Annotated in this window: 82 protein-coding genes (2 of these 82 cut by a window edge); 37 read left to right on the top strand and 45 right to left on the bottom strand. The window is 60.3% G+C overall.

Going from position 1 to position 115,343, the window contains the following annotated elements:
- The 3 genes from IFT76_RS01270 to IFT76_RS01280 all read right to left on the bottom strand — a co-directional run.
- On the bottom strand, positions 1-2,237 hold the 5' portion of the coding sequence (locus IFT76_RS01270; protein WP_244647851.1) for a translocation/assembly module TamB domain-containing protein. The gene continues 1,465 nt to the left of window position 1, outside the view; 2,237 of the gene's 3,702 nt are visible here — the first part of the coding sequence; the start codon lies at positions 2,235-2,237; its stop codon lies beyond the left edge, outside the window.
- Entirely contained in the window at positions 2,234-3,961 is a 1,728-nt protein-coding gene (locus IFT76_RS01275) for an autotransporter assembly complex protein TamA (RefSeq protein WP_192057170.1), read from the bottom strand. Before IFT76_RS01275 ends, IFT76_RS01270 begins: the two co-directional genes overlap by 4 nt.
- Before the next feature lie 65 nt (positions 3,962-4,026).
- Positions 4,027-4,695, bottom strand: coding sequence for a GNAT family N-acetyltransferase (locus IFT76_RS01280; RefSeq protein WP_192057171.1), 669 nt, complete (start codon positions 4,693-4,695; stop codon positions 4,027-4,029).
- A 161-nt stretch (positions 4,696-4,856) separates the two neighbouring features.
- On the opposite strand from IFT76_RS01280, the gene xthA reads away from it, so the two are divergent.
- Complete coding sequence (gene xthA / locus IFT76_RS01285; protein ID WP_192057172.1) at positions 4,857-5,675, top strand: exodeoxyribonuclease III; 819 nt, start codon at positions 4,857-4,859, stop codon at positions 5,673-5,675.
- Between the two features lie 279 nt (positions 5,676-5,954).
- On the opposite strand, the gene IFT76_RS01290 is transcribed toward xthA, so the two are convergent.
- The 3 genes from IFT76_RS01290 to IFT76_RS01300 form a co-directional block, all read right to left on the bottom strand.
- On the bottom strand, positions 5,955-6,659 hold the full coding sequence (locus tag IFT76_RS01290; RefSeq protein WP_192057173.1) for a DUF533 domain-containing protein: 705 nt from the start codon (positions 6,657-6,659) through the stop codon (positions 5,955-5,957).
- 91 nt (positions 6,660-6,750) lie between these two features.
- Positions 6,751-7,410, bottom strand: a complete 660-nt coding sequence (locus IFT76_RS01295) for a TIGR04211 family SH3 domain-containing protein (protein ID WP_122476930.1) — start codon at positions 7,408-7,410, stop codon at positions 6,751-6,753.
- 274 nt (positions 7,411-7,684) lie between these two features.
- The gene (locus IFT76_RS01300) at positions 7,685-8,956 is read right to left on the bottom strand and encodes a sensor histidine kinase (RefSeq protein WP_185793451.1); all 1,272 of its coding nucleotides are present in this window, start codon (positions 8,954-8,956) and stop codon (positions 7,685-7,687) included.
- Positions 8,957-9,489: 533 nt separating this feature from the next.
- Here IFT76_RS01300 and IFT76_RS01305 point away from each other — a divergent pair.
- A complete protein-coding gene (locus IFT76_RS01305; protein ID WP_122476924.1) occupies positions 9,490-9,819 on the top strand; it encodes a hypothetical protein in 330 nt (109 codons plus the stop codon).
- A 287-nt stretch (positions 9,820-10,106) separates the two neighbouring features.
- Positions 10,107-11,261, top strand: coding sequence for a murein transglycosylase A (mltA, locus tag IFT76_RS01310; RefSeq protein WP_425311966.1), 1,155 nt, complete (start codon positions 10,107-10,109; stop codon positions 11,259-11,261).
- Positions 11,262-11,340: 79 nt separating this feature from the next.
- Here mltA and IFT76_RS01315 read toward each other — a convergent pair whose 3' ends face one another.
- The 5 genes from IFT76_RS01315 to IFT76_RS01335 form a co-directional block, all read right to left on the bottom strand.
- On the bottom strand, positions 11,341-11,718 hold the full coding sequence (locus tag IFT76_RS01315) for a response regulator (protein WP_122476920.1): 378 nt from the start codon (positions 11,716-11,718) through the stop codon (positions 11,341-11,343).
- An 81-nt stretch (positions 11,719-11,799) separates the two neighbouring features.
- The gene (locus IFT76_RS01320) at positions 11,800-12,981 is read right to left on the bottom strand and encodes a hybrid sensor histidine kinase/response regulator (RefSeq protein WP_122476919.1); all 1,182 of its coding nucleotides are present in this window, start codon (positions 12,979-12,981) and stop codon (positions 11,800-11,802) included.
- Positions 12,975-13,550: a chemotaxis protein CheB gene (locus IFT76_RS01325; protein ID WP_192056247.1), complete on the bottom strand. Its 576-nt coding sequence runs from the start codon at positions 13,548-13,550 to the stop codon at positions 12,975-12,977. Before IFT76_RS01325 ends, IFT76_RS01320 begins: the two co-directional genes overlap by 7 nt.
- On the bottom strand, positions 13,547-14,401 hold the full coding sequence (locus tag IFT76_RS01330; RefSeq protein WP_240998718.1) for a CheR family methyltransferase: 855 nt from the start codon (positions 14,399-14,401) through the stop codon (positions 13,547-13,549). Before IFT76_RS01330 ends, IFT76_RS01325 begins: the two co-directional genes overlap by 4 nt.
- Positions 14,401-17,886 carry a response regulator gene (locus IFT76_RS01335; protein ID WP_192057174.1) on the bottom strand — a complete coding sequence of 1,162 codons (3,486 nt, stop codon included), beginning with the start codon at positions 17,884-17,886 and terminating at the stop codon, positions 14,401-14,403. The genes IFT76_RS01330 and IFT76_RS01335 overlap by 1 nt, the downstream gene beginning before the upstream one ends.
- Before the next feature lie 270 nt (positions 17,887-18,156).
- Here IFT76_RS01335 and IFT76_RS01340 point away from each other — a divergent pair, with 270 nt between their 5' ends.
- The 10 genes from IFT76_RS01340 to xylB all read left to right on the top strand — a co-directional run bounded on the left by IFT76_RS01340 (position 18,157) and on the right by xylB (position 29,485).
- Positions 18,157-18,519, top strand: coding sequence for a response regulator (locus IFT76_RS01340; protein ID WP_122476914.1), 363 nt, complete (start codon positions 18,157-18,159; stop codon positions 18,517-18,519).
- Between the two features lie 76 nt (positions 18,520-18,595).
- Complete coding sequence (locus IFT76_RS01345; protein WP_122476913.1) at positions 18,596-19,879, top strand: glycosyltransferase; 1,284 nt, start codon at positions 18,596-18,598, stop codon at positions 19,877-19,879.
- 81 nt (positions 19,880-19,960) lie between these two features.
- Entirely contained in the window at positions 19,961-20,899 is a 939-nt protein-coding gene (locus IFT76_RS01350) for a MurR/RpiR family transcriptional regulator (protein WP_192057175.1), read from the top strand.
- Positions 20,900-21,023: 124 nt separating this feature from the next.
- Positions 21,024-21,917: an AraC family transcriptional regulator gene (locus IFT76_RS01355; protein WP_122476909.1), complete on the top strand. Its 894-nt coding sequence runs from the start codon at positions 21,024-21,026 to the stop codon at positions 21,915-21,917.
- A gap of 211 nt (positions 21,918-22,128) precedes the next feature.
- Positions 22,129-23,448 (top strand): ABC transporter substrate-binding protein, encoded by a 1,320-nt coding sequence (locus tag IFT76_RS01360; protein WP_192057176.1) that lies wholly within the window; start codon positions 22,129-22,131, stop codon positions 23,446-23,448.
- A gap of 60 nt (positions 23,449-23,508) precedes the next feature.
- Entirely contained in the window at positions 23,509-24,435 is a 927-nt protein-coding gene (locus tag IFT76_RS01365) for a carbohydrate ABC transporter permease (protein ID WP_122476905.1), read from the top strand.
- Between the two features lie 11 nt (positions 24,436-24,446).
- Positions 24,447-25,277: a carbohydrate ABC transporter permease gene (locus tag IFT76_RS01370; RefSeq protein ID WP_122715221.1), complete on the top strand. Its 831-nt coding sequence runs from the start codon at positions 24,447-24,449 to the stop codon at positions 25,275-25,277.
- 133 nt (positions 25,278-25,410) lie between these two features.
- Entirely contained in the window at positions 25,411-26,514 is a 1,104-nt protein-coding gene (locus IFT76_RS01375) for an ABC transporter ATP-binding protein (protein ID WP_122476901.1), read from the top strand.
- A 13-nt stretch (positions 26,515-26,527) separates the two neighbouring features.
- On the top strand, positions 26,528-28,009 hold the full coding sequence (locus tag IFT76_RS01380; RefSeq protein WP_192057177.1) for a mannitol dehydrogenase family protein: 1,482 nt from the start codon (positions 26,528-26,530) through the stop codon (positions 28,007-28,009).
- Positions 28,010-28,015: 6 nt separating this feature from the next.
- Positions 28,016-29,485 (top strand): xylulokinase, encoded by a 1,470-nt coding sequence (gene xylB / locus IFT76_RS01385; protein ID WP_192057178.1) that lies wholly within the window; start codon positions 28,016-28,018, stop codon positions 29,483-29,485.
- A 74-nt stretch (positions 29,486-29,559) separates the two neighbouring features.
- On the opposite strand, the gene gloA is transcribed toward xylB, so the two are convergent.
- The 4 genes from gloA to ahpC all read right to left on the bottom strand — a co-directional run bounded on the left by gloA (position 29,560) and on the right by ahpC (position 33,556).
- Positions 29,560-30,078, bottom strand: a complete 519-nt coding sequence (gene gloA / locus IFT76_RS01390) for a lactoylglutathione lyase (RefSeq protein WP_122476895.1) — start codon at positions 30,076-30,078, stop codon at positions 29,560-29,562.
- 266 nt (positions 30,079-30,344) lie between these two features.
- Entirely contained in the window at positions 30,345-30,710 is a 366-nt protein-coding gene (locus IFT76_RS01395) for a histone-like nucleoid-structuring protein, MvaT/MvaU family (protein WP_122476894.1), read from the bottom strand.
- A gap of 480 nt (positions 30,711-31,190) precedes the next feature.
- Positions 31,191-32,753: an alkyl hydroperoxide reductase subunit F gene (ahpF, locus tag IFT76_RS01400; protein ID WP_122476892.1), complete on the bottom strand. Its 1,563-nt coding sequence runs from the start codon at positions 32,751-32,753 to the stop codon at positions 31,191-31,193.
- Positions 32,754-32,992: 239 nt separating this feature from the next.
- Complete coding sequence (gene ahpC / locus IFT76_RS01405; protein ID WP_122476891.1) at positions 32,993-33,556, bottom strand: alkyl hydroperoxide reductase subunit C; 564 nt, start codon at positions 33,554-33,556, stop codon at positions 32,993-32,995.
- Between the two features lie 271 nt (positions 33,557-33,827).
- Between ahpC and IFT76_RS01410 the strand changes: the two genes are divergently transcribed.
- On the top strand, positions 33,828-34,472 hold the full coding sequence (locus IFT76_RS01410; RefSeq protein ID WP_163007478.1) for a response regulator: 645 nt from the start codon (positions 33,828-33,830) through the stop codon (positions 34,470-34,472).
- A 16-nt stretch (positions 34,473-34,488) separates the two neighbouring features.
- On the opposite strand, the gene gorA is transcribed toward IFT76_RS01410, so the two are convergent.
- Complete coding sequence (gene gorA, locus IFT76_RS01415; RefSeq protein WP_192057179.1) at positions 34,489-35,847, bottom strand: glutathione-disulfide reductase; 1,359 nt, start codon at positions 35,845-35,847, stop codon at positions 34,489-34,491.
- 104 nt (positions 35,848-35,951) lie between these two features.
- Positions 35,952-36,794 carry a UTP--glucose-1-phosphate uridylyltransferase GalU gene (galU, locus tag IFT76_RS01420; protein ID WP_122476885.1) on the bottom strand — a complete coding sequence of 281 codons (843 nt, stop codon included), beginning with the start codon at positions 36,792-36,794 and terminating at the stop codon, positions 35,952-35,954.
- Positions 36,795-37,054: 260 nt separating this feature from the next.
- Here galU and IFT76_RS01425 point away from each other — a divergent pair, with 260 nt between their 5' ends.
- Positions 37,055-37,345 carry a hypothetical protein gene (locus IFT76_RS01425; protein WP_244647852.1) on the top strand — a complete coding sequence of 97 codons (291 nt, stop codon included), beginning with the start codon at positions 37,055-37,057 and terminating at the stop codon, positions 37,343-37,345.
- Positions 37,346-37,352: 7 nt separating this feature from the next.
- On the opposite strand, the gene IFT76_RS01430 is transcribed toward IFT76_RS01425, so the two are convergent.
- Complete coding sequence (locus tag IFT76_RS01430; RefSeq protein ID WP_192057180.1) at positions 37,353-37,703, bottom strand: hypothetical protein; 351 nt, start codon at positions 37,701-37,703, stop codon at positions 37,353-37,355.
- A gap of 149 nt (positions 37,704-37,852) precedes the next feature.
- Between IFT76_RS01430 and IFT76_RS01435 the strand changes: the two genes are divergently transcribed.
- The 4 genes from IFT76_RS01435 to IFT76_RS01450 all read left to right on the top strand — a co-directional run bounded on the left by IFT76_RS01435 (position 37,853) and on the right by IFT76_RS01450 (position 40,752).
- Positions 37,853-38,155 carry a DUF1883 domain-containing protein gene (locus tag IFT76_RS01435; RefSeq protein WP_122476881.1) on the top strand — a complete coding sequence of 101 codons (303 nt, stop codon included), beginning with the start codon at positions 37,853-37,855 and terminating at the stop codon, positions 38,153-38,155.
- Between the two features lie 13 nt (positions 38,156-38,168).
- The gene (locus tag IFT76_RS01440) at positions 38,169-38,330 is read left to right on the top strand and encodes a hypothetical protein (RefSeq protein ID WP_163007477.1); all 162 of its coding nucleotides are present in this window, start codon (positions 38,169-38,171) and stop codon (positions 38,328-38,330) included.
- 285 nt (positions 38,331-38,615) lie between these two features.
- Positions 38,616-40,274, top strand: coding sequence for a nitrite/sulfite reductase (locus IFT76_RS01445; RefSeq protein ID WP_122476878.1), 1,659 nt, complete (start codon positions 38,616-38,618; stop codon positions 40,272-40,274).
- Positions 40,258-40,752, top strand: a complete 495-nt coding sequence (locus IFT76_RS01450; RefSeq protein ID WP_122476876.1) for a DUF934 domain-containing protein — start codon at positions 40,258-40,260, stop codon at positions 40,750-40,752. Before IFT76_RS01445 ends, IFT76_RS01450 begins: the two co-directional genes overlap by 17 nt.
- 78 nt (positions 40,753-40,830) lie before the next feature.
- Here IFT76_RS01450 and IFT76_RS01455 read toward each other — a convergent pair whose 3' ends face one another.
- From IFT76_RS01455 to sohB, 3 genes are all read right to left on the bottom strand, one after another.
- Positions 40,831-45,837, bottom strand: coding sequence for a dermonecrotic toxin domain-containing protein (locus tag IFT76_RS01455; protein ID WP_192057181.1), 5,007 nt, complete (start codon positions 45,835-45,837; stop codon positions 40,831-40,833).
- Positions 45,838-45,928: 91 nt separating this feature from the next.
- Entirely contained in the window at positions 45,929-50,311 is a 4,383-nt protein-coding gene (locus IFT76_RS01460) for an NEL-type E3 ubiquitin ligase domain-containing protein (RefSeq protein WP_192057182.1), read from the bottom strand.
- Between the two features lie 96 nt (positions 50,312-50,407).
- Positions 50,408-51,433: a protease SohB gene (sohB, locus tag IFT76_RS01465; RefSeq protein ID WP_122476871.1), complete on the bottom strand. Its 1,026-nt coding sequence runs from the start codon at positions 51,431-51,433 to the stop codon at positions 50,408-50,410.
- 249 nt (positions 51,434-51,682) lie between these two features.
- Between sohB and IFT76_RS01470 the strand changes: the two genes are divergently transcribed.
- The 7 genes from IFT76_RS01470 to IFT76_RS01500 all read left to right on the top strand — a co-directional run bounded on the left by IFT76_RS01470 (position 51,683) and on the right by IFT76_RS01500 (position 62,863).
- Positions 51,683-52,000 (top strand): SCP2 sterol-binding domain-containing protein, encoded by a 318-nt coding sequence (locus tag IFT76_RS01470; protein WP_185793470.1) that lies wholly within the window; start codon positions 51,683-51,685, stop codon positions 51,998-52,000.
- Positions 52,001-52,194: 194 nt separating this feature from the next.
- Entirely contained in the window at positions 52,195-57,288 is a 5,094-nt protein-coding gene (locus IFT76_RS01475) for a dermonecrotic toxin domain-containing protein (protein ID WP_192057183.1), read from the top strand.
- Positions 57,289-57,393: 105 nt separating this feature from the next.
- Positions 57,394-58,236 (top strand): iron uptake transporter permease EfeU, encoded by an 843-nt coding sequence (gene efeU, locus IFT76_RS01480; RefSeq protein ID WP_122476866.1) that lies wholly within the window; start codon positions 57,394-57,396, stop codon positions 58,234-58,236.
- A 7-nt stretch (positions 58,237-58,243) separates the two neighbouring features.
- Positions 58,244-59,437, top strand: a complete 1,194-nt coding sequence (efeO, locus tag IFT76_RS01485; RefSeq protein WP_192057184.1) for an iron uptake system protein EfeO — start codon at positions 58,244-58,246, stop codon at positions 59,435-59,437.
- A 315-nt stretch (positions 59,438-59,752) separates the two neighbouring features.
- Positions 59,753-61,066: an iron uptake transporter deferrochelatase/peroxidase subunit gene (gene efeB / locus IFT76_RS01490; protein ID WP_192057185.1), complete on the top strand. Its 1,314-nt coding sequence runs from the start codon at positions 59,753-59,755 to the stop codon at positions 61,064-61,066.
- Positions 61,067-61,093: 27 nt separating this feature from the next.
- A complete protein-coding gene (gene efeO / locus IFT76_RS01495; protein WP_122476861.1) occupies positions 61,094-61,921 on the top strand; it encodes an iron uptake system protein EfeO in 828 nt (275 codons plus the stop codon).
- Positions 61,922-62,371: 450 nt separating this feature from the next.
- Positions 62,372-62,863 carry an REP-associated tyrosine transposase gene (locus IFT76_RS01500; protein ID WP_122476859.1) on the top strand — a complete coding sequence of 164 codons (492 nt, stop codon included), beginning with the start codon at positions 62,372-62,374 and terminating at the stop codon, positions 62,861-62,863.
- 770 nt (positions 62,864-63,633) lie between these two features.
- Here IFT76_RS01500 and IFT76_RS01505 read toward each other — a convergent pair.
- The 7 genes from IFT76_RS01505 to IFT76_RS01535 all read right to left on the bottom strand — a co-directional run bounded on the left by IFT76_RS01505 (position 63,634) and on the right by IFT76_RS01535 (position 71,114).
- Positions 63,634-64,425 (bottom strand): IclR family transcriptional regulator, encoded by a 792-nt coding sequence (locus IFT76_RS01505; RefSeq protein WP_192057186.1) that lies wholly within the window; start codon positions 64,423-64,425, stop codon positions 63,634-63,636.
- A gap of 58 nt (positions 64,426-64,483) precedes the next feature.
- A complete protein-coding gene (locus IFT76_RS01510; RefSeq protein ID WP_122478321.1) occupies positions 64,484-65,794 on the bottom strand; it encodes an MFS transporter in 1,311 nt (436 codons plus the stop codon).
- Between the two features lie 145 nt (positions 65,795-65,939).
- Complete coding sequence (dgoD, locus tag IFT76_RS01515; RefSeq protein ID WP_122478323.1) at positions 65,940-67,088, bottom strand: galactonate dehydratase; 1,149 nt, start codon at positions 67,086-67,088, stop codon at positions 65,940-65,942.
- 173 nt (positions 67,089-67,261) lie between these two features.
- Positions 67,262-67,885 (bottom strand): 2-dehydro-3-deoxy-6-phosphogalactonate aldolase, encoded by a 624-nt coding sequence (locus tag IFT76_RS01520; RefSeq protein WP_122800155.1) that lies wholly within the window; start codon positions 67,883-67,885, stop codon positions 67,262-67,264.
- Position 67,886: 1 nt separating this feature from the next.
- A complete protein-coding gene (locus tag IFT76_RS01525) occupies positions 67,887-68,885 on the bottom strand; it encodes a 2-dehydro-3-deoxygalactonokinase (RefSeq protein WP_192057187.1) in 999 nt (332 codons plus the stop codon).
- Between the two features lie 283 nt (positions 68,886-69,168).
- Positions 69,169-70,464, bottom strand: a complete 1,296-nt coding sequence (locus IFT76_RS01530; protein ID WP_122478330.1) for an MFS transporter — start codon at positions 70,462-70,464, stop codon at positions 69,169-69,171.
- A gap of 188 nt (positions 70,465-70,652) precedes the next feature.
- A complete protein-coding gene (locus IFT76_RS01535; protein ID WP_192056215.1) occupies positions 70,653-71,114 on the bottom strand; it encodes a histidine kinase in 462 nt (153 codons plus the stop codon).
- Positions 71,115-71,563: 449 nt separating this feature from the next.
- Between IFT76_RS01535 and IFT76_RS01540 the strand changes: the two genes are divergently transcribed.
- A complete protein-coding gene (locus IFT76_RS01540; protein ID WP_192057188.1) occupies positions 71,564-72,844 on the top strand; it encodes a glycosyltransferase in 1,281 nt (426 codons plus the stop codon).
- A gap of 15 nt (positions 72,845-72,859) precedes the next feature.
- Here the strand turns inward: IFT76_RS01540 and IFT76_RS01545 are convergent, their stop codons facing one another.
- A complete protein-coding gene (locus IFT76_RS01545) occupies positions 72,860-73,183 on the bottom strand; it encodes a ComEA family DNA-binding protein (RefSeq protein WP_192057189.1) in 324 nt (107 codons plus the stop codon).
- A gap of 299 nt (positions 73,184-73,482) precedes the next feature.
- Between IFT76_RS01545 and IFT76_RS01550 the strand changes: the two genes are divergently transcribed.
- Positions 73,483-74,688, top strand: coding sequence for an O-antigen ligase family protein (locus IFT76_RS01550; protein ID WP_192047217.1), 1,206 nt, complete (start codon positions 73,483-73,485; stop codon positions 74,686-74,688).
- A 327-nt stretch (positions 74,689-75,015) separates the two neighbouring features.
- Here IFT76_RS01550 and IFT76_RS01555 read toward each other — a convergent pair whose 3' ends face one another.
- The 13 genes from IFT76_RS01555 to IFT76_RS01615 form a co-directional block, all read right to left on the bottom strand.
- On the bottom strand, positions 75,016-75,906 hold the full coding sequence (locus IFT76_RS01555; RefSeq protein WP_192057190.1) for a glycosyltransferase: 891 nt from the start codon (positions 75,904-75,906) through the stop codon (positions 75,016-75,018).
- A gap of 169 nt (positions 75,907-76,075) precedes the next feature.
- The gene (locus IFT76_RS01560) at positions 76,076-76,711 is read right to left on the bottom strand and encodes a CatB-related O-acetyltransferase (protein WP_192056210.1); all 636 of its coding nucleotides are present in this window, start codon (positions 76,709-76,711) and stop codon (positions 76,076-76,078) included.
- A gap of 16 nt (positions 76,712-76,727) precedes the next feature.
- A complete protein-coding gene (locus tag IFT76_RS01565; protein ID WP_192057191.1) occupies positions 76,728-77,624 on the bottom strand; it encodes a glycosyltransferase family 2 protein in 897 nt (298 codons plus the stop codon).
- Positions 77,625-78,042: 418 nt separating this feature from the next.
- A complete protein-coding gene (locus tag IFT76_RS01570; RefSeq protein WP_192057192.1) occupies positions 78,043-80,043 on the bottom strand; it encodes a polysaccharide biosynthesis protein in 2,001 nt (666 codons plus the stop codon).
- Positions 80,044-80,143: 100 nt separating this feature from the next.
- A complete protein-coding gene (locus tag IFT76_RS01575; protein WP_192057193.1) occupies positions 80,144-81,154 on the bottom strand; it encodes an MraY family glycosyltransferase in 1,011 nt (336 codons plus the stop codon).
- Entirely contained in the window at positions 81,151-82,122 is a 972-nt protein-coding gene (locus tag IFT76_RS01580; RefSeq protein WP_192057194.1) for a UDP-glucose 4-epimerase family protein, read from the bottom strand. Before IFT76_RS01580 ends, IFT76_RS01575 begins: the two co-directional genes overlap by 4 nt.
- Positions 82,123-82,146: 24 nt before the next feature.
- Positions 82,147-83,262 carry a glycosyltransferase family 4 protein gene (locus IFT76_RS01585; protein ID WP_192057195.1) on the bottom strand — a complete coding sequence of 372 codons (1,116 nt, stop codon included), beginning with the start codon at positions 83,260-83,262 and terminating at the stop codon, positions 82,147-82,149.
- The gene (locus IFT76_RS01590; protein ID WP_192057196.1) at positions 83,259-84,404 is read right to left on the bottom strand and encodes a glycosyltransferase family 4 protein; all 1,146 of its coding nucleotides are present in this window, start codon (positions 84,402-84,404) and stop codon (positions 83,259-83,261) included. Before IFT76_RS01590 ends, IFT76_RS01585 begins: the two co-directional genes overlap by 4 nt.
- Positions 84,405-85,301: a GDP-mannose 4,6-dehydratase gene (locus tag IFT76_RS01595; RefSeq protein ID WP_192057197.1), complete on the bottom strand. Its 897-nt coding sequence runs from the start codon at positions 85,299-85,301 to the stop codon at positions 84,405-84,407.
- Positions 85,301-86,332: a GDP-mannose 4,6-dehydratase gene (gene gmd / locus IFT76_RS01600; RefSeq protein ID WP_122714154.1), complete on the bottom strand. Its 1,032-nt coding sequence runs from the start codon at positions 86,330-86,332 to the stop codon at positions 85,301-85,303. The genes IFT76_RS01595 and gmd overlap by 1 nt, the downstream gene beginning before the upstream one ends.
- Positions 86,333-86,628: 296 nt before the next feature.
- Positions 86,629-88,047 carry a TolC family outer membrane protein gene (locus IFT76_RS01605; protein WP_192057198.1) on the bottom strand — a complete coding sequence of 473 codons (1,419 nt, stop codon included), beginning with the start codon at positions 88,045-88,047 and terminating at the stop codon, positions 86,629-86,631.
- Positions 88,044-89,324 (bottom strand): HlyD family type I secretion periplasmic adaptor subunit, encoded by a 1,281-nt coding sequence (locus tag IFT76_RS01610; protein ID WP_197976859.1) that lies wholly within the window; start codon positions 89,322-89,324, stop codon positions 88,044-88,046. Before IFT76_RS01610 ends, IFT76_RS01605 begins: the two co-directional genes overlap by 4 nt.
- Before the next feature lie 58 nt (positions 89,325-89,382).
- Positions 89,383-91,200 (bottom strand): type I secretion system permease/ATPase, encoded by a 1,818-nt coding sequence (locus IFT76_RS01615; protein WP_192057200.1) that lies wholly within the window; start codon positions 91,198-91,200, stop codon positions 89,383-89,385.
- A 729-nt stretch (positions 91,201-91,929) separates the two neighbouring features.
- Between IFT76_RS01615 and IFT76_RS01620 the strand changes: the two genes are divergently transcribed.
- The 9 genes from IFT76_RS01620 to IFT76_RS01660 all read left to right on the top strand — a co-directional run bounded on the left by IFT76_RS01620 (position 91,930) and on the right by IFT76_RS01660 (position 110,652).
- Positions 91,930-92,748 (top strand): hypothetical protein, encoded by an 819-nt coding sequence (locus IFT76_RS01620; RefSeq protein ID WP_163007613.1) that lies wholly within the window; start codon positions 91,930-91,932, stop codon positions 92,746-92,748.
- A gap of 17 nt (positions 92,749-92,765) precedes the next feature.
- Positions 92,766-94,271 (top strand): DUF4214 domain-containing protein, encoded by a 1,506-nt coding sequence (locus IFT76_RS01625; protein ID WP_192057201.1) that lies wholly within the window; start codon positions 92,766-92,768, stop codon positions 94,269-94,271.
- Positions 94,272-94,421: 150 nt separating this feature from the next.
- The gene (locus IFT76_RS01630; RefSeq protein WP_192057753.1) at positions 94,422-96,779 is read left to right on the top strand and encodes a glycosyltransferase family 2 protein; all 2,358 of its coding nucleotides are present in this window, start codon (positions 94,422-94,424) and stop codon (positions 96,777-96,779) included.
- Positions 96,776-99,133 (top strand): glycosyltransferase family 2 protein, encoded by a 2,358-nt coding sequence (locus tag IFT76_RS01635; RefSeq protein WP_192057202.1) that lies wholly within the window; start codon positions 96,776-96,778, stop codon positions 99,131-99,133. Before IFT76_RS01630 ends, IFT76_RS01635 begins: the two co-directional genes overlap by 4 nt.
- Before the next feature lie 68 nt (positions 99,134-99,201).
- Positions 99,202-101,076, top strand: coding sequence for a glycosyltransferase (locus tag IFT76_RS01640; RefSeq protein ID WP_192057203.1), 1,875 nt, complete (start codon positions 99,202-99,204; stop codon positions 101,074-101,076).
- Positions 101,077-101,089: 13 nt separating this feature from the next.
- Positions 101,090-103,270, top strand: a complete 2,181-nt coding sequence (locus tag IFT76_RS01645) for a glycosyltransferase family 4 protein (RefSeq protein WP_192057204.1) — start codon at positions 101,090-101,092, stop codon at positions 103,268-103,270.
- A 76-nt stretch (positions 103,271-103,346) separates the two neighbouring features.
- Positions 103,347-104,675 (top strand): hypothetical protein, encoded by a 1,329-nt coding sequence (locus tag IFT76_RS01650; RefSeq protein WP_192057205.1) that lies wholly within the window; start codon positions 103,347-103,349, stop codon positions 104,673-104,675.
- A gap of 88 nt (positions 104,676-104,763) precedes the next feature.
- Positions 104,764-106,917 carry a GSCFA domain-containing protein gene (locus IFT76_RS01655; protein ID WP_192057206.1) on the top strand — a complete coding sequence of 718 codons (2,154 nt, stop codon included), beginning with the start codon at positions 104,764-104,766 and terminating at the stop codon, positions 106,915-106,917.
- Positions 106,918-108,297: 1,380 nt separating this feature from the next.
- Entirely contained in the window at positions 108,298-110,652 is a 2,355-nt protein-coding gene (locus IFT76_RS01660) for a DUF4214 domain-containing protein (protein ID WP_192057207.1), read from the top strand.
- Between the two features lie 162 nt (positions 110,653-110,814).
- Here IFT76_RS01660 and IFT76_RS01665 read toward each other — a convergent pair whose 3' ends face one another.
- The 3 genes from IFT76_RS01665 to IFT76_RS01675 all read right to left on the bottom strand — a co-directional run.
- Positions 110,815-112,776, bottom strand: a complete 1,962-nt coding sequence (locus IFT76_RS01665) for a hypothetical protein (RefSeq protein ID WP_192057208.1) — start codon at positions 112,774-112,776, stop codon at positions 110,815-110,817.
- Between the two features lie 131 nt (positions 112,777-112,907).
- Entirely contained in the window at positions 112,908-114,791 is a 1,884-nt protein-coding gene (locus IFT76_RS01670; RefSeq protein WP_192057209.1) for a hypothetical protein, read from the bottom strand.
- Between the two features lie 155 nt (positions 114,792-114,946).
- Positions 114,947-115,343: the final stretch of an NAD(P)/FAD-dependent oxidoreductase gene (locus IFT76_RS01675; RefSeq protein ID WP_185793498.1), read on the bottom strand. It continues 905 nt past the right edge of the window; only the last 397 of its 1,302 coding nucleotides appear in the window; its start codon lies beyond the right edge, outside the window; the stop codon is at positions 114,947-114,949.

Here is a 115,343-nt window from a genome sequence, read left to right on the forward strand (position 1 = left end):
ACCGCCACGTCGGCATTGAGCAGGCCCTGCCAGGCGAAATCCTTCGGCAACCACTGGGCCAGGCTGTCCAGCGGGAACTGCTTGAGGTGGTAGCGCAGGCGCGGCTCGGGCGCCAGGCGCTGGTCTTCGCCACACAGGCTGGCCTGTCCTGAGCGCCAACAATGGGCACCGAAGTTGATCTGCCCGCCAGCCAGGTATTCCAGTCGCGCTGGCGCCTGCAGACGCCAGTCCTGGCCACCGGCCTGCACCGAACCGCTGGCCAGTCGCCCGCGCCAGCTGCTTTGTGCGGTGAAGCCTTTGTCCAGCGTACCGTCCAGACTGGTCGCCAGGGCAAGCTGAGGTCCCTTGAGAGCCAGTTGCACTTGCTGTCGCTTGATATCGCCCGAGGCCTTGGCGCTCAAGGTGCCCAGGTCGGTTGCACCTGCACGAATGCCCGCAGCGGTCAAATCCAGCGTGCCGCGCTGGGCCCCATCGAGGCCGGCGTCCAGGGTCAGGTTCTGCAGACGGTTGCTGTCCATTGCCAACTGTTGGCCCACCAGCTTGAGCTTGCCTTGGGGTGCCTGCAGGGTACCTGCGGCATCCATCTGACCTTTCAACCGACCCTGCAGCCCGGGCCACAACTGCCCCAGGCGGGCCAGGTCGATGTCCAGCCGACCCTCGACTCGCTGCTGCAGGCTGCCTTGACCCTTGATGCGGTTATCACCCAGGCGAACGTCGAGGTTGCCCAGCGTCCAGCGTTCGCCCGCGCCTTGGGCCTTGGCCTGGAGCACAGCCGGTTGCCCGCGCAAGCGGCCCTTGAGGTCCAGGTCGGCATAGAGGCTGAGTCGTTCGTTCTTGAATTCACCCGTACTGCGCAGAGGGCCGGCGAGGCTGCCGGGCATCTGCGCGACCCAGTACGCCGGATCGATGGCGCTCAAGGCGAGTGCCGTGTCCCAGGCGATGCCGTCGGCAAACTTCACGTTCAAGTGCCCTGCCGCCTTGCCCTGCCCGGCCACCAGTTCCAGCTGGGGCAGGAAGACCTGCTGCAGGTCGCCGCTGAACGGTGTTACCAAGGTGAATGCACCAGCCGGGCCATCGAAGGCACCTTTCAGGTTGCCCAGGTACTTGCCGTCGCTGTAATCGATCTCGCCGTTGAAACGCCGCACCTTCACGGCTGGCTCGGCAATGACCGGGTACAGGCGGTGCCAGGGGAAGTCCAGCCAGTCGATCCTGGCCTTCGCCGCCAGGGCCTGTTGCCAATCCAGAGAGCCAGACAGCCGCAGGTGCTGTTGCGCGCTGGACGAGATGTCCAACGCCTGCACCACGGCACCCTTGGCATCCACCCGCGCGCCAAGCAACAGGGTCATCGGCGACTGCTCGGCCGGCAGACTGGCCCGGCCATCGATGGCATAGCCAGCCTGCAGGTCACCCTTGGCGAGGAGTTCCAGCTGATTGAAAGCCAGAGTGTCGGGCAGCCCGGCGCTGGGTTTGAACGCCTCGCTCTGAATGCGCAACTGCGCAGGCAAATGCTCGGCCAGCGGCTGCACCGTGCCGGTGATCAGCGCGGGCAGGTAGCCGCTACTCTCCCCGTCCAGGGTCAGTGTGTCCAGCAGATCGCCCGTGGCGTTGAGGGTGACCTGCCAGGGCTTGTCGTCCACTGCCGGCAGTTGCACCTGGGCGTCGAGATCGAGCGGCCATTGGCCGCCAGGGCGCAGAGTGCCGTGCACATCCAGCACCAGTTCATCGCGCTGCAGGTGGGCTCGGTCGATCTTGAGGCCGTCGGCGGTCCAGTGCGCTGCCAGCTCCAGACCGCTCAGCTGTTGCACCCCATCCAGCTCCAGGCTATCGATACGCACATCGCCAAGCTCTATCGCGACGGGCAATTGCAGATCGGGCAATACGATCGGACCGCTGCCGGCAGGCTCTTCGCTGGCAGGCAACTGCGCAAGAATGGCGCCGGTGTGCAAGGTGTCGATGCACAGGGTCATGCGCCACAGGCAAGCGGGTGACCAGGCCAGCTCAAGCGCCTGCACCTCGACTCGGGTCGCCTGCTGCTGCCATACCAGCCTGTCGGCCTGCCAATGCCCGCCCAGCCTGCCACTGAAGTTTTCCAGGGTCAGTCCGGGCACGCGAGCCAGCGCCCAGTGGCTGCCGGCTTGCGTGCCCAATACCAGCGACACGGCCACGATCACGGTCAGCAGCAGGGCTGCGACCGCCCCTAGGGAGATCAGCAGACCTCGTTTCAGTGCGGGCTTCATAGTTCCGGCCCCATGGAAAAGTGCAGGCGCACGCCACCGTCGTCATCCATGGCGTGGGCCAGATCGAGACGAATCGGGCCTACCGGGGAGACCCAGCGTACGCCCACGCCGATGCCCGTCTTGAGGTCGGCGAACTTGAGGTCGTTGAACGAATTGCCCTTGTCGATAAAGGTCGCCAGGCGCCATTTATCGGCGATCGAGTACTGGTATTCCACGCTGCCGGCCACCATGTAGCGTCCGCCGATGCGGTCGCCATCGGAGTTTTCCGGAGACAGGGTCTGGTAATCGTAGCCACGCACGCTCTGATCGCCACCGGCAAAGAAGCGCAGCGAAGGCGGAACGGATTTGTATCCGTTGGTGGCGTTGCCGCCCAACTGCACCCGGCCAAGCAAGCGGTGATTCTGCGCCACGGTGGTCAAGCCCTTGAGCATTACGTTGCCATGCAACAGGTTGGTGTCCGACATCAGCCCTTCCTTGGCCACTTGCGCATCGAACTGCACACGGTAGCCATTGTGCGGGTCGACCTTGTTGTCGCTCTTGAGGTAGGTGTAGCTGATGCCTGGCATCAACAGGGTACTCAGGCCGGTGTCGTCGCCCAACCGGTATTCTTCGCGTTGCCACTTCAGCGAGATGACTCGCTGCCAGCCGCTGGGTAGCTTGCTGTGCCATTCCGGGCCGAATGTCAGCAGTTTGCTCAGGCTGTCGGTGTCGGCCAGCTCTTCGTATTGGTAGCCACCAGCCCAGCGCAGTTTGTCGGTGAGGGGTGGATCCAGGGGGATGTCATACCAGAGCCCGACGTTCTGCCGAGGCGCGGAAAGCTCCATTTCCGCACCATAGCTGTGGCCCTGGGGATTGACCCAGTGGCGGGTCCAGTTGGCTTTGCCGCGCGGCCCCACATCGGTCGAATAACCCAGGCCCAACCCCATGGTCCGGGGCTTGCGCGTGGTCAATTGCACGTCCACGGGAATGACCCGCTCGGTGGCTGCCGTTGGCGCCGCGTCGACCCGCACGCCTTCGAAATAGCCACTCGATTGCAGCGCCTGGTTCAGCTCGGCAATCAGTTCGGAATCGTAGGCGGTGTCTTCCTTGAAGGGCACCATGCGCTGCAGCAGTTCATCGTCGAAAGGCGTGTCGCCCTGGAAACTGACCTTGCCCAGCTTGAACCGCGGACCGCTGTTGTACACCAGTTCGATGTCGGCCAGGCCTGCCCGTGGGTCGACGGCCAGGCGCTGCTTGCTGAAAGTGCCACTGAAGAATCCATAGCGCGAGGCCTGGTTCTGGATAAGCTGTTTGGCATTCTCGTACTGACCGTGGTTGAGCACCGCGCCAGGAGCCAGCTCGCGACTGTGGGGCACGCGGAAGGCCTTCAATTGCGCTGCCGGACCTTCGACACGTACGGTGACGTTGCGCAGATGTATAGGCTCTCCCGGCTCAATGTGCAGCAGCAGGCGGGGATTTTCTCCCGGCTGTACTTCGCTGCTCACTCGCGTCTGATAATAGCCCAACGCCTGCGCCGCTTTCTGCGCCTGCTCCTCGGCCCCGCGACTGAAGCGCAACAGTGCCTCGCTGTCACGATCGCCCAGGCTGCCGATATAGCCTTCGACATTGCTCTTGAGCGCCGCATTGGCAGGGTTGATGCGCACATCGAGTACGCTTTGGGCCTGAGCCGCCATACATGCAACCAGCAGCGCCAGGCTGCCGGCCAATCGTCCTGAATAGTTCATAGGCGAATGCTATCACGACCTGTACGTCGATTTGGACCCTGCCAGGCGTCGTGGATGACTGGAGTTCAGCCTTGTGCGTAACCGACTGTTTCAGAACTGCGGACCGTTTCAGGGCTGGGATGAAAGAACACGTGCTCGACCACCGGGCCCAGTGCCACTTCGCCGATCTGGGTATAGCCTTGCCGTTCGAAGAACGCCAGATAGCGCAGATTGCCGGTGTCCAGCACCACGCCTTCGGACGTCGGGTCCTGGGCGCACCAGTTGTGTACCGCCGTCAGCAGTTGCTCGGCCAGTTCAGGGCCCTGGTAATCGGGATGCAGCCCCATCAGCGGCAGCACATGCACCGCATCCGAAGGCAGGCAATGCTGCACGGCGTGATGGTATTCAAGATAACGGCGAGTACCTTCCACGCCGGTGCCCAGCATCATCCGCCATTGCCAGGCCCAGCTCTCGGTGATGCCCAGGCGACGCTGGGGTGGCGCTACCAGCGCAACGCCGGCCAGACGGTCATTGAAGAACAGGCCCAGCGCCGGTAGGTCCTGGAGGAAGTGCTGATTGACCAGTTGCCGCACCGTGGAACGCACGCGGCGTTCGAACCCAGGACGATCGGCTTCGAACAGGTAGGCAAAGGTCGGGTCCAGCAGGTAGGTCTGATAGAGCAGCGCACGGGTTTCCCGAGCGTAACCACCATCGAGCTGACGTACTTCTGCAGCGGTGGTCGAGGTCTGGAGCATGGAGGTCTGTCCTTGGCGAGTGCAACGAGTAGTCAATGGACGATGCGCGGCGGCAGGGGTTCCGTGCCTGGCGCAGGCAAATCACGCTGGATTGCACGCCGCCGCGCTGGTCGCTTGCGCCACACTCCGTTAGCATCGCGCATTTGCCAGGATCCGCGACCATGAAAATCGTCTCGTTCAACATCAACGGCTTGCGCGCCCGCCCGCATCAGCTGGCGGCCTTGATCGACAAGCACCAGCCCGATGTGATCGGCCTGCAGGAAACCAAGGTGTCGGACGAGCAGTTTCCGCAGGCCGAGGTCGAGGCGCTGGGCTATCACGTGCACTTTCATGGGCAGAAAGGGCACTACGGGGTTGCGCTGCTTTCTCGCGCCGCCCCGCTGAGTATCGACAAAGGCTTCGCCGGTGACGAAGACGACGCTCAACGCCGCTTCATCCGTGGCACATTCGCCGATGCCCAAGGCCAGGTCGTCACGGTGATGAACGGCTACTTCCCGCAAGGTGAAAGCCGCGATCACCCGACCAAGTTTCCCGCCAAACGACGCTTCTACAGCGACCTGCAGAGCTTGCTGGAAAGCGGCTTCAGCAACGATCAGCCATTGATCGTGATGGGCGATGTGAACATTTCGCCCCAGGATTGCGACATTGGTATCGGGGCGGACAACGCCAAGCGTTGGCTGAAGACGGGCAAGTGCAGCTTCTTGCCCGAAGAACGCGAATGGATGCAACGGTTGCAGGACTGGGGCTTGGTCGATAGCTTCCGCCATCTGCACCCGGAAGTGGCCGACCGGTTCAGCTGGTTCGATTATCGCAGCCGCGGGTTCGAAGACCAGCCCAAGCGCGGCCTGCGCATCGATATGATTTTGGCATCCCGCGGCCTGCTGCCGCAAGTTCGGGCCGCCGGTATCGACTACGACCTGCGCGCCATGGAAAAACCTTCAGACCATGCCCCGATCTGGTTGGAATTGGGGCCCTTGTAACGACCGTACGGGAATTGGCGCCGCGCCCGGACGCGGCTTGCGCCGCTGCTACAGGGGTTGCGTGCGTCTGCTGGGTTGCGGGGCTGGCGGACGCGGCTTGCGCCGCTGCTACAGGGTTGCGTGCGTTTGCTGGGTTGCGGGGCTGGTGGACGCGGCTTGCGCCGCTGCTACAGGGGTTGCGGGGCGCTGGGGGTGTTGTTTTTGTAGCAGCGGCGCGAGCCGCGTCGGCGGTGCATGGGATTGGCCTGCAGCATCGCCGTACGGCTTTTGAGGTGGGGGTTATTGCGTCTTGGCCTGCTGATCGAGCTGGGCGCGAAGTTCCGGGGCCAGGTTCAGGGCGGCTGCCAGTTGGTCGAGCCAGGCCCGCTCGCCGGCATCCTGCTGCCCCATGAGCATCACGCTGGCGAGGTACATCTCTGCTGCCATCGCCGGGCCATCGGCGGCACTGGCCAGCTCTTGCGCGTCCAGCGGCCGCGCCAATTCTGCGTCCAGCCACTGCTGCAACTGCGCATCCTCGGCATGCTCGGTCAATTCGGCGCGAATCGCGGCTTCCTCTTGTGCATCCACCCGGCCATCGGCCTTGGCCGCGGCAATCAACGCCCGCAAAATCGCATGGCTGTGGCCTTCAACTTCGGACTCGGACAGCTGATCGATTGTGCGCAACGCTTGCTGGGGTGCGGCTGCCTGCTGTTGCTGCCAGGTCTGATAGGCCTTGTAAGCCATCATTGCCAACGACGCCATGGCAGTGTACTTGCTCGAACCGGAACGACTGCCCCCGCTTCCGCCCAGCATGCCACCCAGGCCACCCAGCAAACCGCCGAGCCCACCCAGCCCGGCGCCGCCCGATGCGCCGCGGCCGCCACCGAGCAATCCGCCCAGCAAACCGCCCAGTCCGCCCTGCCCTTTGGCAGCGCCAGGCTGGCCGGCCGAGGATTGTCCGCTGCGACCGCGCAGCAGTTGTTCAAGTAGATCACTGGTATTCATGGCAAGGCTCTCTCTGTGTGGCGATAAGGAGTGCAACACCATAGATCATCGAGCGGCCGGGCGGGTTCAGCGCAACCTGTAGGCGCCGCCCTCAGAACCAGCGATCGTTACGCTTGCGACCACGCGTCATCATCGGCAGGATCAGCCCGGCCAGCAAACCAGCACCGGCAATGCTGCCGCCATAGACCATGTAGCTCATCATGACGTGCTTGTTTTCATCACCCAACTTCGCCTGGGTGCTGCGCAATTCGGACTGGGCATCGCTGAGCTCGGCGTTCAGCGCCTTGCTGCGCGCTTCCAGCTCGTCGATCAGCTTCTTGCGCGCATCCAGGGTTTCCTGCATGCCCTGGACTCGGTTCTTCCAGCTGTCATCGATGGACTGCAGCTTGCCGCTCAGATCGGCCACCTGCTGCGTCAGCAGCGGAACGTGTTCGGCAGGGCCGGGGGTGGGTTGCAGGTCGCTGCTGGGGATCCAGACACTGGAACCACCCTCGCCGCGCACCTGGCTGTAGTCACCCTGAGTGGAAAGCAATTCGACTTTCTGACCGGACTTCAAGCTGCCGACGATGCGATAGCCATCGGTCGGGCCGCTGCGCACGAAGGTACTGAGGTTGTCGCTGACCCAGCGGCTGGTGTCGGGTGCTTCTTCGCCATGCGCAGGGCCGACAGTGAACAACAGCCCGGTGAACAGGCCGGTGGCAACCAGGCGGGTGCGGCTGAATACGGTAGAAAGACGTTGAGATGAGGGCATGGCGATCTTCACATGAATAAGAAAAAAGGCCCCGATGAACGGACCATTCGAAAGCGGGACAACAATGTCCCGCGGGCTGGGCCTGCACCGGTCGTGCCTGTCGCTACTACCGCTACGGGTGGCTACTACTTGCGAAGAGAGGCGATGAAAAGCCCCTCCTGGGCCTATTGCCCGGCATGCCGTCGGTTCAAGCCGCCAGCTGAAAGACCACAAAAAGGTGGCAAGGTTCACAAAAAGACTGTGACTGGGCGCACGGCTCGAGCGTGTTCCGGCGCTAGGCGTCGCCCAGTTGCACGGCAAAAAAACACCCATGGGGCTCGCGACTGCTCAGGCTCACGTGCCAGCCCTGGTTGACACAGATGCGCTGCACCAGGGACAAGCCCAGGCCCAGGCCCTCGCCGCGCTGCTCGTCCCCGCGCACGAATGGCTGAAACATGGCGTTGCGCTTTTCCTCTGGAATGCCGATACCGCTGTCCTCCACGTGGAACCCGGTTTCGGTCAGGGTCAGGCGCACGAACCCGGTGTCGGTGTAGTGCCATGCGTTGCGCAGCAGGTTGCCCATTACCGAATGCAGGAATGCATGGTTGTAGACCTCGCTCGAATGGTTGTCGGCCACATAGATGAATTCAAGGCCCTTGGCCTCTATCTGGCGCCCCCAGATCTCGACCAGTTCGTCGGCGGTCCGGCGCAAGGTGGCAGAAGGATTGCCATGGCTGGCCGCATCGCGGTCGCGTGCCAGCAACAGGAACGTTTCAACCAGTTGGCTCATGCCGTCGGTGGCCCGTGCAATCCGCGCCACTTGACGGTGCGAGCGCTCATCCAGCTCGGTGGCCAGCAGCAGGTCGCAGGAACTGGCGAGAATCATCAACGGCGTGCGCAATTCGTGGCTCACGTCGCTGGTGAACATCTGCTCGCGATTGAGCGCCGCCCGCAGCTTGCTCAGCGTTTCATCGAAGGAGCGCGCCAGTTCGCCAACTTCATCGTCGGTGTAATCGGGCGACAGCGGCGGAGCCAGGCCGAGCATCTTGTCGCGATGGCGCACCTGCCGGGCCAGCCGCACGACCGGCGCCATCACCCGGCGGGCCAGGAGTCCGCCCAGCATGATCGCCAGGGCGATGCTCAGCAGAAAGCCAGCGCCTACCACGATGAACAGCACATTGGCACGCTGTTCCATACCCTCCTGGTCACGCAGCAATACGTACTGACGATTGTCGACGCGGGCGACCATGGCGTAGTAGGTGCGCGGCCCGAGCGTGAGCTTCTGGAAACCGATCGGCAGGGTCTTGAGCTCGTTGGGCATGCTCAGGTCGCCGTTGCCACCCTCGATGTAGAACAGCTCGTCTTTCTCGGGTCGGTGGCGCCAATCGTCCGCATTGTCGACCAACAGCAGGCGATGCATGTTGCCGCTCAAACTCATGGTCGTCAGCTTGCGCTCCACCAGATGCACGGTGGCCACGATGCCCACAGCGAATACGCCGGCGACGAAAGCGCTCATCAACGCAAACACGATGACGATCCGTCGACTCAGACTCTGCTTGAACTCCATACGGCTCCACTGGGTACTTGCACAGGACGCACCTTCTGCGCTCGGGCCGAGCATGATTATGGGAGACGCTCGAACAATCAAGCCTTGCCGGGGCTTTCATGGGCCTGAGCGAGGGCAAGGCGCTGAGCTGCGTATTTCAAACACCGTGTACCGGGATCCACGGACGCCGGAGCAGGCCGGAATGCGTGACTTGCAGGTCATAAATAAAATATGTAGTGCTTATAAGAAAGCACTACATATTCATTGACGCGACTCGTTGCGACTTGCATGATGAGGCCGTCTCCCTGATCGGGAACAGAGCAGAGGCGAAACCAGTCCTGCTCGATGAGCCATCGAGTCACTCCGATGTGATCCGCGTACCCCGCGGGTAGGTGCAACCTGAACGCCATGGCTTTCATGTAGTGATGGTTTCAAGCACTACACATCGAGCTCGAGCCAGTACTGACCTAGACGGACAACACGTGAAGCGTACCTGCCGACCCGTGTTGGGGACCACAACCTGACAGATCACACAGAGCTCAAGGAGCATACACATGAACCTGAACCAGCAGCCCACCGTTGACCAGCTCGCCCGCATTCTGGCAGCCGGCCGTGACAGCCTCGACGACCATATTCTTTGGGTCTGCCAGCGGGGCGATGTACATATCGACGCCCTGGCCAATGACGCCGACGGCGAGGATTTCGAGCGCAGCCACCCCGAACTGCGCGCGCGCATGCCGATCTACCGCCGCGGCAAGGGCTATGTCGGCAAGAAAGCGGCGGCCGATCGGCAGTTCGTCAACGATGTGTTCCAGACCCTCAATCGCGAGTGGACCCTGGGCCAGGGACAGGGCCAGGTACGTCGGATTGCCAGCTATTGCTGATGCAGGTGGACAAGCGCATCAAGCCGGACGCGGCTCGCGCCGCTGCTACAGGGGATGGGGTTCTGTAGCAGCGGCGCAAGCCGCGTCGGCGGCAACACAGTATGCCTGTACAACCGCATCAAGCCGGACGCGGCTTGCACCGCTGCTACAGGGGATGGTGTCGTTCTGTAGCAGCGGCGCAAGCCGCGTCGGCGGCCACCGCTGCACACCTGTTCGCCGCATGGATTTGACGTTGGGGGTGGGTTTATCCAAAGTAGCCGCCTCTTATCGCTATCAGGATGCGTTGCGTGACCCATTTCCGTTTCCCCTGGCGACGCCTGCTCATCGGCGTCGTGCCGGCGCTGGCGCTGTTGTCCGCCTGCGACAACGACAACAAGCCCGTGCCACCCACACAACCCGTCGCCACCTACGCACCGGCCACCTGGGATGATTTGCCCAAGGTCAGCGACAGCGACCTGCAGGCCGGCTTCACTGCCTGGCGCTCGGCTTGCCAGCGGCTGGCCAAGGATGCGATCTGGGGCGCCACCTGCGCCTCGGCGCAAGCGGTGGACACTGCTCCCACCGCGATCCGCACCTTCCTTCAGGCACAACTGCAGGTCTACGGCCTGCGCTCTGCGGAAAAAGGCGAGCACGGCCTGATCACTGGCTACTACGAGCCTGTCTATCCCGGCAGCCTCAAGGCCGACGCAGGGCATCCGGTACCTGTCTACGGCGTACCGGCAGACATGATCAGCGTGCAGTTGGACAGCCTTTACCCCGAACTCAAAGGCAAGCGCCTGCGCGGGCGGCTCGACGGCCAGGTGCTGCGTCCCTATGACGACGCGGCAACCATCCAGCGTCAGGGCATCGACAACGCGCCCGTGGTGGCGTGGATGCGCGACCCCATGGACCTGCAGTTCCTGCAGATTCAAGGTTCGGGGCGCCTGCAGCTGGACAACGGTCGGCAACTGCGCGTCGGCTACGCTGACCAGAACGGCCACCCCTACCGCCCGGTCGGCCGCTGGCTGGTGGACCAGGGCCTGCTGAAGAAAGAAGAAGTGAGCATGGGCCGCATCCGAGACTGGGCCGTGGCCAACCCCCAGCGCGTACCGGAACTGCTCGCCAGCAATCCGAGCTACGTGTTCTTCAGCCTTCGGCCGGACAGCAACGAAGGGCCGCGTGGCTCGCTCAACGTGCCCCTTACCGCAGGCTACAGCGTGGCGATCGATCGCAAGGTGATCCCGTTGGGTAGCCTGTTATGGCTCTCGACCACGCGCCCCGACGGCACGCCGGTCGTTCGCCCAGTGGCCGCGCAAGACACCGGTGGCGCCATTGCCGGCGAAGTGCGTGCCGATCTGTTCTGGGGGACGGGAGCAGAAGCCGGCGAGCTGGCCGGCAACATGAAGCAGGAAGGTCAGGTGTGGTTGCTCTGGCCCAAAGGGGCCGCATTGCCAACCCCCTGAAGCAGACGGCGAATGCCTGCAAACAAAATGCCTGCAAACAAACAGGGCACCTGACCGTCAGGCCAGGTGCCCTGCTCGTTCAGGCCAGCAGTTCCTGGATCTGCTCGTGCAGCGTATCCAGGTCGAACGGCTTGGCCAGGATCGGTGCCTTGCGCGCGATCGGGCTGTTGGTTTCGAGGATTTCCGCCGGATAGCCACTGATGAATATCACCTTCAGGTCCGGCCGCAGCAACACGGCGGGCTCGGCGATCTTCACCCCGGAAATGCCACCGGGCAGACGATAGTCGGTGACCATCAGGTCCAGGTGCGGCTTGGTCGACAGAATTTCCAGTGCCTGCTCGCCATTCTCGGCTTTCAGGACGCGATAGCCCAGGCCGGACAAGTAGTCTGCCAGGACCATCAATATCAACGGTTCGTCCTCTACGATGAGAACGACATCTTGTGCATCTTCACTCATGGGGAAGCCTATGTACTTATATGTTTTGCTGCCATTACGACCATGACCTGCGACAGAGGTTGCGTGTGAGTGCGCTTATTCCTAAAGCGGCAGGCTGACCCGGAACGTCGCGCCGTCGCCCAGGGCGCTGTCCACTTCGATGCGCCCGCCGTGGGCCGCCACGATCTGCTCGGAAATGAACAGGCCCAGGCCCAGGCCCGCTACCACGTTGCTGCCCGACACCCGCTCGAATTGCTGAAAGATGCGCAGCTGGTTTTCCTTGCTGATACCGATGCCATGGTCCCGCACTTCCACGCGCGCCCAGCCGTTGTGCCCGTACACCGTGACCTCCACCGGCCCCTTGCCACCATAGCGCAAGGCATTGGAGATCAGGTTGCTGACCACTTGCTCGATGCGGAACTCGTCCCAGATGCCCAGCACCGGCTCATCCGCACGCAGGCTGATGGTGCAGTCGGCGGCAGCCACCTGAGGCGCAAAACTGTCGACCAGATTGCGCACCAGTTGCGCCAGGTCGAACTGGGCAGGACGAATGGACAGCTTGCCGGTGCGGATGCGCGATACATCCAGCATGTCCTCGATCAAGCGGATCAGGCTCTTGATCTGCCGCTCGTCGCGTTCGACCATGGCGCGCATCTTGTCGAGGGTGAAGGCATCGGCGTTATCGCGCGCCAGGTGCAGTTTGCGCAATTGCGTTTCCAGGATCAGCCCATTGAGCGGGGTGCGCACTTCGTGGGAAACGATCGACATGAAGTCGTCACGCATGCGCACGGCATGCTCCAGTTCGCTCTGGGTCACTTGCAGGCGCTTGAGCAGCACCTCTTGTTCCTGACGCGAGCGCTCCAGCGCATCGAGCTGTTCCTTGAGGGTCTTGCGCTGGCGGTACAGGTCGACGAACACGCTGACCTTGCTCTTCACCGCCTGCATGTCCAGCGGCTTGTGGAGGAAATCCACGGCGCCGCTTTCGTAGCCCTTGAAGGCATAGTTGAGTTCGCGCCCGGCGGCGCTGACGAACACGATCGGAATGTTCTTGGTCTTCTCGGTGCTGCGCATGAGCTCGGCCAGCTCGAAGCCGTTCATGCCCGGCATCTGCACATCGAGAATGGCCATGGCGAATTCGTGCTGCAACAGCAGCGACAAAGCTTCGTCGGCCGAGAGTGCCTTGTGCACCTCACGGCCGGGGCTGGCGATCAACGCCTCCAGGGCCAGCAGGTTCTCCGGCAAGTCATCGACGATCAACAGTTTTGCTTGGACGTTGCTTAGCATGTGCTTCGTTCCAGCTCGGCAAGCAGACAGCCAATGCCGTGGAGTGAAAGAATGTGATCAGGCGCCTGCAGGCGGATGGCCGCCTGCGGCATGACCGCGACCCGCGCCTCGGCGGGGTCCTGGACGATGGTCAAGCCACCTTTGTGTTTGATGCTGGCCAGACCTCGCGCGCCGTCTTCGTTGGCCCCCGTCAACAATACCCCGATCAACCCGCTGCCATAGGCATCGGCGGCCGAATCGAAGAGAAAGTCTATGGCTGGACGCGAATAGTGCACCCGCTCCTCCTGGCTCAACGACAGGCTGAAATCGCGCTCGACCGACAGGTGATAACTGGGGCCGGCAAAGTAGAACATACCGGGTTCGATAGGCTCCTTGTCACGCGCCTGGCGCACCGGCCGGTTCAAACGCCTTTCGAACACTTCCGCCAACTGGCTGTGACGCTCGTCCGGCAGGTGCAGCACGGTCAGCACCGGCAGCTTGAAATCCATCGGCAACTGCCCGTACACCCCCAGCAGTGCCTCGACGCCACCGGCCGATGCGCCCACCACCACCGCTTGGAAACGACTCATGACTTGCGATAGATCCGTTCAGGGCGCGTCAGGGTTTCGAAGCGCGAACTGTAGGCCGAGAAATCCAGGGTTTCCTTGCTGCCGAGCATGAGAAAGCCGCGATGGCTCAGGGATTCGTGGAACAGCCCGAAGGCGCGGTCCTGCAGGCCTTTGTTGAAATAGATGAGCACATTGCGGCAGGACACCAACTGGGTCTCGGAGAACACGCTGTCGGTGGCCAGGCTGTGGTCGGCGAAGGTCACGTTCTCGCGCAGGCTGCTGTCGAAGATGGCGTTACCGTAGGCCGCGGTGTAGTAGTCGGCGAACGAGCGGGTGCCACCGGCGCGCTGGTAGCTCTGGGTATAGGCGCGCACGCTCTCCATGGAGTAGATGCCTTGCTTGGCCTTTTCCAGGGAGGTCGGGTTGATATCGGTGGCATAGATGATGGTGCGGTCGAGCAGACCTTCCTCGCGCAGCAGAATGGCCATGGAGTAGACCTCTTCGCCGGTGCTGCACCCGGCGATCCAGACCTTGAGCGATGGGTAGGTCTTGAGCAGCGGCACCACCTCACGGCGCAGCGCCAGGAAGTGCTCGGGGTCACGGAACATCTCGCTTACCGGAATCGTCAGGTACTGCAGCAGCTCCATGAACGCCGTAGGCTCGTGCAGCACCCGAGCCTGCAGCGACGAGACGCTGCTGCACTCCATCTGGCGTAGCGCGTGCAGGATGCGACGCTTCACCGACGCGCCCGAGTAATCGCGGAAATCGTAGCTGTAGGTGAGGTAGATCGCCTCGATCAGCAAACGGATCTCGATATCGATATTGCGCTCGGCAGCCGGCTGGGAGGGCTTGCCGGCCAGGGAATCACTCACTACATGCGCTCCAGTTGCGGCAACCACACGCGGATCAGCGAGAACAGACGATCCAGGTCGATGGGCTTGGCCAGGTAGTCGTTGGAACCGGCCTGCAGGCAGCGTTCCTGATCGTCTTTCATGGCCTTGGCGGTGACCGCGATGATCGGCAGCTTGCGCCAGCGCGGGTCCTTGCGGATCTCGCGGGTGGCCTCGTAGCCATCCATCTCGGGCATCATCACATCCATCAACACCAGATCGATGTCCTCGACCTGATTCAACTTGTCGATTGCCTCTCGGCCGTTACGGCCTACTTCAACGATGGCGCCCTTGTGTTCCAGGGCACTGGTCAGGGCAAAGATATTGCGCACGTCGTCGTCCACCACGAGGATCTTGCGGCCCTCGAAGACCTTGTCGCGACTGCGGGCGGTTTTCAACATCTTTTGCCGCTCATGGGACAACTGCGATTCGACTTTGTGCAGGAACAGCGTCACTTCGTCGAGCAGCCGCTCGGGCGAGCGCGCGCCCTTGATGATGATCGAACGGGAGTACTTGAGCAGCTCGGCTTCTTCGTCGCGGGTGAGGTTGCGCCCGGTGTAGACGATGACCGGCGGGAACGCACGGATCTCCTCGTTGGACATGCGCTTGAGCAGGTCGCCGCCGAGCATGTCGGGCAGCTTGAGGTCGATGATCATGCAGTCGTAGACGTTGTCGCGCAGCAGGTCGAGTGCCTCCTGGGCAAAGCCCACGGCAGTGATCTCGATGTCGTCGTCGCCGATCAGCAGGGAAATGCTCTCGCGCTGCAGGTCATCGTCTTCCACCAGCAGAATGCGCTTGAGCTTTTGCGTCAGCTTGGCTTCCAGGCGGCCGAAGACTTCCTTGAGTTCGTCGCGGGTGGTCGGCTTGACCGCATAGCCGATCGCGCCCATGTGCATGGCCGCCTCGACCCGGTCCTCGACCGAAATCACGTGCACGGGAATGTGCCGCGTGGTGGCCAGTTCCTTGAGGCGCTGCAGCACGGTCAGGCCCGAATGATCGGGCAGGCGCATGTCGAGCAGGATCGCATCGGGCACGAAGGTCGCCGCCAGGTCGAAGCCCTCATCGGCGGCGTGGGCCACCAGACAGTGGTAGTCCAGCTCATGCGCCAGGTCGTAGAGGATACGCGCGAAGTTCGGCTCATCCTCGACCACCAGTATGCAGCGCTTGGTGAACGGGCCTTTATCGCGGTCGTCGGCAAAGCGCGCCACGGTCAGCGGCGCTTCGAGCACGGCCGGGGTGTTGGATACCGGCTGCGCAGCGATCACCATGGGCTGCGGCGCATGCCGCGGTGCCTCGATGATTTCTTCGTAGCGTTGCGGCAATACCAAAGTAAAGGTGCTGCCCTTGCCCAGTTCGCTGCTGACGGTGATGTAGCCGCCGAGCATGTTGGCTAGGTCGCGGGAAATCGACAGGCCCAGGCCGGTGCCGCCGTAGCGGCGGTTGGTGGTGCCGTCCGCCTGGCGGAAGGCCTCGAAGATGGCCTGCTGCTGGTCGACTGCGATACCGATGCCGGTGTCGCGAATCTGGAAGGCGATGCCTTGGTTGGCATGGCCAGACACCAACAGCTCGACACTGCCCTGCTCGGTGAACTTCAGCGCGTTGGCCAACAGGTTCTTGAGAATCTGCTCAACTCGCTGGCGATCGGTGTACAACATCGCCGGTGCGTCGGGAAGAATCTGCACCGACAGTTCCAGGTGCTTCTGCCCGGCCAGCGGCTCGAAGGTCATGCGCAGGCCGTCGACCAGACGCGGCACGCTGCTGTTCTCCGGTCGCAGGTCGAGCTTGCCTGCCTCGACCTTGGAGATGTCGAGGATGTCGTTGATCAGGTTGAGCAGATCGTTGCCCGCGGAGTAGATCGACTCGGCGAATTTGACCTGATCGGCAGTGAGGTTTTCCTGGGGATTTTCCGCCAGCAGCTTGGCCAGGATCAACGAGCTGTTGAGTGGCGTGCGCAACTCATGGGACATGTTGGCGAGGAATTCGGACTTGTAGCGGCTCGAACGCTGCAGCTCGTCGGCACGCTCTTCGAGCTGTACCTGGGCCTGATTGAGCTCCAGGTTCTTGCGATCCAGCGCATCGCGCTGCTGGCCCAGTGCATCGGTGCGTTCGGCCAACTGCTCGTTGGTCTGCTCCAGTTCCGCCTGCTGGGTTTCCAGGTAAGCCTGGGACTCCTTGAGCACCCGCGACTGTTCTTCGAGCTCTTCGTTGGCGGTTTTCAGCTCTTCCTGCTGCACCTGCAGTTCTTCGTTGAGCTGCTGGGTTTCGGCGAGCACTTCCTGCAGGCGCTGACGGTAGCGGGCCGCTTCGATGGCTGTGCCGATGTTGTCGGCCAGCAGCTCGACGATTTCCAAGTCGCGGTCGGTCAAGGGGCGCAGGAAGCCCAGCTCGACCACGGCGTTGATCTGGTCGTTGTCGCTGGTCGGGATGACCAGCACGCTGCGGGCTGCGCCCTCGCCCAGGCCTGAGCTCAAGCGCAGGTAATCGGCCGGCACGTCGTCCAGGCGGATGACCCGGTTGCGCTGCACGGCCTGGCCGGCAATACCCTCGCCATTGATCAGCAACTGGTCCGTCACCTCACGCTCGCGGGAGAACCCGTACGAGGCGATACGGCGCAGGTTGCCGTGCTCTTCGCGGATGTACACCGCAGCGACCACCGAACCCAGGTACTGAGCGAAGAACTGCAGCATGTTGCGGCCCAGCATCTGCAGGGTCTGCTGGCCCAGCAACTGCTCGGCCAGCTGAGTCTGGCCGGTGCGCAGCCAGGCCTGGTCCTGCAGGCGCTTGGCACCCTTTTGCAGGGCAGCCAGGTTGCCGCCATAGGAGGTCGACAGTTCGGTCATGTCGCGTCGGCCGAAATACGCCAGCAAGGCGCTGACCACCAGAACGAACAGTACATAAAGGCTGACCGATGCCCAGATGGTGCGCGACACGTTTTCGCTGCGCTCGACCCGCAGTTGCTGCTCCATGGCAATGAAGCCTTCGTATTCCTTGCGGATTGCGTCGGTCAGGCGCTTGCCGCGGCCGGTCTGGACCACGCTGGAATAGTCGCCGGTGGCGCGCTTGAGCGAAATCAGCTCCTCGCCGTAGGAGAGCCAGTCCTTCTGCAGCGCCATGATTCGGGTCAGGCGATCGACCTGGCGCGGGTTGTCGGCCACTAACGCCTGCAAGGCTGGCAACTCGGCGGCCAGGCGCGGCTTGGCCAGTTCATAGGGGTCCAGGTAGCCCTCGGCACCCGAGAGCAGGTACCCCCGCATCCCGGTTTCCATGTCGATCGACAGCTTGGTCGCTTCGTTGGCGTTGTTGATGACCCGGTCGGTGTGCTCGACCCAGTCGATCACCGACAGCAGGTAAACGATGATCGCAATGAACACGGCCACGCTGAGCACGCCCACGCCCAGCGGCAAGCCAACGTTGCGACTGAGCAGGCGACGGAAGCTCTGCTCGTCGATCGAAGAGGGTTTGTTCATGTCCTTGGGCCCGGATCCTGTATTCGAGGTCGGGGATTTTGCCGCAATTCAGTCAATTTGTTAGGTTTTTTCCTCATGCTTCGTAAGAATTTTCACATCTAAACGTGGGAATGGTCTCGTTTAATGCCTCCACAAGCATGGCCTGACCCCGACCCATGCTTTATGATTGGCGCCCTGCTTCCCGGGTGCTCGTTGTCCTCGGGGCGTAACGTTATCTGCGACATGACGGCTCGGCGCCGTCTGCGCCCCTTGCCGACCAGGATCCGAACGATGTCCGATACCGCCAAAACCATTCTTGTCGTCGAAGACGATGCGATCGTCCGCATGCTGATCGTGGACGTGCTGGAGGAATTCGAGTTCAAGGTACTGGAAGCCGAGGACGGTCCTCAGGCGCTGACCTTCCTCAACGATTCGGCCAAGACCATCGACCTGATGATGACCGACATGGGCCTGCCCGGCATGGACGGCAAGGAGTTGGCCGTCGAGGCGCGCGCCTTGCGTCCCGAACTGCCGGTGCTGTTCGCCAGCGGCTACGCCGAAGCGCTGGACGTTCCGGCGGGCATGGCCATGATCGGCAAGCCGTTCTCCATCGACCAGTTGCGCGACAAGGTCAAGAGCATGCTGGCGGCCTGAAGCCGCGCCTGCCGCTACACCCCGACGCGTAATCATGGCCTAATGCGCGCCCGGTTTTTGCCCCCGAGTCTGCCCCATGTCTTTTCAGCGCGTCCTGGTCATTGGCTATGTCTGGCCCGAGCCCACCTCTTCCGCGGCCGGCGGGCACATGATGCAGTTGCTGCAGTGCTTCACGACCCAGGGCTGGCACGTGACCTTCGCCAGCCCCGCCAGGGTCGGCGAGCACAAGGCCGACCTCGCAGCACTGGGCATCGCCGAACGAGCCATCGAGCTCAATGACGACAGTTTCGACCGCTTCGTGGCTGAGTTGCAGCCGGACATGGTCCTGTTCGATCGCTTCATGATGGAAGAGCAATTCGGTTGGCGGGTAGAGCAGCACTGCCCGCAGGCCGTGCGTGTGCTGGAAACCTGCGACCTGCAGAGCCTGCGCGACGCGCGTCAGGGTTTGCTCAAGCAGCGCCTGCACGCAAGTGACGACGAAAACGACTTCTCGGCATTGTTCGCCGAAGCACCGGACACGCTCTACGCGCACATGAGCGACGCCGATATCACCCAGCGTGAAGTGGCAGCCATCTTTCGTTGCGACTTGAGCTTGATGATCTCGCCGTTCGAGACGCAACTGCTGACCGAACGCTTCGGCGTGCCAGCCAGCCTGCTGCATGATTGTCCACTGATGGTCGAGCCGCCAGCCACCGCAGCACTGACCTTCGAGCAGAGAGCCCACTTCGTCTGCATCGGCAATTTTCGCCACGCGCCCAACTGGGACGCCGTGCTGTGGCTCAAGCAGCAGGTCTGGCCACGCATTCGCAAGCAGTTGCCGCGCGCGCAATTGCACGTGCACGGCGCCTACACACCGCCCAAGGCCACGGCCCTGCACAACCCTGCACAAGGTTTCCTGGTCAAGGGTTGGGCAGTGGATGCGTTGCAGGTGGTGGGTCAGGCACGGGTGGCGCTGGCGCCACTGCGTTTCGGCGCGGGCATCAAGGGCAAGTTGCTCGATGCCATGCTCTGCGGTACGCCCAGCGTCACCACCCCGACGGGCGCCGAAGGCATGCGTACCGGCGAGCGCTGGCCGGGCCGGATAGGCCGCAGCGCAGACGAGCTGGCGCAGGCGGCGGTCGAGCTGTACGAAAACGCGGATCAATGGCAAGCCGCCCATGAACAGTGCCATGAGCATCTGGGCGCCCAGTATGCGACCGAGCCACACGCTCAGGCCCTGATCCTGCGTCTCCAACAGTTGAGCCAGAGCCTAGCGCAGCATCGCCGGGCAAACTTCACCGGCAGCATGCTCCGGCATCATCTGCACAAGAGCACGAAATACTTCTCGCAATGGATCCAATCCAAGAACCAATCGGTCTAAGCGGCCGCTGGCACTTTGTGGTCCGCGAACTAATCTCTGGTGTCCAAGGTAGTTCCTATTGCCCATTCAGGACGAACGACGATGGCGCCTATCGACAGTACCAAAGTGTACGATTCCGAGCTGATGCGCGCATTGCGTGGCAAGCACGAAGAGCTGCGGCCCGCGCTGAAGAAAGTCTCCGCCTTCCTGCAAGCCAACCCCTACCGCAGCGCAACGCTCAACATAGAAGAACTGGCCGGCGCCACCGGCACCTCCACCGCCGCCGTCAACCGCCTGGCCAATGCGATCGGTCTCAACGGTTTCACCGGCCTGCGCTTTGCCCTGATGGAAAACCTGCTGGCCGTGGTGTCTGCGGCCGACGTCATCGAAGGCCGGCTCAAGCAGGCACCGGAGACGGGGTTCGATCTGGAACAGCAGATCAGCCTCAGCAAGCACCATCTGGACAACGTCACCCGCATGAATGACAACCAGACCTTCGAGGAGATGGCCCTGCGCCTGGCCCGCTCGCAGAATGTGTTCGTGGTCGGTTTCGGCAACAGCTTTCACATCGCCGCCATGGCAGCCGCGGGGCTCAGCCCGTTCTGCGCCGGCGCGCACTGCGTGACCCTGGACGGCGGTCTTGAAGGGTCGGCCTATCGACTGTCCGGCATCACCCGCAACGACACCCTGCTGGCCATCGCCCTGCCCGCCTACACCCGCGACACCATTCGCCTGGCCGAATACGCCAAGTCCAGCGAAGCCTGTGTGCTGAGTGTGACCGACTGCCCGGCATCGCCGCTGGTGCAGGTGTCGACCCTGAGCCTGTTCATCCCACCTCACCACCCCGTGCTGCCCAATTCAAAGGTCGGGTTGATGGCCGCCATGGAAGCGCTGCTGGCTCAAGTACAGCTGCTCAAACCGGCGGCGAACGAGGGCCAGCCATCGCTTCCCGACTGGGAGCCGGACCGCGGCAGCCTGCCCCCCTCCTTGCCGGGCCTGCCGCGCTCGAACACGCCGCGCAAGAACGACGACGCCCGCTGAGCGAGGGCCGCTTCAACGCCGGGCTTCTCGACTCCGGACGTTTCAGCCTTGGACGCACAGGCCCGTCCACCGCTATGCTTGGGTGCGCATTTCCGATCGGCACAACTCCAAAAGCAGCCACGGCATGACTCGAGCAACGCGAATAACCGACCCTTCCTACGAGTTGATGGACGACCACGACGGTCGCTCGATCATCTATCGCCAGCACGGTTTCCCATGCCCGCTGGTGCGCTGGCATTTCCACAAGGAATACGAACTGCACCTGCTGGTCGCCACCTCCGGCAAAGTGTTCGTCGGCGACTACATCGGCAACTTCAATCCGGGCAGCCTGTTTCTCACCGGGCCCAATCTGCCGCACAACTGGATCAGCCAGCTGCAGAACGACGAGTCGGTGAGCAAGCGCGACATGCTGGTCAATTTCACCGACGAGCTGTTCGACCATGGCCACCAGGTATTCAGCGAACTCAAAAGTCTTGCGCCGCTGCTCGAACGAGCCCGTTACGGCATCGAGTTCCGCTGTGCCCGGACCATCGCCCAGGCCGGTGCCTCGATGCAGCGCATCGCCGACAGCCAGGGTATCAGCCGCCTCGGACACTTCCTGATACTCATGGAATCGCTGGCGGCCTGCGAGGACTACCAGTTGCTCTCGGGCACCGCCGCGGCCCAGGACGCCGACGAGCACGCGGTGGAGCGCACCAACCGCGCAGTCGACTACATTTTTACCCACTATGCGCGCGAGCTGTCTCTGGAAGAAGTCGCCGCCTACCTGGGCATGAAACCGACCTATTTTTCCCGGGTGTTCAAACAGGCCACCGGCCGCTGTTTCGTCGAGTTCGTCAATCGCCTGCGCATCAGCAAGTCCTGCGAGCTGCTGGCTGACGGCGATCGGCCGGTGACGGACGTGTGCTTCGAGTCCGGCTTCAACAATATTTCCAACTTCAACCGCCGCTTCCAGCAGCTCAAGGGCATGACGCCGTCGCACTATCGTCGCCTGGCCGTGCAGCGGTCGAGCTCCTGAAACCTGTACGAAACCTCACAACGACGCTGCGCACGCCTCTGGCGCGTCGCTGCGCCAGCCGGCTCAGTGCAAATAAGTATCAGCGTGGGTGTACTCAGGGATTTGTCAGAATGCCTGCGGGGGTCTGTAATCACAGGCAGTGCTTCACCTCTACGAAGACACAAGAATAATAACCAAGGCCGCCCCCCCGCGTGCCGAAGAGGAATGCGAGATGACCATAGACTACAAACGCCTGCTCGTTGCCAGCGGTCTGTGTGGCGCACTGGCCGTCAGTGGCTACAGCCATGCCGACACCACCCTGACCATCGCCACCGTCAACAACAGCGACATGATTCGCATGCAGCGCCTGGCCAAGACTTTCGAGTCCGAGCATCCCGACATCAAGCTCAATTGGGTGGTGCTGGAAGAAAACGTGCTGCGCCAGCGCCTGACCACCGATATCGCTACCCAGGGCGGCCAGTTCGACGTGTTGACCATCGGCATGTACGAAGCCTCGCTGTGGGGCGCCAAGGGTTGGCTGTCACCGATGAAGGACCTGCCCGCCAGCTACGACATAGACGATGTCTTCCCTTCGGTGCGCGATGGCCTATCGGTCAAGGGCCAGCTGTACGCCCTGCCGTTCTACGCTGAAAGCTCGATGACCTACTACCGCACCGACCTGTTCAAGGCGGCCGGCCTCCAGATGCCGGAAAAACCCACCTGGACCCAGATCGCCGAATTCGCCGGAAAGCTCACCGACAAGAGCAAGGACCAATACGGCCTGTGCCTGCGCGGCAAGGCCGGCTGGGGCGAGAACATGGCGTTGATCACTACCGTGGCCAACAGCTTCGGCGGCAGCTGGTTCGATAGCCAGTGGAAGCCACAGTTCGACAGCGAAGCCTGGAAGAAAGCGCTGAACTTCTACGTCGACAACATGAAGAAGTCCGGCCCTCCAGGCGCTTCTAGCAATGGCTTCAACGAGAACCTGGCGCTGTTCAATAGTGGCAAGTGCGCCATCTGGGTCGACGCCAGCGTCGCCGGCTCGTTCACCATGGACAAGACGCAAAGCAAGGTCGCCGACAGTGTCGGCTTCACCTTCGCCCCTCATGAAACCACCGACAAGGGCTCGGCCTGGCTGTACTCCTGGGCCCTGGCCATCCCCGCCAGCTCGAAGAACCAGCAGGCCGCGCAGCAGTTTTCGGCCTGGGCAACTTCCAAGGAATACGCAGCGCTGGTCGCCAAGACCGACGGCGTGGCCAATGTCCCACCTGGCACGCGCAAGTCGACCTACACCGACGAGTACCTGAAGGCGGCGCCGTTCGCCCACATCACGCTGGAATCGCTGAAGGTCGCCGATCCCAAGCAGACCGACGCCAAGCCCTACGTTGGCATCCAACTGGTGACCATTCCCGAGTTCCAGGCCATCGGTACTGAAGTCGGCAAGGCATTCGCTGCCGCGCTGACCGGGCAGACCACCGCGGACCAGGCGTTGGTGGTTGCGCAGACGGCGACCGAGCGCGCCATGAAGCGCGCCGGCTACCCCAAGCAGTAACACGTCCGCCCTGCTGCCCGCCGACCGTGGCGGGCAGCCCTGCTCACCAGGTGCGCACTCATGAATACTACGACTGCCAAGCCCCAGCCCGACGCCGCTGAGGTGACGGGCAAGCGCCGCTTGTCCAACCCCGGCTGGTTTCTGGTCACGCCGTCGGTGGCCTTGCTGCTGCTATGGATGATCGTGCCACTGGGCATGACCGTCTACTTCTCGCTGATCCGCTACAACCTGCTGTACCCCGGCGAGAACGAATTCGTCGGGCTGGAGAATTTCAGCTTCTTCCTTACCGACGCCGGCTTCATGCCGGGCGCCACCAATACCTTGCTGCTGGTCGGCAGCGTGCTGTTGATCAGCGTGGTCTTCGGCGTACTGATCGCAGCCCTGCTGGAAGCCAGCGAGTTTCTGGGCCGAGGTATCGTGCGAGTGATGCTCATCTCGCCGTTCTTCATCATGCCCACGGTTGGCGCGCTGATCTTCAAGAACCTGATTTTCCATCCGGTGTCGGGGATCCTCGCTGCGGTGTGGAAATTCTTCGGTGCCGAACCGGTCGACTGGCTCGCCCATTACCCGCTGTTCTCGATCATCGTCATCGTCAGTTGGCAATGGCTGCCGTTCGCCATCCTGCTGCTGATGACCGCCATGCAGTCGCTGGACCAGGAACAGAAAGAGGCCGCACGGCTTGACGGCGCCGGCGCCCTGGCGATCTTCTGGCACCTGACGCTGCCGCATCTGGCGCGGCCCATCGCCGTGGTGGTGATGATCGAAACGATCTTCCTGCTCTCGGTGTTCGCGGAAATCTTCACCACTACCAACGGTGGTCCGGGTTTCGCCTCCACCAACCTTGCCTACCTGATCTACAACCAGGCGCTGGTGCAGTTCGACGTGGGCATGGCCTCCGCTGGTGGCTTGATCGCCGTGGTCATCGCCAACATCGCCGCCATCATCCTGGTGCGGATGATCGGCAAAAACCTCACCGACAAGAATTGAGGGCCTGCACCATGACACTTCAACAATCGCGTCGCCTGCAAAGCCTGGTCCTGGGCTGCCTGGCCTGGGCCGTGGCGATCCTGGTGTTCTTCCCGATCTTCTGGATGGTGCTGACCAGCTTCAAGACCGAGATCGACGCCTTCGCCACACCGCCGCAGTTCATCTTCACGCCAACCCTGGAAAACTACCTGCACATTCAGGAGCGCAGCGACTACCTGCACTTCGCCTGGAACTCGGTGCTGATTTCCTTCAGTGCCACCGCCCTGTGCATGTTGATTGCAGTGCCGGCCGCCTACTCGATGGCGTTCTATGAAACCAAGCGCACCAAGCAGACCTTGCTGTGGATGCTCTCCACCAAGATGCTGCCACCGGTGGGTGTGCTGATGCCCATCTACCTGCTGGCCAAGGGTGCCGGCCTGCTGGATTCACGCATTGCCCTGATCGTCATCTACACCCTGATCAACCTGCCGATCGTGGTCTGGATGGTGTACACCTACTTCAAGGACATCCCCCGGGAAATCCTCGAAGCGGCACGCCTGGACGGTGCCACGCTGGGCCAGGAAATGCTTCGGGTGCTGTTGCCGATCAGCAAGGGTGGCCTGGCCTCGACGGTGTTGCTGTCGTTGATCCTGTGCTGGAACGAAGCCTTCTGGTCGTTGAACCTGACCAGCTCCGGCGCCGCGCCGTTGACCGCCCTGATCGCCTCGTACTCAAGCCCGGAAGGCTTGTTCTGGGCCAAGCTGTCAGCCGTTTCGACCCTGGCCTGCGCGCCGATCCTGATCTTCGGCTGGATCAGCCAGAAGCAGCTGGTGCGCGGCCTGTCCTTCGGGGCAGTCAAGTGACCGGTGGCGATTTCACGGACGCCTTCGCGGCCGCTGACCGCTCCTACGGGTTCTGCACGACCCTTGTAGGAGCGGCCAGTGGCCGCGAAGAGGCCAGCATCGCCAACAACGTACTCATATCAGGAACCATCCCATGGCCACTCTGAAAATAAAAAACCTGAAAAAGGGCTTCGAAGGTCTGCAGATCATCAAGGGCATCGACCTGGAAGTGCACGACCGCGAATTCGTGGTGTTCGTCGGCCCGTCAGGCTGCGGCAAGTCGACGCTGCTGCGTTTGATCGCCGGGCTCGAGGAAGTCAGCAGTGGCACCATCGAGCTGGACGGTCGCGACATCACCGAAGTGACCCCGGCCAAGCGCGACCTGGCCATGGTGTTCCAGACCTACGCCCTGTATCCGCACATGACGGTGCGCAAGAACCTGTCGTTCGCACTGGACCTGGCCGGCAAGCCCAAAGCGGAAGTCGAGAGCAAGGTAGCGGAAGCTGCGCGCATTCTCGAACTGGGCGCCCTGCTCGACCGCAAGCCCAAGCAGTTGTCGGGCGGCCAGCGCCAGCGCGTGGCGATCGGGCGCGCCATCGTCCGTCACCCCAAGATCTTCCTGTTCGACGAGCCACTGTCCAACCTCGACGCAGCCCTGCGCGTGCAGACCCGCCTGGAACTCTCGCGCCTGCACAAGGAACTGCAGGCCACCATGATCTACGTCACCCATGACCAGGTCGAAGCCATGACCCTGGCCGACAAGGTAGTGGTGCTCAACGGCGGCCGCGTCGAACAGGTAGGGGCGCCTCTGGAGCTGTACCATCATCCGGCCAACCTGTTCGTCGCCGGTTTTCTCGGGACGCCGAAGATGGGTTTCCTCAAAGGCACGCTCAGCCGGGTCGATGGCCAGGGCTGCGAAGTTGCCCTCGACGCCGGTACTCGGATCTACCTGCCCCGCGTCAGCCAGACGCTGAAAGTCGGCGATGCGGTGACCCTGGGCATCCGCCCCGAGCACCTCGACCTGGCGCAGCCGGGGCAATGCCAGCTGGCGGTGACCGCCGATGTCAGCGAGCGACTGGGCAGCGATACCTTCTGCCACGTCGTCACCGACTCGCAGGAACCGCTGACCCTGCGAATCCGCGGCGATCTGCGCAGCCAGTACGGCGAACGCCTGAACCTGCTGCTGGACGCCGAGTACTGCCACCTTTTCGATGCCCAGGGCATTGCCGTGGCCAAACCGCTGCAGGCCGCTGCCTGATACAGGACCGAACATGAAACTCAATCGACAGAATCTGCATCAGCTCGCCGAGCACATCCAGTTGCCCGCCTACGACCCGACGACGCTCGCGCATGGCATCGTCCACATCGGCGTCGGTGGGTTCCACCGCGCGCACCAGGCGTTCTACACCGATGCCCTGATGAACCAGGGCGAAGCCCGGCAGTGGGCTATCTGCGGCGCCGGCTTGCGCAGTGAAGACCGCAAGGTCCGCGACGCCCTGGCCGAGCAGGATTTCTACTACACCCTGGTGGAACTGGGCGACACGCCGGACACCGAAGTGCGAGTGATCGGCGCGATCACCGACATGCTCCTGGCCGAAGAGAGCGCCGAGGCCCTGATCGTCAAGCTGGCCGAGCCCGCGGTGCGCATCGTTTCACTGACCATCACCGAAGGGGGCTATTGCATCGACGACAGCAACGGCGAGTTCATGGCTCACTTGCCGCAGATCCAGCACGACCTGGCTCACCCGCTGACGCCCACCACCGTCTTCGGCTTTCTCTGCGCGGCCTTGCAACGACGGCGCGACGCCGGCATCGACGCCTTCACCGTGATGTCCTGTGACAACCTGCCCCATAACGGCGCAGTCGCGCGCAAGGCGTTGCTGGCGTTCGCGGGGCTGCAGGACCCGACGCTGCACGACTGGATCGCCAGCCATGTGCAGTTCCCCAATGCCATGGTCGACCGCATCACGCCGATGACCAGCGAGGCCCATCGCGCCCAACTGCGCGAACGGCATGGCGTAGAGGACAGCTGGCCGGTTGTCTGCGAGCCGTTCGTGCAATGGGTGGTAGAGGACAAGTTCGGCGCGGGCCGGCCCGCCTGGGAAAAGGTCGGCGTGCAGTTCACCGACGATGTCACGCCCTATGAAGAGATGAAGATCAAACTGCTCAACGGCAGCCACCTGGCCCTGACCTACCTGGGCTTCCTGAAAGGTTACCGCTTCGTTCACGAGACCATGAACGATCCGCTGTTCGTGCGCTACATCCGCGCCTACATGGACCTCGACGTCACGCCACAACTGGCTTCCGTGCCTGGCATCGACCTGGAAGGCTACAAGGACACGCTGATCGAGCGCTTCTCCAACCAGGCCATCGCCGACCAGTTGGAACGCGTGTGTTCGGACGGCTCCTCGAAGTTTCCCAAGTTCACCGTGCCGACCATCAACCGCCTGATCGCCGATCGGCAGGGCACCGAGCGCGCGGCGCTGGTGGTAGCGGCCTGGGCGCTTTATCTGGGCGGCGTCGACGAGAACGGCACGCACTACACCATTCCAGATCCACGCGCCGAGTTCTGCCAGACGCTGGTCGCCGACGAGGCGTTGCTCACGCAACGGCTGCTGGGGGTCGAGGAAATCTTCGGCACGCAGATCCCACGCTCGGCGGAGTTCGTCGCGGCCTTCGAACGCAATCTCCACAGCCTGCGTACCCAGGGTGTGCATGCCACCTTGAAGCAGCTGCTGGACGGCGAGGAGTAAGCGGCCATGTTTCTCGGGATCGACTGCGGCACCCAAGGCACCAAGGCGCTGATCCTTGACGCTGACAGCGGTCAGGTACTGGGCCAGGGCTCGGCCGCTCATCATATGATCAGCGGCGAAAACGGACGGCGCGAGCAGCTCACCAGTGACTGGCTGACTGCGTTCGAACAGGCCACCGCGCAGGCGCTGGCCCAGGCCGGTATCGATGGCCAGCAGATTCTGGGCGTCGGTGTGTCCGGCCAGCAGCATGGCCTGGTGTTGCTGGACGCAGACGGGCAACCGCTGCGCCCGGCCAAGCTCTGGTGCGACACCGAGAGCACGCCGCAGAACGAGCGCCTGCTGGCCGAACTGGGTGGTGAACAGGGCTCGCTCGACCGCCTGGGGCTGGTCATTGCGCCGGGGTATACCGTGTCGAAGCTGCTCTGGACCCGCGAGCATCATCCGCAGATATTCGAGCGCATCGCCCACGTGCTGTTGCCCCACGACTACCTGAACTTCTGGCTGACCGGGCTGGCGCGCGCCGAATACGGTGACGCTTCGGGCACCGGTTACTTCAACGTGCGCGAGCGCCAGTGGGACTTTGCCCTGCTGCGCCAGATCGACCCCAGCGGGCGGCTGGAAGCGGCAGTGCCGCCGCTGATCGAGTCGCATCAGCCAGTGGGCACGATTCGTCCGGGAATTGCCGCACGCCTGGGTATCAATCCGTTGGCTGTGGTCGCCAGCGGCGGCGGCGACAACATGATGGGCGCCATCGGCACCGATAACACCCACCCTGGAGTCATCACCATGAGCCTGGGGTCTTCCGGCACGGTGTACGCCTGCAGCGACCAGCCTACCGTGCTGGACGAACCGGCGGTGGCGACGTTCTGTTCGTCGTCGGGAGGGTGGTTGCCGCTGATCTGCACCATGAACCTGACCAATGTGACTACGGCCGTGCGCGAGTTGCTGCAGTTGGACATCCGCGGTTTCAACAAGGCCGTGGCGCAGGCACCGATTGGCGCCGCAGGTATCGTGATGCTGCCGTTCCTCAATGGCGAACGGGTACCCGCGCTGCCTCACGCCACCGGCTCGGTGCTGGGGCTAACCAGTGACAACCTGAGCGCGGCAAACCTGTGCCGCGCGGCGGTGGAAGGCACCACCTTCGGCCTGCGCTATGGCCTGGACCTGCTGCGCGCAGGCGGCCTGCAAACCCGCGTGATACGGCTGATCGGGGGCGGCTCGAAGAGCCCGGTGTGGCGGCAGATAGTAGCGGACATCATGGACGCCCCGGTGGTCTGCACCGAGCAGCCGGAGGCCGCGGCATTGGGCGCGGCAATCCAGGCGGCATGGTGCGCCGGCCAGGATCCACAAGGCTTGGCCCCGTTATGCGAACGCTGCGTGCGCCTGGATGAAACCAGTCGCACCCAACCCATCCCCGCCAACGTCTCGGCCTATCACGGCGCCTACCAGCGTTACCGCCAGCATATCCCTGCGTAGCCCCGGTGCCACGCCCCCTCTGTAGGAGCGGTCAGCGGCCGCGAAGAAAGCACCGCGGTGTGCGGGGCGGAAGGTTAGAGGTCCGGCTGGATGATTTCGACCCAGTAACCGTCAGGGTCCTTGATGAAGGCGATGCTCTTCATGCGGCCATCGGTCAAACGCTTCTGGAAGTCCACACCCAGCGTTTCGAAACGCTCGCAGGCCGCGTGGATATCCGGCACCGATACACAGATATGACCGAAACCGCGTGGGTCGCTGTTGCCATCGTGGTAGGCAAAGTCCGCATCGTTCTCGGTGCCATGGTTATGGGTCAACTCGAGCACCCCGGGCATCGACTTCATCCAGGTGGTGCGCGCCTTGTCATCCGCAGGAATCGTCGACTTGTCCACCAGTGCCAGGAAATACAGGCTGAACTGGGCCTCGGCAAAATCCCGCTTCTCCACCAGGCTGAAACCCAATACCCGGGTATAGAAGTCCAGCGACCGCTCGATGTTCTTGACCCGCAACATGGTGTGGTTGAAGACGAACTGGGATGTGGCGGCTTCAGGTTGCGCGGTTACACCGGGCACACTGTTCAAATGATCGAGGCTCATGAAAGCTCCCTTGAATGAATGGGCAGTAGCTGCGAGTCATGATACGGAACGCAATGGACGATGCCAAACGCGACGACGCTTTGAATGCGCGACAATGAGACGCGGAGAATGTAACGCGGAAGATAATCTTGAAATTCAGGCAATAAGAAGCCCGCCGAAGCGGGCATTTGGGGCGCTGTTCCATCAGCGGATTTCATAATGGAACAGTGGCTGTGAAAAGGATGTGAAAACCTGAGCACTCACTCAGCGTTTTTCATCGAATTCACTCAGCGAAGCAACCAGCCGTCTACGGTGCTGACGCCATGCTCCTGTTTCCAGGCTTTGAGGCCGTGGTGATTGCCACCCTTGGTTTCGATGCGCTCGCCGGTGTGCGGGTTCTCGTACACCTTGACCACCCGTGCCCGCCGTTGCTGCTTGGGCGCAGGGGCTGGCGCCCTGGCGGAGGCAGTTTGCGGATCGAGAATGGCGACGATGTCGCGCAGGCCCTTTTCATAGGTTTTCATCAAACCCAGGAGCTTTTTCTCGAACTCGATTTCTTTCTTCAACCCCGCGTCGTTCTTCATTGTTTCGAGCTGGGCGAGTTGTTCTTGCAATGCCTTTTCGGCGGCACGGTATTCAGCGAGTCTTGACAATGTCTCTACTCCGGACAGAACCTGATGGCGCCCTGCCCTTTTTCGAGCCGGGCTCTCTTGCAGATGCCACGCTTGCTTGCACACGATAGTGCAACTTCGCAGAAACGTAAATGACGCAACAGTGGGGACGGCAACTTCTTTAGTTACTTGAAGTTTGTCTGGAAGATTGGGCGCGCAGCAGAAGTTGAAGCAGAGGGTTTGATATTGTCAAAAGCGACGCGGCTTGCGCCGCTGCTACAGGTGTTACCCCGTAACAGCGGCGCAAGCCGCGTCAGTCAAGCGCCCCTCCTGTAGCAGCGGCGCAAGCCACGTCAGCCCAGCGCTACCCTGTAGCAGCGGCGCAAGCCGCGTCAGTCAAGCGTTACCCCGCAGCAGCGCCGCAAGCCGCGTCGGTCAAGCGCTACCCTGTAGCAGCGGCGCAAGCCGCGTCAGTCCAGCGCCCCTCCTGTAGCAGCGGCGCAAGCCGCGTCAGTTGCCCGATCAGGCAGGCGCAGAAGTGCGGATCAGGTGATCGAAAGCTGCCAGCGAAGCCTTGGCGCCCTCGCCGACCGCGATCACGATCTGCTTGAACGGCACGGTGGTCACGTCACCGGCAGCGAAGATACCCGGCAGATCGGTCTCGCCGCGTGCATCGACCATGATCTCGCCGCGGTTCGACAGCTCGATGGTGCCTTTGAGCCAGTCGGTGTTGGGCAGCAGGCCGATCTGCACGAAGATACCTTCCAGAGCGATTTCGTGATGCTCGCTGCTCTGCCGATCCTTGTAGCGCAGGCCGTTGACACGCTGGCCGTCACCGGTCACTTCGGTGGTCAGGGCACTGGTGATCACCTTGACGTTGGGCAGGCTGTGCAGCTTGCGCTGCAGCACGGCGTCGGCACGCAGCTGGGTGTCGAACTCGATCAGCGTGACATGGGCAACGATACCCGCCAGGTCGATAGCGGCTTCCACACCAGAGTTGCCACCACCGATCACCGCCACGCGCTTGCCCTTGAACAGCGGACCGTCGCAGTGCGGGCAGTAGGCCACGCCGCGGTTGCGGTACTCCTGCTCACCCGGCACGTTCATTTCACGCCAGCGCGCACCGGTCGCCAGAATCAGCGTCTTGGCTTTGAGTGACGCACCGCTGGCAAAGATCACTTCATGGGGCGCACCGTCCTTGCCAGGGATCAGTTTCTCGGCACGCTGCAGGTTCATGATGTCCACTTCGTACTGCTTGACGTGCTCTTCAAGCGCCACGGCCAATTTCGGGCCTTCGGTTTCCTGCACGGAAATGAAGTTCTCGATGGCCATGGTGTCCAGCACCTGGCCGCCGAAACGTTCGGCGGCAACACCGGTACGGATGCCTTTGCGAGCAGCGTAGATGGCAGCTGCCGCACCGGCAGGCCCGCCGCCGATCACCAGCATGTCGAACGCCTGCTTGGCGTTGAGTTTTTCCGCCTGGCGATCAGTGGCGCTGGTGTCGATCTTCGCCAGAATCTCTTCGAGGCCCATGCGGCCCTGACCGAAGTTCTTGCCGTTGAGGTAGACGCTCGGCACGGCCATGACCTGCCGCTCTTCCACTTCAGCCTGGAACAACGCGCCGTCGATGGCCACGTGACGAATGTTGGGGTTGAGCACCGCCATCAGGTTCAGCGCCTGGACCACGTCCGGGCAGTTCTGGCATGACAGGGAAAAATAGCTTTCGAACAGAAACTCGCCTTTCAACGCAGCGATCTGTTCGATGACCTCGGCGCTGGCCTTGGAAGGGTGGCCGCCAACCTGCAGCAACGCCAGTACCAGCGAGGTGAATTCGTGACCCATGGGGATACCGGCGAAACGCAGGCCGATGTCCGCGCCGGGACGGTTGATGGAAAACGATGGCTTGCGTGCATCGTTGCCATTGTCGAGCAGCGTGATCTTGTCCGACAGCGCGTCGATGTCGCGCAGCAGACCGAGCAATTCCTCGGATTTCGCGCCGTCATCAAGGGACGCGACGATCTCGATCGGTTGGGTGACCCGTTCCAGATAGGCTTTCAACTGGGCTTTAAGATTGGCGTCCAACATGAGGGCGATTTCCGTTTTGAATGTTTCGAAGACGACAGTTGCCCGCCGGGGTAATCGACCCCGAGTGAGCGATGATGCTTTTGGAGAAGTTGACAACCGAAGGAGCGGTCGCTGGGTGCGAATCAGGCGATACGTTCGGACAAGCAAAACGCGGCGGATTTTCGCGGCCGATGACCGCTCCTACAGGGGTGATGCAGTCCTGCGGGGAGTGACCCGCAGGAGACAGCCTGGGAAGCTGCTTAGATCTTGCCAACCAGGTCCAGCGACGGAGCCAGGGTGGCCTCGCCTTCTTTCCACTTGGCTGGGCAGACTTCGCCTGGGTGAGCGGCGACGTACTGGGCCGCTTTGACCTTGCGCAGCAGTTCGGATGCATCACGGCCTACACCGCCGTCGTTCAGCTCGACGATCTTGATCTGGCCTTCCGGGTTGATCACGAAAGTGCCACGGTCAGCGATGCCGTCGGCCTCGATCAGCACGTCGAAGTTCTTCGAAATGGTGTGAGTCGGGTCACCGATCAGTGGGTACTGGATCTTGCCGATGGTGTCCGAAGTGTCGTGCCAGGCTTTGTGGGTGAAGTGGGTGTCGGTCGACACACCATAGATTTCCACGCCCAGTTGCTTGAAAGCTTCGTAGTTGTCGGCCAGGTCGCCCAGTTCGGTTGGGCAAACGAAGGTGAAGTCGGCTGGGTAGAAGAATACGACAGACCACTTGCCTTTCAGATCGGCGTCGCTGACCGGCACGAAAGCGCCATTGTGGTAAGCGGTAGCGTTGAATGGCTTGACTTGGCTGTTGATGATCGGCATCGGTGACTCTCCTTCAGGGGGTTGAAATCGTGTTTGAATTCGATAGGCAGCATCCTAGACACATGCTCGACCGATAGCTCATTGGCAAACTGGATGCTGTCGATTGGTTTTGCCTATCGAAGCTACCCATAATAAAGAAGAAATGTGAACACAGGGCAATGACACTGCTTTTTGTCGACTTTTCGCACAGTCGCACCCACGCACTCCCTACAGCCATGCCTGTGACCCGGCGGATAGCATGAGGCCCGCTTCCGCAGATGAGATCAACCAGGTGACTATCAAAACCATTGTGGCCGACGACCACTCGGCCGTTCGACTTGGGCTGCGCATTGCGCTGGAGCGCGCCCCGCGCGCGCGTTTCAGCGTGGTCGGCGAGGCCGAAAACGCCAACCGAGTGCTCGAATCGCTGCAGCAGCATGCCTGCGATCTGCTGATCACCGACTACCGCATGCCTCAGCTCGAGGGGGGCGACGGCCTGGCACTGCTGCGCCAGGTGCGTCTGCGCTACCCGCGCCTGCCGGTGCTGGTGCTGACCACGCTGGACAATCCCATGGTGCTGCGGGCTATCCTCGACAGCGGCGCCCGAGGGCTCTATGACAAGCAGGAGTGCCTGAGCCATCTGAGCACGGCGGCCCACAGCCTCATGCGCGGCAACCACTACCTCAGTGCACGCTTCACCCGACGCCTGGCCGAATATGAAGTGGAACACCGGGGCGCCCATGAACGCCTGTCGGCCCGCGAGTTGGAAGTGCTGAGGTTACTGGTGGGCGGCATGAGCGGACGCGACGTCGCTGCACGTCTGCAGCGCAGCGAAAAAACCATCAGCCGGCAAAAGCGCTGCGCCATGGAAAAACTGGGTATCAGCCATGACGCCGCACTGCAGGAATACGCTGCCGTGGTCGGCCTGCCGGACTGACCGGCAGGCCGCAGGCTCAGGCGTCCACTGGAGTGCGCATGGTGACGAATTCTTCGGCAGCGGTGGGATGCACGCCGATGGTTTCGTCGAAGACCTGCTTGGTCGCGCCCGCCTTGAGCGCAATCGCCAGGCCCTGGACGATCTCACCGGCATCAGGGCCAACCATGTGGCAACCCAATACCTTGTCGGAGTCGGCATCGACCACCAGCTTCATCAGGGTGCGCTCCTGGCTATGGGTCAGGCTCAGTTGCATGGGTCGGAAACGGCTCTCGAAGATCTGTACCGAATGCCCCTGCTCGCGCGCCTCTTCCTCGGTCAAGCCCACGGTGCCGATGTTCGGCAGGCTGAACACTGCAGTGGGGATGTGCTTGTAGTCCACCGGGCGATACTGCTCAGGCTTGAACAGGCGACGCGCCACGGCCATGCCCTCGGCCAACGCTACCGGGGTCAGCTGCACACGGCCAATAACATCGCCCAGCGCCAGGATCGAGGGCTCTGTGGTCTGGAACTGCTCGTCGACCTGGATGAACCCCTTGTCGTCCAACTGCACACCGGTATTTTCCAACCCCAGGTTATCCAGCATCGGCCGGCGCCCGGTGGCATAGAACACGCAGTCCGCCGCCAGCTCGCGACCGTCCTTGAGCGTGACCTTGAGGCTGCCGTCGTCAAGCTTGTCGATGCGGGCAATATCGGAATTGAATTGCAGGTTCATGCCGCGCTTGGTCAGCTCTTCGCTCAAGTGCTTGCGCACCGCTCCGTCGAAGCCACGCAGGAACATCTCGCCGCGGTAGAGCAAGGTGGTTTCGCTGCCAAGGCCATTGAAGATCCCGGCGAATTCGACGGCGATGTAACCGCCACCAACCACGATGACGCGCTTGGGCAGTTGCTCGAGGAAAAACGCCTCGTTCGAAGTGATGGCATGCTCACGACCCGGCACATCGGGAATCTGCGGCCAGCCACCGGTGGCAATCAGGATGTGCTCGGCGCTGAAGCGCTGGCCATCCACTTCGACCGTGTGCGCGTCCACCAGACGTGCATGACCTTCCAGCAGTTTCACGCCGCTGTTGATCAGCAGGTTGCGATAGATGCCATTGAGCCGTTCGATCTCCTTGTTCTTGTTGGCAATCAGCGTCGGCCAATCGAACGAAGGCTTCTCCAGGCTCCAGCCAAAACCGCTGGCGTGGTCGAAGTCGTCGGCGAAGTGGGCGCCATACACCAGCAACTTCTTCGGCACGCAGCCGACATTGACGCAGGTGCCGCCCAGGTAGCGGCTTTCAGCCACTGCCACTTTCGCACCGAACCCTGCGGCGAAGCGCGCCGCGCGCACGCCGCCGGAACCGGCGCCAATCACGAATAAATCGAAGTCATAGCTCATGTTGCTCTCCTGGCACCTGCACGGCCCGCACGCGAGCCGTAGCCATAAACAAGAACGCCGCTGTCCAGAGGGCAGCGGCGTCGCTCATGCTAACCGATTGGGCGTCAGATGAACGCTTTGCCGGTCTTGTAGAAGTTTTCGAAGCAGAAGTTGGTGGCGTCGATGTAGCCTTCGGCGCCGCCGCAGTCGAAACGCTCGCCCTTGAACTTGTAGGCCAGCACGCAACCGTTCTGCGCCTGCTTCATCAGGGCATCGGTGATCTGGATCTCGCCACTCTTGCCTGGCTCGGTCTGTTCGATGAGGTCGAAGATGTCCGGGGTCAGGATGTAGCGACCGATGATGGCCAGGTTCGACGGCGCATCTTCAGGCTTTGGCTTTTCAACCATGCTGGTCACGCGAAAGATATCTTCACGGATCATGTCGCCGGCGATCACACCGTACTTGTGGGTTTCCTGCGGGTCGACTTCCTGAATGGCCACGATCGAGCAGCGGAACTGGTTGTACAGCTTGACCATCTGCTGCAGCACACCGTCGCCGTCCAGATTCACGCACATGTCGTCCGCCAGCACGACGGCGAACGCCTCGTCGCCGATCAGCGGGCGACCGCTGAGAATGGCGTGGCCTAGGCCTTTCATCTGCACCTGGCGGGTGTAGGAGAAGGTGCACTGGTCGATCAGCTTGCGAATGCCGACCAGGTACTTTTCCTTTTCGGTGCCCTTGATCTGGGTTTCCAGCTCGTAGCTGATGTCGAAGTGGTCTTCGATCGCGCGCTTGCCGCGCCCGGTGACGATGGAAATCTGGCTCAGGCCAGCTTCCAGAGCCTCTTCGACGCCGTACTGGATCAGCGGCTTGTTGACGATCGGCAGCATTTCCTTGGGCATTGCTTTGGTCGCTGGCAGGAAGCGGGTACCGTAGCCGGCCGCTGGAAACAAGCATTTCTTGATCATGTGAGTCCTTACAGAAGAGCAATGCTGACGAGTTACGGCACAGTCGGGTTCAGGCGTCGACTACCTAACAATGCCTGCCGCTGGCCAACCGATTGGTTGATAGAGAAATCCTGATGCAGATAGTTCCACTGCAAGGTAAATATTGCTACACCGGTCGAGCAACGGAAAATTTCCTTGCACAACTACCCTTGCCGCCTGGCAGTGTATAGCATTGCGCCACCGCATAGCGGCCCCCTTGTCTACCTGAAGAATCCCGCCCGATGAGCACCCTCCTGCGCACTACCCTGGCCTCCCTTGCCGTGCTTGCCGTTTCGGCATGCGCCAGCACTTCGCCCACCATTCTCAAGAACGGCCAACAAGGCTTGAACATCGATTGCTCGGGTCAAGCCATGTCCTGGGACAAGTGCGACGAACAGGCCCGCCTGGAGTGCCCTGCCGGCTATCAGACGGTCGCCACGCAAGGTGTACCGCGGCGTACCGGCGAGGTCGGGCTGACAGATGCCGACCTGGGCAACTACCAGACCCGCAGCCTGGTGGTGGTGTGCAAGTAGAGACGGCTCAGCCGGAAATGCATTTCTCGGCCGCCTGACGCACGTCGGCGGGGCGCAGCGGAACGTTGGACAGACGTTCGTGGACCTTGATGCTGCTGCCGCCGGAGCGATCGTCGACGATCAGCACGGCGGCTGGATCCTTGGAGAGTTTCTGCGGAACGATGATCCGATAGCCGTCATGCTTCTGCTCGATCACGGAGGGCCCGCGACTGTCGCTCAGGTGGGCGACCACGCAGGTGGAATACTCCTTGGGGGTCTTGCCGGAAATCACGCTCATGGTCTCGGGGCTTTTCTCGATGTCCGTCACGGTGGCACAACCACCGAGCAATACCACTGCCGTCAACCAGGCCCACTTCATGATGCATCTCCGTCATTAAATACCCTGTGACCGCAAGGTCATGAATTTGCTCCATGCATCGGTAGAATTTATCCGTGCCGCGGCGCGCATGATATCGTTGCGCTTTTGCGCGCACCTGTAACTCGCGCACCGGCAACAGTGGAGAGCCCATGAAATTCGTTCACCAGCGCGAGCACCTCAATGAAGATGACTTGGTCGTCATCGAGTGCTCCCAGCTCTGCAACATCCGCCTGATGAGCGATGCCAATTTCCGCAGCTTCAAGAACGGTGGACGACACACCTACCACGGCGGCGCGTTCGATACCTTCCCGGCCAAGATCAGCGCGCCGAGCACAGGCTTCTGGAACATCACCATCGACACTGCGGGCACCAAGCTGTCCAGCGTGGCGCGCAAGAGCAGCTTCACCCACAAGATCAAGATCGTGCGCCGCACGGCTTCGAAATTCACCTGATACAGGGGCGCCCATGATCAAGTATGTGATCCGCTACAACCTCGACGGCCAACGCCGCTGGGATTTCGCCCACCTGGCCACCGGCTCGCTGGAAGAGGCCCAGGCTGCCCTGGTCGCCTTGCACGGCGAGGCTGCGGCGAGCATCAGCGACATTCACGTCAGCAAGGCCCTCTGAGTCCAATCCGCGGCGCGCCCTTCGCGGGCAGAGCCCGCTCCCACAGGGGTGATCACGAACTCTGTGGGGGCAGGCACTCCGCGGTACGGCCTTCGCGGGCGATGACCGCTCCTACAGGGGTGACAGGTACTTCGGGGCATATGCATTCTGGTTCTGTGCATATACTCAAACATCACTTTTACGTCTATTTACAAACTGTTATCTTCCGTCGGCTCTGTCGAGAGCCCGCGACCGTGCGCGTGCTTTTCTGATGATGCGACAAGACAGCCTGAGAACAGGATCACCATGTACGTTTATGACGAGTACGATCAACGGATCATCGAGGACCGCGTCAAGCAGTTCCGAGATCAGACCCGCCGCTACCTGGCTGGCGAACTGAGCGAAGAAGAGTTTCGCCCGCTACGCCTGCAGAACGGCCTCTACATCCAGCGTTTTGCCCCGATGCTGCGCGTCGCCGTGCCCTATGGCCAGCTGACATCGCGGCAGACGCGCATGATGGCCAAGATCGCTCGCGACTTCGACAAGGGCTACGCGCACATCAGCACGCGACAGAACGTGCAGTTCAACTGGCCGGCCGTGGAAGATATTCCCGACATCCTGGCCGAACTGGCCACCGTGCAGATGCATGCGATCCAGACCAGCGGCAACTGCCTGCGCAACGTCACCACCGACCAGTTCGCCGGCGTGGCCGCCGATGAAGTGATCGACCCGCGCCCGTGGTGCGAGATCGTTCGCCAGTGGACCACGTTCCACCCGGAATTCGCCTACCTGCCGCGCAAGTTCAAGATTGCCGTGAACGGTGCAAGCACCGACCGCGCCGCCATCGAAGTGCATGACATTGGCCTGGAGCCGGTGCACAACGACGCTGGCGAGCTGGGCTTCCGCGTACTGGTCGGTGGCGGCCTTGGCCGCACGCCGGTAGTGGGCGCGTTCATCAACGAGTTCCTGCCCTGGCAGGACCTGCTCAGCTACCTCGATGCCATCCTGCGCGTATACAACCGCTATGGCCGTCGCGACAACAAGTACAAGGCCCGGATCAAGATTCTGGTCAAGGCCCTGACGCCGGAAGTGTTCGCCCAGAAAGTCGATGCCGAGATGCAGCATCTGCGCGGCGGCAGTACCACACTGACCGAGGCCGAACTGCACCGCGTGGCAAAGCACTTCGTCGACCCGGAGTACAAGGCCCTGCCCGACTTCGCCGCCGACCTGGCGCAACTGGATGCCGAGCATCCGGGTTTCGCCCGCTGGCGCTCGCGCAATACCCTGGCCCACAAGAAGCCGGGCTATGTGGCCGTGACCCTGTCGCTCAAGCCCACCGGGGTGGCCCCCGGCGACCTGACCGACAAGCAGCTCGACGCCGTCGCCGATCTGGCCGACAAGTACAGCTTCGGGCAACTGCGCACCTCACATGAGCAGAACATCATTCTGGCCGACGTCGAACAGGCGCAGCTGTTCAGCCTGTGGAACGAGTTGCGCGAAGGCGGTTTCGCCACCCCGAACATCGGCCTGCTGACCGACATCATCTGCTGCCCGGGCGGTGATTTCTGCTCCCTGGCCAACGCCAAGTCGATTCCGATCGCCGAATCCATCCAGCGCCGTTTCGACGACCTGGACTACCTGTTCGACATCGGCGAACTGGACCTCAATATTTCCGGTTGCATGAACGCCTGCGGTCACCACCACGTCGGCCACATCGGCATCCTTGGCGTGGACAAGAAAGGTGAGGAGTTCTACCAGGTGTCCCTGGGTGGCAGCGCCAGCCGCGACGCCAGCCTGGGCAAGATCCTCGGCCCGTCATTCGCCCAGGACGCCATGCCCGATGTCATCTCCAAGCTGATCGACGTGTACGTGGAAAAACGCACCGAAGACGAGCGTTTCATCGATACCTACCAGCGGATCGGCATCGACCCCTTCAAGGAGCGCGTCTATGCAGCGAATCATTAAGAACAACGAAGTCGTCGACGAAACCTGGCACCTGCTGCCCAAGGACACCTCGTTCGACGGCATCAGCAACTGTGACGACCTGATCGTGCCCCTCTCGCTGTGGCGCGAGCACGGTCCGGCGCTCAAGGCTCGGGACGGTGGGCTGGGCGTCTGGCTGGACAGCGACGAAGAAGCCGAGGAAATCGGTGAACAGGCCAACGAGTTCCAGGTCATCGCTCTGAACTTCCCGGCCTTCACCGACGGCCGCAACTACTCCAATGCGCGCCTGCTGCGCGATCGCTATGGCTTCAAGGGCGAACTGCGCGCCATTGGCGACGTGCTCCGCGACCAATTGTTCTACCTGCACCGCTGCGGGTTCGATGCCTTCGCCTTGCGCGCCGACAAAGACCCGTACGAAGCCCTGGAAAGCCTCAAGGATTTCTCCGTGAGCTACCAGGCGGCCACCGACGAACCGCTGCCGCTGTTCCGTCGCCGCTGAACCCTGGTTGCAGACCGTAGCCGCCGCGCCACTACTGGCGCGGCGGTCACAAACTTGCACGCCGCCGCTCGATCCTTCCTAAGAACCGACCAACGCTGCCTGGGTCAGCGCTCGATGGAGCGCGTCCAGCGCCTTTCGACGGGCCTGATCGATGGCCCCGTAGAGTTCCAGCGTGGCTTGTTCGGTCAGCACCACTTTCGCCGCCTCCCCCTGCTCGCCCTGCCATACCACGCTCGGCGCCAAGGTTTTCAGCTGCTCAAGCAACGGCGGCAGCCCGGATACCTCTGTGGTGAATGCAGCATTGGCATCCAGGGCTTCTTCGAAATGGTTGATCACCTCGGCCCAGAAGTCCGCAAGCGCTGACATACGCTCCGGGTACACCTTGCGCAGGTACAGCTGCCAGAAAGGCTGATCCACCAGCCAGTCGGTCAGTCCGCTGTCGGTAGCGCGCTCCAGCACGGCGCGTACCACATGCTCGACAGTGGCCGAAGCGATCTGTTCGGTGTAGAGCATCTCGGGTTGCGCGCGCAGCCCCAGGCGTGACTGCGCCAACCCGCGCAAGCGCAAGCGAATCTCCACCTCGTCCGGCACGGCGGCCTGCAGTTCCGCCTCGGTGATCTCGTCGAACGGCAATAGCGCCGGCGCAGGATCGCCAGCCAGCAACGCCTCGCGCCGTTGCAGGCGCGCCTGGGTGATGCCCACGGCGTATTCGTCCACCAACGCCGCCTTGTACAACTGGCGACTCAAGGCCAGCAACGGCTTGAACATCGCCGCCCCACCATCGATGGCGCTGGATGCCGCCTGCCAGGCCAGGACCCGGGTTTCGAAGTCATCTATCACCACGCTGATGCCATCGCCGCAGGTGTTCTCGGTCAAGGTCGCCTGATCGAACAGCTGCTGACGCAGGTCCACCACACCCAGCCCATCACCAGCGCCCCCCTGCACCGGCGGCACCAGTGCCTCCATGATCGCCCACATGCGCTGCTTGTAGGCCAGGGAGTGTCTGGCGTAGCCCGCCGTGCGCGAGACTTGATCCATTACCCGATAGAAAGCCGCCGCCCCCTCACTGCTGCGATCCGCCGCGATGCGCTGCGCAAGGCCCGCTTCGCAGCCTTCCAGCCAGCGCTGGTCGACCACCGGGCGGCCTGCTGCGCCAGCACCGCCCATCCAGCGTCGACGCGGGAACACACCGGCCCGACTCAGGCGCTGATAGCTGGGTTCCGACAAGGGGTTGTTGTCCAGATTGAGCACCGGACGGCCGTGGTTGACCAGGTTCAGGTTGATCTGCGCCATGGCGCTGTTTTCCAGCACGGGCACGCGGACGATCTCGTTGCCGCTGAGGTTGGCAATTCTGATCACCTGAGGCACACGATTGAAAACCTGCGTCAGCCCCGGCGGCCAGGTGCCGATGCCAGTCCCGCTCAACCCCAGATAGCGCAACGACAGCAGTCTGTCGAGCGTCGGCGGCAGCAGCAGCGGGTTGCCGTTCAGATCCAGGGTCTGCAGGCCAGACAAGCCTGCCAGCGCCGTGCGTCGTGCCTCGCTCAAGCGAATATGGTTGCGCTGCAGGCGCAAGGTTTCCAGTTCCCGCAATTGCCCCAGGGCGGTACAGGCGGCATCGTCGAGGGTCAGCGCATTGCTCGACAGATCCAGCTCGCGCAGATGCGGAATTTGCCCGAGCGCCTGCAGGGCTTCAGCCGGCAGAGGGTTATCGACGATGCTGCCCTCGGCCAGGCGGATCGCGAAGCTGCGTCGCAGGCTGAGGTAGCGCAGCGCGGTCTGGGTGGGGTGGCTGATCAATGCATCGAACATCTGTGGCGCGGGAGCCAGCAGGTTTTCGTCGAAGTCCAGAGTCATCAGCCTGGCCATCGAGCGCACCTGCCCCGGAATGGCTGTCAGCCGGTTGTTCGACAGGTTCAGGCTGAACAGATTGGGAAACACCGACAGGAAGAACGAGGGATCGCCTTGCAACCCCATGGCGCTCATGCGCAAGTGCCGCACATGGCTGAGGTCGGCCACCAGCAATGGCAGATCACCCAAGCGCTGCCCGCCAAGGTCCAGAATCGTGGTTTCCCTGCGCCAGGCGCTGATGATATCGCGAGCAGCGTTGTCCCTGTTCACGTCCACCGGCGCGCGCCGGCGCCAATCCTTGAGTTCCCGGCGCAATACCTGAAATTCCTGCTCCAGGCGCTGCAAGGCCATCTCGAACGACTCATCGGGCCGTACCATCGATTCACGCAGCACCTGCAGACTGGCTTGCGACAAACCCGGATACAGGTGGCGCAACCGTCGGTTCTGCCTCCAGCCTGGTTGGCCACGCCCGCTGAGCGCGTAGCCGATGCCCTGCGAGTGGCGTTCCGGTGATTTGAACCAAGGCTGTACCTGACGTTGCCCGAGCAGTCGCGACACGCGGCTGCGGTCGGCGCGAACCAGGCCACTCAAGCGCTGGCGCAGTGCCTCCCCAGCGCTGGGATTGAGGTCCAGGGCGCTGCGTTCGCCGTCGGGCAAGGCGCGGCAGATGGCGCTGTACAGATCCATCCACCCGCCCAGTTCCTGGTCGCGCTGGTCATAGGCGCGGTAGCGGCCCTCACTGGCCACGATGTACTTGAGCTCGGTATCGACCCCGACGCCCGCTGCCGCGGTGAAGTCGCCGGCCTGGCCGCCGTCGCGCAACTCCAGGCGCACCCGGCCCGTCCATCCCGGCAGGCTGGGCAACAGGCCGATCACCACCTTGTCGCGGTCCGCAGAGCCACCGGTGTCGAAGATCAGCGCGCTACAGGCCTGGCTCGAACGCCACCGCGCCAACCGCGCGCGCGCCTGCTCGGCCACACGCAGCGGCAGCCGCCCAGCTTCGCGGATACACGTGCGCTCGGCAGCGCTGACCGACGCGCCGATCTCATTGGCGATTCGCACCGGCAGGCCCGGAAAATCGCGACGCAGTATTCCAGCCTCGCGGCTGGCAGCAGGCTGCTGGCGCTCGATCAGCGAGGCCAACAGCTGCTTGCCCTGCTCATCGAGCATACCCTGGCCACTGGGCCCCATGCGCGCGGCCAGGTCCTGATGGGCCCGGTAGCGAATGACACCCTCGTGCAGGGCCGCCGGCAGTGGCTCCTGGTCGACGTGCAGGCGACGCAACCGGTCCAGGGGTACGCCATGGATCTCGGCCAGGGTCAGCAGGTCGTCGTCGCCGATGCGCTCGGTCATGGGACCGAAGCGGCGCATCAACCCGGCGCCGCGCCATTGCAACGGCTGCTCCAGAGCGTGCTGCCAGGCGCCTGCGCCATTGTGCTGGACGCTGGGGCGATAGGCCGTCGAGCCTGTGGGATGAATCACATGGCCCCGAGCCTGATCGGCAGTGAGTTGCACTTCGAAAAAGTGATCGTCGAGCCGGATGAAGGTCTTGCCCAGGTGGCGGTAGACGCCTTGGTCGTCGGCCATGATAGCGACGGGCAAATCGACTGCCCGGTAGTCCTGCAGATCCGGGTGCAGCAGGCGTTGGCGACCGTCGGCCAGCCGCACCTGTTGCATCTCGTCGACCACACCGTCCGCGCCATAGGTCGTGCCGAAATCGGCGGCCACGCCGTGGGCGACGACGGCCAGTGCCAGGTTGCCGACGATGCCCTTGAAGTGTCCGAACGCTTCGTCGGTGCGGCCATCCTCCCAGGCCTCGATACCGTGGTAGACCTCACCGACCAGCTGCTGCGCGATCACCGGCACCATCACCTCGCCCAGCGCCGGGATGCACAGGGCAGCCAGGTTCAACAACGACACACCCTCCTCCAGCCAACCGGCCCAGCGCGCCTGACGCTGATCGGCGTCGATCCGATCGGTAGGCACCGCCAGGCACCTGGCTTCGGCCTTGAGCCAGGCCACATGGCGCTCGTGCAGATGGGCAAACAGCTCGCCGCGCACCGACACCTCGACGATATCCAGCTTGGGCCGCGCATTGACCACGGCGATCTTGCGCCCGTTATCACCGTCCTCGGTGCGCCAGAGCCGACGTTGCAGGCGTGCCTGGAACTCGGCGCGTTCGGTCTGCGCCACGCGCGCAAGCAACCGGCGAACGGACTCGGGCTTGAGTAGCTCCACGGCCAGCGCCTGGATGAACTCGGCCGTCGATGCGTATTGCTTCAGGGGTGCCCGCGCATCGCCCGGCATCCATACCAGACAAGGCATGGGCGCCGTCGCCTGGCCCACTCCGCGCGCCGGCCCGATCACCAGCACATCGTGCAGCGCCGACCCGAGCAGGCTCAGCCGAGAGAACTGTACCGTGCCGGTACCCCAGCGCTCGACGCGGCCGGCGACCACACTTTCGACCACCTTGAAGCCCTGCTCGTCGATGTCCCCCTTCATCCGCGCGACATGGGCCAGCACCCGCAGCTGGGCCCTGCGGGTCGCGTTGACTGCGGCAGCGACCTGGGCACGGGTGGCGGTGGCGTCGAACACTTCGCTCAAGTGAGCCTGGTACAGACGCCCCAGGTCCAACTGGCGGACCAGGGTGGCGAACTGTCCGGGGTCGATCGGCAGTGGGTTGTCGATGCGGTATTCAAAGCGGCTGGTGAACGGCCCGAGCGGGAACGGACCGCTCTTTTTCACGCTGCCCGAGGGTGCCAGCGTGGTGCGCGGATGAAAATCCGGGTCTGCCACGAAGTTGCCCAGCGCTGCCATGATCAGTGGTTCGGCTTGAGGCACATGGTCGTTATCCAGACCCAGCAGGTGTTCGCGCGTCTGGATACGGATGAAGTCCGTGGCATGGACATTCAAGGTTGCGCCGAAGCGCATGCGCATGGCCTCGGCGAGGATCGGTTCGGCGAACGCGACCACGCTGCGAAACCCGGCCAGGGCCAGGCTCAGCTTCGAGCGGCAACGCTGGCGCTCGACCTGGGCTGATATCAAAGCGTCACGATGCTCGCTCGAAGCACGGGTGAACCAAGGCAGTGGGCCGTTCGAGCTGAATTGCTCGGACACCAGCGCTTGCTGCAACTGGTTCATCTGCGTCGTGCCGATGGCGGCGGCCCATGCGGGGGTGCGCTCACGAATGAACGCATCATGGCGACCTGGAAGGGGAATCTCGGTGCTGGACATGCTTGGCTTTCCTGGTTTCGAAGAACGCCCAGCAAAACAGAGCCAACAAGGGCGGCTGCGGTAGCCATGCACCACAGCCGCCGGGGCTTGCCTATTGCGTCATGGCCTCCTGCGTCAGCGCACGCAGGACTGTCATTTCCGCGGCCTGGCGCTCCACCTGCAAGCTGACCAGCTCCTGGTCAAAACCGTCGTCATAGTCACGCGCCTGCAGCTGCGCCAGGCGCACCTGCCACGGTGCCTGGGCGGCGTCCAGGCGAGCCCGGTGCTCGCGTCGCAGGTAATCGAGCCAGTAGTCCTGGCTCATGTGCCACTCCAACAGGGCTGCATCGCTCTCCTCTTGCAGCACCTGGCCGGCTACCGCATCGAGCTGGGCCAACGTCACCGGTTCGATGGCCCCGAACAGCATGCCATGGGGCTGGTTCAACAGACCCAGCCGCGTGGCCAGGCCAATCCGATAGGCCAGCAGTACCTCGACCTCTTCCATTTCGTCCGCGTCGATATCGCGGGCCGCCGCGCGCGCCCGCACATCGGCGCGGGCCAGGCTGTCGACGCGATCCAGGCGGTACAGGCTGCGCGACAACCCAAGCAGCTGAGCACTGCGTTGCGGCCCATCGAGCGCGGGGTCGGCTGCGCGGACGTACATCTGTTGTTGTTCCAGGTCGGCAAACAGTGCCATCACCTGATCACCGCAGGTGTCCGGGCGCTGGGCGATGGCGAACAATTGCTCGCGCAGCGAGCTCGACGCAGCTGCCGCGTCGATCACTTTCCAGGCCCGCTCGGCCAGGTTGGCGGGAACCAGACGGTAGTCTGCGGTATCGCTGAGCCTGCCCAGCAGCTGCATGAAGCGCCGGCTGCCCGGCATCGCACGCAGCCTGGCCAGGCGCGCCGCAGCCTCGCCGTCGGCCGATTGCGCCAGTATCTGCAGGTAGTCGAAGACCACGCCCACAGCCTGCAGGCGGCTAACTGCAACGGCGCTCAAGTGGGCGAAAGAAAGACCCAGAGGGCGTGGCACTTGTGGCTCGCCTCGGAAGAACGCCAGCGTGTGCAGCTCGGGCACCTCGACGATGGGGTTGTCGTCCAGCTCGACCCAGCGCAGGCGCAGCGGTTGCCGGTCCATCAGGCCGGTCAAGCCGACAGGCCACTGCTGCAGCTGACAGTCGCGCAGGCGCAGCCCGCCTATGGCCTGAAGCAGGCTCAGGTCCAGGTGCGGGCCCACCGGATTGCCCGACAGGTCCAGGTAGTCCAGCGTTTGCAGGCTGCCCAGCGCCTGCATGGCCTGGGGCGTCAGGGTCATGCCGTTGCGGCCCACCCACAGGCTTTCCAGGTTGGGCAGCCTGGCAAGAATGGGCAGGTGCTCGGCCATCGCCTGGCCATCGGTGTTGTCCAGGGCCAGGTAGCGCAACGAGGACAGGCTGGCCAGGCGCTGCACGGCGGTCGGGGGAATCTGCATGGGGTTGTCGCGCAGCACCAGTGCGTGCAGGCCAGGCAGTGTGGCCACCTCATCGAACATCGTTGGCGAGGCCCGCAGGCGGTTGTCGTCGAGCGCGATCATCTGCAGTTCGCTAAGCGCCGTGACACCGGGCGGGATCCGCGTCAGGTAATTGCTTTGCAACTCCAGGTGTTCCAGTTGGGTGAACATTTCCAGAAACCCGGGCGTCAGCTCGGTCAGGCCGCACTGTTCCAGCGACAGATAGCGAACCCGGGAAAAGTCGCCTTCCAGCACCGGCAGCGCACCAATGCGCAACTCCGAGAGATCGAGCACTTGCGACATTTCACCGGCACCGTCCTCGGCCAGGGGTGCCTCGCCGCGCCAGGAAGCCATGATGCGCTGCCGCGCCAGCTCGCGATCTGCGCTGGCGACCGCAACGGGTTGCCCATCGGCACCTGGCGTGGTGGTGCTTTCCTGGGCCCAGTGGGCCAGGGAGGCATCCAGCCGCCGCCCTTCGTCGAAGCGTGCCTGCTGGCGAGCGGCGCTGAGGGGACGCACAGGTTGCGCCAGTTCGTCCTGGCTGCCACCACGACCGCTGAGACGATAACCCCAGCGGTGCCCCGCGATGCGCTCGGGCGCCGTGAAGGCCTTGGGCCGGCGCTGGCCAATGAGCCGGGCGGCCCGCAGGCGATCCCCGGCTGCCAGGGCCAAGAGTTTCTGCGGCGAAACAGTGCGCTGTTGTTGCTCGCTCATGGCCGCCGTCAGGCCCTGGCGCAGCCTGGCGGTGCGTGCATTGCCGGCGCCAGTGAGGCCGAGGATGGCTCGATTGAGCTGCGCCTCCCACAGGCTCCAGCGTGCCTGGGTGGCCAAGCGCAGCGGAACGCGGGCAGCGGCAATCAGCTGTGCCCGTTCGCGGTCGTTGGCGCCGGCCGCTATCTCTTCGGCAACCACCTGCGGCAGGCGGGGAAAATCGCGAAGCAAGGCGGCCGCCGGATGCCCGACAGGTATCGCTGGTGCTGCTTCGCGCAAACGCGCCAGAGCAGCCGTACGCTCACTCGCGGGAAGCGCCAGCACGGCCCGTTCGGCGCGCAGGTCATCGGCGCACGCCTTGACCAGCGCCGGGAGCTTGCCGCCGCGACGATGCAGATCGCGCAACTGACGCCCGCTGATTCCGCTGACCTGGCGCACCCGTTGCAGCGCGGCATCATCCAGCCCGTCCAGCGCAGGGCCGAATCGACGCAGCGCCTGCACCGCAGTCCATTGCCCTGGATCTTCGTGGGCCACGCGCCAGGCGCCTTCACCGTTGTGGGTCAAGGCCAGGCGATACTCGACGTCGGCCGCAGGATGTTCGATGTACCACCTTGCGCTACTGGCCTCGAAGCTTTGTCGGTAGAACAGTCCATCGTGCTTGATGTAGTGGCTGCCCCCGTGCACGTATTGCCACTGCGCATCGGGCACCAGCGTCTGCGGAAGCTGCTCGCGGGCCGCGAACGCTTCCAGGGTGGTAGGCCACAGGCGGGTGCGCCCGGCTCGGTCGACGACCGGCAGCATGCCGGCCACGAACGGCGACCGCGCCAGGGCCACGCCGCCTGCGACCGTGGCGCCCACCACAGCGAGATTGACCGCGACGGCGAAAAAGTGAGCTGCCGCTTCTTCGGTCTGTCCGTGGGTCCAGTCGTCCATGCCGACGAACAGCTCGCCAAGCAGTTGAACGGTGCCGACGGCGGCCATCAACGCACCGAGGGCCGGCACCGACAAGGCGGCAACATTGAGCAGCGTCACGCCCTGCTGCAGGTAGTGCATCCAGCGCGCCTGCCGCTCGGCGGCGTCGATCTCGGCAGTCGGTACAACGAAGTAGCGCGCATCCGCCGCGCGTTTGGCCAGCATGGCCTCGTGCAGTAGCGGCACCAAAGCCTGGGCGCTCGTGGTGCGGCGCAGACCGATATCGGCGTCCGGATCATCCAGTGGACCCTGTGCAATGCCCCACTCGACACGTTGCGGACGCAACGTGTTGTTCAGCCTGAGAAAGAACTCGCGGCGGTCGGGCTCGGCCACGAACCCCGCAAACCAGCCCTGGAAGGCACCGTCGCGCAACTTCGCACGCAGGTCGGCACTGAACGCGTCGAAGCTGGGGTACTGCTTGAAGGCACCGTCGCCAGCACCAGGCATATAGACGATGCACGGTGCACTGGATTGCGTGCTGGTCTGGATGGACACCACACCGTGCAACGTCGTGCCGCTGTGCACCCAAGTGACCAAACCACGCAGATCGCACAGGATCACTGGCTGACCCTGCCACTTCACCTCACCCGGCGTATCTGCCAGCAGCTGCTGCACCACGCTGCAGGCTTGCGCATCGAGCTGGCCGCGCAGCAACGCCTGCTGCGCCTGCACGGCCAGTTCGCTGCGTATATTGGCGCGAAATGCACCCGTGACCCATTGGCTTCTGAGCGCCGTGGGCTTGAACACCTCATCGAAGCGTTGCTGGTAGGCACGGCCCAGATCCAGGTCGCGGCACAGCCGGGCGAACTGGTGAGGTTGTACCGCGATCGTGTCCTTGGCCTGATAGTGCCAACCGTAGCTCCAGCGCAGGCCGTGCTCTTCGAGCCGCAATTGCAGGGCATCGGGTTGCAGCAGCAGCGTGCCGCCGGTGAAGTGGCCAGGGCTGGCTTCGTCTTCACTGAAATTGGCCATGGCCGCTTCCAGCAACGTACGCCGCCGCACACTGAGCGGTCGGCCGAGAATCGCCGAGCCACGGTCGAATTCGACCCATTCGGCGCGAGTGACATCGACAGCGCCCGCTGCACCGAAGGCAGCGTCGAAGGCCGATTGCAGACGGGCGCCGACGAACTCGGCCGGACCGACGAAATCTTTCGCCAGATACTGCGCAGTCGCCTGGCTCGCGCGGTTCTGGCGCAAGGCTTTCTCGTAGGCGCGAATGGCCACTGGCTCGGCCTTTCGCAACCAGTCCGGGACATGCTTGGCGATGACAGGGTAATGGGCGGGGGTGTCGCTGACATGCAGCGCGGGTGCTGGGGTAACCAAGAGCAGGCTCCAATCCGGGTAATCCACGGCGACATGCCGCAGATGGCCCAGTGGAGCAAGGCGCCCGAAGCGCCCGGTGTTACATAACGCTGGACGTTACCAGAAACGCTGCTGGCTGAGCTTCTCCCAGGCCTTGCCGGCCAGGTGCTCGACCGAGCCGCTGGCTGCCAGCCCTACGCGCTCCTGCAGGCTCTTGGCCTTGGCGTAATGAAGATGGAACACCTCGGCTTGCCTGGCGCGTTCGGCCAGGTATTCGTCGCTGGTCTTGAGTTCGTCGACCAGCTGCTTGTCGAGCGCCGCCACGCCGAGCCAGACCTCACCGGTCGCGACATCGTCGATCGACAACTGCGGGCGATAGTGGGCAACGAAACTCTTGAACAGCTTGTGGGTGACGTCGAGGTCTTCCTGGAATTTCTCCCGGCCCTTCTCGGTGTTCTCGCCGAACACGGTCAAGGTGCGCTTGTACTCGCCGGCGGTGAGCACCTCGAAATCGATGTCGTGCTTCTTCAACAGCTTGTTGACGTTGGGCAACTGCGCGACCACGCCGATGGACCCGAGGATGGCGAACGGCGCGCTGATGATCTTCTCGCCGATGCAGGCCATCATGTAGCCGCCGCTGGCGGCAACCTTGTCGATGCACACGGTCAGCGGCACACCGGCCTGGCGGATGCGCGCCAGTTGCGAGGACGCCAGGCCGTAGCTGTGGACCATGCCGCCGCCGCTTTCCAGGCGCAGCACGACCTCGTCGTTGGGGGTGGCCAGGGTCAGCAGTGCGGTGATTTCATGACGCAGGTTTTCGGTGGCGGAAGCCTTGATGTCGCCATCGAAGTCCAGGACGAAGACCCGGTGCTTGCTGTCGGGCTTTTTCTTCTTGGCTTTCTTCTCGTTCTTCGCCTGTTCCTTGCGCAAGGCCTTGAGCTTGTCCTTGTCGAACAGACCGGCCTCGAGCCGCTCGCGCAGGCCCTTGTAGAAGTCATTGAGCTTGCTGACCTGCAACTGGCCGGCCGGTTTGCGCCGGCCCTTGGCGCGCAGCGACGCGATGGCGGCCAATACCACCAGAATGGCAACGACCAGGGTGACGGTGCGGATCAGAAACCCGGCGTAATCGGCGAAAAACTCCACGGTGACTCCTTACATGCATGACGCCCGCCAAGCCAGGGGGACGATGGAATGAGCCCAGCATACCGGGGGGCAAAGCCTTGGGCCAGCCGGGAAACGCTTGGCATCAAACGAGCCATTCAAACGCACGTATGATTATTCGTTGACAGGCGCCGATACCCCCCCTAACCTCGCAGGACTTTCACTGCCCTATCGAGCCAGGCCGCCCAGGCCCTCGCGATCATTGCACCCCTCCAACAAAAGGACCGCACCATGACCTCCGTAGCCGACGCCGTACACGCCATGAAAGCCAAGTTCAATCCAGAGGCCGCCAAAGGCCTGGACCTGGTATTCGGATTCAACATCACCGACGAAGACAAGCAGTACGCCCTGCTGGTGAAAGACGGTACCTGCGAGCTGCAGGAAGGCGAAAACCCAGACGCCAACGTGACCCTGGTCATGGACAGCGAAACCCTCAAGGGTATCGTCAGCGGCGAAACCGACGGCATGCAGGCGTTCATGGGCGGCAAGCTGCGCGCCGAAGGCGACATGATGCTGGCCATGAAGCTGAGCGAACTGTTCCCGGTCTGATTGTTCCCGGTCCAGACCTGCGCTTCACCGCACCACCCCACCTGCCCCGACCACGCCTCGGGGCAGGTGCGTCTCAAGCCTCATCCGTATGTCTCCCCTCGCCACATATGTACAGCCATGGTACGCCTGCATCGCCCTAGCCTTGACCGCTCTCAGGCCGGCACCTGCCGCCTGTTCCTTCGATGGAGCGCATCATGGTCAATACCCTCCCCTGGTTTCACTCGCGTCAACTTGCCCAGTGCATGTCCCGCCACCTCACCCAGGCATTTGAAAGCGAACAACTGAGTGTCATCGAATACGACTGGCTGCGGGGCCTGCCAGATCGCCCCACCATTGCGCCGGACATGCAGGTCTGCCTGCTGGGCAATGCCGATCCCGGCGTGTTCTGCGGACTGCGCATCACGCGCACCGATCCGGACCTTGCGGCGGCCTACTATTACTCGCCACTCACAGGCATCCTGCCGTTCACCAGCAGTGCCGCCCTGCGCGATGCCCTGTTGGCGCGGTTGCAGGCCGAAGCCGGGGCTCGGCCGACCAGCACGCGCGAGCCGAAATGGGTGTCAGTGACCCAATCACCGTTCAAGCGCTGGATGAAAGCGATCATTCTGGCGCAAGCGCGGCGCCTGAAAGCCATCGACCGTACCTGGCATCAGTTGCCGCTGCTTGGCGATATCCTCGACCGCGACCTCACCGCAGCGCTGCGCACTGCGATGCCTGCCAGCGACCCGATCATCCCGCGCAGCCACAAAGTGCATCGTGTCGACCGCCAGACCCAGGCAGTGGTCAACGTGCAGCGCTTGCTCGATACCGCTCTGGACCTGCTCGCCGACTCACCGCAACCCGACTGCGAACATCGTTTCCTCGGCGTCTATGGACAGACGTTGAGTGACGCCGATGCGCTTTGCTACCGCAGTACGCTGATGGCCACCAACTCACGATTGGCGAAAAACTACAGCGCTGCGCTGGCCGACTTCTGGCGCGCCAACCCCGACAACGAGCGCGGCAGCCTGCGCGATGGCCTGGGTCGGAGCCTGCAGACTGCCTACCTGAGTGCAGTGCTCGAGGCGCAAAGCCATCTGCATGCGAGCAACGCGCAACTGGAGCTGCTGAAATCGGTGGCGACATCGCCAGCGCCTGCCGGTTTGCGCCTGGAAACCCTTCGGTTCAACGCCGACCAGGCGCTGAACGACGAGCCCGTGGCCTGGCCAGGCACGCTGATCATCAGCGACGCCGACCAGGCCAGCCTCGGCTACTACATCTTCAGCACGGACCAGGGTCTGTCGCATTGTGCCGACCTGCAGGCGCTGGGTGACTACCTGCAAGGGCTGGTCGCCGGGGCGAGCGACAGCCTGCGGCTGATCAAAAGCGATCGAGCATTGTTCAACGCGATGATTCGGCCTGTACCCCAGCGCCTGGCGCTGACCGGGCAAGCGTTCCAGACCCTGGCCGACGGCTTGATCGACTTGCAACGGCGCCGGGTGCAGGAGGTGTTCGGCAACGCGTCAGCCCTGCGCCCTTCTCCGCTGTTGGCGGTCGCCGAAGCGTTGGATCTGCGCAAGCTGGCACACCCTCGGCTGCACTGGCTCAGTGGCGAGCGACCGATCACCGCCCTGGCCCTGCAGGCAGTCGAGCCTTCCACGAATCAGGCCAAGAGCAACTGGCTGCTGCAGATCGAGACCCTGCGCAGCTGGCAGCGATCGACCATGCACTGCGTCTCCCCGGTCAAAGACGGTGTGCGCCTGTTGTTCGCACCCGGCCTGCTGGCGATGCAGTCCCCGCTACCGGCCGACGAGTTGCGTCTCCACATTGATGGAGCACCGGAGTTGGCGGCTATCGGGCTGGTCGACTACTTTCTGGAGCGGACCAGCGGCGCCATCATCGCGCCACTGACCTCGGCGGATCGAGTGTTGAACCTGGCAGGCATCGAGCTCAACTGGCCCGACGTCGAACATATAGAACAACTCGTGCTGGCCTGCAGTCCGGCACTGACGAAAACCTACCGCGGCCTGGTGCGCCGGCAGATGTCCGCACCGCAACCACCCTGCCTGGGTGCCTATGACCTGCCAGGTCAACGGCGGGCATTGCGTGAACTCGGCCTGCGCACCAGCCTGGCCGTCGCCCGGCGTGAGGGCAGCATCGACGAGACACTGCTGCAACTGCTCGCCACTGCACTCGACTATCCCACGGCCCGTTTGCGCAATGCTGCCGACACCGACGTGCATGCCATCTATCTGAGGGTGCCTTCAGAAACGAACACCATCCCGCTGGCCGACATGTTCGTGCTGCACTGCCATTCAAAGCCTGCAAGCCCGGTATTGATGTGGTCCGGCGACCACGGGCTGTTCGCCTTCGACTCGCTGCAGCAACTGAAGAAAACCGTGGCGGCTTCGGCCCGTCATCCGCACGCCCGTACCCGCTGGCTCAACGGCCTGGATCCGGCCTTGATCGCGACAGTCCTGGAACACTTCCAGGCCGCTCCCGTATCCGGCATTCACGTGGAAACCCGTGCGCTGACCGGCGACTTCATTACCGAGCTCGATGCGCTGGAAAGCCATCGTCAGCTGACCGGTCTGGGCGTCAACATGGCGCTGGCCGTCCAATGCGGGTTTTCCGCCACGCTGTTCCAGCGCAATGCAGACTACAGCCGCGCCGACAACATGCTCACCGTTGGCCTGGACCGTCTGGCCGTCGATGCGGCGAACGTGCAGCTTGCCGAGCTGCTGCCCCCCTGGATCCAGCGCGCGAGCGCCAGCCAACTCGCCCGCTACGCCGACATTCTCGGACGCTGCCTGGCAACCGCCAACAGGAAAAGCAATTATCTGGCGCAAATCCCCTTCATCGACGATTTCTCGCGAGACCGTCTGCGCGCCTCCATGGCCAAGGTCTGGCCAGGAGGCCCCAGTGATCCTGATCGGGTCGTGATCAAGCTGACCGACACCAGCGGCGGCGGGGTCAGCATTGGCGGCATGCTCGGTACCGGTACGCTCGTCAGCCGGACCAAAACCCTGACCGAATGGGCGATCAGCCAATTCTCCGGGTCGGTGTCGAGCGAGATGCACATCAGCCTCGACCCGCCCTCGTTGATCATGGATGTACCGACCACGCACCAGGTGCGCGAGGTGGTCAAGGATGCGGATGTGGGTGGCGAGTACCGCAAGCTGCTGGCCGCCAAGCTGTCCAGACAGTCCGGAGACTATCCCTTGCGCCGCTTGCTGTTCGTCAAGGCATTGCCGGCGCAGATGGTGCGCAACGCACTCGAACGGGAGATGCAGGGCAAGATCAGTACGACGGCGACCGACATGATCGCCCAGGTGGTAGAGATGCCAGACGGTGTGGCTCGCGAGCCCTTGAACGGTCAGCGGATCACCCTGGGGCCGCTGGGCTTGATCCCGGACGTGGGCATGAAAGCCGATATTGCCTGCGGCATGTACCTGATTGCGCCGGTGCAACCCGACCGTGGTCCGGTCGTGCTCTACACCTGCTATGGCGAGTCGGAGACCATTCGCGAGTACGCATCGCGCGCGCAGCTGCTGGAGCAGATCAAGACCAACACCGCGCTTCAGGCACAGATCCTGAGCCGACTGCCTGAAGACGTTCATTCACGCTATGAGCACTCGGGATTCACCGAGCCCCATATCCCCTGGACCACCGAAGTCAACGACGGTCAGAGACTGGGCAAACCGCCAGCCATCGTCCTGCTCGATCAACCAGAACAGGGCAACGCTCTGTACTATCTGTTCGAAGACAATCTCCAGCTCATCCAACTGCTGGCACGCCAGCAGACCATGTCCTCGGGAGAAGCGAGCTGGAATGCTTTCTGTCACATCGTGAAACTGGGCATCGAGCAAGGTGCGATGATTCTACCCAGCGTCGTCGGGTCCCTGGTGGCGCTTTATCAGTCGCAACAGCTGCTCAACGATTCGGTCAAGGCGATGGGACGCAGGCGCTGGGGCGAGGCCCTGGCCGACTTCATTGCCGCCCTGGCTTCGGTGGTCGGCGCGCGCCGTGGCGCCGAGCATTTCAAGCGCGAGATCCAGGCCGCCGAAAATGCCGAACACGCACCCAGGGCGCTGGTGGCAGGCCGGCGCTTCGGCGGCCTGAGTGCGGCACTGGCCGCATTGGAAGCCAACGATGTGGCATTGAACAGACTCAACTACGACGCCCTGCTCAACATGTATGAAACCGCCGACCTCGCGCACCGCTATGCCGTGGTCGATGGCCGGGTGATGGAGGTCAAGCGCGCCGAGCAAGGTTGGTACATCGTCAGCAAAGGACGTGAAGGGCCAACCATCACCCTGGATGGCCAGCAGAAGTGGCACGCCGATCTCGAGATCGCGCGGATGGGGGCCGGGTATTCGTTGATGGACAACTACGACACCTGGATCACCGACATCAACATTCCCGACGTATTCATCACCTTGGCCGAAGGCACCGATCAGATCCGCCAGCGCTACCCTCGTCATCACCAGATGATCGTGCGCGCCCATGCCCATGCGGTCGATTGCCTGCGCAATGCGCTGCAAAATCTCAATCAGAAATCCCCCCACGTACCGCTGCCGGCACAGACCCTGGAGATTCTGACCGACGTGTTCGAAGTGGACGTCACGCCGGCCATGCTGCAACGTCTGCGCAGCAGCTGTGTGCAGTTGCTCGACGCACTGACCAGCGATGCACTGGACCCACACTCCTCGCCCCGCTATTGGGACGGGCTCAATGAGGAGGGCCACGAGGGCAACCACGCCTTTGTCTGGGAGGGCGATCCGCAGCAACGCATATTCCTGACGGAAAAATTCTTCGATCTGCCGATCGAGACCATGATGTATTCCAGTCATGAACGCACCCAGGCGCAGTTGTACGCGCACCATCAAGCCGCATCGCTGCTGCACGAGCTCAGCCATCAGGTGCTCAAGACCGTGGACCTGGCCTACCTCGACACCTTTCTGCCGCTGCACCAGCATTATGATGACCTGGGCGGCATGTATGGGCAGGCGCAGGTGTATGCGCGCAGCCTGCTCAAGATTCGCCAGGAAGGGTTGTCCTTGAGTACGCCGGTTGCAAAACTGTTCACTCGCCCGGGTTCCAGTGGTCGACGCGATTTTCGTCCCAGCGATGGGCGTCAGCGCAAAACGGTCCTGCAATTGACAGGCAAGACCCACCTTGCCGATGCCCGCGTGGCCTTCCGGACCGACCCCGAGGTGCGTTCGAAGCTGATTCTGGCCAATGCCGATTCAGTCACACTGCTGGTTTTCCGCCTGGGGCAGGAGGTCTTCACGCCGCCCTCTTCCTGAAGATTTGTTCAGCTTCCATTCGGCGCAAACATCAAGCACGCTGTTTAATAATGAGTATCATTATGTTACAAGTTAGCATCCTAATTACTCGTTGAACGGTGCGAAGTGCTGGTTCCATTCTTGATCATGCTGCGCGAAGGGATTGAAGCCGCGCTCATCGTTGGCATCATCGCCAGCTACCTGAAACAGACTGGTCGCGGTCAATGGATGCCAGCGGTCTGGATCGGCGTCTTCCTCGCAGCGGCCCTGGCCCTGCTGGTGGGCGGCGGCCTTGAGTTGATGAGCGCGGAATTCCCGCAGAAGCAACAGGAATTGTTCGAAGCGCTCATCGGCCTGGTGGCCGTGGTCATCCTCACCTCCATGGTGTTCTGGATGCGCAAGGTCGCCCGCTCGGTGAAGCACTCGCTGCAGGCAGCCCTGGACCAAGCCCTGACTGGCTCTCGCCACCAGGTCGCCGCGCTGATCGCCATGGTGTTCTTCGCAGTCGCCCGCGAAGGCCTGGAAACCGTATTTTTCCTACTCGCCGTGTTCCAGCAGAGCGAAGGTCCCGGTGCGCCCATCGGCGCCCTGCTCGGCCTGCTGCTGGCAGTGGCCATCGGCTTTGCCATCTATTCGGGCAGCATGCGCCTGAACCTGTCGCTGTTCTTTCGCTGGACCGGCTTGTTCATTCTGGTGGTCGCGGCGGGCATTCTCGCCAACTCGGTCATGGCCCTGCATGAAGCAGGGGTCTGGAACAGCTTGCAGAGCGTGGTCTTCGACATCAGCGCCACCCTGCCCATGGACGGTCCGATCGGATCGGTACTGGCCGGCATGTTCGGCTATCAGGACGCACCGACGATCAGCACCCTGGGTGCATACCTGATCTATCTGGTGGTGGCCCTGGTGGCGTTCTTCATGCCCCATGCCGCGCCGGCGCAGGTCAACTCCTCCCCCGCCACTCATCAGTAAGGCTTCCATGTCCAACCCAGTCAATGGCGCCCCGCCGCGCCTGATGCGTATGGCGCTCGCCGCGTCGGTGGTCGTGATGATCGCCGCCGGCGGCCTGTTCTACTACGCGTCGCAAGTCGCTTCGAGCAAACGTCAGGCCAGCGCCCAGAACGAGATCGTGGTGAACATCCATCCGCACAACTGCGAGCCGGCCGCGCTCACCGTGGCCGCGGGGCGCAACAGCTTTCGCATCGTCAACCGCTCCGAGCGGGCGGTGGAATGGGAAATCCTCGATGGCGTGCTGGTGGTCGAAGAGCGCGAGAACATCGCGCCCGGCCTGAGCCAGGTGATCAACGCCAACCTGCAGCCGGGGAATTATCAGATCACCTGCGGCCTGCTCAGCAATCCGCGCGGCACCTTGAAGGTCACGCCCACGGCCGAGTCCGATGCTGCAGCCAAGGCGCGGCCGTCGATGGTGGCTTTCGTCGGCCCTCTGTCGGAATACCGGGTGTACCTGGCAACCCAGGGCAGCGCCCTGATTCGCGCCGTGGACGCCTTGAACCAGGCCATTGTCGCCGGTGATCTGGCGCAGGCTCGCAGCTTGTACGCCCCGGCACGAGCCGCCTATCAACGTATCGCGCCCGCCGCGCAACGCCTGGCCGAACTGGACAATGCCATCAATGCCCGCGCCGACTACTACGAGAAGCGCGAACAGGACACGGCTTTCGGTGGCTTCCACCGCCTGGAGTACGGCCTGTTCCAGCAGAACAGCGTGGAGGGTCTGGTGCCGGTGGCGCAGAAACTGGCCAGCGATGTCACTGAACTGAGGCGCCAGCTGCTGGCGCAGCCATTGCCTCCCGAACAACTGGTGAGCATCGTTGCGCGCAACCTGCACGGGCTGGCGGACATTCGTAGCCAGGGTGAAGAGGAGCGCTACAGCCATACCGACCTGAATGGCTTCGCGGCCAATCTGGAGGGTGCGCGCAAGGTGGTCGACCTGCTGCGTCCACTGTTGACGAAGTCCGCGTCCGAGTTGCTGCCGCGGATCGACGAGGCGGCGGATGAGTTGGCCATGCAGTTGGCGAGCCTGCGCAGCGGCGACGGCTATCAGAGCTACGAGACGGTCAGCACCGAGCAACGCCAGCGGATCGCTGCCCAGGCCAAGGCCCTGGCCGATGCCCTCGACGGCATCGACCCTGCGCTGGGCCTCTCCACCCTGTAGCCGCGTCGGCGGTACCGGCGGTGTAACTGGCTGACCGCGCTGAGCCCAGACGCGGCTTGCACCGCTGCTACAGCGATTACGACAAGCCGCATTGGCAGTGCGCTCTCTGTAGCAGCGGCGCAAGCCGCGTCGGCGGCACCTGCAGTGTAACTGGCTGACCGCGCTGAACCCGGACGCGGCTTGCGCCGCTGCTACAGGGATTACGACAAGCCGCATTGGCAGCGCGATCTCTGTAGCAGCGGCGCGAGCCGCGTCGGCGGTACCTGCGGTGCGAAAGACGTTGAAGTGAATGAAACAGCGACGAGATAAACGATCATGAGCAACGCCGACAAACCGAATCCGACCATCGACGCCCAGCGCCGTCGCGTGCTGCTGGGCCTGGGCGCCGCCGGTGCGGCACTGGCCGGTGCCGGCCTGAGCTGCCCGGCGATGGCCGCACCCGCCGCCAAGGTCACCGAAGCGCCAAAAAGCGAAAAGACCCAGGACCGCCATGACTACCAGGGCGTGCACCAGACCGGGATCGTCACACCGCGGCCAGCCGCAGGCATGCTGGTGGCATTCGATGTACTGGCCAGTGATCGCGAAGACCTGGAGCGCCTGTTCCGCACCCTGGACGAGCGCATCCGCTTCCTGATGGCTGGCGGCCCCGTGGCGCAGGTCGACCCCAAGCTGCCGCCGGTGGATTCGGGCATCCTTGGCCCGGTGGTGGTGCCAGACAACCTGACCATCACCGTGTCGGTGGGCGAGTCATTGTTCGACGAGCGCTTCGGCCTCGCCGATGCCAAGCCCAAACGTCTGTCGCGGATGGTCGGTTTCCCCAACGATGCGTTGGAAGCGGATCAATGCCACGGTGACCTGACCCTGCAGTTCTGTGCCAATACCCCGGACAGCAACATCCACGCCCTGCGCGACATCGTCAAGAACCTGCCCGACCTGCTTTTCGTGCGATGGAAACAGGAAGGTACGGTGCCGCCGCAGGCGCCTGCCAAACCTGGCGAGCCTGAACAGAGCGCGCGCAACTTCCTCGGCTTTCGTGACGGCTCGGCCAACCCGGACTCCAACGACACCCGGCTGATGGATGCGCTGGTATGGGTGCAGCCTGGCAGCGACGAGCCAACCTGGGCCGAGCATGGCAGTTATCAGGCGGTGCGCATCATCCGCAACTTCGTCGAACGCTGGGACCGCACGCCGCTGCAAGAGCAGGAGAATATCTTCGGCCGGGTGAAAACCACCGGTGCGCCCATGGACGGCCGGCTCGAAAGTGACGTGCCAGACTACGGCAAAGATCCCGAAGGCAAGCTGACCAAGCTGGACGCGCACATTCGCCTGGCCAATCCGCGCACCCCCGAGTCGCAGCAGAACCTCATCCTGCGTCGACCCTTCAATTATTCGAACGGGGTGAACAAGAACGGCCAGCTGGACATGGGCTTGCTGTTCATCTGCTACCAGGCGGATCTGGAAAAAGGCTTTATCACCGTGCAGACCCGCCTCAACGGCGAACCGCTGGAGGAATACCTCAAGCCCGTGGGCGGCGGTTATTTCTTCACCCTGCCAGGGGTGACCAGCGCCCAGGATTTCATCGGCCGCAGCCTGCTCGCTGAGAGCAAGAACCTCACCACCACTGCATGACCACTTGATTCAACCGGGGAACCACTCATGACAAAGACGCCACTCGCTCTGCTGCTGACCCTTGGCCTGTTCAACGCTCCGCTGTCGGCCTTTGCCGCGACCCAGTCGCCTTTGGACCTGGTAGGGCCGGTTTCGGACTACAAGATCTACGTGACCGAGAAGGTCGATCAACTGGCCGTGGAAACCGCCAGGTTCACCGACGCGATCAAGAAAGGCGACCTGGCCACCGCCAAGAAGCTGTATGCGCCGACCCGTGTGCACTACGAGGCCATCGAGCCGATCGCCGAGCTGTTCAGCGACCTGGATGCGTCGATCGATTCGCGTGTCGATGACCATGAAGCCGGTGTGAAGGCGGAAGATTTCACTGGATTCCATCGACTGGAATACAGCCTGTACTCGGAAAATACCACCAAGGGCCTGGATGCATTGGCCGACGGTCTGCTCAAGGATGTGAAGGACTTGCAGAACCGTATCGCCGAGCTGACCTTCCCGCCGGAGAAAGTGGTCGGCGGTGCCGCCGCACTGCTCGAAGAGGTGGCCGCGACCAAGGTGTCCGGTGAGGAAGACCGTTACAGCCATACCGACCTGTATGATTTCCAGGGCAACATCGACGGCGCGAAGAAGATCGTCGACCTGTTCCGTCCGCAGATCGAAGGCCAGGACAAGGCGTTCGCAGCCAAGGTAGACAAGAACTTCGCCACCGTCGACAAGATCCTGGCCAAGTACCGCACTGCCGATGGCGGCTTCCAAACCTACGACAAGGTCAAGGAAAACGACCGCAAGGCACTGATCGGCCCGGTCAACACCCTCGCCGAAGACCTCTCCACCCTGCGCGGCAAACTCGGCCTGAACTGAGCCGTCTGCTGGTGATAAGGGCCCTTCCAAGGGCCCTTTTTCGTGGGCGCCGTTTTTGTCAGGGGCGTTTTTTTTTGCAGGGGTTGTTTTTGTAGGGTTTTTTTTGCAGGGTTGTTTTTGTGGGAGCGGGCTCTGCCCGCGAAGCCCGCAACCCGGTACATCAGAAACACCGCAAGGCCCCTTCGCGGCCGATGACCGCTCCTACGGCGCCCTCGAACCCTGCGTAGGAGCGGTCCGTGGCCGCGAAGAAACCGACGCAATACCCCTGATCCCCCGCAGCATCTCATCCGCGGCTACACGCCGCTCCTTCAAGCTTCTGGCACTGTGCAAACCTGACACTCATCACCGGTCATTTCGATCTCCGTAGCGGACACACACAGTCATCAATCCGCCCCACCCACCTGGTCACTGCCCGCTACATTCAAACCTCCGCCATGGATGGAGGCTCTCATGCCACTCTACAAAAATTGCAGGTTACGTACGGGCCGCTTTTCTCAGCGTGGCGGCATCTATCTTCTGACTGCCGTTGTGAAACATAGAACGCCCCTGTTCCGGGATTTCGAACTGGGACGGTGCGTAGTCAGGGAGATGATGAATGCCCAGCGCTGGAACCAGGCACAATCGCTGGCTTGGGTTGTCATGCCCGATCACCTCCACTGGCTGATGCAACTTGAGGACGCATCGCTGGAAAGCCTGATGCGTCAGGTCAAATCACGCTCGAGCAAGGCAATCAATGAACGGTGCGCAAGAACAGGCCAATTGTGGCAGGCAGGCTTCCACGACCGAGCGCTGCGTCAGGAGGAGGATTTACTCGCCAGTGCCAGATACATTGTCGCCAACCCGCTGCGCGCAGGATTGGTCAAAAGGGTCGGCGATTACCCTTTGTGGGATGCTATTTGGCTGCAGGGTTACCAGCCATCCAGCTCAACCCCACGCCCGTAGGAGCGGTCCGTGGCCGCGAAAAGGCGCTGCGGTCTCCCAGACACACCGCAGCGCCCCCTTCGCGGCAGATGACCGCTCCTACGGCGTCCTCGAACCCTGCGTAGGAGCGGTCCGTGGCCGCGAAAAGGCGCTGCAGTCTTCCAGACACACCGCGGCGCCCCCTTCGCGGCCGATGACCGCTCCTACGGCGCCCTCGAACCCTGCGTAGGAGCGGTCCGTGGCCGCGAACGCAGCGCTACGGTCTCCCAGACACACCGCGGCGCCCCTTCGCGGCCGATGACCGCTCCTACGGCGGACTCGAACCCTGCGTAGGAGCGGTCCGTGGCCGCGAAAAGGCGCTGCGGTCTTCCAGACACACCGCGGCGCCCCCTTCGCGGCCGCTGACCGCTCCTACGGCGCCCTCAAACCCTGCGTAAGAGCGGTCCGTGGCCGCGAAAAGGCGCTGCGGTCTTCCAGACACACCGCGGCGCCCCCTTCGCGGCCGATGACCGCTCCTACGGCGGACTCGAACCCTGCGTAGGAGCGGTCCGTGGCCGCGAAAAGGCGCTGCGGTCTTCCAGACACACCGCGGCGCCCCCTTCGCGGCCGATGACCGCTCCTACGGCGGACTCGAACCCTGCGTAGGAGCGGTCCGTGGCCGCGAAAAGGCGCTACGGTCTCCCAGACACACCGCAGCGCCCCCTTCGCGGCCGATGACCGCTCCAACGGCGTCCTCGAACCCTGCGTAGGAGCGGTCCGTGGCCGCGAAAAGAGCGCTGCAGCGTCTGGGGTTACACCCTAGCGCCGAGTTCTGCGGAGATGGCGTGAGCGGCTTTCTGGACCACAGGAACCAGGGATTCCATCTTCTCCACAGGCATGTAAGGCAGCGTGCTGGCGACACTGATCGCGGCCACGATTTGTCCGCTGGCATCGCGGATGGGTGCAGCCACGCAGCGGATCGACGGTTCGTTGTCTTCCAGGTCGAACGCATAGCGACCCGTTACATAGGTTTGCATACGGGCCTGGAACTGGGGCCAGGTGAGTTGCGGGTGGTCGGGCCACAGGGCGGATTCCGCCGCAACGGCCTCACCCCGTTCGAACAGCCTCTGCCATTCGGCCGCCTCGGCGTCGAGCATCAGCGCCTTGCCGATGCCGGTGCGCGCCAGCGGCATGCGATGACCTACCCGCGAACGCATCTCCGGGCCATTGCGCCCTGGGGTCTTGTGCAGGTACAGCACCTCGTCGCCGTCGCGAATCGCCAGGTGAATGGTATCGCCGGTTCGCGCCGACAGTTCATCCAGCCAAGGGCTGGCCAACATCACCAGTGGCACTTCGTCCCGCGCCTGGAAGCCCAGCTCGATCAGCCGCGGCCCGAGCAGATAGCCCGCCTGGGGCAGCACCCGCAAGTAGCGCTCGTCCACCAGGCAACTGACCAGCCGGTGGGTGGTGCTGCGCGTGGTGCCGATGCGCCGTGCGATCTCTTTCAGATCACGGGCGCCGCCGGCCACGGCCTGGATCACTGCCAGCCCGCGGAGCAGGGTCTGGGTGCCGGTCGGTGCGGCGGGGGGCATGTCGTCCTGCATGGTCAACCTTCGCGTCAGGTAAAAGCAGGCGCATTATGTTCGCCTGCTCGCAATCGGGTCAAAGCTCGATCCGCTCGACCTTGCCCACCAGCAGAATGTAGGACAACGCCCCGACCAGCGCCGTGACCGCAATGTAAGTGATCGCGGGCGCGAACGAGTCGCCGGTCGCCAGGAAGCCGATGGCGATCGGTGTGGTGATCGCCGACAGGTTGCCGATGAAGTTGAACACCCCGCCCGTCAGCCCCAGTAACCGCGCAGGGGCCAGGGTCGAAACCAGCGACCAGGTGATCGACGCCAGGCCGTTGCCGAAAAAGGCCAGCGCCAGGCAAGCGATGACCAGCGGAGTCGAATCGACGTAGTTGGCGCCGATGATGCACGTCGAGATCAGCAGGCCGCCGATGATCGGCAGCTTGCGCGCCAGGCCGATGCTGGCACCGCGACGGATCAGCCAGTCGGAAAAGAACCCCGAGCACAGCACGCCGACAAAAGCGGCCAGGAACGGCAACGAGGCGAGCATGCCCGATTTGATGAAATCCATGCCGCGGTATTTCACCAGGTAAGTCGGGAACCAGGTCAGGAAGAACCACAAGGTCGAGTTGAGGCAATACTGGCCCAGGTAGATACCCCAGAGTTTGCGCTTGCTCAACACGATGCCCAGGTCGGTCCAGCTGAAACCGGCCTTGGCCTGGCGCGCCGATTTCTGCATGTCGACCAAGCCGCCGCCGTCGCTGATGAGCTGGATTTCGGCCGCGTTGGCGCCTTTGAAATCGCGCGGCTCGCGATACACCGCGTACCAGATCACTGCCCAGACAATGCCCACCAGACCGGTGCTGACGAACACCATGTGCCAGCCGAATTCGTGTTGCAGCCAGGCCAGTACCGGGGTGAGGAAGGCCAGGCCGACGAATTGGCCCGAGGTGTAGAAGCCGATGGCGGTGGCACGTTCGCGCTCGGGAAACCAGGTCGTCACCACGCGGCTGTTGATCGGGTACGCCGGCGCTTCCAGCGCGCCCACGGCCATGCGCAGCACGAACAGGGCGATGAAACTGCCGGCAAAGCCGAGCATGACGGTGGCAATGGACCACAACGCCAGGGCCACGCTGTAGAGGATGCGTGGCGGAACGCGGTCGACCAGCCAGCCGCCGGGGATCTGCATGGCGGCGTAGGTCCAGCCGAATGCCGAGAAAATCAGGCCGACGTGCACCGGATCGATGCCCAGGTCGCTGGTCAGCGCCGGCGCGGCGATGGACAGGTTGCTGCGGTCCAGGTAGTTGATCACCACGGTGATGAACAACAGCACCATGATGAAGAAGCGCTTGCGGCTGGGCGTCGCCAGCGCCGGCGCGGCGGTAGTGGATTGGGTATGCATGGGGTGCCTCTTATTGTATTTGTAGAGGGGTGCTGCGGCGACAGGGCGGACGCCTTCGCGAGTAGAAATCTCGCCGCCCGTGTGGGAGCGGGGCGGGCGGCGAGCTTGCTACCCGCGAAGGCCGCGCCGCGGTATCAGCGGTGAATCACCACTCCGCGAAGCTGCCGTCGGCATGGCGCCAGATCGGGTTGCGCCAGCGATGGCCGATCTCTGCGCGCTCCCGCACGTACTCCTCGTTGATCTCGATTCCCAGTCCCGGCCCGTTCGGAATCTTCACGAACCCATTGTCGTAATCGAACACTTCAGGATGGGTGACATAGTCGAGCAGATCATTGCTCTCGTTGTAGTGAATGCCCAGGCTCTGCTCCTGGATGAAGGCGTTGTAGCAGACCGCATCCAGCTGCAGGCACGCCGCCAGCGCGATCGGCCCCAACGGGCAATGCAAGGCCAGCGCTACGTCATAGGCCTCGGCCATGTTGGCGATCTTGCGGGTCTCGGTAATGCCCCCGGCATGCGAGGCATCGGGCTGGATGATGTCCACATAGCCTTCACTGAGAATCCGCTTGAAGTCCCAACGCGAGTACAAACGCTCACCGAGTGCGATCGGCGTACTGGTCAACGGCGCCAGCTCCTTGAGCGCTTCGTAGTTCTCGCTCAACACCGGCTCTTCGATGAACATCAGCTTGAACTGATCCAGCTCCTTCATCAGCACCTTGGCCATGGGCTTGTGCACCCGGCCATGGAAGTCGACGCCAATGCCCACGTTCGGCCCTACCGCATCACGCACGGCCGCAACGCTGGCCAGGGCGCGATCGACCTTGTCGAACGTGTCGAGAAACTGCAGTTCCTCCGTGCCGTTCATCTTCACCGCAGTGAAACCACGAGCCACCGCCTCGCTCGCCGCGCGCGCCGTGTCGGCCGGGCGGTCGCCGCCAATCCACGAGTACACCCGGATCCGATCGCGTACCTGCCCGCCGAGCAGGTCGCTGACCGAAACGCCCAGGGCCTTGCCCTTGATATCCCACAGCGCCTGATCGATACCGGCCAGGGCGCTCATGTGGATGGCGCCGCCACGGTAGAAACCGCCGCGGTACAGCACGGTCCAGATGTCTTCGATATTGCGTGGGTCCTTGCCGATCAGGTAGTCGGACAATTCGTCAACGGCGGCAGCCACGGTGTGCGCGCGGCCTTCGACCACGGGCTCGCCCCAGCCGACCACACCCTCGTCGGTCTCGACCTTGAGGAAGCACCAGCGCGGTGGAACGATGAAGGTCGTGAGTTTGGTGATTTTCATCTGTTGTCTCTCTTGTTCGATGGACGCTCGAGCGTCTGTAAATGTTGCCGTTACCGCCCGTATCGATTTCGTAGGAGCGGTCCGTGGCCGCGAACCGGGCGACGCGGTGGATCAGTCACTGCGCGGCGCCCTGTTCGCGGCCGATGACCGCTCCTACAGGGGCGCACAGCGTGTCAACCTTTCAGCGACTGCCAGGCCTGGACGTACGCCTTTGCGTTATCAGCCACCTGCTGCACCGTCATGCCTGGCTTGAACAGGCCCGAACCCAGGCCAAACCCGGCAACGCCGGCGTCGAGAAACGGCTGCATGTTGTCCGGGCTGATGCCTCCCACCGGTACCAGCGCCGTCCCTTTGGGCAGCACCGCCAACAGGGCCTTGACCACGGCCGGCGTCAGTGACTCGGCCGGGAACAGTTTCAACACGTCGGCACCGGCGGCCAGCGCGGCGAACGCTTCGGTCGGTGTCAGCACGCCCGGCGCCAGGAACATCTCGGCCTCCTTGGCCGCCTTGAGCACTGAAGGATCGCTGTGCGGCATGACGATCAGTTGCCCTCCCGCTGCCTTGACCTGAAGTACCTGCTCGGCCGACAGCACCGTTCCGGCACCGATCAGGCAATCGGCGGGCAAACTGTTGCGCAACAGCCGAATGCTGTCGAAAGGCTGCGGAGAGTTGAGCGGCACCTCGATGATGCGAAACCCGGCGCTGTACAGCACCTCGCCGATGGCCACCGACTCTTCGGGGCGCAGGCCGCGCAAAATGGCGATCAGCCCGTTCTGGGCCATTGCTTGCTTGAGCATTTCAAACCTCTTGGAACTGTTGAGCGACGAGCCCGGCGGCCAGCGCCAGGCTCCAGAGACCGCGTTCGGTGGCCTGTTCGGCCAGGCTGACGCTGTTGAAGCCACACAAGGCCAATGCCTGCCGATAGCGCTGGCACAACGCACTGCTGCCGATCAGGACCACAGCCGGCAGCGATTCCTGCCCGCTGCGCTGACGCAGCATTTCGGCCAGGGCGCGCAGCTCGTGGCCAATCATCAGGCCAGACAGATAGTCCGCTTGTTCACTGCTCGCCAATTGGCCGGTGAGGCCAAGGCTGCGCGCGCTGAACATGGTCGACAGCACGCCGATGCTGCCCTCACGCGACATCGCCACGGCTACACCGCGCTCGAACGCCGCGCTGTCGAACGACGCACTGCGCTTCTGCGTGCGACCGAGAATGGTGTGGGCACTGGCTGCGGCGAACAGCTCGCCGGTCATGAAGGTGTCGAAATGCTCGATGCGCTGCTCGACCACCCTCGCCCACTTCGAATGGCTGCCAGGCAGGCCGATCAGCAATGTCTGGTCGCGCTCGCCCGAAGGCAGCGACTGCAGCAGGCCGAAGATCTGGGTTTCCTCGCCGCGCATGACGTTGGGCAGTGCCGAACGTTGCAGCACGCCGGGCACCAGATGCACATAGATACCCCTGAGGGTACGCACGCGAGCCATGCCGGCTGCGACATCGGCGGCCTGCGCCGGGCTGTGGCAATACGGCACTTCGTGCCAACCCTGGGCGCTGCCGACCATGCCGCAGGCGATCACGGCAACGTCAGGAAAAGCATCGAGCCAGTCGCCGCAGGCTTCATCGAGGGTCAGCTCGAAACCATCGCTGGTCTGTTCGCCGCATATGCTACGGGGGGTGTTGGACAACTGCATGATGCCCCGATCCAGCGAACGCTGGTCGAGTACGTGGCCATCAGGGCCGAGCAGATAGGCTCGCAGGGAACTGGTACCCCAATCGAGTGCAACGAGTTGCGGCTGCATCGCTTCACCTTGTTTGTTTTTGGTAGTGAGTGGCGGTGTGTGATGGCCGACTATAAATCCATTTGAACGATAATCTCAATATATAATTATCAATCCCACATATAGGGATTTTATAGGCACAAATCTCCCGTAGAAGCGGTCATCGGCCGCGAAAAGAGCGCCGCGGTGTGTCAGCTGAATCGCGGTGAATCTTTCGCGGCCACGGACCGCTCCCACACCAGCACCGCAGCATTCTTGGGATCCAGGCATAAAAAAACCGGCCTGGTGGCCGGTTCGTTTGAGGTCAGGCGTAGGCCTGAAGAGGTCGGCGTCTGCCGAAGAGCCAGGCGGTGCCGACACCGACCGCACCCATCACCACGCAATAGCCCACACAGACCCACGGGCTCCACGGCATCAAGGCGATCAGCAGCAGCGGCGTGGTACTCGCCCACAGCGCGTACGCGATGTTATAGGTAAACGAAATGCCCGATACACGCACCTTGGCGGGAAACAGGCCGACCATCAGCGACGGCACCACACCCACCACTCCACACCCCAGACCGGCCAGCGCATAGGCCACGGCAAGACTGCCGACCCCGGCAACCAGGCTGGCATAGAGCGCGGTGATGCCCAGCGGCAGCAGCACGCTATAAAGGACCAGCGCACGCCAGGCGCCGATGCGATCGACCAGCAGGCCAGCCAACACGCAGCCAACGTTGAGGAAGACGATACCCAGGCTACTCAGCGCAAAGGTGTGCCGTGCATCCAGGCCAAAGCGCTGCTGCATCACCGTCGGCGTGATCACCACCAGCACCACCACCGCCGAAGTCAGCACACACGTCAGCAATACCGCCGGGATCAACGAGGCGCGGTGTTCACGCAGCACGGTACGCAGGGAGAATTCGCTGACCTGCTCACTGCGAGCACGCATGGCCAGAAACACCGGTGTTTCGCTGAGCAGCCGCCGCAGCCACACACCGACCACGCCGAATACGCCGCCCAGCAGGAAGGGCAAACGCCACGCCCAATCGAGGATTTCCTGCGGGGTGTACACCCGCGCCAGCACGGTGGCGGTCAATGCGCCGAGCAGATAGCCAAAGGTCAGCCCCGCCTGGAGAAACCCCAAGGCATAGCCGCGTCTTCTCAGCGGCACGTGCTCGGCCACAAACACCCAGGCGCTGGGCACCTCGCCCCCCACGGCAGCGCCCTGCAGAATGCGCAGGGCCAGCAGCAGCAGCGGCGCGAAGTAACCGATCTGCGCATAGGTGGGCATCATGCCGATCAGCAGGCAGGGCACCGCCATCATCAGGATGCTCAGGCTGAACACACGCTTGCGCCCCAGACGATCGGCGAAATGCGCCATCAGGATGCCGCCCAACGGGCGGGCCAGATAGCCGGTCACGAAGATGCCGAAGCTCTGCAACAGGCGTAGCCATTCGGGCATCTGCGGCGGGAAGAACAGCTGGCTGAGGGTCAGGGCGAAGAATACGAAGATGATGAAATCGTAGATTTCCAGCGCGCCACCGAGGGCCGCCAGACCGAGGGTCTTGTGGTCGCTGCGGTTGAGCAGCAATGGCTGGGCAGAGCTATCGGCAGGCATGGGCAAGTCCGCTGGTGGCCGACGGCGCGTATCCTCGCGCCTGTCAAAGGCGCGCAGGATAGCAAAAACCGTCAGGCGTGGCAGGCGCTATGAGGTGCCTATCCCGTAGAAGCGGTCATCGGCCGCGAAAGGAACGCCGCAGACTGGCAGATACACCGCAATGCCCGGTTGGCGGACCCCGAGGGCTCCTACAGCGGCGGTGAGCTGAGCGACTTGCGTACGCGGATGCCATCGCCGATCACGCGAACGCGATGCTCCGGCGGCGCCTTGGGCGATTCGACAATGGCCATGAAGGTCTGCAGCGCGTCGCGGTCCGGCAGCTGCGTGACGCTGGTGCTCAACCGCTCACCGCCAGGGTCGGCCAGTTCGGTTTCGATCCGCTTCTGGCTCTCATACAGCAACGCATGGCGAACGTGCTCACTGTTCTTGCAGAACCGCGGCAGATCGACACCCGACCGCACAGCCATGTCAGTGTTGGCAATCAACAGATCGAAAGGCTCGTAAGCGCTTTGCACCATGGTCAGCAGTTCGTCGAGCGAACCCACCGGCACCACCCTGAAGTAGCCCAGGTTGTTGAGCGTTCGTTCGATCTGCACCGCCTGCTGGTCCAACTCGTCGGCAATCAGAATCCGCAATCTCTTGTCAGCCATCATCCACTTCCCAGGCGTCGGCGCAGGACGATCCCTTACCCGCCTCGCCAAGCCACTACAGCGGGTGCAATTCAACCCGCGGCTTCCAATGATCATCACCCCCAGGGGGTGGCCCGCCGGCAAGCTTACTCTCCCAAACGACAGTTCGAAACGGAAAACGTCGAGCGTTTGACGATAAATCACAAACTACATTTGAGATTGTCTGCAAGCCGATGTTTTGTAATGCTTTAATTCTTTATTACTTAAAGTTTACCCAGCATATTTCCGACGGTTAGCGCCGTTTCCAGATACATTTCCGGTGACAACACGGAACGAGCGGCAAGGACCTGCGCTCATAGCTTCGAACCCTCCCCTGATTCACGCTAGCTGCATCAGCGTACGGCAGGCCCCGCTTGCCGTTGAGAGAGGACCTGACGCATTGTGTTCACCTGAACGCGCGGGAGTCGACAATGATCCGCTTTGCCATCATCGCTCCACCCCTGCCGAGCCACTTTCAACCGCTTGAAAACCTGGCAATGGAGCTGATCGACCGCGGACACAGCGTCACGTTCTTCCACCAACCCGACGCACGTCATCTATTGCATTGCAACAGGGTCAAATTCCGCAGCGTCGGCCAGGAACGCTTTCCTGCCGGAAGCCTGGCAAAAAGCCTTGCACTGGCAGCCAATGTCGACACTTTGCTTGGCCAGCGGCGTACCTATGCCGATATGGCGCAAGTCACGCAGATGCTCTGTGAAGAGTTGCCCAACGCTCTGCGCGAAGAACGCATCGACGCCGTGCTGTGCGACCAGATGGAAGCAGCGGGCGGGCTGGTGGCAGAGTCGCTTGGCCTGCCGTTCGTGTCCGTCGCCTGCGCATTGCCGGTCAACCGCGAGGACATCACCGTACCGTTGGCCGTATTGCCCTACCCCTACGAGCGCGGCGAAGAAGCCATCGAGCGGTATGCGCGCGCCGAGCGCCGGCATGACTGGGTCATGAAGCCGTTGCGCAAAGCCATTGCCCGTCAGTCCGTCGCACTTGGGCTGAGCGTCCGCGAGGGCCTGCATCAATGCCTGTCGCCGCTCGCGCAAATCAGCCAAACAGTGCTGGAGTTCGATTTTCCGCGGCCCAATCTGCCGCCATGGTTCCATGAGGTCGGCCCCCTGCGCCGGGTGTCCGATGAGACCAACCACCTGCCCTACACGTTGGACAATGCTCGGCCTTTCGTCTTCGCAACCTTGGGCCGGCTCCACGGCAACCGCATGAGCCTGTTCAAACGCATTGCCCAGGCCTGCAAGTTGCTCGATGCCCAACTGCTGGTCATGCATTGCGGTGGGCTGAGTCATCGGCAAAGCGATCAACTGCTGCGGCACGGCGCAACCTGGGTCACGGATTTTGCCGATCAGCCCATGCTGTTGCAGTATGCCGACGTGCTGGTGACCCACGGCGACCTCGACATCGTGCTCGAAGCCGTCGTGGCAGAAACGCCGATCCTGGCCTTGCCCATCGCCGCCGACCAGCCAGGCGTTGCGGCGCGGGTGGCCTACAGCGGTTCCGGCGTCCACGCCAGCCGGCATTGCAGCAGCCGGGAGTTGGCGGAACACATGCGTCATCTGCTGGAGAACCAATGGCCCGACCTGGAGAACCTGGCCGATGCCATCCACCTGATGGGCGGCACCCAGCGGGCTGCCGATATCGTCGAGGCGGTGATTCCCGACCGGTTCAAACTGCGTCTGGTCAGCTCCAGCTGAGCCTGCGACCGATCATCAATTGACGACCAGCTTGTCGCGGTTGCGATCCAGCAAGGCCTTGCCGATACCCGTAACCTCGAGCAGTTCTTCGACCGAGTCGAATGGCCCGTAGGTCTGTCGGTGCTTGACGATGGCGGTCGCTTTGGTCAAGCCGACCCCGGAGAGTTCCTTCTTGAGGGTTTCAGCGTCGGCCGTATTGAGGTTGACCCTGCCCGGCAGCACCGGATGGGCAACCGATACCGAGGCGGCGGGCGCCGCCATGGCCGGCGAGCTTAGAATGGGCACTGCGGTGCTGGCGAAGAATGCCAGCGCCAGTGCAGGAAGGAGGATCTTGCGCATTGCTTATGCTCCATGACTTGAATGAGAAGTGCGGCATTCCCGAGCCGCCTGCCAACCCTAGCCCCGCCTGGCAGATGTTCCAGTGCCACCGTGTTGCACGACGTGTCGCACTGGCCCTGCCCCGGCCTGCGCGGGCACCTGACGGATCGAAGGCATGTGTAAGTAGCTATGTGCGCTGCACCAGCCCGTAGGATTTTTTCGGCGTTCGGACCTTCTGTGTTGATGCAAAGTCACATCCACGTACAATCCACCCGCCCCCAAACACTTCACTGCCAAGGCCTATGGACAGACAACCTCTCATGCAATCCCAGAGTACTTCCGTGCGCGAGCGTACGGTGCACGTGCTGAACGCCTATGTGCTCCCCATCGGCTGGTTGGTCATCATGACCGGCATGTTCTGGGCATGGGATCGCTCTCTGTATCACAAGCTGTTCTACATCTTCCTGGCGGTGCCCACCCTGCTCGCCCTGGCATTGCAGCCGGGTCCGTTCAAGGCGCTGGTGCGCAACCCGATGTTCCTTGCCTTCGTGGCCTTCAGTGCCTACATCCTGCTCAGTGTCAGTTGGGCCGCAGACGGCGAAGACTTCGGCTCGCTGTTCAAGCGGCCGCTCTACATCGCCATGGTGCTGCTCTCGGCTGGCCTGATCGCGCTGAAGGTGCCCGCGCGATTGGCGCAACTCACCCGTGCAGCGGCTGTGATCGCCACGGCAGCGGCGGGTTTGTCGTTGATCTATTTCTATGGCGTGCAAGGCGCGTCCCTGGGCAGCCGTCTGGATGGGTATGGCGCGCTCTACAACCCTCTGCTCAGCGCCCATGTGTTCGGCGCCTTTGCCAGTGTCTGGCTGGCCACCTGGTACATCGGACGCAATCCGTGGAACCCGTTGGCGCTGGGGTGCCTGGCGGTACTGGGGGTAACCTTGATCGCCACGGGTTCGCGGACGCCGATCATCGGCATGGCGGCGGCATTGCTGTGGCTGATGGCGGCGGGAAACAAGAAACGCGGCGGGCTGGCAATTGCCATTGCACTGCTGGGGATCGCAGCGCTGTACGTGGTAATGCCCGATGTGCTGACCTCGCGCGGGGCGTCGTACCGGCCGGAAATCTGGATGGAGTCACTGCGTCAGATCGGCGAGAACCCGTGGTTGGGACGCGGCTACGATTCGGAGATGACCATCGTCATCCCAGGTCTGCCGTACACCTTGGCCGACCCGCACAATATCGAACTGGGCGTGCTGTACATCGGCGGCGTTGCAGGGCTCAGCCTGTGGATGGTGCTGTATGGTCTGGCCATGCGCTTCTGCTGGATGAATCGGCGGGAACCGCAGGTGGTGTTGGCCGCAACCTGGCTGGTGTTCGGGTTTGCGTCGGGGCTGACCGAAGGCAGCGCCTTCATGTCCCGCCCCAAGGAGCACTGGTTCCTGATCTGGATTCCGATGGCGCTGGTGTATGCGCAATGGCTATGCCACTGGGGCAACCGCCTCAGCCGCCCTGCCAAGGCCGTTTGAATGACATTGCTGATTGCCTGATACAACGCAGTGCGCCTTTCGCGGCCACGGGCCGCTCCTACGGAGGATCCGACGTCCCGTAGGAGCGGTCATCGGCCGCGAAAACGTCTACGCGGATTGCCTGCTGTAACGCAGTGCGCCTTTCGCGGCCACGGACCGCTCCTACGGAGGATCCGACGCGCCGTAGGAGCGGTCATCGGCCGCGAAAACGTCTACGCGGATTGCCTGATGCAACGCGGTGCGTCCTTCGCGGCCACGGACCGCTCCTACGGAGAATCCGACGCCCCGTAGGAGCGGTCATCGGCCGCGAAAAAGGCTACGCGAATTTCAGCCGAACACCATACGGAGCATGCCGCGCAGGGTCTTCCTGTTCCAGGCCCTGAGCGGAATCATGCCCAGTAGCTCTCTGCTCAGGCCCTTGTCCTTGCGCGCGTACTTCAAGAACATCGAATTGAGAAAACGCCAGCGCACCTGCTCGTACGCCGGGTGCTCGCGGTACACGGCGTAGGTCTTGAGCACGTTCTCGACCATGAAGCGGCCATTCTTGTAGGTGTTGGTCGCATGCTTGCGGTACTGCGCCAGAGGCTCACCCAGTACATCGATGAAATAACCCGCGCGGGTCACTGCCAACTCGATATAGACATCCTCAAGGCGAATCTCCGGATCGAATCCACCCACCTTCTCCAGCGCCTCGCGACGGAACATCAGCGTGGCGGCGGTCGGCCCCGGCTTGCGGTCCATGAACATATCGTCGAAATCCAGCCGGCGGAACGGCTCGTTGCGCTTGCGCTGTTCACGCTCGCACATCACCTTGCCGGTCGCATCGATGATCTCGGTATTGGCCGAGCAGATACCCACCTCGGGCTTGCCTTCCATGTACGCCACCTGAGTGGCGATACGATGGGCGAACATCACGTCATCCGACCCGAACGGCACCACCAGGCTGCCCTGGCAACGTGCCACCGACTCGTTCAGCGTCCGCGACAGCCCCTTGTTCCCCTGCACGCGCAGATCGAAACCATGCTCGGCACTGAGCTTGCGCAGCAGCTCGACGCTGCCATCGGTCGAACCATCGTCCACCACCAGCAACTCGATGTTGGCGTAGGTCTGCGCCAGCACGCTGCCGATCGAGGCCTCGATGTACGGCGCATGGTTGTACGAGGCGATGATCACCGACACCAGGGGCTGCTTTCGATTGTCTGAGGTGGACGTGTTCATATTCACTGCTCTGAAAAAGTGATGCCGTGCCTACGCGAAGGTAGGTACTCTAGGTACGACGAGCGGCCGAGCCAATCGCCAGGGCCATTCGCATTGTAACAATGCATGACCTCAATGGATGTGAGGCCTTGCTTGCAACGCTGGCAAGCTGATGACACTTCCAACTACTTCATCCAGCCACGGCTGTTGGCTGGCGATTGCGGGCATAGGTCAGAAACGCCTCGAGGTCGTCGCTGCACAGCAGATGGGCCACGGCTTTGACTTCGGCAACAGGCCAGTCCCACCACGCCGACGCCAGCAAGGCGTCCCGCACGCGTTCTTCGAAACGCCACTTGATGAACCGGCACGGGTTGCCCCCCACCACGGCATAGGGCGGTATGTCCTTGGTCACGACTGCACCAGCTGCAACTACCGCGCCATGGCCAACTGTCACGCCGGACAGAATCAACACATTGGCGCACAGCCAGCAGTCGCTGCCGATCACTACGTCGCCTTTGGTGGGCGCTGCGCCCGGCACGTCCTTGACCTCGTCGATGATCAACGGAAACGGAAAGCACGACACCCAATCGGTGCGATGGCCACCCCCGAGCAGGATCTTCACCCCCTCGGCGATCGAGGTGTAGTTGCCGACCTTCAAGGTGGTGTCGTCGCCGAACTCCTGCACGTCGGGAATGCCGTAGGTGCCCACCCCGATTGCATACTGGGGGTAGCGCATGCGAATTCGCTCGGGCCCGCGAAACAGCTTCTCGAACTGCCCGAGGTGCTTGCGAACCTTCCTTTTCTTCAACCGGTCCCACCACTTCATCGACGCACTTCCTTACTTACCAATGCAGCACCAGACGCTTGAGACGGCGAAACGTGGTGCGATCCCATAGCTTGAGCGGGATGGAGCGCAGCAGTCGCAGCGCATCCTTCTTGTCTTCCACCACCGCGTATTTCAACGCCTTGTTGACCAGTTTGGCGCGGCCACGCTCATAGCCGGGGTGCCCCCGATAGGGCTCGATGGCGCGCATGTCGGCTTCGAACAAGGTCTTGTAGCGGCGCGACAGGTTGTGCGGATGGCGCCGGTAGCGGGTCACGATCACCGGCAGCATATGGATCTCGACGCCCTGTTCGGCAATGCGCAGGGTGATCTGGAAATCCTGGACCTTGATCGCCGGGTCGTAGAACTTGGCCTTGCGCAGCACGTCCATGCGGTACAACGACACTGGCGCGCCGCAGACCCGGGCATTGGCGAGGATGTCGGCGAAATCCATGCGGCGGATGCGCGTGTGTGTCTGGTCCTTGAGGGCGTTGCCCTGGGTGTCCATGTAGGTGATCAATGCACCTACCGCGCCGACTTCAGGGTTCTGCTCCAGGTAATCGACACGTACGCGCAGAGAGTGGGCGAGCATGATGTCGTCCAGATCCGGCGTGGATACGTATTTGCCGCGGGCGTGCTGCAGGCCGAAATTGAGCGCGGCGCTGACACCCTGGTTGGCTTGCCGCAGCAACTGGAAGTCGTAGGTCGCCTGCAGCGCGGTGAGCATCTCGATGCTGCGGTCACTGGAACCGTCGTCGACGATTATCACTTCGAAATTCGGATAGTCCTGGGCGAAGATGCTGGCCAACGCCTCTTCGAGGAAATTTTCAGCGTTGTAGCACGGCGCCACGATCGAAACGAGGGGCAAATCCGCTACGTCGGCTCGAACGGCAGGTTCGGAAAGTATGTCGGTCATTTTATGGGCAACGACTAATTCGGGTATGTACGGCCTGATATCGGCAGCGCTGCATGATGGGCGATCCGTACCCGATTGTCGACCAATCCATGCCCCCCCACCGTAGGAGCGGTCATTGGCCGCGAAAAGGTCCGCGCGGTGGGTCAGGCGAAATGCGGGGCGGCCTTCGCGGCCACTGGCCGCTCCTACGGGGTGTCGGCAGATCGGGCAACCCTCCGTAGGAGCGGTCATTGGCCGCGAAAAGGGCACCGCAGTGGATCAGGGAGACTGCGGGCGGGGGCGTCGGCAGGATCGGGAACCCTCCGTAGGAGCGGTCACCGGCCGCGAAAAGGTCCGCGCGGTGGGTCAGGCGAAATGCGGGGCGGCCTTCGCGGCCACTGGCCGCTCCTACGGGGGAGCGGGTTTGCAAGACGCCGGATCAGTCGGGGGTACCGCGGTGTTGTTGGATGTGCAGCCAATCGACGATTTCACCTTCGGGGGCATAGCCGCTCACGGCTTCCTGCAATATCTCGCGGACCCGGTCGAAATCCGTGTCATCCAGTGCCCGCAGCAAACCGGTCAGCTCGCCCTTGAGGGCTTCCCATGGCAAATGATCCTCATGGGCGCTCATGATCATCGGATGACGGGTAGCCACCACGTTGTTGCCGATCAGCAATTCCTCATACAGCTTCTCACCCGGCCGCAGCCCAGTGAACTCGATGCCGATATCCCCTTGGGGATTCTGCTCGGACCGAATGCTCAAGCCCGACAGATGAATCATCTTCTGCGCCAGGTCGATGATCTTCACCGGCTCGCCCATGTCCAGCACGAACACCTCACCGCCGCGCCCCATCGACCCGGCCTGGATCACCAACTGCGCGGCCTCGGGAATGGTCATGAAATAGCGGGTGATGTTCGGATGGGTCACCGTCACCGGCCCCCCCGACTTGATCTGCTTGTGAAACAACGGAATCACCGACCCCGACGAGCCCAGCACATTGCCGAAGCGCACCATGGTGAAGCGCGTCTTGTTCACCCGCGCCACGTTGGCCGGGTCGCCGAACAACACCGGCGCCACTTCACGGCTCAGCGCCTGCAGGGTCATCTCCGCCAGGCGTTTGGTGCTGCCCATCACATTGGTGGGGCGCACCGCCTTGTCGGTGGAGATCAACACGAAGTTGGCCACCCCCGCCTGCAACGCCGCCTGGGCGCAGTTCAGCGTACCCAGCACGTTGTTGCGTACACCCTCGGCAATGTTGTGTTCCACCATCGGCACATGCTTGTAGGCCGCCGCGTGGTACACCGTGTCCACCTTCCAGGTGGTCATCACCTCGAGCAGCTTGGCCTGGTCGCGCACCGTGCCCAGGGTCGGCAGCATCTGCACGTGCATCCCTTCACGGGCGGCACGCTGCTCCAGCTCGCCGCTGATGGTGTACAGATTGAATTCGCCATGATCCAGCAGAATCAGCAGCGCCGGCTCAAGACCAAGAATCTGACGGCACAGCTCGGAGCCGATCGACCCCCCTGCCCCGGTCACCAGCACCGACTTGCCAGCAATGCAGTGCTCCAGCAGGTCATCCTGCGCAGGCACCGAATCGCGCCCGAGCAGGTCGGCAATGTCCACTTCCTGAATGTCGTCGACCTTCACCTCACCACTGGCCAGCGCGGTGAAGTTGGGCACGCTGCGCACGTGCAGCGGAAAGCCTTCGAGGAAACTGAGAATCTCGCGACGCCGCGAGCGCGACGTCGACGGCAACGCCAGCAACAGCTCCTCGGCGCCGGTCAGATCGATCATGCGCTGGATATGCTTGGGCTTGAACACCTGAATACCGGCAATCACCCGGTCGGATATACTCGGGTCGTCGTCGATGAACGCCACCGGACGCATCACGCGGCCCATGCGCAGTGCGGCAACCAGCTGGTTGCCTGCAACACCGGCGCCGTACACCGCCACCTTGGTCAGACGGTCGTCGCGCCCGGCGAACGGCACGTTGTGCACGGCGTTGAACCAGTCGCCCATGAAGTATTGGCGCATGGCCAGGCGCAGGCCGCCGATGATGACCAGGCTGATCCACCAATAATTGAAGATGATCGAGCGCGGCACCACCGTCTGGTGGTTGCTGTACCAATACACCACCACCGCCAGAATCAGCGCCGACAGGCTGACCGCCTTGACGATGGCCACCAGAGCATCGTTGCCGAAGTAGCGCATCACCGCGCGATACATGCCGAAGCGAATGAACAGCGGTATGGCCACGAACGGCGCGGCCACGAACAACCATTCGTGCTCGCGGATCGGGTTGTACATGTCCTCGATGCCCAGGCGCACCAGAAAGGCCATCCACAGCGCGACCCAGACCAGCACGATGTCCGCGACCACTTGCAACATACGCTTCTGGCGACGTGGCAAACCCAGCAAGCGTGTACGTATTCTATCCATCAGTATTCGACCCGAATGGCCCCAGACCGTGACGGTCGGTTGTAGCAACTACGTAACCTTAAGTGCGATCAGCCGATTGCACCAGTGCGCGAACGCAATTTCATGCGCGTTCCAATTCCCCCGCATGATAACGAAAAGCCAGCCACAACAAAGGGATGTACGCAATAAAGGTGCCTAGAACGGGGCTCAGACCGAAAACCGTCACGGCAATGGCCCAGGGCAACAGCCAGCCCAGCGTGATCGACGCCGTCGCCAGGGTCACCGGCAGATGACGCCCGTAGACCCGCGAGGCGTACTGATAGGCGTGGCTTCGATGAGCCTGATACACCTTGTCGCCCCGCAGCAAACGCCGCAGCAAGGTGAACGTGGCATCGACGATGAACACACCCAGAAGGATCACCCACCCCCAGAAGTAAGCCGGCTCGATCCACGCTGCCTGAACCGACAGCACCGCCAGCACCAGCCCAAGAAAACCGCTGCCCGCATCGCCCATGAAGATCTTCGCCGGCGGCCAGTTCCACAGCAGAAAGCCCGACACCGCCGCCGCCAGCACGGCCGGCAGCCACATCAGCTGTGCATGCCCGCCAAGCGCATAGATCAAACAGGCCCCGGCACACACGCAGATGGCCTCGACACTGGCGATACCGTCGATGCCGTCCATGAAGTTGTAGAGGTTGAGCATCCACACCAGGTACAACAGGCCGAATAACCACCACAACGCGGCAAGCCCGTCGATCGCACCGATCACGCCAGGCATGCCGCCCAGGCACAGCAGGGCCCAGCCGCCCGCTGCGAAATGCCCGAGCAGGCGCCAACGTGCAGCGATGTGATTGTGATCGTCGAGAAAACCCACCACGGCCACCAGCGCCCCACTGCCGAACAGGGCTAGCCAGACACGGCTTTCGAGCATTCCCCAAAGCGCCAGCCCGCTGATGGCGGCCAGGAACACCAGTACGATCGCCACGCCACCGCCGCGCGGGGTCGGCACCGTGTGGGAACTGCGCGCGTTGGGCACGTCCATCAGGCTGCGCGCCAGCGCATAGCGACGCAGAGCGAACGTCAGCCCGTAGGCAAGCACCAGCACGACCAGCAGCCATAACAGCAAGCTCATCGACGGCGCGCTGCCACGTAGGGCCGCGCCGTGGCGGCCAGCGCGTCGGCCATGGAGGTGGGCGGCTGCCAGCCCAGCAATTGGCGATTCTTGTCGATGTCGACTTCCAGGGAATCAAACAGCCGTTGCGTCACTGCACCCTGCCCCAAGGCATTCGCCACGCGGCTCATCCACGGCAATGGCACATCGAGCAGCCGCGGCTGCTTGCCCATCGCCGCGGCCATGGCGCGCACCAGGTTCGCAGTGGACACCGGCTCGCCATCACTGACCAGAAAGGTTTGATTCGACGCAGCCGGATGTTCCAGGCAGGTGCACACCAGATCCGCCAGATTGTCCAGCGCCACCAGGCTGCGACGGTTGTTGGTCTTGCCGAAAGGCAGCGGCACACCACTGCTCACCAGACGCAGCAGCGTCTGGAAATTCGCGCGCACGCCTGGCCCGTACACCAGCACCGGGCGAATGATCACCACCTCCATGCCGGTGCTTGCTGCCAATGCTCGCAAGCCCACTTCCGCTTCAAGCTTGGAAATGCCGTAGGCATCACGCGGAGACGGCTCATCGTCGGCACGAAACGGCTGCCCCGGCTCGGTGGCCTCGCCGTTGACCTTGATCGAACTGATGAAAACAAAGCGCCGCACCCCTGCCTGCGCGGCTTGGCGGGCAAGGTTCAGCGTGCCTTCGACATTCACCCGGCGAAATTCGGCCAAGGGATCGGCGTGCGACTCGCGCATCACGTGCACACGCGCAGCGGCGTGCACCACACTGTCAATGCCGGCGAGCGCGCTGGTCCAGTCGGTGTCGGCGGCCAGCGTGGGCACCACGCAGCCTTCCACCCCAAAGGGCAGTTTTGTGTAGGCGCGGCGCACGGCGGCGCGGGTGATCGGGCAGCCCAGCCGCACCAGCCGAGCCGCGACAGCGGCACCGACAAAACCCGACGCGCCAGTTACCAAAACAGCTTTCGAGATCATGGGCGAGCACCTTGGTCGAATGGATTAACGCTGCAATACGTCGTGATACAACTGCACATAACTGTCCGCCATCCCCTGCGCGGTGAACACCTGCTGGAAGCGACGCGCCGCGGCGGCGCCCATGGCACTGGCCAGGGCTTCATCGTTCCACAGGGTGTGCATGGCCGCCGCCAGCGCTTGGGGATCGCGCGGGGGAATCACCAGCCCGGTTTCACCGGCCAGGTTGATGTAGCTCATGCCGCTGCCGATGTCGCACGAAATCATCGGTTTGCCATACATGGCGCCTTCCAGCAGCGAAATGCCGAACGACTCGGAACGCAGGTGCGACGGAAACACGAAGCCGTGGCACAGGGTCAGCAGCGCCGCCTTGTCTTCATCCGGCAAGCCGCCGAGAAAATGCACGTTGCTCACTTCAAGCTGCTGGGCATAGGCCTTGAGCTCAGCTTCCAGATGGCCACCCCCAAGAATCACCACCGGCAAGCCGGTTGCCTTGGCAGCATCGAGCAGGTAGTTCAGACCCTTGTAGTAGCGCAGCGCACCGACGAAAAGAAAGAACTTGCCGGGAAAGCGCGCCTGCCAATGCGCCAAGCGCTCGGCAGACGGCGTGGGGTATGTAGCGGGATCGAGGCCGAACGGGATGACTGACAACTTTTCAGTGAAGCGCTGCAGCACCGGGCTGCTGGCCGCGTAGTCGGGTGAAGACACGACGATGCGGTCCATGGACCCGAGGAAGCGATTCATCAACGGCTGATACAACTTGAGCAGGGTCTTCTGCTTGATGATGTCGGAGTGATAACTGACCACCGACGGCTTGCCGGTGCGGCTGGCAAAATGCACCAGGTCCATGAACGGCCAGGGGAAGTGGTAGTGAATCAGATCCGCCTGGCTGGCCAACTCCTTGAAATCGCCCAGCGCCGACCAGGAAAACCCGGTCGAGGCCACGTGCAAATCGAGCTTGGCACGGTGGGCCACATGGTGCCCTACCCGTTCGCCACGCGCCGCGCCGCGCTCGCTGAGGTACAACACTTCGGATTGCACACCGCCCGCGGCACATCCTTCTGCCAGCTGAAAGATGACCTGCTCGATACCGCCCATGGAATCGGGGAAGTACGTCTTGAAGAAGTGCAGCACCTTGATCATCGGCTTCCCAACGTGCGGCGATAGGATATCAACGTCTGCGCCGCACAACGGTCCCAGGAAAATCCGTCGGCGTGGGCCAGACCACGTTGCCGAGCCTCGGCGCGCCATGGGTCGTCTTCCAGCGCCTTGGCCATGTGCTGCGCCAGGGTTTCGATATCCATCGCCTCGCACATCAGCGCCGCCTCGCCCGCCACTTCCAACAGGGACGAGTTGTTGGCACAGACCACCGGCACGCCCGAACTCATCGACTCCAGCACCGGCAGGCCAAACCCCTCGTACAACGACGGAAAGGCAAACAGCCGCGCGCCCGCGAACAGCACCGGCAAGTCCTCGGCCGGCACGAAGCCCAGATAGCGCGCCCAGCCCTGGCGCTGCGCCGACTCGATGCGCGCAAAGATCGCCTCGTTCTGCCAGCCCCGGTAGCCGGCCAGAATCAACGGCCAGCGTTGGCGCGTGGCCAGCGGCAGCGTTTCGTAGGCGGTGAGCAGCGTCTCGATGTTCTTGCGCGGCTCGATGGTGCCGGCGAACAGGCTGTAGCCTTCGTGGCTCAACCCGTAGCGCCCGAGCACTTCAGCGGTTTGCGCCGCGCTGCGCGGATGAAACTCCGGCGAACTGGCCAGCGGCACAGTGTCGATCCGCTCGAGCGGCCAATCGAAATACTCGGCCAGTTCGCGCCGGGTAAATTCGGAATCGGTGATCAGGCGGTCCGCACGCTTCAAGGTCAGCCGCAGCTCTTTCTGCAGGTAGCGCGCCAGCTGCGGCGCGTGACACTGGGACCAGGTAAACGGCGACAGGTCGTGAAAGGTCGCAATGCGCGGCCCCTTGAACGGCGGCAGGTAATAATTGGGGCTGTGATACAGATAATCGCCATGCCCTTTCAGGGCACGCGCCTTGAGCAATGGCATCAGCAGACGATAGGCCTCGATGGCCAGAAAGTTTTTCTGCACTGCCCGCTTGAGGCTGTAGCCGCTGCCGGACGCGTCCGCAGCACTCGGCAGCACCGGCAAGAAGCTGCGCCCGGCAAAGAACTGCAGGTCGGTTATTTCCGGACTGCTCTGCAGGCGTCGCGCCAGCTCATAGGTATAACGTCCAATGCCCGTCAGCGGAAAGCGCACAGGCTCGACGGAAAGGACGACCTTCATTTATTGGGCAGCCAACATCCATTGCAGGGTGTCGCGTAACGGCGGGGTCTGCCAGTCGCCCACCAGCGAACGCAGACGGGTATTGTCACCGCACAGCGTCTTCACTTCATTGGCGCGCACGAATGCGGGGTTCACTTCCACACGGATGGAATGGCCGGTGATGCTTTCGCACAACTCGATCACTTCACGCAGCGAATGGGTGACACCCGAGCTGACATTGACGGTCTGCCCCAAGGGCTTGTTTTCCAACAGCCCACGGTAAGCCGCGACCAGCGCGCGTACGTCGCTGAAATCGCGCCACACGTCGAGGTTGCCCAACTCGATCACGTCGGCCTTGCGGCGGAAGTGCGAGACGATCTTGGGCAACAGAAAATTGTCCGCCTGCCCCACCCCGGTGTAGTTGAACGGCCGGGTGACGACAATGGGCAAGCGGTTTTGCCACAAGCTGGCCATGTATTCCATGGCCAGCTTGCTGACGGCGTAATCGTTGGCCGGCGCGGGGGCCGTGCCTTCGTCCAGCAAGCCTTCGGATGCATTGCCATACACATTGGCGCTACTGGCCAGCAATACACATTCAGGCGCCTTGCCCGAAGCGGCGACCGCTTCGAGCAGGTTGCGCGTACCGATCAGGTTGACCTGATAGAACGCATCAGCCACGCCATGGCCCACGAACGCCAGTGCAGCGAGGTGAACCACGTAATCGGGCTGCAGCTCTGCCAGCAACGCGCTGAGCCTGGGCGCATCGTTCAGATCGGCCTGGTAGTAACCTGGTTCCTCCGACGGCTGACTGCCCAAACCGATGACTTCATACCCATGGGCCTGCAACTCGGCGGCCATGTAGCGGCCGGTGAAACCCTGGATACCAGTGATCAATGCGCGTTTGCCGACATTAGCCATCAGAACGAAAACCCTTTCTCGTTGCGGCGCAGGTCAGCCTCGACCATCATCCGGCACAGCTCTTCCAGCGAGGTCTTCGGTTCCCAGCCCAATACGGCCTTGGCCTTGGCCGGGTTACCGATCAGCAGGTCAACTTCGGTTGGGCGGTAGAACTTCGGATTGACCGACACCAGCACCTTGCCAGTCTTGGCACACAGGCCCTGCTCGGATTCAGCTTCGCCCTGCCACTTGATCTCGATGTCCACGGCCTTGAAGGCCATGGTGACGAAGTCACGCACGGTTTCGGTACGGTTGGTGGCCAACACGAAAGTGTCCGGCTCGTCGGCCTGCAGCATGCGCCACATACCTTCGACGTACTCCTTGGCAAAACCCCAATCGCGCTTGGCGTCGATGTTGCCCAGCTCCAGGGTTTCCTGCAGGCCCAGCTTGATCTTGGCGACGGTGTCGGTGATCTTGCGGGTCACGAACTCACGGCCGCGCAGGGGCGACTCGTGGTTGAACAGGATGCCGCTGGTGGCGAAGATGCCGTACGACTCGCGGTAGTTGATGGTCATCCAGTGGGCATACAGCTTGGCCACACCGTAGGGGCTACGCGGGTAGAACGGGGTTTCCTCGATCTGAGGAATGGCCTGCACCTTGCCGAACATCTCGGAGGTCGAAGCCTGGTAGAAGCGCGCCTTCGGGTTGACGATGCGGATGGCTTCCAGCAGGTTGACAGCGCCCAGGCCGGTGATTTCGGCGGTGGTCAGCGGCTGCTCGAACGAAACACCAACGAAGCTCTGCGCAGCGAGGTTGTAGACCTCAGTGGCTTCGGTGGTCTGCAGCAACCGGATGCTGGCAGAAAGGTCGGTCAGGTCGTACTCGACCAGGTGCAGGTTAGGGTTGTTCTGGATACCCAGCTCTTCGATACGCCAGAAGTTGACGGAGCTGGTACGGCGGTAAGTGCCGTATACGGTGTAGCCCTTTTCCAGCAGCAGTTCCGCCAGGTAGGCGCCATCTTGACCAGTGATACCAGTGACAATAGCTTTCATGCGAATTAACCAACTCCATTTAGTGCCGACAAGGCAGCGAAAGAGAAACCGAACAACGCTTGCGGCCGCGCAAAGCACCGGCGCTCGACTTAACAAAGCGCGGAGTATACATATACCCGCCAGCTCAGCCCAGCCTCCAACACCGGCGCGAGCCGAAGACCGCACGCTGCTCGCATCCCGTAGGAGCGGTCCGTGGCCGCGAAAAGAACACCAAGGACTGACTGATGTATCGCGGTGTTCCGTTCGCGGCCACAGACCGCTCCTACAGAGTTGTTACATCGACGATCCAACATCAATCAGGGTTTGGTTTTCACCTTGGCAACATCACCGCCAGGCAAACCTTGTTCCGGCTCGGGGCTGAGCCAGACGTTGACACTGTCGACACTCTCTTGGTTCAACTTGCCACTCCAACGATTCAACATGAACAGGTTGGTAATGAAGTCGTACTGCGATCTCAGCAAATCCCTACGCGCCTTGAACTCGTTCTGCACACTGGTCAATACATCCACCGCATTCACCACGCCATAGGCAAACGCCTTCTGCGCGGCCACACTCGACTGTTGCGCCGAAGACAATGCGTTCTTGTTCGCGCGGATCTTTTCCACACTGGCCTGGGCGGTCAGGTAGGAAGTGGTCGTTTCCTTCACCACCTGCCGACGCACACCCTCAAGGTCTTGCTCGGCAGCCAGCTGGTCATCGTACAAACCCCGAACCCGCGCCGAGGTGGAACCGCCGCTGTAGATCGGTACCCTCACCCCAAGCGTCGCCACGTAGCTGTCGCTGCGAGGCGTCAAGGTATTGTCGTAGCCCACGTCACTTTGCTGAGCGCTCAGGCTCACACTCAGTTGCGGATAGTGCCCGCCCTTACCTTCGCGCACCGCCGCATCGGCCGCTTCGGCGCCACTCTGGTAGGCCTTGAGCAAAGGGTTGGCATCCATGGCCTGGGAGACGAAATTGGCCAGCGGCGCAGTCGGCGCCTGCAAGGCCACATCGTTGCGTACGCGGCTCAGACGTTCGTCGATGCGCCGGCCGACGATCTCGGACAAGGCCTCACGACTGACCTGCACCTGGTTGCGCGCATCCACTTCCTGCGCCGCCAAGGCATCGACGCGTGCCTTCAGATCGAGCTGATCGGTGATCTTGGCCATCTGCCGCTCGTAGAGCATGTTGATCCGATCCAGGTTCTTCTGCGTAGCCCGCCGCTCGGCCTGCACCAGCTCCAGTTCGTCATCGGCGGCCAACGCGATGAAGTATCGCTTGGCCAGATCCACCGTGGCCTCGGCGTGGGAATCTTCGGCCTGGGCGCCTTTCTGCGCCGTAACGCTCTTGGCCTTCTGCCAACCTTCCCAAGCGGTCTTGTTGTAGAGGTATTGAGTCAGGCTCAGGGAATAGCTCTTGTTGTCATAGATCTCACGCGCGGCGTCGTCCTTGCGTAAAATCCGGTTGAAATTGCTCTGCGCCGACAACTGCGGCAGCAAGCCGCCCAAAGCTTCGCGCTGCTGCTCGGAAGCAGACCGCGCCCGGGCATAGGCTGCCAGCACGCGCGGGTCTTCCAGGCGCGCCTCACGGTACAGCCCGGCCAGGTCCAGTGCGTAAGTCGAAGCCGACACCGGTGGCTTGGGCGGGACATCGTTGGGAACCAGCGGTTCGGCGCCAACGGCCTGCAACGCCAACATGCTCAACATCACACCAGGTAACAAACGCGACACAGTCATTCCTCGATCATCGACGTGGCGAACATGTTCTGAGCGGGCTTGAGCAGATACTCGAGCATGGTGCGGTCACCGGCATTGATCAGCACCTCAGCAGGCATCCCCGGTTGCAACTTGCGATCGCCGAGCTTCTTCATGCCATCGTCGGAAACCTTCACGCGCACCAGGTAGTAGGGCTCACCCGAGCGTTCGTCCTTCAGGGCGTCAGCCGAAATACGCGTCACCTCGCCCTCGATCACAGGCGTGGTGGTGCTGTTGAACGCACTGAAGCGGATGTCGGCTTTCTTGCCCAGCGATAGGCGGTCGATATCGTTCGGTGCAACGTGTGCCTCGACGATGAGTTCAGCAGACGCAGGCACGATATCCAGCAGTGGAGTGGCCGCACTGACAACGCCGCCGACCGTGTGCACTTTCATGTCCAGCACCATGCCACTCTCTGGCGCCCGAATGACTACACGAGACAGGCGATCGCTCAATGCGCTCTCCTTCTCCTGAAGATCGAACACCTGGGCCTGTACGTCAGACAACTCGTTGGCCACATCCGAACTGAATTTCTTGTCCAACTGCACGATTTGCAGTTCCGTTTCGCTGATCTGCAACCGAGTTTTCACAATGGTGGACTGATGATCGGCTACCTCTGACTTGAGCATGTCAAGGCGGCGCTGCTGCTCCAGCAAACGCTGATTGTCCACGAAACCCTGGGAGAGCAGATCCTTGAGCTGGACAATCTCGCCGCTGTAGGATTTCTCCAGATTCTGCTTGGTCCTGATCATGTCTTGCAGACCGAGTATCTGCTGTTTCAATTGACTAATACGCTCACGCTGGACTGAAATCTCACTTAACCGCGAGCCGTGACGTGCACTGAAAACCTGCTGCTCACCGGCCAATGCTTCCTGCGCCCGATCTGAATCCGTACCTGTCAGAACCACAGGAGGAACTGCCTGCAAACCGTCGCGTTCTGCGCGCAAGCGGGCTTCCTTGTAGCGAGCGACGATTAGCTGATTTCGGGTCGACTCATACTCGGCACTCAATTGCCCTTCATCAAGGACAATAAGCGGATCACCTTGCTTAACCATGTCACCATCGCGAGCAAGCAATTCTTTGACAATCCCGCCTTCCAGGTGTTGAACGGTTTTACGGTAGCTCTGCACGGTCACGTTACCAACGCCGTGCACCGAGTTCCCTAACGGTGCTACAGCAGCCCATGTGCCAAAAATACCGAAGGTGACAAAGACAATGGTCAAGCCAATGCGTCTGATGCCCCGATCCGACGTGGGCATGTCATCGAAGTTGTGATCGAACGTCGTAATTGCCTTGCTGGTCACTGATGAGTTCCTTTCAAGCGCCGGTGGGTGCGGAAGCAGTAGGTGCCGGCGCGCCTGGGCCTGCTGGAGATGCCGGAGGCGTCGGCGCGGCAGGCGCTACCCCACCCGGAGTCGCAGCGCCAGGCTGGGCCACGCGAGCCTGACCTTTTGCCTGCTGGGCCGCGAGCTCGGCAATGACCTTGTCTCGCTCGCCATAGAGAGAAATCGTCCCGTTCGACATCACCAATATGCGGTCCAGCCGCGAAAGAATATTGGGGCGGTGAGAGACGATGAAAACCGTAGCGCCCGTCTCCTTGATCTTCTGCAGTGCCACACTCAACGCACGCTCACCCACTTCATCCAGGTTCGAGTTGGGCTCGTCCAGTACGATCAACCGAGGGTTGCCGTAGATGGCACGGGCCAAGCCAATTCGTTGACGCTGGCCACCGGAGAGGTTGACTCCGTCGCTACCGATCACGGTGTCATAGCCGTCAGGAAGCATCAGGACCATCTCATGAACACCGGCTGTCTGTGCCGCCTGCACGACCTTTTCAGGGTCGATTTTCTCGAAGCGCGCAATGTTGTCGCTGATGGTGCCTTCGAAAAGCTCGATGTCCTGAGGCAGGTAACCAACGTGGGGCCCGAGTTCATGCTTATCCCAACTACTGATGTCCGCGCCGTCGAGGCGCACCACTCCATGCTGCGTGGGCCAGATGCCCATCAAGGCGCGTACCAAAGTCGACTTGCCTGCCGCGCTCGGCCCGACAATCCCCACGATGGAGCCTGCGGGTGTGACGAAACTGATGTTGCGGATCACCGGAGCCTTGGCACCCGGAGGTGCGACCACCAGGTTCTCGACCTGAATGTGCCCTTGTGGCGCTGGAAGCGGCATGCGTTCCGGCTCAGCGTTCAGCTTGTTCAGCACTTCGCTTAGCCGACCGTATTGAACCTTGGCGGCGATGAAACCCTTCCAGCTACCGATCATTTGGTCGATGGGGGACAGCGCGCGCCCCAACAGCAGCGAGCCCGCCATCATCAGACCCGGTGTCACCTGATGGGTGATCACCAGATAGGCGCCGATGCCCAGCATGATGGACTGGGCCCAGTTGCGGAACGTTTTGGAAATCGACGTAATAGTACCGCCCTTGTCACTCGCCTCGGACTGAAGCATGAGCACCTTGCGCTGACGCACCGCCCACCGATTCATGAGGGTTTCCAGCATTCCCATCGACTCGATGACTTCAGCATTGCGCAAAGTCTTGCTGGTGGTGACGTTGGAACTGACGCTTTCCTTGTTTGCGGCGGCGAGCGTGTTCGCCGTATAGCGGTGGTTGATGAACGCCAGCACCACCAAGACCAGACCCGATGCGACGGTCATCCAGCCAAACCAAGGATGGAAGAGAAACATCACTGCCGTATAGATTGGGAACCAGGGAGCATCGAAGAAGGCAAACAGGCCGGGACCGGTCAAAAATTGCCGCAGCGACGTCAAGTCGTTCAAGGACTGCGCCGTGGCGTCCATCCCCCCGCTGCTAAGTGCGCGCTTGAAGCTAGCTCGGTACACGTCACGACTAAGAAGGACGTCGAGCCGGTTGCTGATGCGCACCATGATTCGGGAACGTACCCACTCAAGGGAGCCCATGGTGATCATGAGGATAGTCAGAATCAGGGTGAGCATCACCAGCGTGGATGTGCTGCTCGCAGGAACGACCCTGCCGGATACCTGAATCATGTAGAAAGTTGGTACCAGCATCAACGCATTGACGAAGAAGCTGAAAAAACCTACCGAGAGGAAGCTGGTTTTACAGGCCTTTAAAGCCGCTTGCAGATTATTCTCGTGTGACCGACTCATAGTATCCGTACTGAAAAATTGGTAAAAACGGTGTGCAGTGTACCACCCACATCCGCGTGATAGGAGGCTCTACCGTAACCGCTAATACCTGGAGAAAACCGGTAATGCGGTCTTACGTTGGGCAGCATATGGAACAGACCGATCCAGCACTACGGTTATTTCCTATTTTTTTATTCAGTTTGCGTCTGAATATCGGCTTTCCAAGACCACATCTCTGTAAGTTGCCTCCGCATTCAGACGTCACCGAGCCACAGCTGACAAATTGATTCTGCACTGTCAAGCAGATCATTCCCAATTTTCCGCAAGTAATAGCGCAGTGCCACTAATATTGTGACCGAAAATTGTCGAAATAAACGCTTACATATATCAAGCTATTCATCTAATTGATTTATAAGGGCATTTATAAATAAATGCGATCAGATTTTTCATAGATTTTAGCTTTTCGAGGAGCAGCCGCCGCATGCTTTTTCCAGAACTCCGGACGGCTAGAGCTCGCCTCGTCAAGCGTGTAAGATTTTTTTCACCCGGTGATTGACAACTCCCCCTCTCAGGCTCAATCATCCTCGCTCGAAGGGACGCCACCACTGGCCACGTTATTGTTTTGGGCTTGTCATTTCTAAATGGCACAGTGTGTTTAAGCCAACAGGAAATCGGAATTTCATGTCACTGCCTTCGCATGCACTAGATGGATTGAAGATCAGCTCGCGGGTCACCCTGCTAGAGCCTGGAATGTACATCTTTCGTTATGCTTCGCAGCCCCCTGCAGACAAGCCTGTTTGCATCGCACTACAACAAGCGCCTTTGGGCAAAGGGTCCATCGACTTCTTCCCGGCTGAGGGTGTGAGCAAGAACATGCTTACACACTTGGGCGACACAATAGTTGCCCGTGTCAAAAGTGGTGTGGCCACTGTTCTGATCACCGAATATCACATGTTCGATGCTGAAATTGATCCGATAGATCTGCGCATCGACCGTATAGACACCTCTCCTGCCATCATGCGCAATTTCTCTGTCGTTGCGACCCCAGAGCCCAGCCCGGCACTCGCGGCAACAGCCTCCCCCGCCACGCTCAAGCTCATCGCGCACCTCCAGGGCGCAGGCGACGTTGAATCCACCAAAGGGTGGGTGGGTGAGCATGACGGCACGAAACGCCTGGAAGGTTTTTGCGTCATCTGGGAAAACAAGCCAGAAGGCGTGGATCTCGTCTACACCTCAACAGTCGCCGGTTCGGGCCCAAGCCCCAACGTGGCTGCCGGCACCTTCACCGGGACACGCGGCAAAGCCTCTCCGCTGATTTCGGCAGGCTTCAGCCTGGTCGGTCCCAACCGCTGCCTCTACGAATTGTCTGGCCACATCGTGTTCTCCGGCTCCTCGCCGCAACTCGTCGTGGCCAACCAGATGATGTATGGCCCCACAGGCACCGAGCCTCTGGTGGCGCTGCATCTCTCCATAGATCCCGTCACGAAGATGAACGCTCCCCGCAATAAGTCTCCGTGGGAAAACTCTGCATTGAAGCAGAAAATCAGCAGCACGGGCCAGATGGCCTGAAGTAACAGGAATTACACATGCAATACGACAGCCCTATTTCGTCCGAATCGTTCCAGACCACTCTGACCGGTACCAACTTCTCGTCCGCTACCGCGGCCGCGATCAGCACCCTGCTGAGCTTGGAAACAGCTGCCACCGTCAACCTGGCTAGCTGGGATGGCGTTTCGACTCCTCTGACTCCAACAGGTCAGACTGCTGCTGCTGAAGTCGTAACTGGTACCATCGCTGGCCGTACTGGCGACACCGTTACCCTGGCCATTCCTGAGTCTCTGGCCTCGGCCAAAGCGTTCGTACTGGACAGCAATGCCAATCTGAACGTCACTTTCAATCCTGCTGCCGTTGCCCCAGTAGCTCCAGCAGAAGAAGTGTCGACCTTCAGCGCATTCAACATTGCGGCCGCTGCTGTTGCCGCTGACGCTACTACTGCTGTCGAATTCCTGGTCAAAACCGGTAACGGCGATGACATCATCACCGTAAATGGCGATCAGAACTCCTACATCGATGGTGGCTTCGGCAACGACATCATCACCACTGGCAATGGCAACAACACCGTAGTCGCTGGTCTGGGCAACAACGTCATCACCACCGGTACCGGTAACGACACCATCATCCTGAGCGGCGTGAACCATTCCGACGTTGTCAACACTGGCGCTGGCTACGACGTGGTGCAACTGGACGGTTCGTCCGCAAACTACAGCTTCGTTGTTGGCAACAACTTCAACGTAACACTGAACGGCACGCAGGACTTGGGTCAGACAGCTGCAATCACCAATGCTGAATTCCTGAGCTTCACTGATAGCGCTGGCGTGATCAGCACCGTTGCTCTGGCTCATAACGAAGCTGAAGCCGCAGCGTTGCGCCTGTATGACGGCATCCTCGGCCGTGACGCCGACGCTGGTGGTGCCAAGCAGTGGACTACTGAGGTCAATGCAGGCACTTCGCTGTCGACCATTGCTCAGAACTTCCTGAGCTCTGCCGAGTACACCAACGGTGACAACACTGCGTTCATCGACACTCTGTATGGCGCTCTCCTGGGCCGCAGCGTCAGTGATGACGCTACTGGTGCTCAGAACTGGTTGAGCGTATTGGCCAGCGGCGGCTCGCTAGTAGAAGTCGTTACCGGCATCGCAACTTCGCAAGAAGCCATTGTCAACGACAGCCGCAACGGTGATTACGTCCAGGCTCTGTACACTGCGGCGTTGGGCCGTGATGCAGGTGAAGACGGTCTGTCTGTCTGGGTCGGTCAATTGGTGAACGGTGCAAGCCGTGCGGAAGTCGCTGCAGGCATCCTCGGTTCGTCCGAAGCTGCTGAGAAGTCGACTGACAACTTCCTGAACGACCTGTACGTGAAAGCACTGGGCCGTACCGAAGATCAGGCTGCAGCCGACGTTGCTGGTAAAGCAGGTTGGGTCGAGGCTCTGGCCAACGGCGCTACTCAGGCTGACGTTGCCATCGGCATCATCGGTTCGCAGGAAGCGATCGCTCACATCGATAACGTTGTAGTACTGCACGGCGCGGTGTAACTCACCCTGCCGAGTTGAAGATACGTCCAGCTGAAAGGCTGGGCGTGTTCTGAAAAAAAGGGGCGACTTTAGGGTCGCCCTTCTTTTTATTTTGAATGGCGAATCGAACAGCCCATGTCCAGAAACCTTGATCGTGAGCGAGAAACGCTCATGGACATTTTTCACCGCCACCGTCAGGCCAATGAGCATGACCTCGCCGCTGTAGCGCTGGAACGCGCCATGCAGACATCCGAATACCGACCGGAGGCTCTGATCTGGAAAGGTATCGATGCGTTGTCGCACGATCCTCAACTGGCATTTATTTTTCTAAGTAACGCAGCTCATCTCCTGCCCCATCGACCAGACGTACATGCGTTGGTCGGCCGATGCATTCTGCTCCAGAACCAACCTGAAACCGCGAAGAAATACCTGAGTGCGGCTTGGCAGAAAAACCCCAACGATGCCTCGTTGCGGATGACCCTGTGGCAAGCTCGCAGCCAATCAGAATCATCTCAGGATCTGCGCGCGTCTATCCTTGCTCACCTTCCTGATATCAATGAAGCAGCCGAGCTCTCGTTCGTCCTCAAGTTGCTGCTCGCCCAGCCCGATACTGCGTCCACTGTCGGGGTAGTTCGCTTCAATCCTGCTGACAGGGAAATCCAGGGCTGGGCAGTCGACCTCAGAGATCCGCAAACGGCCCCTACCCTGCACCTTGAAGCCAACGGCCAGGCGATGAGTGTTACGGCGAATCTGGCACACCCGTTGCTCACAGCTGTCGGCCTTCCTTCCACTCACGGCGGCATTCGAATCAAGGTCCCCAACCCCACGCCGGCGGTGCAGGTACGGTTCGGGACAGGGGCAGCCTTGTTGGGTAGCCCTGTTTCGGCGATGCCTACCTTCGTTCCCCCCCCCGCACTTGAGGGAGCGGGCGCAACGCAGCCAGTCGATGTATTGATTCCCGTGTATGACGGCCTCGAGGAAACGTTGGACTGCATCAACAGTGCGATTGCAGCCCGCAAATTGAACCGCACTCCCCACAGAATCGTGGTGCTGGATGACGCGACCCCAGTTCCGGCATTGCATAAAGCGCTCAAGATTCTCGCAAGCAAAGGCAAGATCAAGCTGATCCAGAACCCAATGAATCTCGGTTTCATCCGAAACATGAATCGCGGAATGGCACTCAGTGGCCTGCAAGATGTGGTCTGGCTAAATGCCGACACGCGCGTACACGGCAACTGGCTGGACCGCCTGCGTGACAAGGCCTATACAGCAGCCGATATCGCTTCGGTGACGCCGTTCACCAACAACGGCGAACTGATGAGCTTTCCAGTCAGCCGAATCAGCGCGCCAATGCCGACAGCCTCCGAACACGCCGAACTCGACGAACTGGCGCGCACGGTCAACAGTCCAGCGGTAGAGCTGGAGACAGGATGCGGCTTCTGCCTTTACATAAAACGCAGCGCACTGGATGCGGTGGGCTACCTGGACGAAGTGCACCTCAGCCGAGGTTATGGCGAAGAAACGGACTGGTGTCTGCGAGCGCGTCAGCATGGCTTCCGCCATCTTGGTGCGCCCAACGTCTTCGTGGCCCATAAAGGCGGAGTATCTTTCAAGGAAGAAAAACAACTAAGGGTTGCCTACAACAACGCCATATTGCGCAAACGGTTCCCCACTGCCGAGGCGGACTATGACGCGTTCTGCAAACGGGATCCATTGCGGCCGGCTCGAAACGCTCTGCAAAGTGCGCGCTTTGGCAGCCTGTGCAACTGGCTAAAAAGCGAAGCAATCATCTGCGGTTCAGCCGTCGCGCTTCATGTGCAGCCGGACTCGCCACAAAACTTTGCGTTGAGTCTCGTCTACAGACAGGGGGACACCGGCATTGTTGCGACACTCTCAGCTCCGATGAAGCCCTTGGCGTTGGTCATTGATTACAGCCTGCCTAAAGACGGGAAGGTACTGTTTGGCCATCTAACCTCCCTGATCAAAAACGGGGTAGCAAATTACATTTACGCAGGGGGCCCGGTGTTGCCCGCCGATCTGGAGCATACGTTCGACGCGGTTGGCCTCACTGCGTCCGTTGGAGCGGCGAACAGCAACCCCACGCATAGACCCTCCATAGTCGAGAAGCCAGCACAGCGGATGCTCATCGCAGACGATCTGTCACAACCGGCAACGCTTGAGAGATGGATTCAAGTGGCTAGACAGTTCCGCAGGGCCGCTTCGTCCACTATTTTCTGTGTAGAAGGCGATACTCCAGCATTGAAAACCCTACTTGCCACAGGAGCGGTGCAAGGCTTGACTCCTTCCCCTGGGTTCGAGCGGGCAACGTGGGTGACGTTGAGCGGATGTAAAGTGCTTGCCACTCTGGATACTGGCCTACTCCCCGATGCGTACTGCATACGGATGGCTGCCTTGCATGACATACCGCTTCACTCAATGCGAGCAAATGCCATCAGCGAATCCACCTCCTGCGCGCCCGCGCAGCTGGATAGATCAAGGACAGAGGCTTCGAGCCTGACAGAACTATGAACGATCAGAATACAACCACTATTCGCGGGCGACTAACCGGGCTCTACGGTGATGTGCTACAAGGCTGGGCTATGGATGCTGCCAAACCGGATCTGAAACTGGTGGTGGAGATCCATGTGGACGGCAGTAGCGTGGCATTAGTACGAGCCAACGAGTTCTGCCCAGACGCGGAAGCAGGTGACCAGTTCAACGGCTTCGCCATTCAACTTCGCGAGAGTTGGTTGAGTACTGGCAACGTGATTACGGCACGCGTTGCCAATCAGTCCGAATGGTTGGCAGGCACCATCCAACTCCCTGCAGCAATGCCTTCCGAGCCGGCTCCCGCCGCGTCTCAGGTCTGGCACACCGGAGGTTTGAGAATTAGTGGCTGGGCATTCGATGCCGCCGATCCAAACCGCTCGGTCACTATCCACGTCCGCGAAGGGACGAATGTACTGGTCAGTGCTCAGGCGGATCGGCTTCATCATGCCTTGGCGTACAAGGCCAGTCGTAATCATGGATTCGAACTGGATCTACCCTGGACACTCGCTGACGGCAAAGCTCATACGCTGCACGTGCAAAATGATTTGGGTGAGCCGCTATCCGGTAGCCCGCTGACGTTGTGCGGCTGGCCGGAAGGCTTGGAGGCGTTATTGCGCAGCCATACCTCGACCATCGAAGACAATCCAAAGCTCGCGTTGCTGGCGGAAGTTGCCCGTCATCAAGAGCTGATTTTGCCCAAGAGCGCAGGCTTCCATCATTACCCGAAATGGTTCGAGGTGTTCCAGCAACCCCGGCCAGCCAGTGCTGGGCTCGGCCTTACTTGCGGCGCGCTCATCATCAGCAACGGCGATACAGAACTGGAGGGGCTGTCCAGACTCAGCCTCAGCCAGCAATGCCATCAAATTAAAGCGGTGGAGGTAGTCGCTGAATCGGACATGCTCAGTGGACTCCATCGCTTGGTGGATCAAGGCTGTGACACTATCATTCCGGTCAGCGCCGGTGATCGACTGGCCCCGTATGCTCTTGATTATCTTGTACCCCTGCTGGAGGGCGACACTGCATGGGCATACGGGGACTGCGACTGCGACAGCCCAACGGGCGCACGTTCATCTCCATGGCTCAAACCCGTATGGGATGTTGATCTGTTCATAGGCGCCGATCTGTTCTCCGCTGGTGCCATATTCGGCGCACGCCTCCTTGAGCGTGCTGCAGATGCCGCCCTCACGGGGTTGAATACTTCATCGCTGGACTGGCACTCACTGCTGGCAGGCGTGGCGCTGATAACGGAGCGCGACGCGCTCGAAGTCACGCACATTCCTAAAGTGATTTACCACCGGCATACGGCTCGTCCGGTAACACCTGTGGATGCACCACGCTGCGAGCGACGAGAAGCCGCCATGTCCTGGCTGGTCGACTCGATGTCCAAAGGCGCTTTGGTGGAATCCATTGCAGGTTTCCCAGGCCTGCTCAGAGCTCGTTGGCCGTTGCCGGCAGTATTGCCTAGAGTCTCGATCATGATTCCTACTCGGGATCAGGTTAAGTTGCTGCGCACCTGTGTCGAGGGGGTGTTGCGCCAAACTGATTATCCGAATCTGGAAGTCATCATCATCGACAATGAGTCGAGTGATCCCGACACCCTGACGTACTTGGCTGAGCTGGAGAATCGCGGGGTGGTAATACTGCCGCATCCCTTCCCATTCAACTACCCAGCCGTGAACAACCGCGCGGCAGAGATAGCGACTGGTGAGTTCGTCTGTCTGCTCAATAACGACATCGAGATCATTGGGGATGACTGGTTGAAAGAACTGGTGAGCCAAGTCGTGCGGCCGAGCGTGGATGTCGTTGGCGCGAAGCTTCTGTGGGCTAATGGAATGGTCCAGCATGGAGGCGTAATCATCGGGATCAACGGATTGGCAGCCCATGCCGGTAATCATCTGAACGCTGCTGACGCCGGCTATATGGGACTCAATCAGTTATCTCACCGCTCGAGTAGCGTCACGGGGGCTTGCATGCTGATGGAAACAGCACTGTACTTGAAACATAACGGTATGGAAGAAGGGACATTCCCGATAGCGTTTAATGATGTCGATTTGTGCTTACGTATACAGGCGGCGGGAGGTAAGCTGATCTGGGACGCCTTTGCCCTGCTTATACATGCGGAGTCGGCAAGCCGAGGAAAAGATATATCCTCTGACAGGCGTGCTCGTGCCCAACGTGAGCAAGATAACTTCATAGCGCGATGGACAGCAGAAGGCAAGGTGGATCCGGCTTATCATCCAGGAATGTCGCACGATTATCTCTCGGGGCCCTATGGGGGACTGGCATTACCACCTAAACCAATGGTCAAGCGAAGCGGAAGAGGATGCTGGTAAGCGGTACAGGTGACAGCAAAATCACATCGCGGCAAAACCATGAACATCAGTTCTCAAGGTAATGAAGCATGCTTTCCATAGCGAATTTTAAAAACGGTCCGAGCTCTTCAGACAACGGAGAACTCCGCAGCCTGAACATTGATGAGTACTCTCAAGCTATTCCCAGGTTAGAGGTCATCGGCTTATTGAATTTCTATCAACTACATCTCGCCATTTGGCAGTTACGCGCTGATGACCTTCAAACCATTTTTGATATAGATACCGTGCCAGGTAAAATTGGTTTTCTTGCATGGTGCGCTTCGTCAGGCATGTCCGAATACCAAGCTCTTTATGAGCTACAACCATTTCGCAATGAGTTAAATCTCCCCGCTCTAATTCCGGAGACGAGATGGTCGGCCGGCATATCACGCTTGATACAGCTAGCAGTTTTTGTGACCCCGGAATTAAAAATAAGCTACTTATTGGAGAACGAACACGAGCAACTCACAGCTCTGACTTGGTACTTTTGCTTGAATGGACATAAATCTTTCCCAGCACCAGGCGGTGTTCCACGTTGGCAGAAAGACTTTCTGATAGACCAGGTCGACCTGCTAGCATCCAGACTGGCACAACTGGTTTATAAAAGTCGACCTGATGTCCGCGCGGCGTTTGATCTGAAATCCATAACAGGCATTGAAGGATTCAGGGCTTGGATGAGCCATTCTGGCTTAGTGGAAAACGGGCTTATCGAAGTGTATGAATCCAGGGATAGCGACCCTACACCTAAAAAACCGGTTCACACATCAGCTAAACCTTTCGGAGTAAACCTAATTGGCTATGCGTTTGGCGAACTGGGCATTGGCGAAGACGTGAGAATGGCTGCAAAATCTTTGCATGCAGCAAAAATACCTTTCACGGTAATCAACTATGACCCTGGTGATTCAATAAGTCAAAATGATCATTCAATAGAAGAGTGGGTCGGAAACGAATTTTGCTTCTCGATAAACTTATTCTGCCTTACTGCGCTAGAGCATTTTAGGTTTTATGCTGAAAATGGGGCACAAACAGTTAACGGGTATTACAACATTGGCTACTGGCCTTGGGAGCTTCAAAATTGGCCAGCGAATTGGATCCACTGTTTCTCGCTAGTAGACGAGATATGGGGCTCAAGCAAGCACATCGTCGACGGCATACGCCGTGCAGGATTCCATAATAGTATATTAATGCCGATGGCCGTTAGCATATCGGACCTGCCACCTTCCAAAAATGTTTTACGCGCACAGATCAATATAGAAAAAAACTCAACGGCATTCATTTTCTCATTTGATGGGAATTCATCATTCAGACGAAAAAATCCGATAGCAATACTTGCCGCTTTTAAGGAAGCTTTTCCTGAAAACAGAAAAAACGTAGCTTTAGTGATCAAATGCATGCGAGCTGATAGCGAGAGCGCATCGTGGCGCCAGGTGCAGAATGCCGCAAAACGTGACGATAGAATCGTGATAATAAATGAGGTCATGACCAAACCTCAAGTTATAGCGCTCTACAATGCTTGTGATTGCTTTGTATCGCTACACCGTGCCGAAGGTTTCGGCAGAGGCATCGCCGAAGCACTACTACTGGGCTTAGATGTTGTAGCGACAAACTATGGCGGCAACGTTGACTTCTGCAGACCACTTGACTCTCTTCTCGTAGATTTTGAATTAGTAGAAACATGCGCACAAAGCTATGTTGAGTCTAAAGCAAATTTTTGGGCAGAGCCTACAATGACTCACGCAGCTTTTCAAATGCGTATCGCTGCGTCGAAAGAGAGAGCTGCATACAGAAAGTTAAATTATGATGAGCGCATGGCAAAGCTTCATAGAATTTTTTCTCACGAAGCTATAGGTTCACAATATCGCGAACGACTGATTCAGATCAACAGCGCATCAAACATTCATTCAATCACTCCACATGTAAATTAGTGAGAATACCACTTTGAACACACAGCCCCGCATTCAGATTGACAGCCTTAGTGCCACAGAAATTACAGGGTGGTTTTATGACCCCTCTAATAAACTTGGCAAAAAGCTTAATATACATGCCAATGGTAAAATGGTAGGCAGCCTCGATGCTACGATAGAACGTATTGACGTCGCGAAGGCCTTGAACTGCGATCCAAGATGTGGATTCTCATTCAGGTTTCACAAACCTCTTAAAGGTGATGTAAAGATTTCCATTCTTGGAGGCCAAAACAACGACACTATGATTGGAGAGGTACTTTTCCAAGGCACTCAAAACCTAGGGAGCATGCCAGCACCGCATGGCGATAGAAATATTTATTTTGATGTATCTGATTTAATCTACTTTATCGGACACCATGACAACCTGACAGGCATTCAACGAGTTCAGTCATGCATAATCTTGTCCATAATACGAGACAAGCTATACCCAGCCAACAGCACTAAATTTCTATCGTACGATAATCGCAAGCATGAATTTATACTCTTAGATTCAGTCTACGTCGTTCAACTGTTAGAAGATCTTTTCCTGCCTCTTGATCAACGCACAGTATACTTCGATCGTATTGATGCACGACTCGGCGTACTTCCTAACTCCAGCAACATGGCAGCTGACGGGAGTAAGCAAAATGTTGTCTGCCTCCTGGGTGCAGCTTGGGTCAACCAAGACTACTTTGCTCGAATTCTTGAGTTGAAACGGACTTATGGTTTCAAATTTGTGATGACAGTGCACGACTTGATACCTATTTATGCATCCGAAACTTGCGATCAAGGGACTACTAAAGTTTTCAAAAAGTTTTTAAATCAAGCATATCGCTATACTGACGCATTTCTTTCAGTCTCAGAAAATACGGCAAGAGATATTCAAAAATATGCAAACCGTATCGGAGTAACGCCTCCTCCGGTACATGTGGCGAAAAATGGATCGCATTTCAATGACTTCATTGCCAAGGAAAATACCGATACCATTACAATTGAGAGTTTAGGCATTAACGGAAATTACGTGCTATTCGTTTCGACTATTGAGGGTCGAAAAAATCACCAACTGATGTTTGAAGTATGGCGAAACATGATCCAAGCTGGAGTCGACGTCCCAACGCTCGTCTGTGTCGGACGCAACGGTTGGCGGGCCGAAGAATTCCTGAATAACCTAATTTCCACTAATTATCTAAATGGTAAAATCAAGCTTCTTGCGGACATCAGTGATGCTGAACTAGCAAAACTATATCAAGATTGTTTATTTACAGTATATCCAAGCCTTTATGAGGGGTGGGGGCTGCCTGTTGGCGAAAGTCTGGCTAAAGGCAAGATATGTGTGACTTGCATGAACTCGTCCCTTCCAGAGGTTGCTGGCGAGTATGGGGTTTATATAGATCCAAACGATGTACACGATGCAACGGCTAAAATTCAAGACCTCATCACTGATGAGCCCTCGCGGACAAATCGCGAGAGTAATATTGTGACCAACTATCCTAATATTTCTTGGTCTGAGGTCGCGCAAAATACGATCAACGCTGCTCTAGGCTCTTTTGATAACCATAGTTTAAATACCTATGCAAAACCAGAGCTAGGAAAGGAATACTGCTTCGGGACGATACCTGAATTTAATGGACACCAATTTGGCGATTCTATAGTCAACGAGATTGAGAACAGTCGCAAACTTCCAATTTCGAGAGTATTTGCTAGTGACGACCGATTTATCATTGGAAATGAAATCAGAAGCGGTAAGAAGTGGAACGCTCCAGAACAATGGGGTTGCTGGGCAAGCTTCGGCGTGCATCAGTTAGCCTTTCAAATAGAATCAACCAGACGCAGCCCTACCGGCTACGTACTGTACCTGAGCCTTCATCTTCCCCAGCTGCTAGTGGGTGAGCATATCAAATACACTTATGCTGGAAAAACTGTGTATTCGGAAAAAAGTAAGTCAACCGATTTCATCATCAAATTGGACATTAACATACCGTCTGATGCTAAGCCATTGGAGGATGATGTGATAATACTAAAGGGTACTATTTCGGCAAGCCAAAACAAGATAGACGAGCTCGCGAAGATAGATACCAGGATGCTGGGCATTGGGTATCGTTCATTTATACTGATTGCAAACGAAGATGCGTTAACCCGCATGTCGATATTAGAAAATCTAATGACTCTTCGGTGACATTTAGTCCATAGATGCGGCGACCCTGGGCGGACCGCCGCATCTATAATTAAGACCCATATCGGAGATGAAGACAATGCTATCGTTAGAATTTGGAGATTATGAAGTCGTATGTGTACTTCGCCAAACTGAAAAGCTGATAGTTTCATTTGCCGGGATCGGAGATCTAGCGAATGATAATCCCGATTACGAATGGATCGAATCTCTTCTTTCCTGGAACAATGCATATAGTTTTATCTTTATCAAAGATAACTCTAGAACTTGGTATACAAGTGGCACTGGCATTCAAGAAATGGCGTTTTGGCTCAGAAAGCTTATTGACGAGCTAGCCATCAAAAAGAGTATCGCCTTTGGTTTAAGCATGGGTGCATATGGTGCGATGATTGTAGATAATCTCGTCCAGTTTGATCTTGTTATTGCTCTATCATCAAGGGCCAAAGTAGGCGCTCAAGCGGGTTTTGATCAGAGGCTTGAATCCTTATCATTGAAAGTGCGTGACCACCCTAACAATGACTTACTGAATCTGATCAGAGACGACGGAAACTACGTATATCTTTATAGCATTGATGATCCATGCGATATGATGCATGCCACACGTCTTTACAGCATCAAACAACCGAATATGCGCTTCTTCAAAACACGTGGTCAGCATAATATTGGCTACAATATAAAAAAGACGTTTGGACTTGATTCATTTTTCGACTGGATGTTCATCCACGACTGCACCACAACGCATTTTGCGTTCACACCATTTACTGATTCTGTAGTAGAAATTGCGTGTATCCTTGAGCATTTAGGTCATCCTGACCGTTTAAGTTATGATGATTATTTAACATCTTTTCTGAATTTTGACATCGAACATATACCAAGAATTATTTTAGACGACATTTTGAAACACACAGTCGATAAGACCCTTACGTTATTCGAAGAGAAGAGAGATTCAAGAAATATCAGCTGTACCGAACACGTTCGGTTACATCTATTACCCATTGTCCCTTACTGCTATCTAAGCCCTGAAGAGTTCGTTCGGAACCTGGCTTTTGGATGGAGTGATCTTGAACCACACGGATGCTGGGCAGTGGGAAGATGGCACGGTATTGAGGGTCGCATTATTGGCATAAGCGGCTCAAAGCATGTCCTTGCTATTGAGTACGATATTTATCTACCTAACGGCAAACCTCAAAACATCAGATTTTTCCTGAATGAAAAAGATATCCCGATAGCACAGAAAAATTATGAGGGCAATGAGAATTCAGACGTTGTAATCATCCCTATTTCAGAAAGTACTATATCTCTATTAATTGAAACGCCAGATTTCACAAGCCCCAAGGAAAATAACGATGGCGACGACCACAGGCCGCTTTCGCTATTTATTAAATCCCTTGCAATCATTTCAATACAATGAACCCACATATCAATAATTCTGTGGAATAGCTACTACACTAATCAATTTCAGCTAACTAGCCAATAGGCTTGAAATTTTGGGAGTTCATATGGCAATCAGTCACGAAGAAATTAACAATGCTTATCGCTACCTTCTGGGTCGCCAACCTGAGTCTGACTCCGCGTACGCTGCATACCAACCCGTGAACTCAGTAAACGAACTATATAGAATTATTATAGATTCAACCGAATACCAAGCTAAGAAGGATAACCTCAAACGAATTTTTATAATCGGAAATTGTCAGTCAGAGGTTCTTGCAAACCTCCTTGAATCTATGGTGCCAGAACTAGCAGCAGTTTCGTGCTTGGTTACTGCAAAGAAATTAGAAGAGATTTGTGTTCCGAATGCCCTATCTAACCAATTCACTGAAGCTGACCTTATTTTAATTCAGTCCTCTCCCAACGATCCCATACCCTCAAGAATTTTAAGCATCTACGGAGAATATAAATCGAAAATACGTTTGATTCCAAATATTTATTATGCACTTTATCATCCGGACATTATATATGTACAAAACGATTCCGGAAACATTAAAGGCCCAATGGGCGAATACCATTCTGGTTTAATATTATTTGCTTGGAAGCAAAGTTTAAGCTTAGGCCAGACGGCCGACCTTTTTACACGAGACGTGTATGCTCATGTAGGCTATTTTGAACACGCCACTTCCTCGGCAAACCTACTGTTAGAAACTGGCATTAATGTCGGAATACCGTTAGACCATTTACTGGAGCGTTGGCGCTTTAAGGCTTGTTTTATGCACTCTATGAACCATCCGAAGCTGAATGTCCTCGCCGATATAGCACGCGCGGTACTGATTCGTGAAGGCATGTCGTATATACCTGGGGTAGAGCAGTACATGGAAGACTCTCTAGCTCTACACCCGTGCTGGCCAGTTTATCCAGATATTGCAGCAGTGTATGGAATAGAAGGCAGCTATTTTTTTAAACAAGTCACTGATCGTTCCTCAAGCAAGCCTAAAATGATAGATCTGAACGAATTGATTGCTCAATCATTTGAGATCTATGACAAATATGAAAAATCATCTCTCAACTCTTCTGTACTAGAGACATCTTTTTTCAAGTCTTTACCCGCTTTTCTGAAAACACGCAACATAAATCATAAACATCAAAGCTTGAACCCCTACTTAAACCTACACAAAATGCAGTATTGGCGCCGCAGTATGGAAAAGATTTCAATTTCGGACGTCGATCCGGTGATCGGATCTCGATTCACGATTGACAAGCATAGCCGGGTTGCGACCGCAGGCAGCTGTTTTGCACAACATATATCACGCACTTTAAGCGCTAATGGATTTAATTACTACGTTACCGAAACAGGCAGTCATCTGTCAGCTGAAGAATCCTTGCAAAGAAACTTTGGTGTGTTCTCCGCTCGTTACGCCAACATTTACACCTCGTCGCAACTCTTACAGCTTTTCGAGGAAGCTTTTGGCATATTCAAACCTACGGAATCATATTGGACAAGGCCTGATGGAAAATATGTAGACCCTTATCGGCCGCAGATAGAGCCTCAAGGATTCTCATCTATTCAAGATTTGATTAGCTCTCGAAAAGAGCATCTGGATTTAGTTCGAACAATGTTCGAGCAGCTCGATGTCTTTGTCTTTACTTTAGGACTTACGGAAACTTGGCGATCGAAAATAGATCACTCGGTTTTTCCTATTGCACCGGGCGTAGCGGGTGGTCGATACGATATATCCAAATATGAATTCCTTAATATAGAAACTTCTGACGTAATAAACGATCTGGAAAAATTCATCATCCATCTTTCAGCTGTCAATCCGAACGCCAAGATCATACTGACCGTTTCTCCAGTACCACTGGTCGCAACATACGAGAATCGGCATGTACTCACGTCTAACACTTATAGCAAATCTGCACTTCGATCCGCTGCAGACGCTATTGTACGAAGACATCAACACTGCGATTATTTCCCTTCTTATGAGATCATAACTGGCAATTATAGCCGATCACAATTTTATGCAGACGATCTACGCTCGGTAACAGAGGCTGGAGTTAGCAAAGTTATGGGCTTATTTATGAAATACTATGCCTGCTCTAACCAAAGTCCAGTTGATGAAGCAGCTGACGCACGAAGCCAAGAGATTTACAAACAATCGCTGATCCAGAGCGCTGTAATCTGTGAAGAAGAACTCCTGGATAAGCCCGCACAAGAACATTGACTTATCCCTGACTAGGCTGCTCTACGACTCGGTATTGTAAGCGCTTTGTCAAGCCATGTGAAGCAGTTCTCGGATGCTGTGCTCCCGATTCCCTCAGGAGCCAGCTTGCGAAGATGCATACCGCTACCAAAATTGAAAAATTGTGTCCGCATTTCTAACGAATAGACATCCGAAGATTTGTCAATTGCCTAGCTTCACAGCCGAGTTAGACACAAATGATTGATGTTTATCCTCGTCCTTTCTGTGTTCTTCAATAAAACCTGAAACCAAGTAAATGCTCCATGCTCAAAAAGTTCTGTTTCTGGCGTATGCGCCTTTATTTTATCTGTTCAAAGTCTCGCCTGAAGCCAGTCACATGAGATATTTCTTTAGCGCCCGGAATATTAATTAAATGCTAGCTAGCTTCGACATACAGCGAAATCGTGTTACTTATTTTTTGGCGCCGCAACTCTTAGTCTTACTCGGCATAATCCAGACCATACCTGCCTAGCCCGAAAAAAATTCAAATAATTTTTCCCCGGGCAAACGCTGCAGGATAAACCAAACTAGCTTTAGATAAATCAGAGGAAATATTGGCCGGCCAAAATAGCAGACTATCCTATTATCTCTTTGTCGCCGCGGATTTGTAATCCTGTAAATAGCTGATACGGTAACGCCGTAACTGCGCCTCTTCAGACTACCTAGATGGACAACGTCGCAGATGCGCAGCCTGGTGTTGATCGCCCACCGACGCGGTAAACACGAATTCAGGAACACCATTCGTTGATTTGTTGAGGAATTTATTACGCATAGCCTAGCGCCGACGCTAGGCTATGCGTCTGTCCCTAAAGGGGGAAGTTACGAATGCGACTGCATTGCGCTGACTTGCTCCATGCGGTACACGCGCACGTCTTGTCGTGCATATCCCAGCACGCGCGCAAGTGCTCCCGATTCAGCCAGCGAGCAGTGGCCTCCTCGGAATCGACGTTTCCCGCTCCACCCGGTTGCTTCAGCCGTCAAGGTCCTCTTGTTTTGGTCCTTATGCGTAAACGATATGTTTGCCAGAGTGATACCGCCACGCTCTTGCGACAGCACCTGATTAGCCTGAGTGCTTCCCCCTGCGTCGTCCACGTGTATTTCGTCGACTCGAGGAACACCCCCCTTCAGTCACGAGAAAGCATGCCGATAAGGTCATCAGGAATGGGCATCGTGTGTCGTCGGACGTGCCGTGACCTACCTTCGCAAATAGCAGCACCGTCATTAAGACCAAGGCCGGTCAGACGTACGCGAAACACAACGCCAGTTTTCAAGCCAGGCTCAGCGGCTTGAACTCATTACCGATTCATCCCCGATTCTTGCGTTCTTGACACGGCCAGACATGCCTGCCCTGGAGTTTTTTACATGTGTTCGATGTGCGATGCGCTCACCCAACTCTGGGTTAACGGAGCGACCAGCCAGGGTGTGAGCACACAGACACCCACCTCCCAAGCCCAGCTTCAGCATCTGACGCTGGACCAGCAAGCAAGCTACCTCACCGATGGCTTTTGGCACGACGCCACTGGCGGCTCCCAGCACCATTTTGACGTGCACGCTGGTGGCTCACTCACCGTCAACCTGGCCAGGTTAAGCTCAACCGCGCAGGTTGTTGCTAAGTATGCGCTGCAAACCTGGACAAACGTCAGTGGCATCAAATTCGTGGAAACAGCCGCCGCCGGCGCGATCAATTTTAGCGAAAACAAAAGCGGTGCCTACTCCAGCTCCAACTATGCAGGCAGCATTATCTCGAACAGCAGCGTCAACGTCGCTTCGGATTGGGTGAAGTACGGTTCGTATTATGTGCAAACCTACATTCATGAAATCGGCCACGCGTTGGGGTTGGGCCATGCGGGCAATTACAACGGCAGCGCGGCTTTTCCCAACAATGCGTTTTACCAGGAGGACAGCTGGAAGTATTCGGTGATGTCCTACTTCAGTCAGGACGAGAATACGTATTCCAATGCTTCTTTTGGCTACGTCGTGACCCCCATGCTGGCAGACATCGTGGCCATCCAGTCGCTGTACGGCACCGCCGTCACCCGTACGGGTGATGATATTTACCGTTTCGACACGGCTGACGCCACAACCGGAACCGACTTCATGCTCGGCCGGGTAGCCACGATCTATGATTCGGGCGGCAACGACACGATCAACGTGAGCACCTATGTCGGCGCCCAGACAGTCGATTTGAGAAGCGAAGCTTTTTCCAGCGTATACGGCGGTCTATCGAATATTGCAATCGCACGCGGGACGGTCATCGAGAATGCCGTCACCGGTGCAGGCGCAGATACGCTGATCGGCAATGCAATAGGTAATTTTCTTGATGCGGGCGCGGGCAATGACCAACTGCAAGGCGGCGATGGCAACGATCGGCTAATGGGTGGGACTGGCTCGGACATGCTTAATGGTGGTAGCGGCACGGACACAGCGATGTATGCCGAAGCAGGTGCCAGATACTTTGCAACTTACAAAGCCGAGCTTTTAAGCCAAGGCACCCTCAGCGTTCACGATGCGCAAACTTCCGACGTGGACATGCTTTCAAGCATCGAAAAGCTGGCTTTCATGGACCAAACCGCCACTCTCGACGAAGTGCTGATGGCTTTCCGTAGCCGATACGGGACGTTCAACGCCGACAGTGACGCCATTGTCTCGCTAAGCTTCGGCTCGGAGCTTCATCACATCGCGCTCACCGAGAGTCAGGCTGACGTTGCCAGGCTCTATACACTCTTCGGACGCACGCCTGATTACCAGGGCTTGAATCACTGGCTGACGCAACAGGCGATGGGCAGTTCGCAGGCAGAGATTCGCGATGCCTTTCTGAATTCCGCTGAAGTGGTGCAGCGCTACAGCGGGCTAGATAATCGAGACTTTGTGCTTGACCTCTACCAGACCCTTCTGCATCGCACAGGCGATGACGCAGGTGTGGCTTACTGGAACACGCTGCAGCAGGCTGGTTTGAGTCGAACAGCGGTCATTGATAGCTTCCTGAATTCGCGCGAGAGCCGCGACCTGTCGCAAGGCGAGACGGGATTTATAAAGATCGTGGCTCATAACGCCTGGAACAATCTGGATATGGTGGTGGGCAAAGGCTTGGCCACCGGCACGGTTGGCGATGACCAGATCAGTGAGCAGGAAGTCAGGCTTGATAGCAATGGGGTTTCCCATCTGGTCGGCAACTCTGGTATCGACACCTTCATTTTCAACGATGTTGCATCCGCCTACACGATCAGCGCACTCGATACCGACACGCTATCAGTCAGCCGGTCGTCGGGATCTACTGCGCAGTTCAATCTTGATAGCTTCAACGTGCTCGATTTCGCAGATCGCGAGCTGTTCATTCTCGACGCAGCGCAGGCAAGCATTGGTCGTCTGTACACCATTCTGGATCGTATTCCCGATACCGAAGGCCTGAAGTACTGGCTGTCTCAAGGCGCCGCGAGCGAGACCGGTACCCAGGTTGCGAATGCATTTGTGCAATCTGCCGAATTTTCCCAGGGCCTGCCCGATGACAGCAACGCAGCCTTTGTCGACCATGTTTATCACAAGGTGCTAAACAGAGGCAGCGATGCTGACGGTTTGGCCTATTGGGTCCACTCGCTGGACACAGGTACAAGTCGCGGACAGGTGGCATTTGATATCGCCAACGTGGAAGAGTCCGTCGCACTGACCCAAGGGGATGCCGGGTTCATTCAATTGATTGGGCACGCTGATTGGGTTTGATGAACTCGCGTTAGAGATTGGGTGAATCACCTTTGCCGTGGCAAATCCTCGCAAGATTTCATCCGATCTGGCTGATCGGAAAACGCATTTGCAGCCCTGATCGCGTTCTTCGGGCATTTATCATGCATAGCCTAGCGTCAACGCTAGGCTATGCATCTTTCCTTAAGGCAACAGCTCAACTTCTCGCAACCCTACGCCCAGCCGCCGGGGATCATCCGACAGCCCTCGCTCAAGCGCTGACTTCGCATTCTCTACATGCACATCCAGTGTCAGGATCGGGACTTTGCAGCTATCCACTTTCACCTTGACCGGGATCAAGCCATCCGCAGGCAAAGCCCCGTCGAACAGAACATTGCCGTCTTGGCTGATCTGTACAGGTTGATCTGCAAAGCTTTCGACGTGCAGGGTCAGGCTGAGGCTCCCTTTCCCTGCGTAGGGTTGCGCCGAGTTGCACGGCAATACCAGCGTAGCGTTCGCGCTCGACCACCGTCCCCACGGCTCTGTAGCAAACCAGCCATCACCTATCATGGGTGAGCCGGTGCCAGTGGTGCCTACCTGATAGCTACCGGGAACCATTATGAATGCGGCAGAAGCAAGTTGGTCTTTGCTGAGTTGGACATACTGGTCTTCGGTCACTCCCGCGAAGTCGGTCTCTACCAGATTCTCCAGCTTTTTGAGGTCGAGGGTGCATAACGACGGTGCTGTGACCATGCGCTCGCGTTGGCCTGCGAAGACAAACAGCTTGTGACAGTCAGGCCCAAGTACCGCACGCGGCTTCAACACCTTGATGGCTTCGCCATACCCGGAGTAGCGTTCGGTGAACACTTCGGCTGGCGGGTAGTAAATGCCTGGGACGTTGGTCTGAATGACGTTGGACAACCACGAAGGAGACGAATATTGCTCGGGCTTGACGGGATTGTTTTGCTGTATGCCATAGATCCCAAGAGCCAGTAGCATCAAGGTCCACAGCGCTGTCATGACGCGCCCGAAGGGTAGGCAGCGTGCGACGAAATAGACAACCGGGAAGAATGCCGGCAGGTACCACAGCGAGTAACGGGCGACACCTGGGGTGCCTGCGGAGTTGAGGTTTATGGTCGATGAATGAGCATAGAAGTTGATGAGGAAGAAGGCGCCCAGGAAAACATAGAAGGCCCTGTCGCCACCCTCCCCGGCTCTGGGTTTCGCCCATTTCAACAGCGCCACAGCGGTCAGGATGAAGAACACACCTACCGGCCAGTTCGGCAACAGGCCCAGGTCCGGATCGAGGATCCAGATATAGAACGTCGACAGATTACTGCCTAAGGAAGCGCCACCGGCGAGCAGTTGCGGTGTGATCACACCGAATCTTAGAAAGTAGTAGACCGGGTGCGCCATTACGGCAAAGGCGGTGCCGACTACCAGGCACACTTCGAATAGGGTGAAACGTTGCGTGCGCAACAGCACGAAGCGATAGGCGAACGGAATGAACGCTACCAGCGCGAAACTCGGGTTTTGCGTGGCGGCAATGCCGATGGCCAACGCACCCGCCAGGTACAGCCTGGAAAAGACGAACATGATGCCCATCAAGGTCAGACAGTAGGTCAGCACTTCTGTGTGAACCTTGTCTGTGAACCAAAGCATGGGAGAGAAAAGCGTAAGCACCGTGAAGACGCCGATGCCGCGCTTTCCATACAACCGGTAAGCGGTCATACCGGTAATGCATAGCAAGAGCCAGTGCAGCGCCAGGAACGCTTGGTGGGGCACAAGAACCAGCCCTACGAGGCTTACTGCCTTGCTGACGACAAAGGCCAGGAAGCTGTAGAACCAGAAGTGGTTGAAATCAGCCATGTCACCAAGTTGGAGTGCAGGAAACGCGGTCTGCAGCCACTCCAGCGTGACCAGATCGGCGATGCCGTGTTCCGAATAGAGCTGCTGGTAGGAGGCGAACGATGCGGGGTTCATCCAAGGCCGCAGCGTATCGCGCCAGGCCAGGTACATGGCGTAGTACTCCGAGCCATCACCCACGCGCACGGGCGCCAGGCGGCTCAACAGCAAATAGAGGAACAGCAGGGCCAGGCAAATGCCTACGTAGACGCCCATATGACGTTGTTGCGGCTGGTGAAGTACGGTTTTCGTGTCACGCATAAAGTCGACTTCCGTGCATGCTTACCGCTGGGGCTGTCAGGCCGGCAGCGGCGGGTTGGAAATGTTTAAGGCGATACCCCGTTCTATCTCGCCCACGATGGATGTCGGCAGGAGTTGGCGAAGGACTGCTGTTACTCAAACGTCAATTCCTTAACCGAGAAGCTCAATTCTCGAGTGTCTTCACTCAATCCCAGTGCCTTGGGTGAGATGGCGTCGGGCGCGTCGAACTCGACCACGTAGCCACGCTCGGTGGGTGCCGGGATTGCAACCTGAATGGGTTCTACCAAGCCTTCATAGAGAAACTCTCCTTCATACACGCGCTGGCCATTGACCTTGATCAACAGTCTTTGTCGCGGATGAGCGGCGCTCAGGAAAGGCGTGATTTTTACCTTCAGGGTATTGGGAGCAACGCTGGGTCGAAGCCAAGTAAAGCGCCCGCGTGGGGTCTGCATCCAGCGCCCGTGTGCCTCTGGAACGCTGAAACCGTCGATGCTGCCCACAGGCAAGGTGCTGTCGGAGGTAAAATCGAAGGAGGTCTGCTGCTTTTCAACCTCTTGCGCCAACGTCGCCAGGCACGCGGCCGAGTTGACTACCAGTAGACGGTTGCTGTTGCGCCGGCACTGGGGGCTGTCATAACGGGGAGTACCGGGCGCGGTGATGACATTGTCGTACTTGCTGAAATCGGTAATGGCGTGGGTGTAGAAGATTTCAGGTGTGGCGTACTTGCGTGAGGTACGAGCGATCGCCAAGGTAAACATGTAGTCGAAGGTCGGCTCCTTGCTCAGACCTATCACCACATCCTGCTTGGGCGACACTGCCGGTGTGTACTGGCTGGCCAGCAAGCCGGTCATGCTTTTTTCGAGCTGTACGAGCTCGGACACGTCGAAATCACTCTTGCGCGGCGTGGCGTTGGTTGCGATACAGAAGAACAGTACGGCCGCGCTGGGTGCAAACAGCCAACCCGGCAACTGCAACGCTCGGATTCGGGGCCGACGCAGGACCAGAGCGCCCAAGCCGACACTGGCAAGCACCAACAATTGCGTCAGCAGCCCGTTTCCGTACTTCTTGACTGCGTAATCGGAGCCATAGCCAAACTGCGCCAGAACCATCTGCAACAGGCAGAGCGTGGCCATGGCCATGCCTAGCGCCGACAGGTACTTGAGCACGGGCCAGGCGTACTGGCCATGAGGTCGCAAGTAGGCCCACGCGGCCGTAATGGACATCGCCATTACAGCCAGGCAAACGGTGATCAAACCCACCGGGTAGCTGATTCGATCAAAGCCCAGGCCGCCGTTGTTATCCGCGATCTGGCGCATGGCAGCGAATGCCGGATTGATCAGTACGCCAGCCAACGCACAGGCCGGGACGATGAGTGCCGGCAGCAGCCAGACCCTCAGTCGCGGGTCCGAACGGCGAACCTTGATGCCATCCACAAGTAACACAAAACCAAGCACACCCAGCAGCTCAAGGGTGGGCAACAGGTGTATGCCGGTGTTGATGAAGATGCCCATGACCAGAACGAAGTAGGCGCACCAGCGGCCGGCCTTGCGCTCGGACAGCAGACCGATCGCGATGACCAGCATGGTCACGCTTTGCGCCATCAACTGAGAGAAGAAGTAGTTGTCGACCAGCTCTGCGCCGTGCACTTCCAGGTGGAAGACCCGCTTGTTGAGAAATGAGAGCACGGCAAGGCAGACGATGCTCGCAACCGCCAACGCACGCGGCAGCGTGCCCAGCAGGTAGACGTAGCAAAACCAGATCAGGAAAAGTGAAAGCAGCGCGGTCAGGTGCAAGCCGAGCAACGGCGAACCCACTATGAAGCCTGCGACCGCAGCCACGATGTGGCTCAGCCGAGGGTAGAAATTCATCTCGCCCATGGAGGGATCGGTGGGATTACCGAGGTTGAATTGCTCGCCTATCCTGAACACCAGTACGTAGTGGTGGGCCAGGTCAACGGCATGCCCCCACAGCGCGTCGATGTTGAGCGCTACCAATAGCGCCAAAGCCACGAACATCAAACAGACCATCAGCTTTGACGGCACATTTCCTGCGTGCATTTGCTTCTCCAAGATGAGCGTACCCATCATCCTTTATGGGACCCTTCAAAAACGGCTCCGGGCGTCTGCACTGGTCAGACACCCGGAGATTTACCCTACCTGTGCAACCGTATTTACAGCCGCTTGGCGATGGCTCGGCCTTCGCGAATGGCGTAGTTGGTACCACGGTCTTCCGGATAGATCTGCGCCATGGTCGAGATTAAGGCGTTGTCGTACGGCGTCGAGGCATCTGGCACGTACTGCGAATAGTTACGCTCGGTCACCGGCTGTGCGTATTCGGAGCGCCATACCTTGTAGTCGACTACCCAGTCCTTCTCGAACTTTGGGAACATACGCTTGAGGTGGCCCAAGGCGAAGTCCAGGTACTGTTCGTCGTTATAGCCCCACACCGGATCCTGGGTTGCCAGGTAGCGCGACAGGTAAGCGATGTGCGTGCCCTTGTAGTTTTCAGGGGTGTCGAAGTTGGTGTGCTCGATCACGCCCACGAACGGGAAGCCCGGGTCGTTGACG

Origin of the sequence: Pseudomonas sp. CFBP 13727 (assembly GCF_014841915.1) — a bacterium.
In the GTDB taxonomy this organism is placed as follows: domain Bacteria; phylum Pseudomonadota; class Gammaproteobacteria; order Pseudomonadales; family Pseudomonadaceae; genus Aquipseudomonas; species Aquipseudomonas baltica.

Bases quoted from the DNA above. Each gene is read 5' to 3' on its own strand.
- IFT76_RS01640 (WP_192057203.1), top strand. From the start codon at position 99,202: ATGCTTTCCATAGCGAATTTTAAAAACGGTCCGAGCTCTTCAGACAAC.
- IFT76_RS01370 (WP_122715221.1), top strand. From the start codon at position 24,447: ATGACACTTCAACAATCGCGTCGCCTGCAAAGCCTGGTCCTGGGCTGC.
- IFT76_RS01655 (WP_192057206.1), top strand. From the start codon at position 104,764: ATGGCAATCAGTCACGAAGAAATTAACAATGCTTATCGCTACCTTCTG.
- IFT76_RS01550 (WP_192047217.1), top strand. From the start codon at position 73,483: ATGCAATCCCAGAGTACTTCCGTGCGCGAGCGTACGGTGCACGTGCTG.
- IFT76_RS01545 (WP_192057189.1), bottom strand. From the start codon at position 73,183: ATGCGCAAGATCCTCCTTCCTGCACTGGCGCTGGCATTCTTCGCCAGC.
- IFT76_RS01340 (WP_122476914.1), top strand. From the start codon at position 18,157: ATGTCCGATACCGCCAAAACCATTCTTGTCGTCGAAGACGATGCGATC.
- IFT76_RS01325 (WP_192056247.1), bottom strand. From the start codon at position 13,550: ATGAGTCGTTTCCAAGCGGTGGTGGTGGGCGCATCGGCCGGTGGCGTC.
- IFT76_RS01650 (WP_192057205.1), top strand. From the start codon at position 103,347: ATGCTATCGTTAGAATTTGGAGATTATGAAGTCGTATGTGTACTTCGC.
- IFT76_RS01635 (WP_192057202.1), top strand. From the start codon at position 96,776: ATGAACGATCAGAATACAACCACTATTCGCGGGCGACTAACCGGGCTC.
- IFT76_RS01290 (WP_192057173.1), bottom strand. From the start codon at position 6,659: ATGAATACCAGTGATCTACTTGAACAACTGCTGCGCGGTCGCAGCGGA.
- IFT76_RS01535 (WP_192056215.1), bottom strand. From the start codon at position 71,114: ATGGCTGACAAGAGATTGCGGATTCTGATTGCCGACGAGTTGGACCAG.
- IFT76_RS01380 (WP_192057177.1), top strand. From the start codon at position 26,528: ATGAAACTCAATCGACAGAATCTGCATCAGCTCGCCGAGCACATCCAG.
- IFT76_RS01530 (WP_122478330.1), bottom strand. From the start codon at position 70,464: ATGCCTGCCGATAGCTCTGCCCAGCCATTGCTGCTCAACCGCAGCGAC.
- ahpC (WP_122476891.1), bottom strand. From the start codon at position 33,556: ATGCCGATCATCAACAGCCAAGTCAAGCCATTCAACGCTACCGCTTAC.
- IFT76_RS01610 (WP_197976859.1), bottom strand. From the start codon at position 89,324: ATGCCCACGTCGGATCGGGGCATCAGACGCATTGGCTTGACCATTGTC.
- IFT76_RS01620 (WP_163007613.1), top strand. From the start codon at position 91,930: ATGTACATCTTTCGTTATGCTTCGCAGCCCCCTGCAGACAAGCCTGTT.
- IFT76_RS01430 (WP_192057180.1), bottom strand. From the start codon at position 37,703: ATGAAGTGGGCCTGGTTGACGGCAGTGGTATTGCTCGGTGGTTGTGCC.
- galU (WP_122476885.1), bottom strand. From the start codon at position 36,794: ATGATCAAGAAATGCTTGTTTCCAGCGGCCGGCTACGGTACCCGCTTC.
- IFT76_RS01305 (WP_122476924.1), top strand. From the start codon at position 9,490: ATGAACCTGAACCAGCAGCCCACCGTTGACCAGCTCGCCCGCATTCTG.
- efeO (WP_122476861.1), top strand. From the start codon at position 61,094: ATGACAAAGACGCCACTCGCTCTGCTGCTGACCCTTGGCCTGTTCAAC.
- IFT76_RS01660 (WP_192057207.1), top strand. From the start codon at position 108,298: ATGTGTTCGATGTGCGATGCGCTCACCCAACTCTGGGTTAACGGAGCG.
- xthA (WP_192057172.1), top strand. From the start codon at position 4,857: ATGAAAATCGTCTCGTTCAACATCAACGGCTTGCGCGCCCGCCCGCAT.
- IFT76_RS01375 (WP_122476901.1), top strand. From the start codon at position 25,411: ATGGCCACTCTGAAAATAAAAAACCTGAAAAAGGGCTTCGAAGGTCTG.
- IFT76_RS01345 (WP_122476913.1), top strand. From the start codon at position 18,596: ATGTCTTTTCAGCGCGTCCTGGTCATTGGCTATGTCTGGCCCGAGCCC.
- IFT76_RS01335 (WP_192057174.1), bottom strand. From the start codon at position 17,886: ATGAACAAACCCTCTTCGATCGACGAGCAGAGCTTCCGTCGCCTGCTC.
- dgoD (WP_122478323.1), bottom strand. From the start codon at position 67,088: ATGAAAATCACCAAACTCACGACCTTCATCGTTCCACCGCGCTGGTGC.
- IFT76_RS01575 (WP_192057193.1), bottom strand. From the start codon at position 81,154: ATGAGCTTGCTGTTATGGCTGCTGGTCGTGCTGGTGCTTGCCTACGGG.
- IFT76_RS01300 (WP_185793451.1), bottom strand. From the start codon at position 8,956: ATGGAGTTCAAGCAGAGTCTGAGTCGACGGATCGTCATCGTGTTTGCG.
- IFT76_RS01540 (WP_192057188.1), top strand. From the start codon at position 71,564: ATGATCCGCTTTGCCATCATCGCTCCACCCCTGCCGAGCCACTTTCAA.
- IFT76_RS01295 (WP_122476930.1), bottom strand. From the start codon at position 7,410: ATGCCCTCATCTCAACGTCTTTCTACCGTATTCAGCCGCACCCGCCTG.
- IFT76_RS01440 (WP_163007477.1), top strand. From the start codon at position 38,169: ATGATCAAGTATGTGATCCGCTACAACCTCGACGGCCAACGCCGCTGG.
- IFT76_RS01365 (WP_122476905.1), top strand. From the start codon at position 23,509: ATGAATACTACGACTGCCAAGCCCCAGCCCGACGCCGCTGAGGTGACG.
- IFT76_RS01595 (WP_192057197.1), bottom strand. From the start codon at position 85,301: ATGGCTAATGTCGGCAAACGCGCATTGATCACTGGTATCCAGGGTTTC.
- IFT76_RS01475 (WP_192057183.1), top strand. From the start codon at position 52,195: ATGGTCAATACCCTCCCCTGGTTTCACTCGCGTCAACTTGCCCAGTGC.
- IFT76_RS01350 (WP_192057175.1), top strand. From the start codon at position 19,961: ATGGCGCCTATCGACAGTACCAAAGTGTACGATTCCGAGCTGATGCGC.
- IFT76_RS01500 (WP_122476859.1), top strand. From the start codon at position 62,372: ATGCCACTCTACAAAAATTGCAGGTTACGTACGGGCCGCTTTTCTCAG.
- IFT76_RS01590 (WP_192057196.1), bottom strand. From the start codon at position 84,404: ATGAAGGTCGTCCTTTCCGTCGAGCCTGTGCGCTTTCCGCTGACGGGC.
- IFT76_RS01625 (WP_192057201.1), top strand. From the start codon at position 92,766: ATGCAATACGACAGCCCTATTTCGTCCGAATCGTTCCAGACCACTCTG.
- IFT76_RS01435 (WP_122476881.1), top strand. From the start codon at position 37,853: ATGAAATTCGTTCACCAGCGCGAGCACCTCAATGAAGATGACTTGGTC.
- IFT76_RS01275 (WP_192057170.1), bottom strand. From the start codon at position 3,961: ATGAACTATTCAGGACGATTGGCCGGCAGCCTGGCGCTGCTGGTTGCA.
- IFT76_RS01615 (WP_192057200.1), bottom strand. From the start codon at position 91,200: ATGAGTCGGTCACACGAGAATAATCTGCAAGCGGCTTTAAAGGCCTGT.
- ahpF (WP_122476892.1), bottom strand. From the start codon at position 32,753: ATGTTGGACGCCAATCTTAAAGCCCAGTTGAAAGCCTATCTGGAACGG.
- IFT76_RS01570 (WP_192057192.1), bottom strand. From the start codon at position 80,043: ATGGATAGAATACGTACACGCTTGCTGGGTTTGCCACGTCGCCAGAAG.
- IFT76_RS01585 (WP_192057195.1), bottom strand. From the start codon at position 83,262: ATGATCAAGGTGCTGCACTTCTTCAAGACGTACTTCCCCGATTCCATG.
- gmd (WP_122714154.1), bottom strand. From the start codon at position 86,332: ATGAAAGCTATTGTCACTGGTATCACTGGTCAAGATGGCGCCTACCTG.
- IFT76_RS01450 (WP_122476876.1), top strand. From the start codon at position 40,258: ATGCAGCGAATCATTAAGAACAACGAAGTCGTCGACGAAACCTGGCAC.
- IFT76_RS01355 (WP_122476909.1), top strand. From the start codon at position 21,024: ATGACTCGAGCAACGCGAATAACCGACCCTTCCTACGAGTTGATGGAC.
- IFT76_RS01470 (WP_185793470.1), top strand. From the start codon at position 51,683: ATGACCTCCGTAGCCGACGCCGTACACGCCATGAAAGCCAAGTTCAAT.
- efeB (WP_192057185.1), top strand. From the start codon at position 59,753: ATGAGCAACGCCGACAAACCGAATCCGACCATCGACGCCCAGCGCCGT.
- IFT76_RS01665 (WP_192057208.1), bottom strand. From the start codon at position 112,776: ATGCGTGACACGAAAACCGTACTTCACCAGCCGCAACAACGTCATATG.
- IFT76_RS01280 (WP_192057171.1), bottom strand. From the start codon at position 4,695: ATGCTCCAGACCTCGACCACCGCTGCAGAAGTACGTCAGCTCGATGGT.
- IFT76_RS01670 (WP_192057209.1), bottom strand. From the start codon at position 114,791: ATGTTCGTGGCTTTGGCGCTATTGGTAGCGCTCAACATCGACGCGCTG.
- IFT76_RS01510 (WP_122478321.1), bottom strand. From the start codon at position 65,794: ATGCATACCCAATCCACTACCGCCGCGCCGGCGCTGGCGACGCCCAGC.
- IFT76_RS01605 (WP_192057198.1), bottom strand. From the start codon at position 88,047: ATGACTGTGTCGCGTTTGTTACCTGGTGTGATGTTGAGCATGTTGGCG.
- gloA (WP_122476895.1), bottom strand. From the start codon at position 30,078: ATGAGCCTCGATCATTTGAACAGTGTGCCCGGTGTAACCGCGCAACCT.
- IFT76_RS01455 (WP_192057181.1), bottom strand. From the start codon at position 45,837: ATGTCCAGCACCGAGATTCCCCTTCCAGGTCGCCATGATGCGTTCATT.
- gorA (WP_192057179.1), bottom strand. From the start codon at position 35,847: ATGAGCTATGACTTCGATTTATTCGTGATTGGCGCCGGTTCCGGCGGC.
- IFT76_RS01315 (WP_122476920.1), bottom strand. From the start codon at position 11,718: ATGAGTGAAGATGCACAAGATGTCGTTCTCATCGTAGAGGACGAACCG.
- IFT76_RS01555 (WP_192057190.1), bottom strand. From the start codon at position 75,906: ATGAACACGTCCACCTCAGACAATCGAAAGCAGCCCCTGGTGTCGGTG.
- efeO (WP_192057184.1), top strand. From the start codon at position 58,244: ATGTCCAACCCAGTCAATGGCGCCCCGCCGCGCCTGATGCGTATGGCG.
- IFT76_RS01425 (WP_244647852.1), top strand. From the start codon at position 37,055: ATGAGCACCCTCCTGCGCACTACCCTGGCCTCCCTTGCCGTGCTTGCC.
- IFT76_RS01525 (WP_192057187.1), bottom strand. From the start codon at position 68,885: ATGCAGCCGCAACTCGTTGCACTCGATTGGGGTACCAGTTCCCTGCGA.
- IFT76_RS01445 (WP_122476878.1), top strand. From the start codon at position 38,616: ATGTACGTTTATGACGAGTACGATCAACGGATCATCGAGGACCGCGTC.
- IFT76_RS01560 (WP_192056210.1), bottom strand. From the start codon at position 76,711: ATGAAGTGGTGGGACCGGTTGAAGAAAAGGAAGGTTCGCAAGCACCTC.
- IFT76_RS01630 (WP_192057753.1), top strand. From the start codon at position 94,422: ATGGACATTTTTCACCGCCACCGTCAGGCCAATGAGCATGACCTCGCC.
- IFT76_RS01505 (WP_192057186.1), bottom strand. From the start codon at position 64,425: ATGCAGGACGACATGCCCCCCGCCGCACCGACCGGCACCCAGACCCTG.
- IFT76_RS01565 (WP_192057191.1), bottom strand. From the start codon at position 77,624: ATGACCGACATACTTTCCGAACCTGCCGTTCGAGCCGACGTAGCGGAT.
- IFT76_RS01580 (WP_192057194.1), bottom strand. From the start codon at position 82,122: ATGATCTCGAAAGCTGTTTTGGTAACTGGCGCGTCGGGTTTTGTCGGT.
- xylB (WP_192057178.1), top strand. From the start codon at position 28,016: ATGTTTCTCGGGATCGACTGCGGCACCCAAGGCACCAAGGCGCTGATC.
- IFT76_RS01320 (WP_122476919.1), bottom strand. From the start codon at position 12,981: ATGCTAAGCAACGTCCAAGCAAAACTGTTGATCGTCGATGACTTGCCG.
- IFT76_RS01520 (WP_122800155.1), bottom strand. From the start codon at position 67,885: ATGCTCAAGCAAGCAATGGCCCAGAACGGGCTGATCGCCATTTTGCGC.
- IFT76_RS01360 (WP_192057176.1), top strand. From the start codon at position 22,129: ATGACCATAGACTACAAACGCCTGCTCGTTGCCAGCGGTCTGTGTGGC.